The organism is Paenarthrobacter sp. CCNWLY172, assembly GCF_037402035.1.
In the GTDB taxonomy this organism is placed as follows: Bacteria; Actinomycetota; Actinomycetes; order Actinomycetales; family Micrococcaceae; genus Arthrobacter.
Genome location: NZ_JBBEGB010000010.1, coordinates 1 through 114,469 on the forward strand (window position 1 = coordinate 1; position 114,469 = coordinate 114,469).

The following is a 114,469-nucleotide window of genomic DNA, read 5'->3' on the forward strand; positions in this document are numbered from 1 at the left end:
GGTACCTTCTTTAAAGACGACACGGTCGTTGCAACTCCCAAAAATTCTGGGTGTTGCAACGACCGCTAGAACCGGCCACCCACCGTGGCCTGCCGTCGTCGTGCGTTGACGTAGCGCACGTCACGTCCTATGCTTTATGAATCGATTCAAGATGTAACCTTCCTCACGCTGAATGACCACTTTGTTCAGTCCTGGATGGGAAGAGTTCTTGTTCCTTGCCAATGACGCCAGAGGAGTACAGCGACGTGACAGTCACGCACCGGAGGGATCCCGCCCCCTCCCCCGAGCACCCTGCCGGGCCCGAACGAACCACCGGCCAGAAGGATCCGAAGAAAGCCGCAATGAGCGGTTGGATCGGAAGCGCGCTGGAGTATTACGACTTCGCACTGTATTCGCTGGCGGCCACGCTGCTGTTTCCCACCATCTTCTTCCCCACCGAAAATCCCACGGTTGGCATCATCGCCTCGTTGGCGACCTACGCGGTGGGGTACGTTTCCCGCCCACTCGGTGCCGTGATCCTGGGAGCCTATGGTGACCGGCACGGACGCAAGAAGGTGCTCGTTTTCGCGATGCTGCTCATGGGCTTCGCTACTTTTGCCGTCGGGCTGCTGCCGACGTATGGGCAAGTTGGCCTCCTTGCGCCAGTCCTGCTGGTGATCCTCCGCCTGATCCAAGGATTCGCCGTTGCAGGTGAGCTCGGCGGCGCCAGCGCGATGATCGTGGAGCACTCTCCTGATGCGAAACGCGGCTTCTTCGCGAGCTTCAGCCTGCAGGGAACGCAGGTGGGTTCAATCCTGGCTACCGCGGTACTGATTCCGCTTGCCGCCCTCCTCCCCGACGAGCAGTTCCACTCCTGGGGCTGGCGCCTGCCGTTCCTGCTCAGCGCCGTGGTGATCGTGGCCGGGTACGTTATCCGGCGCCGCGTTGAAGAGCCACCCGCCTACCTGGCCCACTCCGAAGACGCCAGCGTCAAGCGCCGCTTCCCGCTGGTGGACCTCCTGCGCACCCACCCCTGGGTCCTGGTCCGATGCATCATCATGACCTTCACCAACGTGATCGGCATGGCGACCCTCATCTTCGGTGTCTCCTTCGCTACCCAGAAGGGATACGGCATCGGCTTCTCCAGCAGCGAGTTCCTCTGGGTAACCTTGGCAGCCAACGTGGCCGCAGTGCTGACCATCCCCCTGTTCGGCGCCCTGTCCGACAGGATTGGCCGGCGGACACTGATGGTGGCGGGCGGCATTGCCGGCGGATTGCTGACCGTGGTTTACCTGTGGGCCATCGAACAGCGCAGCCTGCCCCTGGTGTTCCTCTGCGTGGTGATTGTGCAGGGCATCCTCTTCCAGATGTGGAATGCCACGTTCGCCACATTCTTCCAGGAGCAGTTCCCCATGCGGATGCGGGTCACGGGCTTCGCGGTCTCCCAGAACATCGGGCTCATGATCGCGTCCTTCTTCCCCAGCCTGTTCACGGCGATCGCTCCCCCGGGATCGGCGAATATCCCCCTGGTCATCGGCTTGACCACCCTCGGGATTTGCCTCGTCTCAGCCGTAGCAACCCTCATGTCCTCTGACACGAAGGGCAAGTCGCTGGAGGACCTCGAAACCCGCTGACAGGTTTCCGTGCACCGGGATCGCCGGAAGGGCTCCAGTTCGCTGGTCCCTTCCGGCGATTTCGCATTTCTCCGGCGACTTCGCAGTTAGTCGTTGACCAGCTTTGTGGCAGCATGACATACAGCTTGCAAAGCCCACCAGCAAGGAGAACGAGAGTATGAGCACCCCCATTAAGATCGCTGTGACTGGCGCGGCCGGCCAGATCGGCTACAGCCTCCTCTTCCGGATCGCCAGCGGTGCCCTCTTCGGTGCTGATACGCCAGTGCAACTCCGGCTCCTGGAGATCACGCCGGCGTTGAAGGCACTGGAGGGTGTGGTGATGGAGCTCGATGACTGCGCGTTTCCCGCACTCGACTCGGTCGAAATCGGCGACGACGCCGACCACATTTTCGACGGCGTCAACCTTGCCTTGCTCGTCGGCGCACGTCCTCGGACCAAAGGCATGGAACGCGGCGACCTGCTCAGTGCCAATGGTGCTATTTTCACGGCCCAAGGCAAGGCGCTGAACCGGGTCGCAGCCGACGATGTCCGCATCGGCGTGACGGGCAACCCGGCCAACACCAACGCCTTGATCGCGATGAGCAACGCCCCGGACATCCCCGCCGGGCGGTTCAGCGCCCTGACCCGCCTTGATCACAACCGCGCCCTTGGACAGCTGGCGAAAAAGACCCAAGCCAAGGTGGGGGATATCCGCAAAATGACCGTCTGGGGCAATCATTCCGCCACGCAGTATCCGGACATCTTTCATGCAGAAGTCGCCGGGCGGAACGCGGCTGAGGTGGTGAATGACCAGGACTGGATCGAGAACGAATTCATCCCCACGGTTGCCAGGCGGGGTGCAGCGATCATCGATGCCCGGGGTGCGTCCTCCGCGGCATCGGCAGCGTCGGCAACCGTCGACGCAGCCCGCGACTGGCTGCTCGGCACCCCCGAGGGCGATTGGGTTTCGATGGCCGTTGCCTCCGATGGGTCATACGGGGTGCCCGAAGGTCTCATCTATTCGTACCCGGTGACTACCTCAGGCGGGAACTGGGAAATTGTTGAAGGGCTGGAAGTGAACGATTTCAGCCGCAGGAAGATGGATGCGACAGCCGCCGAGCTTGCCGAGGAGCGGGCTGCCGTGGCGGAACTGGGATTGATCTGATTTCCATCAGCGACGTTCCGTTGGCGTGACCAGCCGTGCAAGGTCGGTGCCGGGTGCCGCCAGCCGGTCAACTGTGCTGAAGATGAACTCCTGCATAGCTGCTGCGGCTGCCGAAGGACCAATGTCGTCGCGTCGGGCCAGGTTGACGGTTCTTGTCAGTGAGGGATTGACCAGACGGGCACTGTGCAGTCCGGGCCGGCCGATGACTACCATTGCCGGCACCACTGCAACACCCAGTCCCCGTTCCACGAACCGCAGCACGGCGTCCATCTCGGCGCCTTCGACGGCGATCACCGGTTCCAAGCCGCTGGCGGAGAATGCCGCCTCGGTGGCCACCCGCAGGTCATAGCTGCGGTTAAAGGCCACCTGCGGAATGCGCGCCAACTCTTCCAGGGTGAGTTCTTCGTGCGCCGCCGATCCCGCGGCGGAGACAACCACCAGCTCCTCAGTCAGCAACGGAATCAGCTCAGTTCCCTTCACAGTGGGGTCCACGCCGCGGGTGACCACCAAAGCCAGATCCAGCGCGCTTTCATTCAGGGCATCAACAAGGAACCGCGAACCGCCTTCAGTGATGTGCAATTCAATTCCGGGGTGCGCCTTTCGGAAAGAGGCCAGCACATCGGCCACCAGTGAGACACACAGCGTAGGTGGGGCGCCCAGGCGAATGCGGCCCCGGCGCAACCCTGCGAGCTCATTCATTTGCTCCCGCGCGGTCTGCGCGTCGCCGAGCATGCGCCGGGCGATGGGCAGGAGGAGCTCCCCCGCATTCGTCAGGGTCGCCCCGGACGGTCCGCGGTGGAAGAGAGCCATTCCAAGATCGGCCTCGAGTGCGGCGATCTGCCTGCTGAGGGAAGGTTGCGCGAGATAAAGTTGCTCGGCCGCGCGTGTGAAATGGCCCACTCGGGCGATCGCCTCGAAGGTGCGTAACTGCTCCAGCTTCATGATCATAGCCTAAACGCATGATCTTCACTCAAATAATTCATTGGAGACATGAAGCCACTCCTCCTAGCGTTGACATCATGAACCTCAACTCCAATCCAGAACGACTCCTGTCCACCTCGGTGCTGGTGATCGGCACCGGCGGCGCCGGCTTGCGCGCCTCGATTGAGCTCGCCCAGCGGGGCATGCAGGTGCTGGCGGTGGGAAAGCGGCGCAAGCACGACGCCCACACGAGCCTTGCCGCCGGTGGCATCAACGCTGCTTTGGGCACGATGGACCCGGAGGACAGCTGGCAACAGCACGCCGCCGACACCCTGAGGGAGTCCTACTTCCTGGCCGACCCGTCCATTGTCGAAACAGTTGCCCGCAACGCTGCCCGCGGCATTGAGGACCTTGAACAGTGGGGCATGCCCTTCGCCCGCGAGGAAGATGGACGGATCTCCCAGCGCTTCTTCGGAGCGCACAAGTATCGCCGCACGGCCTACGCCGGGGACTACACCGGGTTGGAGATCCAGCGCACGCTGATGCGCCGGGCGGCAGAGTTGAACGTGCCCATCATCGACACCGTCTACATCACCCGGTTGCTCGTCGCCGACGGCACCATCTTCGGAGCCTATGGATTCGACGTCGTGGATGGGACCCCTGTGCAGATCCACGCCGATGCCGTCATCCTGGCCGCAGGCGGACATACCCGCATCTGGCGGCACACCTCTTCCCGGCGCGATGAAAACACCGGGGACTCCTTCCGGCTGGCTGCCCTGGCCGGAGCCCGGATCCGCGACGCCGAGCTGGTCCAGTTCCACCCTTCCGGCCTGTTGGAGCCCGACGACGCGGCCGGCACGTTGGTCTCCGAGGCGGCCCGTGGAGAAGGAGGCATCCTCACCAACGCCCTCGGTGAGCGCTTCATGGAACGCTACGACCCCGAGCGCATGGAACTTTCCACCCGGGACCGGGTTGCGCTGGCCGCCTTCACCGAAGTCGCCGAAGGTCGCGGGACCCGGAAGGGCGGCGTCTACCTGGACGTGTCCCACCTGCCACGGGAAACCATCATGGCAAAGCTGCCTCGGGTCTACCGCACCCTGATCGACCTTCAGATGCTGGACATCACCACCACCAAAATCGAAATTGCGCCCACAGCCCACTACTCGATGGGTGGGGCCTGGGTTGCCCCCGAGGACCACGGAACAGGAGTGAACGGCCTCTACGCAATCGGCGAGGCATCGTCCGGGCTCCACGGCGCCAACCGTCTCGGCGGCAATTCACTGATTGAGCTGCTCGTTTACGGACGTATCACCGGCGAGCATGTGGCCGACTACGTCCATTCGCGTACCCATCTGGTCCGGGATCCCGCCGCTGTAGGAACAGCCCGCGGGGAAATGCAGTCACTGCTCAGTGAACGCGGGACAGAATCCGCACGGCGGCTGCAGCGTGAACTACGCAACCTCATGACCGAACACGCCGGGGTGGTCCGCACTGAACAGGGACTGGAACAAGGACTCGAGAAGCTGACGGCCTTGGAGGAGCGCGCCCAGCTGGTCACCGCCCACCCGGACATCGCCGGGTTCGATGATCTGGCCCACGCCTACGACCTTCTGGGCTCCCTGCTGGCAGCACGGGCCACCCTCGAGTGCGCCCTTGAACGCCGCGAAACCCGCGGCGCCCACAACCGTGCGGACTTCCCAACGGCAGATCCCTCACTCCAGGGGAACTTTGTCTGGTCAACGGACGAGGGCGTCAGATTCGAAAGTCTGCCTCCGGCTCCGGATTCCTTCCGAGCCCTTGCCGAGGCCTCCGCGGACGATTCCGTCTCCGGGAAGCTCGTCGAGTAAAACACCCGCCAGCTGACCGCGGCCCTTGGTACAGGACGCTTACCGGGTGACCTCTTCCAGCAACTCAAGTACATGCCGGTACTGGGATCCCGTGGCCCGTGTCATGCCGAGCTCACAGGTTCTGTTGCAGGAGGCGTGGGCAGCAGCGTTCAGGTCCGCTACGTCCGCGGCCTGACGCGCTGTTGCCGACGCTGTCAGTTCCGGATGCAACATGCCCCTGTCACCGGCAAACGCACAACAACCCCAGTTCTCGGGAATGTCCACGCGTTCCGCCACTGCACCTGCAACCACGCCCAGCGCATCATTGAGTCCCATCCGCGTTGACGAGCAGGTGGGATGCAGCACCAGTGTTTGAAGTTTCCCGTGCTCGGGCAGCAGGGGCAGTATCCGTTCTGCGGCGAAGTCCACGGCGTCAACGATGCGCAGGGGAAGCTGGCCCTCGGCGGGGACGTCGGATTCCACGGCATGGCGGAGGCCCTCCGTGCAGGAAGAGGCGTCGCAGACGATGGGAAACTCGCCGTCACGGGTGGCGTGCCGGAGCGCTGCGACTGTTTTCGCTTCCATGGTTTCCTGGCCGTCAGCCATCCCTTTGGAGGACCACGGCGTCCCGCAGCACAGGCCGTCAATACCTTGTGGAACCAGGAGCGTTAGCCCTGCCCGGGCAGACAGTTGTTCAAAGCTGTACTGCACGCCGCGTCCGCCGGCTTCAGGTGATGCCCCTGCCGGACCGAACATGGTGTTTACGCAGGCAGGGAAATAGACGGCATCAACATGCCCCGAAGGAGCAGGGCGTTTCCGCGGTGAACCTCCGCCTGGAAGCTCCGTGGAGTACAGGGGTACAGCATCTGCCCCCAGGACAGCCCGCGCCGCTGTATTGGGTGGCTTGATGACGGCCGCTGGGAGCTTGTCCACCACGGTCAGGGCAAGGGCCGCCCCGCGAGTGACACCTTCCCAGTGCTTGGCTGCGGCGTTCCACGCGCCGTTGGCGAGTTTTCCGGCGTCGTTCTTCCTCAGGCGCTTCACCAGTGATCCTGTGTTGATGTCCACCGGGCAGGCGGTTTGGCACATGCCGTCCACGGCGCAGGTGTCCACCGATTCGTACCCGTAGTCTCGCTCCAGCTCCTTCACCAACGCCAAGTCTCCGGCCAGGCGCGCGGATTCAATGGCACGCAGCGTGACGATTCTTTGGCGCGGCGTGAGGGTGATGTCCTTACTGGGACACACCGGTTCGCAATATCCGCAGGAAACGCAGCGATCCACTTCCTCCGCTACTGGCGGGGCTGTCTTGATGTGCCGGAGGTGGGCCACAGGGTCCTCATCCATCACCACACCCGGGTTCAGCATGCCTGCGGGGTCGAAGAGCCGCTTGATGGTGCGCATGACGTCGTAGAGCTCCTCGCCGTATTGACGGCGGACGAACGGGGCCATGACACGCCCCGTGCCGTGCTCGGCCTTCAACGATCCTCCTTCGGCAAGGACAAGGTCCACCATGTCCTCGGTGAAAGCGCTGTATCGGTCCAGTTCGGACGTCGAGGCAAAGCCGTCGGTCAGCATGAAGTGGACGTTGCCGTCCTTGGCATGGCCGAAGATCACGCTGTTGCTGTACCCGTACTTGTCAAACAGCCCGATCAGGCCCCGGCAAGTGCGACCAAGCGCGGGCACCGGCACCACAATGTCTTCCAACAGAGCCGTGGTGCCTTGGGGGCGCGCGCCGGCCACGGAGGCGTACAGGCCTTTTCGCAGTTGCCACAGTTGCGCGCGCTCCCGCGGATCGGCGGTGAACTGCGCGGGGGCGGAAAGCCCAAGGCTCTGCAGGATTCCCGAGCCGCCCGCCTGAAGCTCCTCCAGTTGGCCGGCACTACCTGCGGAATACTCCACCAGGAGGGCGGCATTGTCACGGACCGCAATGTCATGCACGACGGCGGGAGTCCCCTTGAGCGCCTGGCCCACCTTGAGCGACAACGCATCCATGAGTTCGATGGTGGCGGCCCCGGTGTCAACGAGAGCGGGCAGCGCAGCATTGGCTGCCTCGAGATCAGGAAAAACCAGCAGACCCGTTGCAGCATGCTGGAGCCGGGGAATGGTCCGGAACACCGCCTCAGCCACGAATCCCAGAGTGCCTTCGCTGCCGATGATCAGGTGCGCCATGATCTCCACCGGGTTCTGGAAGTCGAGCAGGGAGTTCAGGCCGTAGCCCATGGTGTTCTTCATGGAAAACTGCTGCCGGATCCTCTGGGCAGAGTCGGGGTTGCTCCGGACCCGTTCAGCCAACCGCGCCAGGCCACGGTAGAGATCCGGCTCAACGGTGCGGAGCTTTTCCCCGGCGTCGGGCGCCCCGGTGTCCACGACCGTCCCGGAAGGCAACACTACGGTCAGCGACTCCAAGGTGCGGTACGTGTTGTCCACGGTGCCGCAGTTCATGCCGGAGGAATTGTTGGCTACTACCCCGCCTATGGTGCACGCCGCTTCGCTGGCCGGATCGGGCCCGAACTTCCGGCCGTAGCGAGCGAGCCTCGCATTCAGGGCCCGAACGGTAACGCCGGGCTGGACACGAACCCGGGCGCCGTCGTCGAGCACCTCAATGTCCCTGAAGTTCCGGCGAACATCCACCAGCACGCCGTCGGTGACAGCCTGTCCGCTCAAGCTGGTACCGCCGGAGCGGAAAGTCAGCGGCACGCCCTGGGCGGCGCTGGCGCGCAACAAACCTCCGACGTCGGCAGCACTTCCCGCTGTCACCACAGCCTGCGGAATCAACAGGAAATGCGAGGCGTCATGGGCATTGGCGTGACGATCGATGGCCCTGGTGCGTACTGCGGCGGGATCCTGCAGCGCGGCGCGGAAACCAGCAAGGTCAAGGGAAGCCAACTAGGGCACCATCCAATCGAGTACGGGGGTGGACTGCCGGAAGATCAACACGATACGATTGTCTAACAAGTACACATGCCGGTCAAGAATTCTTTGCTGACTTGTCTGGCACGATAGGACGTGGAGATCCACTTCAACCCTTCAAGGAGGCCTCGTTGCAGGGCCGAGTTTCAGCAGTTTCAATCGTCGACGCCATCGCAGCGGACCTCCGCAGCCGCATCTTTGCCGGTGACCTGGGCCCGGGCGATACGCTCACGGAAACGGACGTCGCCACCTCCTACGAGGTAGCCCGGCCCACCGCCAAGGCCTCCATTGAGAAACTCGTACCCGAGGGCCTGCTGGAGCGCGGAACGCACAAGACCGCTCGCGTTGTGGATCTCGGACCAGACTCCGTGCGCGACATCTACCTCGCCCGGGCATACCTCGAAAGTGAAGTGCTGCGGCGGCTCGCCCACAGCAAGACGGTTCCGGAGGGAGCAGTGCAGGCGAACCGGGACATCGCCGCGCTCCAAAGCGACACTCCCCTGGACGTGGTGGAACCTGACATGCGTTTCCACACCAGCCTGATTGACGCCGTGGGGAACGAGCGGCTCAGCCGGATGTACCGCTCGCTCGTGGGAGAAGTGCGGATGTGCATGGTCCGCGTCCAGTCCCTGCATCTCCTGGATACCTCGCTGATCCATGCCGAACACCAGAAAATACTTGAGCTCATCGAATCCGGCCAGGCGGACGCAGCAGCAGCCTTGCTGGACGAACACCTCGGCCGCGCGCGGGACCGCTTGGCCGAAGCCATGGGAGGGGACCCCGCTGCACGTCCGGACCCCGCACGTCCACGGCCCGGGCAGCCGAAGGGCTAGATATCGATGGGGCGCGCAAATTCGGGAGGGGTGCCGATCTCGTCGACGTGATGGCCCGTACATGGATGACGGGTGGCGGTTGCGCGCTGGATCCGGGTCAGATCAAACCAACGGATGCCGTCACGCAATCTGCACCATGCCACAAGCATCCACCGGTTACCGTTGAGAGCGAAGATCATCGGCTCCACCTCACGCCGCGTGGTGTCGCCCTTGGAATCGGTGTAGGTCAATTTTACGGTGACTTGGTCAATAGTGGCTTGCTCAAGCACTGACATCACCCGACAGTGTGGCGCCGGGCCGACGTCGACCCAGATTCGCTGGGACAGTTCAGCGGCTCGACGGCGGGCAACTGGGTCCAGCACGTCCAGCACTTTCCGGATCGCGGCGCGGGCCGAATCGGAAAACGGTGCTTGATTGCTCGCGGACACTGCCGCGCTGAGGGCCAACGCCTGCGCGGCGGTGAGATTCACCGACGGCAGCGACGACATTTCCGTCAGCCCGTAACCGCCGCCTGGACCTGTTCGCCCCCAGACTGGCAACCCGCCGGCCTGGAGCGCGGCCAAGTCACGTTTGACGGTGCGAAGGGCCACCTCAAACTCATCGGCAAGCTGCTGCGCAGTGCGCCCACGAGTGCCTGCCCGGCGCAGTGACTCAGTAAGGGCATGAAGGCGCGCGGTTCTGTTCATTTTGCCACTATCGCAGAAATAGTGACTGAAATAGTGACATGGGGTTGTCCGGAGCGCGCGCGAGCATGGTGACATGGAAACAATCACAACCACTCAAACGTCAATCGTTCTCGTCCCTGGCCACTGGCTGGGTGGATGGGCGTGGGACGCCGTCGCGGCGGATCTGCGCAGCCGCGGCCACCGCGTCACAGCAGTGACGCTGCCGGGCCTTGACCCCGAGGATCCCGAGCGGGCTTCAAGGACTCTGGCCGACCAGGCCGACGCTTTGCGCTTGGCTGTGAGGACTGCCGGCAACGACGGTTCCCCCGTGGTGCTCGTCGTTCACAGCGGCGCCGGAGTCCCCGCCTCCGTCCTCCTGGACCAGAACCCCACCGCCGTCACCAGAATCATCTACGTCGACAGTGGCCCTGCCTCGAATGGCTCTGTCGTCGATGCGTCCGTGCCACCAGATCAACAAGAAGTAATGCTGCCACCCTTTGACCAGCTGGGCGCGAGCCTCGACGGGCTCAGCAGGAGGGACCTTGAACTATTCCGTCAGCGAGCGGTGCCGATGCCCGCGAACGTCGTGCGCGCTCCACTGCATCTTCAGCACGACTCCCGACGAGACGTCCCCTCGACGATCATCGCCTGCTCCTATACCTCCGAGGTTCTGATGCAGATGGCGCGCGAAGGCGACCCCATGATGGCAGAGGTCGCCACCCTCCGTAACCTCGAACTTGTCGACCTCCCCACTGGCCACTGGCCGATGTGGAGCCGACCCGTCGACCTCAGCATCGTTATTGACGAAGCAACTGCCAAGGACCGCCGATGAAGCGGGGCGACCCGCCGTCGTCGCCCCTTCAGTGCGCGCAGGTCGAGTGCGACTCGGCCGGGATGCCGTGCCCAACACCGGCCGCTGACGCGGGCACCGGCGGATCGTCGCTGAACTCCCGGCGGGCGTCGTGGACTACGGCGCCACCGACGATTGTCAGATCAGCCCGCTCGCCGAGCAGTTCCGAGGCCTCCAGCGTGTACAGGTTGGCAGACCAGACCACGACGTCGGCCCTGGCTCCTGCGCGGATAACGCCCAGTTCGTTCTCGGCGTGCCACGCCCACGCGCCGCCTTGTGTATACGCACGGAGGGTGGTGTCGAGGTCGAGGCATTCATCGGGGGTCCAGGCCGAGCCGCCGTCGAGACCCGCCCTGGTGAGTGCGGTGTAGAAACCCACCAGGGGGTCCATCTCTCCCACCTGCCAGTCGCTGGAAAAAGCCAACCGGGCGCCCGAGTCTGCGAGTGACTTGAACCGCCACGCACGGCCCCAGCGCCCCTCACCAACGTTGTCCATCCACGTGCCGGCCACCAAGTCCGGGGAACAGTGCCGCGGCTGCATTGCAGGAACAACTCCCAACCGGGCGAAGCGGGGCAGATCGGCGTCGTCCAAACACTCCACATGCACAATTCCGTGACGGTGGTCCGTGGTGCGGTTACTGCGTTGGGCGCTTTCAATCGCATCCAACGCCATGCGCACTCCCCAGTCGCCGGTGGCGTGGGTGTGGGTTTGGAAGCCAAGCCTATGGAGCTCGCCCAGCATCGCCGTGAACTCGTTGGGTGGCATACTCGGGGAGCCGCGGTGCCCTGGTCGGTTGGCGTAGTCTGCAAGCATGGCGGCAGTGTGTGGTTCGATCACATCATCCGCGTACAGCTTGACCGGACCAAGCCGAAGCATGTCGTCCACCGGCGCACTGTCCACTGCCTCGCGCAGGTCCTTGCGGAACTCTGCGTCGGAACCCACGGGGTGGAAGAGAGCGGTGATCACGCGCGAGTGCATTTTTCCCTCTGCCCGGGCACGATACATAAGATCGAGCTCCGCCAAGGGCACCTGGGGTTCCACCACTGTGGTGATGCCGCTCGCTGCAGCCATCGCCAGGCTTGAGGTGATGCGCCGGTAGCGACGGTCAGGAGAATACATGGGGATATCGCGTTGCAGTCCGCGCAGTCCTGAGGCGGTCATGGCACTCGTGTAGAAGTCGGTGACCCACCCGGTCGGGTTCCCATCGGCATCGACTTCCGGACGTCCCCACGGGATGGATGATTCATGGGTGATGCCCAGCACTCTCAGCGCGGCGTCGTTGAGCCACACCGAGTGCTGGTCGTAGGTGGTGATGAAAACCGGGCGGTCCGTCACTCCACGTAGGTCCGAAGCATTGGGCCGCCGCCCTTCCACCACCGAATACACGGCATTCTCGGCGCAGATCCAGTCCAGCTCCGGCCGCTCCACTGCGTGTTCGGCGATCCGCTTCCGGACTTCGCCCAGGGAGGAAGCACCTTCGAGGCTAACGGCATCCGGGTCGAAGCCGAGGAGCAAGTGGTTGTGGCTGTCAATGATGCCGGGAGTCAGCAGGCGTCCGTTGAGGTCGATCCGATGGCGGGCCGCCGGAGCATCATCGTCCGTTCCCACGTAGGTGATGTATCCGCCCGTAATCCCGACGGCTTGGGCCCAGCCGGCACCATCAAAAGTGCGGACAGCCCCGTTGTGAAGCAGCAGGTCAAGCATTGTGGTTCTCCTCGTCAAGAACAGCGTCAAGCAGTAGAAGGTGGGTCCCGCTCCGCGGCCGGAGGTACAGGAAGTAGTAGGCGAAACCGCCGGTCACGAAGACCAGGGAGATGCCCAGGCTGAGCCACTGTGCCGGGTCAAGAATTGCCACGATGAACACCAAGCACAGAGCCGCGATACACACAGCCGGCGGAAGGGGCCACCACGGCATCCGGTAGCCGGTCCGGCTGCCGTTGGTGCGGCGGTGGTGGATGGCTGCCAACGCAATGAAAAGGTAGCTGAACGTGAGCGTGGAACCCGTAGCCGTGAGCAGGACGTCAAGAGGAACGAAGCAGGCCAGGAAAGCAAAGACGCCCATGGCGGCGGTGGCCGCGACCGGCACTTGACCCTTGGCACTGACGCGGCGCAGGCCGCGGGACACCCCGCCGGGCAGGGCCTGATCACGGGCCGCCGCATACAGCAGGCGCCCGGCTTGGAGAGTGATGGCAATGATCGCGTTGATGATGGCAAACGCCACCGCCAGCAGAACCAGCATGGTGACTGCTTCCCCGGCACGCTCGCTCAGAAAGATTTCCACGGGGAGTTCAGAGCCGAACAGCTCCTCTTGGGAGGACGCACCAAGGAGGATCGCACCGAGCGGGACGATCTCGACGGCAATGGTGACGGCCGCGCTCCAGATCACCGCACGGGCAAGGTTGCGCTTGGGATTCTTGGTCTCCTCCGCAAAGTAGACCGCTCCCCCGTAACCGTTGAAGGAGAAGATCCCTTGCGTCACGCAGATCATGAGCCCGGATATCGCAAGCGGCGCCAATGACCCCGTGTCGGGATCCAGGGCTTGGGCCGTAAACAGTGTTTCGACAGGACGCTCAATGTGGATCAGGCCCAAAACCGCCAGGAGCACAAGGGCCGCCAGCTCTATGAACAGAAAGATACCCGTGAGCCAAGCATTGGCCCGAATATTGAAGCAGGCGGTGATGGTGGTGAGAACAACTACGGCAAGCGCCGTCTGCAGTGGAGAGAGTCCCGCGATCGCTACTCCCAGATAGTCCGCTACACCCAGTGCGAAGACCGCCACGATCAGGGGCAAGGACACCAAGCTGATGAAGAAGGTGGCGACTCCGAACGCCGGACCCAAGGCCCTTGAAACGAGTGAATAATCGCCGCCTGCCACAGGATAGGCGGAAGCAAGTTCGGCATAGCAGAAGGCCACCAAAATGCTCACGACGCCCGCGATCAGGAATCCCCAGACGACACCTGTGCCGAAGGCTGTCAGCGCGGCGCCGCCAAGGATGAAGACGCTGGAAGCAGGCGAGATGGAGGAAAGAGTGATGAGGATGTTTCCGCCGAGGCCAAGGCTGCGGGACAGTGAGGCGTCATAGTTTCGGCCGGTCCCGGCGCCCGGGGGACTTGGGGGTTGCGCCGGAACGGAGGTGATGGGCTGTTCCATGGGGATCCATTCGGGTTGAATTAGTTTTTTGACGTCAGTGTCAAATAACTATTGGAGTGTGGCAGCTCACATCGGATAGTGTCAAGAGCATGGCAAGACCCAACACCCAGGAACAGCGCCGATCCGAACTCGTGGAGGCTGCCCTCAAAGAGGCCTCAACCCAAGGTCTGCGCTCACTATCCCTCACCGATGTCGCCAAGAGGGCCGGGCTGACCAGAGGGGCTTTGCTCTACTATTTCGACGATCTGGATGCCCTCCTCGTCGAGGCGCATCGTGCCGGAACTGAGCGGTTCTGCGACCACAGGGACGCAGTGGTGGCCCAACTTTCCTCGCCCGCTGAAAAGCTCCGGGCGGCCATCTCCGCGGGCCTGCCCAGCGGTCCCGACGACGCCCTCATGCGCCTGCTCTACGAATTCGACTTCATGGCCGGACAGTCAGAACTGCACGACACCTTGGTCCAGCAGATGTACCTGCGGCAGACCGCCACCTACCGGGCGATCTTCGAAGAGGGCAACGCCTCGGGCGCGTTCAGCATCTCCACCGACCTGGACCAGGCAACCATGAACATGGTGGCACTTGAAGATGCGTACAGCCTGCACATTGTTGCCGGGAACAGGCTCGTGACAGTGGACATGGCATGCGACGCGATGCTTGCCTTTGCAGAACAGATTGGTTGCCGCCCGCTGCCCTGATGCGTTGAGTTCCCACCGGGCGCCCGTAAGCGGTTTCTTAAGAGTCTGTTCAAGCTGGGTTCCCCGTTTGTACCTCATGCGGGAAAGCAAGCTGCCTACCGTCGTGAGGGTGAATACTCCAAAACGGCTTAGCTCCAGTCTCGTGGCAGCAGCACTGCTGGCCACAGCGCTTCTACCCCTCGCTCCCGCCAATGCTGCCCCGGCGTCCCCCGACCAGCAAGTCGAACCGGCGCCTGCCTACACTCAGGACTTCTCCGGCACTGGCCTCCCCGACGGCTTCACTGCTGTCGAGGGAACCTGGAAGGTGGAGAACGGCCGCCTCTACGGAACCAGCACCTCCTCCAACCAGCTTTCGCGGATCACCTTCGGGCCGCACCTGGCCAACTACCGGCTTGAAGCAACGGTCCGCTTTGAGAATGTTCTCAACGCTGCCCGCTGGTCCGCCTTGGCACTGGATATGAAGCCCGATGGCAGTGTTCCCTATTGGATTGCGACCATGCGCTCAGGGAGCACGGCCACCAACGGCTTGGAGTTTGCTGAGCGCAACGCCTCCAACGCATGGAACGTCACCAATACCGCCGCCGCTCCTTCGGACGCTGGTACGGGGAAGGACGTCCGCGTTTCCGTCGACGTTCGAGGCAAGAAGGCCGCATGGTTCTTCAACGGCCAGAAAGTGATGGAAACCAACCGCCTGATCCGCACAGACAATGGCGTTCTTGGCCTCGTCGCCAACGGTGCAACAGTTTCCTACGACGACATCAAAGTCACCGAACTGCCTGCCACCGAATCCCTGCTGATCAAGCCCGGAGAAAAGCCCGCAGTGATCGCCCACCGGGGACTGTCCTCAGTCATCCCCGAGAACACACTCCAGGCCCTCCTCTCGGGAGGCCGGGCCGGCGCCGACTGGATCGAGATGGACGTCAACACCACGCAGGACGGCGTCCCAATGGTCATTCACGACAACACTGTGGATCGCGTGACGTCCGGGACCGGCGACGTCTCTACCCTGAGCTCCGGCTACATTGCCGGGCTGGAAGCAGGATCCTGGTTCTCCCCGGCCTATGCCGGCGCCAAGGTTCCCACCCTTGCTGAGTTCCTGGACCAGACCAATACCGAGGGCGCCGGCTTGCTGCTGGAGATCAAAGGCCCGGAAACCCGCTCAGAAGTCCAGCGTGTGGTTGACATGCTCAAGGAGCGCGGCATGCTGGAGCAGACCATCCTGCAGAGCTTCGACACCAACGTTCTGAACTACGCGCGCGAGTATGAGCCATCCCTGAGGCTCGGCCTGCTCCGGGGTGCCTTGGACGCTGACGTAGTGGCTGCAGCCAAGCAGTTCGGAGCCGTCACGTACAACCCGAGTTGGTCAGCGCTTGCCGCCCGTCCAGATGCCATCAAGGAACTGCACCAAGCCGGCATCGCCGTGATGCCCTACACCGTGGACAGCCCGCAGCAATGGAAGGATATGACCGAGGCCGGCGTGGACGGCATCATCACCAACCGCGCCGGCGCACTTGTGGGCTTCCAAAGCGCTACCCCCACCGCCCCCACCCCTGAGGCTCCGTCCGTCCGCTTCGCAGGAAAGCTCGAGGGCGCCACTCTGAGCCGCGGCGACACCGTCACCCCCGCTGTGGAAACCATCAACGCCGACAATGTCACCATCCAGCTCGACGGGCACACGGTCGCGGAAGGCGACGCCGTCAAGGCACTGACGCTCGCGGCCGGGCAGCACACCCTCATCGCCACAGCCAGCGGCCCGGGAGGAGAGGCGACGGCGTCCATCACCTTCACCGTCCAGGCCAGCAAGTCCGGACTTTACGTCGTCCTCATTTCAGACGGTATCGATAGCAAGGTGCGCGACAAGCTCATGAAAAACGTGGACCGCGAACGTTGGGCAGACGTCGAGGCCGATGCCAAGGCTGCTTCGGGGAACGGCATCCCCGCGGAGCTCGCCGCGATCATCGCCAGCGACGCAGCAGCGCTCTGACCTTCGACGGACGACAACACGCGTTTCCCGGGATTCCCAGCTAGTCGAAGAAGCCGACGATGTAGCCGATGAAGAACAGCAGCGTCAGCAGCACGCCGGCACCGATGGCTGCCAGCCACAGGAATTGAGTGCCCTTCCTGGGGCCGCCCTCGTCATGGCCCTGCGGTCCGGCGGTGGAGGCTTCGCCAGGAGGGGTCTCCCCCGGGGGCACTCCTCCACCCGGCTCCAAACCGGTGATCTTGTCTTCATATGGATCGGGGTTGCTTCCTGACACGTTCACTCCCTCGATAGCAGCGGCGGGTGCTGTGTTCAGGGTACTCTCATGGTCGTGTCCCGTGTCGAGGTCCGGAGCCGGTACAAGGACGTCGTGGCCGTGAGGTAGAGATCGCGCCCATCAGGCCCGCCGAAGCAGAGATTGGAGACCTTTTCCGGAACGTCGACGGCGGCCAGCAGCGCACCGCTGGGGGCGTAGACGCGTACTGACGAGCCCGCCGACGTCCACACGCGACCCTCGATGTCCACACGGAAGCCGTCCGAGGCCGCATCGTCTTCGAGCTCAACGAATGTGCTGCCCTCTCCGCAGCCGCCGCCCTCAACCGGGTAGACAGCTATCCGGAACGGCACTCCCAAGGCTGGACCCGCCGTGTCTGCTACATACAGGAGTGACTCATCCGGGGAGAACGCCAGCCCGTTGGGGTGTACCAGATCCGTGACCATGGGAGTCAGCTCTTCCGTGGCCGGGTCGAAGCGGAAGACATAGCAACCGCCGTACTCCTGCTCACCCTCGTGCCCTTCCACCGTCCCGGGAAGAATTCCATACGGAGGATCAGTAAACCAGACTGTGCCATCCCCAGCCACGACAACGTCGTTGGGCGAGTTGAGCCGATGCTCACCGAACGCCTCAACGATCGGCGTCACCACGCCGTCGTGGTCCCGCTCAATACGCCGGCGGCCGTGGCTGCACTGCACCACGCTGCCGTCACGGTCCAGCGTCCGCCCGTTGGTGTATTCGACGCCGGCGGCGTACTCGCGCGTCGCTCCGGTAGAAGGCGAGAACTCAAGGATCCTGTTGTTGGGAATGTCGCTCCAACGTACGGTCTGCGACTGCGGAATCCAGAGAGGACCCTCCGCCCACACGGTTCCTTCAAACAACTTTTCCAAGGTGCCGGTGATCAGTTCATCCATGTCTTCGAGACTAGTCGTTCGCGTGTTCCGAGCTGGGTTTCGGGGCCGGTTCGGCGGTGTTGACTTTCCCCTCAGCAGGCATCGCCAGCACCGCCACGACGGTAAGGACTGCGCTGACAAGCACAGCCACGAATACCGCAGTGGACGCCGAAACGGTAGTTTGCGGATCGGGACCCCCGCTGGGGCCGTTGGCATAGACAGCGTTGGCGATGGCACCGAAAACAGCCACGCCAATGGAACTGCCGATCGAACGGGCAAACAGGTTGGTACCGGTGACCACGCCGCGTTCGTTCCATTCGACGCTGGTCTGGGCGGCAATGAGGCTCGGCGTTGCCACCAGCCCGAGTCCGAGCCCAACGATGAAGCACGCCACTGCCACCAGGATGACGCTGGGCGATGAGGCCGTGAGGGCAAGGAGAGCCGTGCCGATGACTGTGATCACGATGCCGATGATGCCCGTGTTCCGAAATCCGATGCGGAGATACAACCGGCCGGCTTGCGAGGCACTGATGGGCCAGCCAATGGTTAAGGCCGCCAAGGCGAGCCCGGCCAGAAGGGGTGAGGTTTTCAGGGACCCTTCCAGGAACGTTGGGACGTAGGAAGTAAGCCCAAGCATGACGGCACCCACGCCGAAAGAGATCATCGCCGTCGTCGCCAGCAGCCTGCGGGAGACAACCCACGGTGGCAGGATCGGCTCTGCAGCCTTCCTTTCCACCAAGAGGAACGCTACGAACAACAAGGCCCCGCCGGCAAAAACAGAGATGCTGACCGCGGAGTCCCAAGGCCATGCCTGGCCGCCCTGAAGCGCCCCCAGAATGAGCAGGCTCAACGAAACCGTCAGCAGCCCCGCTCCCAAGTAGTCGATCCGGTGTTTGGTCCGCTCCACTTCCTCGTGGAAGGTCCGGAGGAGCATCCAACCAGCCAGAAGGCACAATGGAATGTTGATAAGGAAGATCCAGCGCCAGATTCCCAGGGATGCGAAAACGCCTCCCAGAGTTGGTCCCACCACGGAAGAAACCGCCCACACACTGGCCAGGTAGCCCTGCACTTTGGCCCGCTCAGCCAGCGTGTAGATATCGCCGGCAATCGTGATCGCCACAGGTTGGACTGCCCCCGCCCCGAGGCCCTGAAGCACCCGGAACGCGATGAGCGCCGGCATGCTCCAAGCCAGGCCGCAGAGAATCGAGCCGAGCAGGAACAGGCCAATCCCGCCCAGGATCATCGGCTTACGGCCCACAACGTCCGAGAGCTTGGCATAGACGGGCACCGAGACCGCCTGCGCCAACAGGTACGCAGAAAAGAGCCACGGGAACGAGGCAAAACCGCCAATGTCCTCCACGATTGACGGCACCGCCGTGGCAACAATGGTGGCATCGTTCGCCACCAGGCCCGTGGCGAGCATCAGTGCAATCAGAATGGGTCCCCGCCGGGATCGGAACCCGACTCCTTCTTCGGCCGCTGTGCTCATGCGCGCTTACCCCCGCCTGATGCCCAGTTCCGTTGGTGGAGTCGCTCGAATCCGTCAAGAAGCAGGTCCAGGGCAAACTCGAACTCGAACTGGTCGTCGCAGCCATTCCCCACCACTGACTCGTCATCATGCGCTGCCGCCACAGCGATCCGGAAAAGATTGGGGTAGCTCTCCGCCATGTGCCGGGCCATCGCAGCCTGGGCTTCCGCCGTGATATGTGGCTGGTCCTTGGCGCCGTTCCCTGCCGGGTCGTCAAAGACCTCTTGAGTGAACCCCCACATCCGACTACCCAAGGCGTGCATCACGTGGTGCGTCAGGTCCTCGGATAATCCGCCCGCAAGGAACATGCCCACGAAGGAATCCATGTACCCAAGGACCGCCGGCGTAGTGTTGGTGCGGGTTTCGATGACAGGGCGGGCCCAAGGATGTCGAAGGAGCGCCCGCCTGGCCGAAAGCACCCGGAGACGGACCACGGTCTTCCATGGAGCATCGGGCACGGGTGGGTCGATTTCCCCCACGATGGTATCCACCATGCCGTCGAGGAGTTCTTCCTTATTGGCCACGTGCTTGTAGAGCGCCATCGGAACTACCCCAAGTTCCTGGGCGAGCCGGCGCATACTCAGTGATTCGAGACCTGCTTCGTCAGCGAGAGTAACGGCAGCTTGCAGCACTCGGTCGCGGTTCAAGGGCACGCGCTGCGCGGCCTCCGCAAGTTGGGTCATCGGTTGATCCCTTCCCCTCAGTCAAAATCCGGGCGGGTCTTGACAGGTATACAGCGTACACCTAGTCTTTCGATCATCAAGGTGTACGCCGTACACCTCTACCCCCAAGGCGGAGTCATGAGATCGAAAACCACCACATCGTTCCGGAGCGGCCGCATGACGTGGGTCGTGCCCGCGGCGCTGATTGCCCTCAGTCTCATTCCTGTCATCGCCGGCGCGGCGCGTCTCACTCAGCTGACTGGTGGCGCAACCGTCACTCCGGAGAACGCGAGGTTCTTCGCTTCGCCACTCCCGGTGATTACGCACATCGTCACAGTGACGGTGTACAGCCTGCTGGGGGCTTTTCAGTTCGTCCCTCCCCTTAGGCGGGTCCCCGGACTTCGCCGGGGCAGGCGGTCCTGGCACGAAATATCCGGGCGCATCCTGGTTCCTGCAGGCCTGCTCGCCGGCCTGTCCGGCCTGTGGATGTCCGTCTTCTACACCCTCCCGGAAACTGACGGTGAGGCACTGCTGGTTCTTCGGCTGATCTTTGGTACCGCCATGGTCGGGGGCATCATCCTCGGAATCCTGGCGATTCGCCGACGGGACTTCGCTGCGCACGGAGCCTGGATGACGCGCGCCTACGCCATCGCACTGGGAGCTGGAACGCAAGCCCTGGTGCTGCTGCCGTGGATCCTGGTGGTGGGCCCCACCGACGAGACCACGCGTGCAGTCCTGATGGGCGCGTCCTGGGTCATCAACCTGGTGGTGGCCGAGTACGCCATTCGACGGCGCCATGCAGCGCCCGGTCGCGGAACCCGCCCGGCCGGTCGCGGAACCCGCCCGGCCGGTCGCGGAACCCGCCCGGCGGGTCGCGTGCCCACCCCTGCGACGACGACGGCGGGCCACCGGTCGGTTCCGTGAGGAACCAAGGTGACCCGCCGTCGTCGTGACTGGGTAAGACTTAGTCGTTGATCAGGTCGTGAACAACGATCGTCTGGTCGCGGTCCGGGCCGACGCCGATGGCCGAGAAGCGCGTGCCGGAGAGCTTTTCCAAGGCCAGCACGTAGTTGCGGGCGTTCTCCGGGAGGTCTTCCAGCGTGCGGGCGCCGGTAATGTCCTCGGTCCAGCCGTCAAAGTACTCGAAGACGGGCACTGCGTGGTGGAACTCGGTCTGCGTCATGGGCATTTCGTCGTGGCGGACGCCGTCGACGTCGTAGGCAACGCAAACCGGGATCTGCTCGATGCCCGTGAGGACGTCCAGCTTGGTGACGAAGTAGTCCGTGAAGCCGTTCACGCGCGCAGCGTGGCGGGCCAGGACGGCGTCGTACCAACCGCAACGGCGGGGACGGCCGGTGTTCACACCGAACTCGCCGCCGGTCTTCTGCAGGTAGACGCCCATCTCGTCGAACAGTTCCGTGGGGAAGGGGCCCGCGCCAACCCGGGTGGTGTACGCCTTAATGATGCCGATGGAGCGCGAGATGCGGGTAGGACCAATCCCGGAGCCCACCGATGCACCGCCAGCCGTGGGGTTGGACGAGGTGACGAACGGGTAGGTGCCGTGATCAACGTCCAGGAACGTTGCCTGGCCACCTTCCATGAGCACAACCTTGCCCTCGTCCAGGGCGTTGTTGAGGACAAGTGTGCTGTCGATGACCAGCGGGCGCAGGCGCTCGGCGAAGGCGAGGAAGTAGTCCACGATCTCGTCCACCACGATGTCCCGGCGGTTGTAGACCTTGACCAGGAGTTCATTCTTCTGGCGCAGCGAACCTTCCACCTTCTGCCGGAGGATGGACTCGTCGAACACGTCCTGGACCCGGATGCCCAAGCGGGCCACCTTGTCCATGTAGGCAGGACCGATGCCACGGCCGGTAGTACCGATGGCGCGGCTGCCAAGGAAGCGCTCAGTCACCTTGTCCAGCACCTGGTGGTACGGAGCAACCAGGTGGGCGTTGGCCGAGACGCGCAGGCGGGACGTGTCCGCGCCACGGGCTTCGAGGCCGTCGATCTCCTGGAACAGGGCCTCGAGGTTCACCACGCAGCCGTTGCCAATAATAGGAATGGCGTTGGGGCTCAGGATGCCCGCGGGAAGGAGCTTCAGCTCATACTTCTCACCGCCAACAACCACGGTGTGCCCGGCGTTATTACCGCCGTTGGGCTTGACCACGTAGTCAACGCGGCCACCGAGCAGATCGGTTGCTTTGCCTTTGCCTTCGTCGCCCCACTGGGCTCCGACGATCACGATAGCGGGCATGGGATCCTCCCCCATTCTTTCGGGCCAAGCCGCGATGGATTGGCGCCGTACATGAGAATGCCCCGACGATACCGGTGCAGCCTGCCATAAGGGCTGGCATACGCAAGAGTTCGGGGCTCTTACCAGCCAAGTTTAGCCGATGACGCCGGTTTCTCTGGTGTCAAGGTGTCTTGAAAGGCGGCCGGGTGAAGTTTTCCCCAGGGAAACTTCGGCGGGCCAGCGGGCCCTACGCCGCGGGCAGATTACGGCAGTTTCCGCCGAGACCGCCCACCAGCCCGGCGTTCGAGGCGACGGAGGCGGACTTGGACGTCCACCCGAGGTCCTTGATCACGATGGCGATTTGAAGCTCTGTTCCGAGGCCCAGGAACCCGCCCAACAGGTTCGTCTGGACGTCCGTGATGTATCCGGAGGTGGCATTCCCTGTGGTATTGCCCGCCAGGTTATACCCCGTCAGGGGAGCCAAGGCCGATCCCAGCCCACTGGTGGACACCTGCACTTCGGCGTTGGCCAAGGTGTATCCCGCTGGTGGTTTCCAAAGAATACGAACGTAAGCACCGGCGCCAAGAAAGCCGGGATCGTAGGTGCACTGGCCATTCAGCGTGGGCGCCGGAATGGTCACCGTCCCGAAACTGCCTGCCGAAAACTGTCCCCGTTGCCACGCCGCCTCCGTGACGGACGGCGGGTTCACCACCGAAAGCACCACGGCAAGGGGCAACGCCAGCAACAGTCCCACCCGTGCCCGCTTAAACACCGTCACTGCACCCCACCCCGCAGCCGGGCCAACCCAAAACCGGCCGCGACCGCAACGAAACCAAGGAGCGCGAAGCCGCCCAGCCGGAACCCCGTATCAGCCAGGGCGCCCGACGACGGCCCGGCTGGGTTTCCGGGGAAGCCTCCACTCCCAGCGTTCCCGCCCGGGCCGGCCCCGCCGCCCGCTCCAGCCCCATCTCCGTCCCCTGAACCGTGAAAGCCCACCACGATCTGCGTCCGGCTCCCCTGCACTTCGCGGGGAACATCCTCCGCCAGGGTTGCCGTCAGCAGGACGTGGGCATTGGCCGATCCGAAGTTTCCAGGGCCCATGAGGTCCACCCGCACCCCAGCCGTACTGTTCAGTGGGGTCCTGTGCATCAACACGCGGTGGCCGTCGGCGCAGGAACCTCCGCTCCAAGGTTGGGCGCAGGACTGGAGTTCAACGCTGAGGAAGTCCCGCAGGACATCTGTTGCCGCCGGCCCGTCTTTCAGCACCACATAAAGGGACGCAGCAGGCTCACCGCGGACTTTGACGGCCATCGCCCAATCTGCGCTCCCGCCCGGGGTGAGCCGATGCACTTTGCCGGCCGGACCGGCGTCGAGCTCCAACCATCCGGACGGGTGGTTGTCGGCGGCAACAGTGGCTGCAACTGCCGGAGCAACAGGCGCGGCGCCCAGCATCAGTGCGCCCAGCAACCCCGCCAGGCTACGCCGCCGCATGCTGCCCGGTCCTGCCTCGGCGTGGGCTCCGCGGCCACAGCACCCAGGTCACCAGAGCGGACACAGCCACGGTGGTGGCGCCGAGGACCACGGGGTTGGCGGCTGCGGCCAGCGGATGCGCGAGCCCCGGTACGGACCAGAAGACCAGTCGGACCTTCTCCACGACGTAGGGCGCGGGATCGGCTTCGGTGTTGGCATCGCCCTTCATGGTGATGGTTCGCATGGTTCCGTCCGCAGGCGCAATCGACTGGACCCTGTGCGTGATGGGGAGCTTCCCAGGCCTGTCCACGGTCACCACATCGCCAACGGCGATCTCATCCGCCGGGATCTCTCGGACTACGGCCAGTGAACCGGCCGGAATTGCCGGTGACATGGACCCCGTCTTGAACATGATCAGCGTGATGTTGAACAACAGCGCGCAAACCACCGCCAGGATGCACACAGCGCCACCCGCCGCAGCGATGTTCAACACGGTTTCCTGCAAACCGCGACGGAACCGACGGCGGCTCATGAGCTTGAGGTGGCAGTAAATTGCCAGGTAGCGGTGGCGGTTTGGCCCTGCAGGGCATTGTTGGCACCAGCTGGAAGCGTCACTTCGAAGCAGAACTGCGTGGGCGCCCCCGGCAGCGTTGCCGTCGCAGCGGCCAAGGGATTGACGACGCCGGCCGCTTGCCCTTGCGTGAACGGCTTGGCGCCGTCGCTGCCCACCACGAACGTTGGCGACCCGGTGAAGGACGCGGCCTCGCAGGTCGCAGAACGAACCACCCGGTAGCGCAGTGCGGCGCCCAGATCGGCAGTGCCGACGCCGCTGCTGGTCACCATAGGGACACCGAGTACCACTTCGCCCGCCACGGAGGTTGCTTTGGTCCTGATGGCGAACGGCGCGTAGGCCACACTGCCGGGGCTCATGGCAGTTGCTGTGAAGACCAGCGCCGCACCGGGCGAAACGTCGTTGGCACTCCACGTCCCTGAGGCGCTGTACGGCTTGGTGACGTTGGATTCGGTGACGAACACACTGGCTCCGAAGGAACCCGTGGCGAAATCGCTGTCAGTCCACGATGCCAGGGTCATGGAGCTCCCGAGCCCCAGCACCAACGTCCCGGCAAGAAGTGCGCGGATGCGGAGCAGGGCCGCACCGCGCTTGGTTTCGGCTTCTCGTCGGCCCATGGATTACTGCGATTGCGCGGCGAATTCCCAGGTGGTGGTCCCGGATTGGGATTGGACGAGGCCATCATCGGCAGTGATCCGGAAGCAGAGGTTCACGGCGTCGCCGTCGGCCGTGCCGGCTCCTTGCGTCAGCGCGAAAGTGACGCTGCCCGGCGTCGTGCCCAATGCCTGACCGGCTGCCACCAGCGTTCCCGTTACCGGTTCAGCGCACCCGAAATCGGTGGACTGCGTGAGCGAGTACGTCAGTCCGGTCAATGCTCCGGTGGATGCTTCCGTGGAAACAGTGACCGTGGCGTCGTTGGTTGTTGTGCCATCCAGCCTGACTGCGAAGGGTGCTGTGACCACATCGCCGGGCGCAAGGTTGGCTGGCGCGGCGGTGAAGCCAAGAGTTGCCGGGTCGGAAACGGGGTTTTCCCCGAAGGCGGTCCCGTCCGTGCTGCCCTCAAGGTTGAACGCACCGGCGGTGAAAGTTCCCTGGGCAAACTCGGAGTCATTCCACGCTGCCAAGGTGATGGCTGCGCCCACACCCAGCACCAGCCCGCCGGCAAGAATGGCACGGATTTTAGGTGACTTTCCGGGCTTGGTGCCGCGATGATCCGGATCCGTCTCTGGTGATGATGCTGCTGCAACCACTATTACCCCCACGATTGATGTGATGCTGACGATCAAATGATCGGAGCCCGGAGGTGGAGGTCCCCGGCTGGTTCCCCCCAAAACCGATGGTTCCAACCCATCATCCCCGCGGAGCTATGTCAACGCTTTGACCTGCAGAAATAGTTATTGAATATACTCACCCGCCACGAACTCCAGTTCTGCTTCGGTGAACGTGGGCCGCGGCCGTCGAGACGCTGGACACGTTTCCGGGCAACACGCCGCGTCGCATTTAAAGGGCGCGCCGAAGCGGGCCCCGTTCACCCCCATAGTCCGGTAAGGTTAGTTAGCCCCCAACAGCACCCTTTGAGGTTCGGCTGCGGCATGCCCGCGGCCCCTTGGAACGGTGCGCTGTAACACCTAGGAGACCTAACCCCTGATGCAAGAACTGGCGACTGAATCACCCGAAGAAATCCTCTGGAACCGCCGCTACGAACCGCATATCGCCGAGGTCAACGAGCTGTGCGACTCCATCAAGGTGCAGAAGCCGGGCAGCGAGGTCCTCTACGTTGACCCCGCCCACAGCATGGATGACTGCCGCATCGTCAGCCTTTTCTCCAATCAGCGCACCACCACCGGCGAGGGTTTCATCAACCCGGGCGACGAAGAAGCCACCACCCGCATGCTTGGCATGCAGTGGCAGCTGGGCCTCCGTCCCGCGCTCATGATGCCGTGGAATGCCTACCCGTGGATCGAGCCCAATGAGGAACCGGGCAAGCTCACACCCGCCAACATCACCGAAGGCCTGAAGCCGCTCCTGCGCCTCCTGCAGCTCCTGCCGCGCACCTCCGCCCTGGTGGCGCACGGCAATGAGGCACACCGCCTGGCCGACCAGCTCATGAAGGCCGCTCCGGCCAGCATCGCCCGCCGCGGCTTCAAGACCTTCAAGGTCCGTTCGCTGGGTGGCCGCTCCTTCGCCGGCACCCCGGCCCGCCAGCAGGAATACCTGGACGCCATCCACGGTGCTTACGCCGAGGCCATGGCACGTACGGGTATCCCCCGCAAGGCCTGATCACCAGCAGCAAACGACGGCGGCCCTCACCTTTCCGGTGAGGGCCGCCGTCGTCGTTGGGGTGCTTTTGTTGGGGCGGCGTTAGCCGACCAGCATGCTCCGGAGGTCCTTGAGGATCAGCTGCGCGCCGGTGGGGCCGAGGCCGAGGAACCAGACGTCGTCGCTGACAGCCTTGGCCTGGCCGGCTTTGACTGCGCCGAGCTTGGGCCAGACAGCGCCTTCAACCACGGACGTTTCACCGGTTGCTGCGGGATCGCCGTAGCTGCTGTAGAAGATCCAGTCGGCGTCGCCTTGCTCGATGTTCTCGGCCGAAATTTCGGCAGCGAGTTCGTCGATGTTCTGGTTCTCCGGGCGGGCCAGGCCGGCGTCCTTCAGGATGACACCAATCAGCGACTTGTTGGCGTAGAGGCGGATCTTGCCAGGGAGGAAGCGCACCAGGGAGATCTTGGGATCGCCCTTCACATCCGCTTTCAGGGCGTCAGCCTCGGCCTGGTAATCGTTGAGGGCCTTGACGGCCTTGTCTTCCTCGCCCAGGGATTTGCCCACCAGGAGGAAGTTTTCCTTCCAGGGGAAGCCGGGACGGATGCTGAAGACCGTGGGGGCGATGGTGGACAGCTGCTTGTACAGCTTGTCGGCGCGGAGCTGGCTGCCCAGGATGAGGTCCGGCTTCAGCGCCGCGATTGCTTCGAGGTTGAGGTCCTGGATGGTGCCTACCGAAGCCACGTCCTTGACCTTGTCAGCCAGGTAGGTGGGGACAGGGTTGGCGCCTTCAGTAGTGGCTATGCCCACCGGCGTGATGCCGAGGGTCACGACATCGTCCAACTCGCCGGTGTCTAGGACCACCACGCGGGTGGGCTTCTTCTCCAGGGTGGTCTCACCGTTGGCGTGCTTCAGGGTGCGCGGGAAAACGCCGGGAGCGGCGTCGGTGCCCAACTTGGCTGTTTCCTGGTCCGCAGTGGTGAACTTGGAGCCGCCGGTGGCAACATCGGCGTTGCCGGCGGCCGAACCTGAGCCACCACTGGCGCCGCAGCCCGCAAGGAGGCCTGCCACCACAGCGACTCCGGCCATCTTCATAGCCAGCCTGCGCACTGCACCTCGGCGCACGCGGGAAGCCTTGTGCGGCTGTACTTCAAAATCGTCATTTTTCACTGGGTAAGGCTAACCTAATTAAGGCACACTTTCGTGACGTTGTGATGACAGTCACGAAATGGCCGTCTTATTGTTGCCCCTCTTCGAAATGGTCCCCTGCTGTGTCCCCACTGACGGCGCTATGTCCCCGGTAGCCGCTCCCGCCCTTCCGGCTGCAAGCGCAGTTGCCAGTTCCGGCGTCGTCGTCAAGTCCCGCTGGCGGATCCTCTTTCTGGCGTTCGCTGCGGCGGTCCTTCTCGGCGCCGCGATCCTGAGCCTCGGCGTGGGAGCCAAATTCATCCCAGCGTCCACCGTCCTTGACGCCTTCACCAACCCCCAGGACTCAGCCGATCACGCGATCATCCTGCAGAACCGGCTGCCGCGAACGTTGATGGGCATCGCCGTCGGTGTTGCCCTGGGCGTGGCAGGCGCGCTCATCCAAGCGATCACGCGGAATCCTTTGGCCGATCCCGGCATCCTGGGCGTCAACGCTGGAGCGTCGTTTGCCATTGTCATTGCCATCGGCGTCTTCGGGATCGGATCCCTCAGCGGCTACATCTGGTTCGCGTTCATTGGAGCCATCCTGACAACCGCGGCCGTCTACCTGATCGGTACTTCCGGCAGGAACGTGGTGAACCCGATCCGCCTGACGTTGGCCGGCGTTGCCTTGGGCGCGGTCCTCACGGGGATCGGCTCTGGACTCACGCTCCTGAACCCCAAGGCGTTTGACCACCTGCGCTCTTGGAGCATTGGCTCACTGGACACCCGGAGCATGGAGTCGGTGATGACTGTTGCGCCGTTCATGGGTGCCGGACTGCTGATCGCACTGTTTTGCGTCCGCGGCCTCAACGCCGTGGCGTTGGGCGACGACCTTGCTACCTCCCTCGGCGCCAACGTCAACCGCACCCGGATCATGGGCGTCGTGGCCATCACCCTCCTCAGCGGCGCGGCAACTGCCGGTGCCGGTGCCATCGGCTTCGTGGGCCTCATGATTCCACACGTTGCCCGTTGGATCGTCGGCCCTGACCAGCGATGGATCCTGGCAACCACAGTGCTGCTCTCCCCTATCCTGCTCTTGGTGTCAGACGTGGTGGGCCGGATCGCCGCTCCCGGGGAACTTCAGGTTGGTGTGGTGACCGCATTCATCGGGGCGCCGGTGCTGATCGCGTTGGCGCGGCGCCGGAAGGTGAGTGGGCTATGACGCGCCTGGATGTTGGCCGGCCCGTAGTCCTGCTTCGCAACCGTCCGCTGAGCCTCCGGTTCGATGTCCGCAGCATCCTTGTCTGCATCCCGTTGATCCTCGCCGCCCTGGCTGTTGCCGTGATCAGCTTGGCCACCGGCGACTACGACGTTTCTGTACAACAGGTCCTGCAAGCCTTCACCGGTGATGCCCCCGGGCTGGCCCAAACCATCGTCATGGAATGGCGGCTCCCCCGGGTACTCGCGGCGCTGGTTTTCGGTGCCGCACTTGGCATGAGCGGTGGCATCTTCCAATCCATGACCCGGAATCCCTTGGGCAGCCCGGACATCATCGGCTTCAATACGGGCGCCTACACCGGTGCGCTCATCGTCATGCTGACACTTGGCGGGGGCTATCTTGGCATTGCCGCAGGAGCGCTCGTTGGCGGTATCCTCACCGCGTTGGCCGTCTACTTGCTGGCCTACCGGCGCGGCTCCCAAGGATTCCGGCTCATCATCGTGGGCATCGGCATCAGCGCGATGCTCGCCGCGTTCAACCACTGGCTGATCCTGCAGGCGGAACTTGAGGCCGCTTTGGCGGCAGCCGTCTGGGGAGCCGGGTCCCTCAACGGCATCACGTGGGAGCAAGCGGCGCCTGCCGCCGTCGTGGTTGTTGTGGTTGGTTTGGCTACGCTGGCGGCCGCGCGCCGGATGCAGCTTCTGGAAATGGGCGACGACGCCGCGCGCGCCTTGGGCGTCCGGGCGGAACCCACCCGTTTGCTGTTGCTGATCCTGGGTGTGGCGTTGACTGCAGCCGTCACGGCGGTTGCCGGTCCCATCGCGTTCGTCGCCTTGGCCGCACCGCAGCTCGCCCGTCGTCTTACCCGCAGCGCCGGGATCACGCTGGTGCCTTCGGCCGCGATGGGGGCCTTCCTCCTGGTGGCCAGCGACCTCGCGGCCCAGCGTTTGTTCGCCCCGATCCAGTTGCCTGTGGGCGTGGTGACGGTGTGCATCGGCGGTATCTACCTCGTCTGGCTCCTGGCCAGGGAAGCAAGGAAATCATGAGCCTCACTACGGCCGCGCCACAGCTCCATGCCGAAGCACTGACCATCGGCTACGAGCAACGCATCATCTCCGAGAACCTCAATGTGCGCATTCCCGAGGGACAGTTCACGGTGATCGTGGGGCCCAACGCCTGCGGTAAATCCACGCTGCTGCGCGCACTCGCCCGGCTCATCAAGCCCCGCAGTGGACAGGTGCTGCTGGACGGAAAATCCGTGACGTCCCTGCCTGCGAAAGAACTGGCACGCCGCCTCGGGCTCCTGCCCCAGTCCTCCATCGCCCCCGACGGCATCACCGTGGCGGACCTTGTAGCCCGCGGCCGATACCCGCACCAGAAGCTGCTCCGCCAATGGTCAGTGACGGATGAAACGGCTGTGGTTGAAGCGATGGAGGCCACCGGCGTCGCTTCCTTGTCCGGCCGGCTGGTGGACGAACTGTCCGGTGGCCAGCGGCAGCGCGTGTGGGTAGCCATGGTCCTCGCCCAGCAGACACCGCTGATGCTCCTGGACGAGCCCACCACGTTCCTCGATATCGCGCACCAGATCGAGCTGTTGGAGCTGTTCCGCGAGCTCAACCTGGACAAGGGCCACACGCTGGTTGCCGTGCTGCACGACCTCAACCATGCCAGCCGCTACGCGGACCACATCATCGCTATGAAGGACGGCGTGGTGGTGGCCGAGGGCGCACCCGCTGCAGTAATCACCGAGTCCTTGGTGGAGGAAGTGTTCGGCATGGCGTGCCGGATCATCGATGACCCCGTGACACACACGCCGCTGGTGGTCCCGCTTGGACGGCCACGCCACTCTGCGGTCACGGACTGACGCTGTTCGACCAACGCTGTTAACGACGACGGCGACCCTCGCCTTTTGGTGAGGGTCGCCGTCGTTGTTTGCTTGGGTCCTAACGGGCTTCGAGCGCAGCCTTGGCTTTCGGGTCCGAGTCGTTCAGGAACTTCTCGATCCGCTCCGGCTCTTCAGCCTCGCCGATCGCCGACGCCGCACGGCCCAGTGCGTAGAGAGCACGCAGGAAGCCCTGGTTGGGCTCGTGCTCCCACGGGATGGGTCCGACGCCGCGCCAACCGTTTCGGCGCAGCGAATCCAGGCCGCGGTGGTAGCCAACACGGGCGTAGGCGTAAGACTCGATGGTCCGGCCTTCAGCCCAGGCTTCCTCCGCGAGGATGGCCCACAGGAGGGACGACGTGGGGTTCTGCGCTACGAGGTCCAGTGCTTCCTTGCCGAGTGCAAGGTGCTGGTAGATCTCGTTTTCGGCGGGCAGGAGCGTAGGCTCCGGCCCCATCAGGTTCTTTCGGAATTCGTCGGACATTAGAAGGTCTTGCCCACCGATCCGAGCTGCTGCGCAGCTTCGACGATGCGCGCGGCCATGCCGGCTTCTGCCGAAGCGCCCCAGACACGGGGGTCGTAGGTCTTCTTGTTGCCCATTTCGCCGTCGACCTTCAGGACGCCGTCGTAGTTGGAGAACATGTGGCCGGCCACCGGGCGGGTGAACGCGTACTGGGTGTCGGTGTCGATGTTCATCTTGATCACACCGTAGGAAACGGCGTCAGCGATTTCCTGTTCCGTGGAGCCCGAACCGCCGTGGAAGACGAGGTCGAACGGGTTTTCCTTGCCGATCTTCGCGCCGACCTCGGCCTGGATCTGCTTGAGCAGTTCAGGGCGGAGCTTGACGTTGCCCGGCTTGTAGACGCCGTGCACGTTGCCGAAAGTCAGGGCGGTGAGGTAGCGGCCGTTTTCGCCGGCACCGAGGGCCTCGATGGTTGCGAGGGCGTCTTCGGTGGTGGTGTAGAGCTTCTCGTTGATTTCGTTCTCAACGCCGTCTTCTTCGCCACCAACCGTGCCGATTTCAACCTCGAGGATGATCTTCGCAGCAGCAGCGCGTTCCAGCAGTTCACGGCCGATGCGCAGGTTCTCGTCGAGGGCTTCGTGCGAGCCATCCCACATGTGCGAGTTGAAGATCGGGTCCTTGCCGGCCTTGACGGCTTCCTCGGAAGCAGCCAGCAACGGCAGGACGAAGTCCGCCAGCTTGTCCTGCGGGCAGTGGTCCGTATGCAGGGCGATGTTGACGTTGTAGTTCTTGGCAACTTCGCGGGCGAACGCTGCGAAGCCGAGGGAACCGGCAACCATGTCCTTGACCGAAGCACCGGACCAGTAGGCTGCGCCACCGGTGGAAACCTGGATGATGCCGTCGGACTCGGCCTCGGCGAAACCGCGGATCGCAGCGTTCAGAGTCTGCGACGACGTCACGTTGACCGCGGGGAAAGCGAATCCGCCTGCCTTTGCGCGGTCGATCATCTCGGAGTAAATCTCTGGGGTTGCAATGGGCATGGTGACTCCTATGCTGATTCGTCTGTGGGTTGGTAACCCTGGAGTAGACCGCTTACGGCTAGCACCCATCCTAGCGATATCCGCCGTGCCGCCGTGTTTCGGGTCACTGGAGCTCTTAACACTTCCGCCGGGTTGAGACTCCCCCTGCCACCCCCCATTCATCTAAACGGTGGATATACTGCGGGAATGGAGATCCCCCCGAGTGCAAACAACCAGCCCCACTTGACGCCATACCTGCAGCAGCAGGGCAGTACTTTTCCCGAAGGGCAACCCAGACGGAACCGGAAGCTGATTATTGCCATCGCAGCGGGCGCAGCGGTAGTCCTCACCGCTGCCACCGCTGGTGTGGTTCTCCTGGTTTCATCGTTGTCACCGGCGCAGGACGTCAGCGCGACAGCTGAAACATACTTCCAGGCCCTGATCGACGGGGACGGCGAGAAGGCCCTGAGCGTATCCGACCCTGGCGTCCCCGAAAATGAAAAGGCTCTCCTCCAGAGCAACGTGTACAAAAATGCAGGGCAGCACATTGACGGTTACCGGATCATGGACGCAAGGTCGGATTTTGTCACTGCCGAAGTCACCCAGAACGGCCGCAAGCAGGAAATCATTCTGAGGATGACCAAGTCACCTGAAGGCGAGTGGAAGGTAGGGGCTAAAAACTTCCAAAAGATCCGGCTCAGTTCCAGCCGTCCCGTGGAGTCGTTCACCGTGAACGGCGTCGACGTTGCCGCTCCTGGCGCCGGAACCGGGGCGAGGGATTCCTTGCTGATGCCGGCCTTCCCCGGCGAGTACACCCTGGGCATTTCCGGAGACAAGTACGCAACGGCCGAAGAGCAGAAGGCCTTGGTCAGCATTGACCGGGCGATTTCCAAGACCACCGAACGTTTGACGGTGATACCCAGCCAACTGCTTCTGGATGAGACCCGGACGCTTCTCGAGAACAAACGAAGTGAATGTACTGCCACCACTCCGGTCAATGCATCCGAAGCGTCCCGTCGTGGTTGTTCCGGGTTCGCGCTCTACGAATACCGCCCTACCCGCAATCTGAAATGGACCATAGAGAAGGAGCCCACCTTCACTCTCCTTCGCAGCGAGGACGGTTGGATCATCCAGTCGGAGGAAGCGGGCAAGGCTTCCGTGAGCTACGAGGTCAACAGCGGCCGTGACGACGCCCCGCAATGGGAACCAAAGGTTGAGCTTGTAACACCCAGGGCCTCTGGTGAGATCCAGATCGTGGACGGAAAAGCCACCCTGAAAGATCGGTAGACGGGCATCGGCGGGGGCTGATACTTGAGGCTTGCCTAGCTGACAGGTTGCTGGAACACGTGTCGGCGGACCCACGCGTGCATGGCGATGGCCGCGGCTGAGGCCGCGTTCATGGACCGGGTGGAGCCGAACTGCTCAATGGACAGCGTGGCGACGGCGGAATCGTGCACCTCGGGCGACAGGCCGGGTCCTTCCTGCCCGAACACCAATACACAGTTTTTCGGGAGATCGTACGTCTCCAGGGGCACGGAATCCGGGAAGATATCGATGCCGATCACCGCAAGCCCCTCGCCCTCCGCCCACTGGACAAATTCCTCAACGGTGGGGTGGTGGCGCACGTGCTGGTAGCGGTCGGTAACCATGGCCCCGCGACGGTTCCACCGCCGTCGTCCTATGATGTGGACCTCTTTGGCGAGGAACGCGTTGGCGGTCCGCACCACGGTTCCGATGTTGAGGTCGTGCTGCCAATTCTCGATGGCGATGTGGAAGTCGTGACGCTTGGAGTCGAGATCCGCCACGATTGCCTCGTGCTTCCAGTACCTGTACTGGTCCACCACGTTGCGGCGGTCACCATCCCTCAACAGGTCCGGATCCCAATGGTCACCCGCCGGCAGCTCGCCTTCCCAAGGCCCGACGCCGACCTCGGGTTTCGCTTCTGCCTCGCCCTCCGGCGTGGTTTCGGCAGGGGTGGGCAGGGCTGTGTTGGGGGGAAGGTCAGTCACCCCTCAACTTTAGCCCTGCCCCGTCGCCCGCCTGGGCGGGCTGGGTCGAGCGGCTCTTAGCCCATCTTCCACTTGTTGATGCGGTAGGAGTTGGCCAACTGCTCAAAGAGTCCCGGATGCGCATCCCAGTACGTCTTGTGACCACTGACGCCGAGCATCTGCGGCGTGCCCCAGGGGGTCACGGAGAACAAGTTCACGGCCTGGATGGCTTCGCCACGGGCATTGGTGCACGTAAAGCTGATGACTACTGCGGCACCACGGCGGAACTCACGGATTTCCGGCATGGACGTCTTGAAGTCGGAGGTGCACTTGTGGCCCACCAGGTTCTGGGGCAGCTCCGTGGCGGTCATGCCCTTGTATCGGGCTTCGATGTCCTGGATGGCCTTCTTGACCTCTTCCGGATCCTTGCCGAACTTGCCTTCCCCGGACTCTGCAAAGAACGCGTAGGCCAGCGCAATGCCGTCGCCGTCGGCTTCTACCGTGCCTTGGGCCTTCTTTTGGATCTCTTCGCCAGTGGTGGGGTCCTTGGTGATGCCGAACGACTCGTCGTGGGTCCACTCGGCCAAGTACTGGAAGGAGGACTCGCCTGTCACCCACTTGCTGAACAGCGGATCGCCGTCCGCCGGAACGTTGCTGGGTCCGGCAAGCTCTTCCCACACGGCCGGCAGCGGGATGGCGCCGGCAGGGATATCACTCGACGCCGATGCGTCGCCCGAGGGTTCAGCAGAAGGCTCGGACGCTGCCTCCGAAGCTTCGTCCGAGGATGTTACCGACGGCGCCGGGGTCTCCACTGCGGTGGGCTTGGTCATCGACGGGATCAGCCAGGTGAACGCCACCACCAGCGCAATGATCACGACGACGGCGACACCACCGAGGATGAGGAACAGCGACTTCTTGTTGTGGTCGCCCGGGTTCTGGCCGGGCCCTCCGGGTCCTCCGGGTCCTCCGGGTCCGTCCGGGTAGCCAGGCTGGCCCGGGTATGCGGCACCCGGCGGCGGGAAGCCTGGCTGGCCCTGCTGGGCGTCCTGACGCTGTGCCTCCGGCTGGTAAATGGGCTGGGTCTGCCCCGGTTGGTACTGGCCGTACTGCCCCTGCCCGGTGTCATAGCGCGGCTGCGGCACGCCGTCGGGGTTGTAGGGAGGCTGAGGGGCTCCATTGTTGTTGCTCATGGCAGGACCTTTCGAAGGCAGTGAGTCACCGGGATGCTTCTGGGGACAACCCGATGGATAAACCGGAAGAGGGGACCTGCTGAAGCGTGGGCGACGCATAAAAACCACCATGTCGATCCCCCGACCCACGGTGGTGGCACGCCTGCGCCGCCCCCAGCGTAGTCGAGTCCGAGGCGTCCACCGCAAGTCACAGCGGATATCCACATGGGCAGAACTACCCACATAAGCGGGATCACAGGATGTTAGGGCCGCAGATTGATGAAAGACTGGTGGCAGTGCATGAACAATCCCAGCCGGAGGCAAATATGGCAGAAGAAACCACGTCCACATCGGTTTATCGAAACGGCCACGAAATTGAATGCTGGCTTACGGACATGGACGGAGTCCTGGTCCATGAAAACCAGGCGATCCCCGGCGCAGCTGAACTCATCCAGCGCTGGGTAGATACCTCCAAGCGCTTCCTGGTCCTGACCAACAACTCCATTTTCACCCCCCGCGACCTCGCAGCCCGCCTGCGCGCGTCCGGCCTGGAGGTTCCGGAGGAGAACATCTGGACGTCTGCCCTGGCCACCGCCCAGTTCCTCAAGGATCAGGTCCAGTCCTCGGATTCGGGCAACCGCGCCTACACCATCGGCGAAGCCGGGCTGACAACGGCCTTGCACGAGGCCGGGTTCATCCTCACCGATACCGATCCCGACTTTGTGGTCCTTGGCGAAACCCGCACTTACTCCTTTGAAGCGATCACCATGGCCGTCCGCCACATCCTGGCCGGCGCCCGCTTCATCGCCACCAACCCGGATGCCACTGGTCCTTCCAAGGACGGGCCCATGCCGGCAACCGGTGCTATCGCGGCCATGATCACCAAGGCCACCGGTCGCGAGCCCTACATTGTGGGCAAGCCGAACCCCATGATGTTCCGTTCAGCCATGAACCAGATCGACGCCCACTCCGAGACCACGGCCATGATCGGTGACCGCATGGACACGGACATCGTGGCGGGCATGGAAGCCGGCCTGCACACAGTCCTGGTGCTCAGCGGCATCACGCAGCGCGAGGAGATCGTTTCCTTCCCGTTCCGTCCCAACCAGATCCTGAACTCCGTGGCCGACCTCAAGAGCCAGATCTAAAAAGGACAAAAAGGACCGAACCATGGCTGTGCTCAATCTGCGTCCTCTGGCCGGTGGCCGGATTCTCAGGGGGAGCCAGCCATTCGGTTTGGATGCCGCTGCGACGTCGGGGTTCCTGGCGGAGCACGGCATCCAGGCGATCGTGGACCTGCGCAGTGAGCTTGAGCGTTCCCTGGTTCCGTGGCTGATCCCTGGCCACGAAGCCGTTCAAAACGACAAAGTTCACGACGACGGTACCCGGCCTGCCGCCGTCGCCCCGCCCGTCGTCGAACTCGTGAACAACCCGCTGGACCCGAACGCAATCGCCGGCTCGCTCCATGCGGTGGAGACAGCGGAGGATCTGGGCGAGCTGTACCTCGGCTGGATCAAGATGCGTCCGGAGTGGGTCGCTGATGCGCTGCGGCCCGTTGCGCGCGGAAAGCGCACGCTGGTCCATTGCTCGCTGGGCAAGGACCGCACGGGGGTGGTGTCGGCGATCGCACTCCTGGCCGGTGGCGGATCAGAGGATGCCGTGGTGGAGGATTACACCACCACCACCCTCAGCCTTCCCACCATGTTGGAAGTCATGGCTGAAACGTGGCGACTGCATGTCCCCTCCACTCCTGCGGCCTATTTCAGCCCGGAGCTGATGGTCCTGCAGAGCCCTGAAGCAGCGATGCGGCATTTCCTCGCTGCCCTCGCGGAGGAGTTCGGCGATGCGCGGAGCTTCCTGCGCGAGGCAGGCCTTACCGCCGTCGAGGTTGACGCGCTGCGTTAATCGTGGGGCCTATGCTAGCCCGGTCAGCACCTAGGCCGGGCGGATGACCCTGCCATTCGGCTCCTGGTACGACGGCTCCTCAGGCTGGGGCGGGAGCGGCTGGAGTTCGTCCTGGACCCGTTCCAGCAGCGGGCGGTAGATGTTCCCGTTCCATTGCGGGCTGGCGTGGGCGGGCCGTGCGCCTTCCGTGCTGAGCGTGGGCAACGCCATATTGTTGCCGAAGACCTTGCTCCACCCCGCACGCGCCGACTCGTAATCCACGGTGCCGTCCTTGGCGTTGCCCAAAAAGGCCATCTTGGCGCCACCGATCTTTCCGGCCAGGCGGAGTCCGTCAAAGTGGTAAATGTACGCCGACTCCGTCTGGATGAGCACGCTGGAAGGAGCGATTGGCGAGAGCTGTTCGAGGCTTTGGTCGAGGATTTGCCGCCACGTGCGCTCGTCCTTGTGCGCCACGCGCTCCCCCAGCTCATAGCCGCCTCGGAGGACCGACGGAATGCGGAAGCCATTCTCGTACAGGAACACGACGCCGTCGAACCAGCTCTGGTCCAGGACGTCGGCGCGGCTGAACGGGCTCGAATCCAGGACAATCAGCTGCGTTTCCACCCCGTGCAGTTCCAAGAGGCGGGCGGCCACCTGGGTGGCGAGCATCCCGCCGAAACTGTGGCCGTAGAAGTAGAGCTTCTCCAGTTCCAGTTCGCGGACGTGCAGGATGATTTCCCGGACGATCTCGTCCACGTCCAGTCCCAGGTTGGAATATCCGACGGCGGCAAGGCGGCCGCGCTGGTGCAGGGCAGGACGCAGTGAGTTGAGGATCCACTGGGCTTCTTCCCAGCTGGTTTTGTACCCGGGGAACAGGATCCAGCTGGCTTTGGGGAAGTACAAGTCCGAGTACGGATCAGGAACCCGGAGGATCTTGGTAGCCCGCCGTTCAGCCTGGACACGGCGGGTGAAAAGCATGTCCCCGGCCAGCGCCGCGGAGGCTCCGGCGGTGATGAGGAAGTTCCGGCGGGACGTCTTCTTGAGGCGGGCAGCGTAAGGCAGGATCCGGGCCCATGCGCCCGGATCCTCTGCCTTCTCCGGTTCAGGAGAAGCCGGCACGGCGGGGTTTTGATCCACCTCCGCCGGTGCCGGGAGCTTCCCTACTTGAACGTCCACGCAGCAAGCATAGGCTTCGGAAGGTGGTACCTCACAGCCCCATGGTTTGTGTGCAGCTGATGCCCTTAAGATGCGCCTTTACGGTCAACGGCTGTACAAAACTCCTTAGCTGAGGCCCAGCTCGTCCTTGCCGAAAGCGAAGAGGTACGGCACGCCGGTTTCGGCTTCGATCTTCTCTTTCGCGCCGGTGTCGCGGTCGACGATCACGGCGACGGCCACCACATTGCCGCCCGCTTTACGGACGCCTTCGACGGCGGTCAGCGCGGACCCGCCGGTGGTGGACGTATCCTCGAGGACCACCACGTTGCGGCCCTCAACGGAGGGACCTTCCACCTGGCGGCCCATGCCGTAGGACTTCTGGGCCTTGCGGACCACGAAGGCGTCCACGGCACGGCCGGCGTCGGCAGCGGCGTGCATCACAGCGGTTCCGACGGGGTCGGCACCCATGGTGAGTCCGCCCGCGCACTCAACTGAAACGCCGGCGTCGTCGATCATTGCCAACATGACCTGGCCCACCAGCTTGGAGGCCTCGTGGTGCAGGGTGATGCGGCGGAGGTCGATGTAGTAGTCCGCTTCCTTGCCGCTGGAGAGGATCACCTTGCCGCGGACCACCGCCAGTTCCTTGATGAGTTCAAGAAGGCGGGCGCGGGCAGCAGCAGTATCAAGCGTGGAGGTCATGGCTCCTAGTTTAGTAGGAGTGACGTTCAGCGAGGCGCAGGGGCGGCCGTGGTGGAGCGGACCACCAAGCGGGGCTTGACCATTTGTTCACCGCTTGCCTGCTCTCCATCCAACTGTTGAAGCACGGCCTCCATGCAGCGGCGGCCGAGTTCCTCGAAGTCCTGCTTGATGGAGGTCAGGGGAGGCATGAAGAATTCAGCTTCCGGTTGATCGTCATAGCCCACCACGCTGATGTCGCCGGGCACATGGCGTCCCGCTTCCTGGACGGCGCGGAGGACGCCAACGGCCATCTGGTCGTTGGCGACGAAGACAGCGGTGATGCTCTTGTGCTGAAGGAGATCGAGGCCGGCACGGTAACCCGAGGCGGCATCCCACCCACCTTCAAGGAGGACCTCAGCTCCCAGCCCTGCAGCACCGAGCGCTTCCTGCCAGCCTTTGATGCGCTCCGCAGCGTCGATCCAGTGCGGGGGGCCGGAGATGTGGGCAATACTGCGATGCCCCAGATCGATCAGGTGGTCGACGGCAAGGCGGGCTCCCAGCCGTTGGTCGAGGGAGGCGCCCGTCAGTTGGTTACCGGCTCCTGCGCCTACGGCAACGATCGGCACGGGTACTGAAACGTCACGCAGGACGGCCAGGACATCGGGGTGCGGAACCAGGATGACAATGCCGTCCACGGACTGGTTGCGGAAATGCGCAATGGCATCGTTGATGCTTTCGCCGGTGACTTCGCGAAGATTCGCAATGCTGACGAAGTACCCGGCTTCCCTGCCCGCCTGCTCCACCCCGAGGAGCGTGTTCGCCGGACCGAACTGGCCCGTTTCGCACGCAAGTACCCCGATGGTCCGGGACCTCCGGGTCACCAGGCTGCGGGCTGCTGTGTTCCGCCTGTACCCAAGGTGCGCAATGGCCGATTCCACGCGTTCCCTGGTTTTTCCGCTGACGTTGGGATGGTTGTTCAGGACACGGGAAACGGTTTGATGCGAGACCCCGGCCATCTTCGCGACGTCGCCCATGACGGGAGGCCGGGCCGGCAGCGCGGGCGGGTCCAGCGGGGCGGGCGGGCCCGGCGGGGCCCCGGGCTGCGCCCGGGACCCCGCTGCAGGCGGATGTTCGCCGCGAGACATGGGTTCCTACTTAGCGTCGACGCCTACGGGCTGCGCTTTGGCGGCAGGGGCCGCCTCGGTTGCCGGAGGCGTGGTCTTCCACTTGAAGCGACGGCCCATTGAGGACCCTCCACCGGCACCTGTCCGGTTCTTGTTGAAGATGTCGAAGCCAACGGCGAGCAGGAGCACCAAGCCCTTGATGAGCTGCTGGTAATCGGTACCCAGGCCAAGGATGGACATGCCGTTGTTCAGGACGCCCATGATCAGGCCACCGATCATGGCACCGGCTACCGTGCCGATGCCGCCCTGGACCGCTGCGCCACCAATAAAAGCGGCAGCAATGGAGTCGAGTTCGAAGCCGGTACCACCGGCAGGCTGTGCCGAGTTCAGGCGGGCCGTGAACACCAGCCCTGCCAACGCGGCCAAAACACCCATATTGACGAACAGGCGGAAGGTGACTTTCTTGGTCTTGATGCCCGAAAGCTCGGCCGCGTGGAGGTTGCCACCGATCGCGTACGTGTGGCGGCCGAAAATGCTGTTGTTCATCAGTGCCGAGTAGACGATCACCAGGACAGCCAGGACGATCAGGACAATCGGGGTTCCGCGGTAGCTGGCCAGCAGGAACGTGATGATGAGCATCAGCACTGCGATGAAGCCGTTCTTGACGGCGAACCAGGCCATCGGCTCATTCTCCAGGTTGAACTTGCGGCGTACCCGGCGTTCCTTCAATGCCTGGAAGAGGATGGCTGCCGTGCCGCCGACGCCAAGGATGACCGTCAACCATTCCAGGACGGAGGTACCCCCCGAGATGTCCGGCAGGAAGCCGCCACCCAGTGCGCGGAGCTCGCTCGGGAAGGGGGTGATCTGCTGGTTCTTGAGGGTGATGAGGGTCAGTCCACGGAAGATGAGCATGCCGGCCAGGGTGACGATGAAGGCTGGAATGCCCACATAGGCAATCCAGTAGCCTTGCCACGCTCCCACCAACGCGCCAACCAGGAGGCAGGCCGGGATGGCGAGCCACCACGCCCAGCCCCAGTGCACGATCATCACGCCGGCCACAGCGCCGATGAAGCCTGCGATGGACCCGACGGAAAGGTCAATGTGTCCGGCAATAATGACCATCACCATGCCGATGGCCAGGATCAGGATGTAGCTGTTCTGGACTACCAGGTTGGTGACGTTCTGCGGCTGCAGGAGGATGCCGTCGGTCAGGACCTGGAAAAGGATGACGATCAGGATCAGGGCGACGAAGATGCCTACCTGGCGGAGGCGGCTTGTGAGGAAGCCAAGGGATTCTCGTAGGGCGGACATGTTCGCTATTCCTTCTCTTGGGTCATGTAGTGCATGAGGGTTTCCTGGGTGGCTTCGGCGATGGGGACTTCGCCGGTGATGTGGCCTGCGGACAGGGTATAGATCCTGTCGCAGATGCCCAGGAGCTCCGGAAGCTCAGAGGAGATCACAATGACTGCTTTCCCCGCGGCTGCCAGCTCGGCAATGATGGTGTAGATCTCAAACTTGGCGCCGACGTCGATTCCACGGGTTGGTTCGTCCAGGATCAGGACGTCCGGGTCTGAGAACATCCATTTGCTCAGCACTACCTTTTGCTGGTTTCCACCCGAGAGTTTGCCCGTGATGGCAGCAACGGAGGGAGCTTTGATGTTCATGCTCTGGCGGTAGTGGTTGGCTACGGTGGTCTCTTTGTTGCCGTCCACCCAGCCGCGCTTGGCCAGCTTGTTCAGTGCGGCCATGGAGATGTTGCGCTTGATGTCCTCGATCAGGTTCAGGCCGTAGTGCTTCCGGTCCTCGGTTGCGTAGGCGATCCCGTGTTCGATGGCATCGGAAACGGTGGAAGTGTTGATTTCTTCCCCGTACTTGTAAACCTTGCCCGATACTGCCCGCCCGTACGTCCGGCCAAAGACGCTCATGGCCAGCTCGGTCCGGCCGGCACCCATGAGGCCTGCCAGCCCTACAACTTCACCCTTGCGTACGTTCAGGCTGGCATTGTTCACCACCATGCGGGAATGGTCCTGGGGATGCTGGACAGTCCAATCCTCGATGCGGAGGACTTCCTCGCCGATATTGGGAGTCCGGTCCGGATAGAGGCTTTCAAGGTCGCGGCCCACCATTCCACGGATGATGCGTTCCTGCGTGATCTGGCCCTGATCCAGCCGCAGGGTCTCGATGGACTTGCCATCGCGGATGATGGTGACGGCGTCTGCCACTTTGCGGATCTCGTTGAGTTTGTGGCTGATGATGATGCTGGTGACGCCCTGGCCCTTGAGGTGAAGGATGAGGTCCAGCAAGTGGTCTGAGTCTTCATCGTTCAGCGCCGCGGTCGGCTCGTCCAGAATGAGGAGTTTGACCTCTTTGGACAGTGCCTTGGCGATCTCCACCAGTTGCTGCTTGCCAACACTGATGTGCTGGATGGGGGTCACCGGATTTTCACTGAGGCCCACCCGGGCCAGCAGCTTGGCGGCTTCCAGATTGGTCTTCCGCCAGTCCACCCAGCCGTTCCTGGCCAGCTCGTTGCCGAGGTAGATGTTCTCGGCGATGGACAGGTACGGGCTCAGGGCCAGTTCCTGGTGGATGATCACGATGCCGCGCTTTTCGCTGTCCGTGATGCTTGAAAATTCGCAGGGTTCGTTCTCGAAAAGGATGTCGCCGTCGAAAGTGTTGTGGGCGTAAACGCCGGAGAGCACTTTCATGAGGGTGGACTTCCCGGCGCCGTTCTCACCACAGATGGCATGAACCTCACCTCGGTTGACGTCCAGGGTGACGTCCTGCAGGGCTTTTACCCCGGGGAAGGTCTTGGTGATTCCTCGCATTTGAAGAATGGGTACGTTCATCGTCAATTCCCGCTGACTGGTTGGAACTTGGCCGGGCCGAGGACTCGACAGGCTCTGAGGGAGGCTGCGGTCCCGCCGCACTGCGCGCTGCAGCACAGGGCGGCGGGACCACAGACCGGGAACTACTTACTTGACGTCGGATTCCTTGTAGTAGCCCGAGTCGATGAGTTCCTTCTGGAAGTTGTCCTTCGTGATGATGACGGACTTCAGCAGGAAGGCCGGAACAACCTTGACCTTGTTGTTGTAGGTCTTGGTGTCATTGGTTTCCGGCTCGGTGCCCTTGAGGACAGCGTCCACCATCTTCACGGCCTGAGCGCCGAGCTGGCGGGTGTCCTTGAAGATCGTGGAGTACTGCTCGCCTGCGACGATGGACTTAACGGAGCCCTTTTCTGCATCCTGTCCGGTGACCACGGGAAGGCTTCCGGTGGAGTAGCCGCCGGTGCTGGTCAGGGCGGAAATGATACCGATGGAAAGGCCGTCGTACGGGGACAGAACGCCGTCCAGCTTGGTGCCGGAGCTGTAGGCCGAGGTAAGGATGTCTTCCATGCGCTTCTGGGCTACTGGTGCCTGCCAGCGCAGGATGGCTGCCTGCTCAAACTTGGTCTGACCGCTGGGGACCTTCAACGTACCGGCATCCAGGTACGGCTTGAGGGTGTCCATGGCGCCGGTCCAGAAGAAGTTGGCGTTGTTGTCGTCCGGGCTTCCCGCGAACAGCTCTACGTTGAACGGGCCCTTGCCCTCTACCTTCTTGCCGCTGGCGTCAACCAGGCCAAGCCCGGTCAGCAGCGAGGTAGCCTGTTGGACGCCCACGGTGTAGTTGTCGAAGGTGGTGTAGTAGTCCACGTTCGGTGTTCCGTTGATGAGCCGGTCATAGGCGATGACCTTGACGTTCTGCTCCTTGGCTTTGGCCAGGACGTCGGTCAGGGTGGTGCCATCGATGGCCGCGATGATCAAGGCCTTCGCGCCCTTGGTCAGCATGTTCTCAATCTGGGAAACCTGCGTAGGAATGTCGTCGTTGGCGAACTGAAGGTCCGTCTTGTAGCCGAGGTCCTTCAGGGACTTCTCCACGTTGGCGCCATCCGCGATCCAGCGTTCGGAGGTCTGGGTAGGCATCGAAATGCCCACCAGGGAATCGCTGGGGTTCGCGCTGCTGGTGGACTCCGCAGTGCCTCCACGGCTTCCGCAGCCCGTGGCTCCCACGGTCAAGGTCAGGACAACCGCTACGGCGCCCAGGAGTTTTTTCAATCTCACGATGCTCTCCTTCCGCGGCAGCATTGCCGCGAACTCTGATGCAGCCGGAGCATCTGCGCGTCCGGCACGGTAAAGCTGGGTGGCCTGTGTGCTGGGGGCGGCACATGCCGGTGAAAAGTGATGCGACTGCCATTGTGAACGCTAACAATACCGTCGGTCAAGTGCCGTGGATCACGAATTGATTGCAGACCCGGACCATCCCCGGGACTCTTGACTTGAAACGTTGTTAGCGTTCACAATTGGCCACTTCGACCGCCTGCAACGTTCCGGACGGCAGGACCAAGCCCCCCCGGAGGGGCAGGAAAAAGCCCGGCACCGCTTTGTGGGCGGTACCGGGCTGGGATCGCTCCTGGCGTGATGGCCGCAAGGAGCTCTTCCCTGCTGGGAACAGGGAAATCAGAGGTGGGTGTCGAACGAATCGCAGAAGACGTTCTGGTTGAACGTCCCCTGGAACCCGGACTTGCCCTGGATCTTTTGAATGGTCGCCCGGATGGCCTCGCGCGTTGCCGCGTGTGCGTGAATGGCGGTCTTGACCATGGGCACGTCGATCAAGTGGTTCGGCTGGTTCAAGGAAACAAACACCGTGGGAACCTCCGTGGCATACCAAGGAATTTCGGCGGCCATGGGCGAGGACCACTTGATTCGGATGGAAGCCTCCTGTGCGAAACCCTTCACATTGGCGAAGACGAAAGCGGCGTCATACCGCTCCGCATAGTCGCCCGTGGCTTCCTCGGACAGGACCCGCATGAAGTTCATGCCGGCCTCCCCCGCAGCCTCGCGCTGTTCAGCGGTCCTGAAGACGCTGACCTCAAATCCTGCGGCTTCCAGCTCTTCCCGGACGGTGTCCAGGTAGGCCAGGGGATCGGCGCGGGTGAAGTCGGCGCCACTGGAGATGCCGTAGAGGCGGATCCGCGGATGCGTCCGAGGGGTGATGGGCAGGTTGCGGGCGGTGTCCTTCACCAGCGTGACGGTCTTGTCAGCAACGTCCGCAGCAATGGCACGGTGGGCCTCACTGCCGATGGCGGCCAAGGCTTCGGCCGACGGAACCAACGATTCCCGCGACGCGAGGTGCAAGCCGAGGCTCGCCTTCAGGCCCAGGATCCGCCGCAGGGCATCCTGCAAACGCCCCTCGCTGATGACCCCGGACTTGTAGCCATCCAGCATGTACCCGAAGTCCTCCTCCGGGTTCCGGAAGAACAGGAACATGTCGCAGCCGGCCGCGATGGTCGCAGGTACAAGGTCGCGCCGCTTCATGGCCTGTGTCAGCCCCACCATGAGGGACGCATCCGTGAGGACCAGCCCATTGAAGCCCAGTTCGCCACGCAGCAGGTCCTGCAACAACTCAGGCGCCAGCGTGGCCGGGAGGATTTCAGCGTCCGACAAGCCTGGCCGGAAATGCCGGGACAGCTCGGGAGCGCCGATGTGGCCCACCATGATGGACTGCACACCGTGCCCGATCATTTCGCGGTACACGTGACCGTAGCTGGCGTTCCAGTCGTCATAGCCAAGGGTGTTGTAGGACGTGACTACGTGTTGATCACGTTCGTCAATGCCGTCCCCCGGGAAGTGCTTCATGGCGCAGACGGTGGGTGATTCGCTGATGCCGTCGAAGTATTCCTTGGCCCGCTCCACCACAATCTCCGCGGTGTTGCCGAAAGCCCGCGTGGAAATGACCGTGTTGCGCCAGTTGTAGTGAATGTCCACGATCGGCGCGAAGGCCCAGTTGCAGCCCAGCGCGGCAGTCTCGACGCCGGCCACCTGGCCCATCTGCCGCGCAATGGCCTTGTCCGGATGCGAGCCCGCCTGCAAGTGCGTGGAAACGAACGTGCCGTCGTCGCAACTGCCGGCGCCGCCCATCTCCGGATTGGACGCGATCAACAGCGGAATCCGGGTTTTGGACTGGGCGTAACGGATGTGTTCCTGCACGGCGGACGAGGGCCCTGGCCGGTACCGCATACCGCCCACGTGGAAGTTCTCCAGCACGCCGTCAAGATATGCCGGGGAGTAATCGTTGTTGTGATTGATGAACAGCTGGCCGATCTTCTCTTCCAGCGTCATGGAGCCAATGGTGTTCTCCACCCACTCCACCGCGGCGTCATCCAGGTTGTAGGGAGCCGCTGCCAAATCCACCAAGTGCGGCCCGGCGTACGCTGCGGACTGGCCTGTCAGCGCGGCATGTACGTCATTCACGATGTCCTCCACGGGCGATGCGGTGTCCACGACGATCCCGGCCTCGTCGTCGTCGAGCGCTTCCAACGCAGCCAGTTGCGAGTCCAGCAGCGAGGCCGGCATGAAGTGCCCGGGACGGGCAGTCATACGGGCATTCAGCAACTCACGGGTGCCGTGCAGGTGCACGAACACCACGGATGGATCGGCGCTGCGGATGATGTTCCGGTAGGAGCGCTTGAGCGCGCTGCACGCGATGACAAGAGCAGAGTTCGACGCCGGGAACCGCCTGCCGATCTCGGCCAGCCATGGTGCGCGGTCGTCGTCGTTCAGCGGAGTACCCGAGGCCATCTTGTCGATGTTCGCCTGAGGGTGCAGCGAATCGCCGTCGAGGAATTCAGCGCCAATACGGTCCGCGAGCGCGGCGCCCACGGTGCTCTTGCCGCAGCCGGCCACGCCCATCACTACGATGTGGTGGCGGTGCCCATCTTCAGAGCCGGCAGGTTTACCAGTCATGAACAGTGCCGTCCACGAGGCGGTTGTACGGCAGGTAGGCCTGCTGGTACGGGAACGCGGCGGCTGCTTCTTCATTGAATTCGACGCCGATACCGGGGTTGTCGCCCGGGTGCAGGTAGCCGTCCTTGAAGGTCATGGACTGCTGGAAGACCTCGTTGGTCTTGTCAGAGTGCTGCATGTATTCCTGGATGCCGTAGTTGTGGATGGCCAGGCCTACGTGCAGCTGGGCGGCGAAGCCCACCGGGGAGATGTCCGTGGGGCCGTGGAACCCGGACTTGATCTGGTACTGCGCGGCGAAGTCCATGACCTTCTTCAGCGGTGAGATGCCGCCGAAGTGGGTGGAGGCTGCGCGGACGTAGTCGATCAGCTGTTCCTTGATGAGGGTCTGGAAGTCATACACGGTGTTGAAAATTTCGCCGATGGCCAGCGGGGTGGTGGTGTGCTGGCGGACCAGGCGCAGCCCTTCCTGGTTCTCGGCGGGGGTGCAGTCCTCCAACCAAAAGAGGTCGTACGGTTCCAGGGCCTTGCCGAGCTTGGCGGCCTGGATGGGCGTCATGCGGTGGTGGCCATCATGCAGCAGCGGGATTTCCGGGCCGAACTCGTTGCGCACCGCCTCGAAAACGGTGGGCAAGTGGCGCAGGTAGGCGCGGGTGTCCCAGTCTTCTTCCAACGGGAAGTTGCCGCGGCCGGCGGGCTCGTAGTCGTAGCGTTCGCCCGAGGCCTGGGCCTGGGCGGCAACACCATAGACGGCCTTGATGCCGGGGACGGCAGTCTGGATGCGGATGGACTTGTAGCCCAGCTCCAAGTGTTCGCGAACGGAGTCGAACAGCGACGGAATGTCAGCGCCGGATGCGTGGCCGTAAGCGCGCAGACCGTTACGGGAAGCCCCTCCCAGCAGCTGGTACACCGGCAGGCCGGCAACCTTGCCTTTGATGTCCCACAGTGCCATGTCGACGGCGGCGATGGCCGCCATGGTGACGGGCCCGCGGCGCCAGTAGGAGCTGCGGTACAGGAACTGCCACGTGTCCTCGATCCGGTGCGGATCCTTCCCGATCAGCAACTGCGCAACATGCTCCTTGAGGTACGCGGCCACGGCGAGTTCCCGGCCGTTGAGGGTCGCGTCACCGATGCCCGTCACACCGTCCTCCGTGGTGATGCGCAAGGTGACGAAGTTCCGGGACGGGCTGGTCACAAAGACTTCAGCGGCAATGATTTTCACAGCTTTTCCTTTCGGGATGTGGCTGGGTTGAAGGGTTAGGTTGGATTACCACTGATGGCAACCGGTTGCGCCTGTGCTGCGAATGCTTGGCCAAGCCGATGGACCAGTTCCACGACGGCGGGCTCCCCTGCAAGCCCGGCATCCAGTAACGACACCAGCGCAGCAATGCGGTCCAGGCCGGAAAGCTGGTTGGCATGCTCCACCTCCGACGCACGGGGATCCTGCAGGCCGGCGTTCGTTTCCACGTACGCGGCCCACACTGCGATCATCCGGGCCGCGGCTTCACCGGTTCGCCCTGCTGCGCGTTCGGCGCGGAGTACAGGGACGGCCCGCATGCGCAGTTTGGTGCTGGCATCCACAGCGATCTGGGCCAAGTAGTGTGCAATCCGGGAGTTGCCAAAGCGCTGCAGAAGCGCCTCCCTGTACTCGGGAATGCCCAGGTCGTCATTGGCAAGGTGCCTGGACGCTTCGTCCCAGAAATCTTCGACAGCCCGCAGGCATACGGGATCGGCAAGTGCTTCGGCCACCGTCGAGTGCCCACGCAGTTGCCCGGCGTAGGCCAGGATGGAGTGCGCACCATTGAGAAGCCAGAGCTTGCGGTTTTCATAGGGCTCGATGTCATCCACAAAGACAGCCCCGGCGTCCTCCCACCGGGGACGGCCTGCAGGGAAGTTTCCGCTCAGTACCCAGTTGCGGAAAGGTTCAGTGACCACCGGAGCGTCGTCCCGGTAGCCGCACTTTTCACTCACCAGGGCAACGTCATCCGCAGTTGTTCGGGGTGTAATCCGGTCAACTGACGTGCTCACGAAGCTCACGTTCGCCTCGATCCAGACGGCCAGGCCGCCGTCGAATTCTCCGGCGATACCCAGCACGCCATCCCGGGTGACGTTTCCGTTGTCCGAAAGGTTGTCGCACGAAACGACGGCCAGGGGGCCGGCATCGGCATCCTTACGCGCGGCGAGGCCCAGGACCAAGCGGCCCAACGGCGTCGCGGGCTCTTGGCCGGAAAGCAGCAGCGGGGCGTCGCCGGCACCGAGGCCGTACGCTGCCTCTGTGATGGTCAGGGTGACCACGGCGGTCTGCGGCGCGGCGACCAGTTCAACCAGCCGGCCAACGTTGGCGCCATCCACGGCTTCGACGATGCTGCCCACTACCTCAAAGGAGTCACCGGCGTCGGATCGCTCCACCACGGTAAACAAACCGTCCTGTCCGGCGAGGACATCAGCGGCGTCCGGTCGGCGGCCGGTGAAGGAGGCGATTCCCCACTCCCCCGCGTCGGCGGCGTGCTGCGTGTACCAGGCCTGGTGCGAACGGTGGAAGGCACCGAGGCCCAGGTGGACAATCCGGACCGGCGCCTTGCCGGCGGGGCGGGTCTCGCGGTTGAGACGCGGAAGCCCGGCGTTCACAGCTTAAACACCCTGCGCGGGGAGGAATCGACGACGTCGAGAATCAGCTCGTGCGCGCGGTCTTCAGTGACGCGGTGCTCGGCCACGAGGCGCGCGAGGAAGGCGGCTTCGATCCTGCGGGAGGCGTCGTGCCGTGCCGGGATGGAGCAGAAGGCGCGGGTGTCGTCGATGAAGCCGGAGGACCGCGAGAAGCCAGCCGTTTCGGTGACGGCGGAGCGGAAGCGCAGCATGGCGTCCGGCGCATCGAGGAACCACCACGGGGCACCGATGTACACGGACGGATAGAAACCTGCCAGCGGTGCCAGTTCGCGGGAAAAGACGGTTTCGTCGAGCGTGAAGAGCACCACGTGGAAGTCCTTGGCCGTACCGAAATCCTGCAGCAACGGACGGATGGCCTCGGTGTAGTTCACGGCGAACGGAATGTCGTGACCGGTATCGGCACCAAAGGACTCGAACGTAGGGCCGTGGTGGTTCCGGTACGAACCCGGGTGGATGGTCATGACCAGGCCGTCCTCCACGGACATCCGGGCCATTTGGTACATCATGTGGGCCTCGAAGGCGTCGCGGTCTTCCGCAGTTGCGCTCCCGGCACGGGCACGTTCAAAGAGCGTTTCTGCTTCCGCGGCATCAAGCTTGAGGGTGGCCGGGGTGCGGACGCCATGGTCCGCCGATACCGCGCCATGCTCTACGAAATAACGACGCCGGTTTTCCAGGGCGGCGATGTAGCCGGCGTAGCCGGTGGCGCCATCAGCCGCGGTCTCGATGAGGCGATCGACGTTGGCACTCCAGCTGGGGTGGGCCACATTCAGGTAGGCGTCCGGGCGGAACGTGGGCACGACGCGGCCATTGAAGCTCGGATCTTCGGTGAGTGCCTTGTGGCTGGCCAAACTGTCCAGCGGATCATCCGTGGTGGCGAGGACCTCGATATTGAAGTCCTTGAAGAGCTGCCGCGGACGGAAGTCGGGTTCCACCAACTTGGCAGCAATAGCGTCGTAACTTGCATCTGCGGACAGCTCACTGAGGTCCGCACCGAGTTTGAACACATCGTTGAACTGGGTGCGCAGCCAATATCCGGAGGCAGTGCCTTCGAAGAGCGGCCAGGCCTGGACAAAGGTCCGCCAGATCTCCCTGGACTCCGGGGCGGACGCGGTGCCTGCCAGCAGCTGATCCATCGGAACTCCGTTGGCGTGGATCAGGCGGGTGACGTAGTGATCCGGGCTGACCAGGAGCGCAGCAGGATCGGGGAACGGCGTGTTCTGCTCGATGACTGCGGCGTCAACGTGGCCGTGCGGGGAAATGATGGGCAGGTCCTGGACGCGCTCCAGCAAGGACCGCGCGATGCTGCGCGTCCCGGGATCTGCGGGCAGGAGCCTGTCAGGGTGTGCTGCGATGGACTGTGACATAGGTCAATCTTGGCGGTCCGGTCCAACTTTTGTCAACCGGTTGCCAAAAATTGCCAACTAGTTGCTGGGCGGCCGCCCAGCACGGCCATTGGCGTTCCTCAGGTGGGCTGAACCAACAGCCGTCCACTGGAGCCGCGCACCACGAGCTCCGTTTCCACCCGGACAGCTTCGCCCGGGGCGTCCTGGCCTTGGAGCATGTCCAGCAGGATGGTCACGGCGCGGGTACCGCACTCTCCCAACGGCGAGCGGACCGTGGTCAGGGCGGGAGTAGTGAAATCGGCGCCAAAAATGTCGTCAAAGCCAACAATGCTGATCTGGTCCGGAACGCGCATGCCCCCGGCCTGCAATTCCTGCATCAAGCCAATGGCCAGGAGGTCGTTGTAGGTGATGACCGCCGTGGCACCGCTCTCCAGGACGTCGCGCGCAACCTGCCGGCCGCCGTCGACCGTTGGTTTGGACGACTCGAGGCGCACCGCGCTCAGCTTGGACCATTCGGCGGCGGCTTTGACGCCTTCCCAACGGCGGGCCGTCATCCAGGACTGCTTGGGGCCGGCGACGTACGCCAGCTTTTCGTGGCCATTGGCGGCCAAACTGCGCACGGCTTCGCTGATGCCCTTGTTGACGTCGGGAACAACGCACGGCACACCTTGGATCTCGCGGTTGATGACGGCCACGGGTTTGTCCGCGGCCAAGGCGCGGATGTGGTCGTCATCCATGCGCGGGCTGGCCAAAATAAGGCCGTCCACCGTGCTGAGGAGGCGCCGGGCGGCGGTTACCTCAGTCTCCGGCGACTCGGCAGACTCAGCCAGAACCAACGTGTAATCGCGGGCTGAGCCGGTGGTTTCAGCGCCGCGGATGATGTCGAAGAACGTGGGGTTGGTGATGTCCGCGACGATCAAGCCGATGGTCTGGGTGCGGCCGGTGGGCAAGGCCCGCGCGAAGGGGTTGACCTGATAATTCAGCTCCGCTGCCGCATCCTCAATAATCTTCTGCGTCTTGGCGCTAACGCGGCCAGGCTTACTCAGGGCGCGGGACACAGTGGAGGGATTCACGCCCGCCAGCTTCGCGATGTCGTAGATCGTGGCAGAGGACTTCTCCCCCCGGCCTCGTTTGGTGGGCGTGGTTGCTGTTCCAATGCTCGTCACGTCAGTCACCGCTCCATCGTAGACCGCTTGGCAACAAAAAAGGCCGGTTGCCAAATAAATCAGCAACCGGCCCGTTTCGCGTTTGTTAGGAACGCTCGGGGAACTTGCCCTCTTCCGCGATGCGCTTATTGAGCTCATGCAGGAACTCGTCCTCATCAAAGTCCAGTGATACTTCCTTGCCGGTCCAGGCCGAGAGGTGGATGGCGTTGGCCAGGCGGACACCGTTGATGCCATCGGACCCCGGAGCCAGCAGCGGCGTTCCGTCCAGGATGTTGGCAGCGAAGTTCTCCAGGACACCTGCGTGCTGGCCGCCCCACACGGACTCGAACTCAATGACCTCGCTGGTGTACAACTCGTCGCGGTTCAGCTGGCCCATGAAGAGCTTGCGGACGTCGTCCATGCCCATCGCATCGCTGATTTCCCGTTCCGGCTTGACCAAGCGGGTCACGGTGGCAACCTTGCTGCCCTCCACCACGATCTTGCCCTGGTCGCCCAGGATTTCGAACCGGTCCGTTCCCACAATGTCATGGGTGGCCGTGACGAAAACGCCAGTGGCGCCGTTGCCATAATCCACTACCGCGGTGACCTCGTCCTCGACGGCGATATCGCGGCGGAAGCCGAACGCCACTTTCGAGTACACGGACTTGGGGACGCCGCAGATCCACTGCCAGAGGTCCAGCTGGTGCGGCGCCTGGTTAACCAGGACGCCGCCGCCTTCGCCGCCCCAGGTGGCGCGCCATTCGCTGGAGTTGTAGTAGCCCTGGGGACGCCACCAGTTGGTGATGATCCAGTTGGTGCGCCGGATGCTGCCTATCTCGCCGTTATCGACGATTTCCTTGAGCTTCTTGTACAGCGGGTTGTTGCGCTGGTTGAACATGATGCCGAAGGAGAGCTCCGGTTTGGAGGCCGCGAACTCGTTGAGCTCCTTGACCTGCTTGGTGTAAACGCCGGCGGGCTTCTCCACGAGCGCGTGGATATTGCGCTTGAGTGTCTCGATGCCCATCTCCGGGTGCAGGAAATGCGGCACGCAGGTGACGATCGCGTCCACGGAACCGCTCTCCAGCATCGTGATGTAGTCGTCGAAGAACGGGACATCCGGGTACTGGGTAGCGGCCAGCTCCTTCTTGGCGGGATCGATGTCGCAGATGGCGGCGATCTCCATGTTCGGCACGAGGCCGTCGGCGATGAACTTGGCGTAAGCGCCGCCCTGTTGGCCCAAGCCGATGATGCCGAGGCGTACTTTCTTGCTCATGACTGCAATCTCCCGTGTCTAAGAACTGAAACTTGTTGAATTCTGGAAAAGGTCGGCGTGGCCCATGGCCACCAGGTTGTCGTATGAGGTCTGGAGCGCATCCCACACGGTCCGCCCATAGAGCTCGTCCTGCTCCACCAGGAGGTACTTGGCCCCCGCGGCCACGGCGGCGGGAACGATGGACGGGAAGTCCAGGTTGCCCTCTCCCACTTCGGCGAACTGCACCACGTTGCGGAACTCGGCCATGAAGCCGGGGAAATCGCCCTTCTCCAGGAGCCCGAAGGACGATTCCGGCAGTTGACCAATCCTGTAGTCCTTGAGGTGAACCATGGCAGTCTTGCCCGCGTATTTTTCGAGGGTGCGTACTGGGTCCAAGCCACCGCGTTGGACCCAGTGGACGTCAATTTCCATGCCCATGGCCGGGGAGTTCTCGGCGATGATGTCCAGCATGTACTTGCCGTCAAACTTTGCGAACTCAATGTGATGGTTGTGGTAATAGAGGCTGATGCCGTGCTCCTGGAGGCGTTCAGCGTAGCCGTTGGCTTGCTTGGCGAATTCAACCACCGAGTCCAAGGACCTCATGGCCCCGAACGGAAGCATGCCGATGCGCAGCAAGGACGAGTCCAGGCGCTTGGCGTCGTCCACGATCTTGTCGAAGTTGTCCGCCAGTGATTCCACGGGCATGCCCTTGCGGCCTTCGATATTGACCGAGAGCGCTGCGATGTCCATGCCCAGCTCCGTACGGGAGCGGTCCAGTTCACCCACGTTCTCCGGAGTCATGGGGATTTGGGAAATCTCGACGGCGTTATAGCCGATCGCGCTGACCTTGCGGAGCGTTTCGAACGCTCCGACGTCTGCAAAACTGTCCTTCAGCATCATGGCTTGGACGCCTATTGTGGCCACTTTTTCCTCCGGGGTTTCCGGGCCCTTCCGGACCCTGGGATGTTTGATGGGTGCAGGGCTGTTCAGGCCACGGCACCTTGCTGTTCTGTTTGGCTGTGTTGGTTCGCGAGCAAGCGGTGCCGGTCTGCGCGGCGTTGTTCCTGGCGGTCCGGATCGGGCACTGGCGAGGCGAGCAAAAGCCGTTGCGTGTAGGGATGTTCGGGATCGCGGGTGACCACCTCGGCGGGGCCTTGCTCCACGATTTCACCGTGGTACATGACTGCGACGCGGTGGCTGATGTGCCGGACCACGTCGAGGTCGTGGGACACGAACAGGTACGAAACGCCGGTGTCCTGCTGGATCTGCAGGAAGAGATCCAGCACGCGGGCCTGGGTGGACAGGTCCAATGCACTGACGGGTTCGTCGCAAACGATGAGTTTGGGTGAGAGCGCCAAAGCCCGGGCAATCGCAACGCGCTGGCGCTGGCCACCGCTGAACTCGCGGGGAAGGCGGTGAATGGCGTCAGTTGGCAGCCCCACCTGGTCCAGCAATTCCTTGACGCGCTTCTTGGCCGCTGCGGGCTCCATGCCTTGCACGCCCAGTGGTTCGGCCAGGATGTCGCCGATTTCCAGCGCCGGGTTCAGTGAAGTGTAAGGGTCCTGGAACACCACTTGGAGATCGCGGCTCAGCGTACGGCGTTCCTTGCGGGACGCGTTGCTGATGTCGTTGCCTTCGAAGATCACTTTTCCGGAGGTGACCGGCGCGAGGCCCAGGACGGCGCGGCCAAGGGTGGTCTTGCCTGAGCCGGACTCCCCCACCAAGCCCAGGGTCTCCCCCTGGCCGATGGTGATGTTGATGTCCGTCAGGGCCCGGAAAGGCTTGGCCCGGAACCGCTTGCTGGGGTATTCCACCACCAGGTTTTCCACGCTCAAGAGCGGGGACTTATCCGATGAGTCCGGCTGCTGGCTTAGGGATGTGCTCATGCCACCGGCTCCTTCTGTGCTGATCCGGACTGTGCTGCTGATCCAGGCTTCGATACAAGCATGGTCATGGGGGTCTTTCCTTCGAGCATGGACCCCAGCAGGGTCTGTGTGTACGGCTCTTTCGGGTTTCGGAGGATCTCCCGGACGGTGCCTTCTTCCACCAGCCGCCCGTTCTGCATCACGGCCACGCGGTCGCACAGATCGGCAACCACTCCGAAGTTGTGGGTCACCAGGATCACGCCGATGTTCAGGCGCTGCTGCAGTTCGCGGAGCAGGTCCAGCACATCCGCCTGGACCGTGACATCCAGCGCCGTGGTGGGTTCGTCAGCAATCACCAGGTCCGGTTCACAGCTGATGGCCCCGGCGATGAGTACACGCTGTGCCATGCCACCGGAAACCTCGTGCGGGTAAGCGCTGAAGGTTCGCTCCGGGTTGGCAATGCCGACGTCGGCGAGCAGCTTGAGTGCACGCTGGCGGGCTTCTGCCTTGGAGATTCCGAGGACCCTGACCATGGGTGTCACCAACTGGTAGCCGATGGTGAAGGCCGGGTCCAGGTTGCTCATGGGTTCCTGCGGAATGTAGGAGATCCGCTTGCCGCGCAGCTTGGACAGCCGTTCCTGGTTGACGCGGTCATCGCCGGGAGCCACTGTGTAGTTGCCGTCGAACTGGATGGAACCACCCACAATGCGGGCGTTGTCCGGCAGCAAGCCCAGGATGGAGAACGCGGTCTGGGACTTGCCCGAACCCGACTCGCCAACAATGCCCAGGATCTCTCCACGGTCCACGTGGAACGAGACGTCGTCCACTACCTTTTTGACCGAGCCATCAGCCTGCGGATAGCCGACGCCGAGGTTGGTCACCTTGACCAGGTGGTGTTCGGTTCCGACGTCGACGGCGGCCACGGACTTCCGTGTCTGCCGCACCTTGGCGGGGTCCGTCGTCGTGCTTTCTGCTGTTGCAACCGCACGCTTCTTACGGTGCTTGATCTTTTCGCCGTCTTCCAGGGCGTCACGGATGGCGTTGCCCAGCAGGACCAGTCCGCCGATGGTGAGTGCCATGGCCAGTGCCGGCCAGAGCAGCAGGGTGGGCGTGAGGTAGACGTTCTTGAAGCCTTCGGAGAGCATGACGCCCCACGTTGCCTTGGTGGGATCGCCCAGGCCCAGGAATTCGAGTCCGGACTGGATGGCGATGGCAACACCGGCGATGGCCGCGGTCTGGATGATGATCGGCGCGCGGACTACGGAGAAGATGTGGCGGGCGATGATGCTCAGGTCAGACAAGCCGGAGACCCGGGCGGCGTCCACGTAGAGCTCGTTCCGGACCGACTGCACGGCGGTGCGGGTAAGCCGGAAGTAGGCCGGGCTGATCAGGACACCGAAGGCGATCATGGAGATCCATACCGACGGGCCGAACGCTGCGCGGATGGTGAGGAGGACGATCAGGCCGGGCAGGCTCATGAGGATGCTGACCACCCAGTTGGAGACGGCCTCGAATTTGCCCGCGTAGTAGCCGGCGATCAGGCCCGCCGGGAGTCCGATGGCAATGGCCACACCGGCACACAGCAACGCGGACAACAAGGTCAGCTGGGCGCCGAAGAGCAGCCGGCTCCACGTATCGCGTCCTGCACTGTCAGTGCCCAGGATGTTGACTGAGTCCGGGGCTGCCAAGGTCTTGGAGATATTGGCGAAGTTCTCTTCGAAAGGCGCTATCACCGGGGCGAGGATGGCCAGCGCAGCGATGGTCAGCAGGATCACCAGCGAGGCGATGCCCATGGGGTTTTTCAGGAGGCGGCGCAGGACGGTGGAACGGACCACCGTGCCGCTCTGGCCTGCCTTGGCCGCGACGCCCATGGAGTCTGCGGATACTGCTGCTGAATCTACGGAGTCGCTCATGAGACACGTACTTTCGGGTTGAGCCAACCATTGAGGATGTCCACCAGGAGGTTCACGACGATGACCACCACCACGGTGTACATCACCACTCCCATGACGACGGGAAGATCGGTTTGGGTGGTGGCGGCGACGGCCAGCGGACCCATGCCCGGAAGGGCGAAGATCTGCTCGATGATCACCACACCACCCAGCATGCCGATCAATTGCAGGCTCAAGACGGTGAGGCCTGCCGGTGCGGCACTGCGCAGCACATGCTTGAAGAGGATTTCACGCTCTCCGATGCCGCGGCTGCGCAGCGTCCGGACGTAGTCACGCTCCAGCTGCTTGATCACGGCGGAGCGGATCTGCTGGGCACCGCCGGTCACACCGTTGATCAGCAAAGCGATCACCGGAAGGGTCATGGAGTAGACCCAGGCCTCCGGACCCACCTCCGGGGAGATGGTGCTGGTGGCGGGGAAGAAGCCGAGCTGGATGGCCAGGATGGTTACCAGGAACACGCCGATCACATACCCGGGGATTGAGTCCCCTACGATCGCGCCAATCTGGACCACCCTGTCCACCCAGCCGCGCTTCACGGCTGCGGCAACACCAATCAGTGCTGCGCAAATGGCGATCAGGATCATTGCGGTGAAAACCATGGTCATAGTCACCGGGATGCGGGTGGCCATGGAGTTGGCCACCGGCTCCGAGGTGAACCAGGAGGCTCCAAGGTTGCCGGTCAGGGCATCGCCCAACCAGGCGAAGTAACGGACAAAGAGCGGCTGGTCGAGTCCCAGTTCCTGTTCCTTCAGGGCCACCTGTTCAGGTGTTGCCTGATCCCCCAGGATGTTCTGGGCAATACTTCCGCTGGAGGTGTACAGCAGGGTGAAGGTGAGGACCGAGACGACGAACAACACCACCAGACCGCTGCCCAGTCTTTTCGCAATGAACTTGATCATGGGGTCCTACTTGGCGGGCGAGTAGTTGTAGATGGAAGGAACGGCCTGCTGGACCTGCGGCGTGACGTTCACTTTGTCGTTGTGGTAGTACATCTGGTTCACGCGGAACAGCGGGGCGAACCAAGCCTGTTCCACCACGTACTTGTTGACGTCCTGGGCCAGCTTGCCGGCATCCGTACCACCGGTGCGCACGGCCGCAATCTTGGCCTCAAGCTCAGGGGTGGTGGTCTTGAAGGGGTTGTACAGGGCCTTCGTGGAGACGATCTGGTCGATCGCCACAGTTGGCTGCCCTTGGAAGAGGTTGTAGAAGAGTGCCGGGTACTTCTGAGCGGCAACGTCCGAGGTGAAGGTATTGGTGATGGCTGCGCCCGGGTTCAGGGTGATGCCCACATCGGCAAGCTGCTGCTTCATGACCGAGATCAGGGTTTCGGCACCGGGAAGTGTAGGAACGTCGATGCTGACCTTGCCTTCAAAGCCGGAGTCTTTCAGGAGCTGCTTGGCTTTCTCGGGATCGTAGCTGTAGTAGTTCTCCAGTTCCTCGCTCCAGGCACCGCTGTCCTTGCCGAACGGCTGCGAGGTGGGGGTGCCCTGGCCCAACATGACCTGGTCCAGGATGGTCTTGCGGTCAAAGGCGTGGTTGATGGCCTGGCGGACCTTGACGTTGGCCAGGGCCGGGTTCTTGGTGCCGTCACGGTCCAAGAGGAGCAGCCCGGACCAGTCAACCTGGTTGGCTTCGAGCTTCATCTTGGCGCCTTCGGCCTGCTTGCCGTTCTTGGGGTCAAGGAGGGTGGCGTCAATCTGGCCGGAGACCAGCGCGTTGGTGCGGGCGGTGGGGTCCAGGAGGACCTTGAGGGTGAGCTTCTTGAACTTCTGGAGGTCCTTGTTCCAGTAGCCGTCACGTGCGTTGAAGACCGTCTGGGAATCCTTGACGGAGGCTGCTTTGTCCATCACGTACGGGCCGGAACCCACAGGGACTGTCTTGATGGCGTCGGTGCCAAGGGCTGCGGGGCTTCCCATGAGGCCCGCTGCCTGGCTGAGGAAGTATTCCAGAGCCGGCTCGGGTGCGCTGAGGTTGATGTCGATGGTGTCGGCATCCACCACGGCGATGTCGGAAACTGAACCCAGCTGGGCCATCTGCGGGCCGTTGGCCTTCTTGAAGTGGTCCATGTTCGCCTTGGCGGCAGCGGCGTCGAACTTGGCTCCGTCGCTGAAGGTGACATCCGTGCGGAGGTCCACGGTGAGCTTGGTGTTGGTGTCGTTGTACTTCCAGGCGGTTGCCAGCATGGGGCTGAGCTTGCCGTCCGGTTCGCGGAGGATCAGGGAGTCGTAGGCTGCCTGATAAGGCTGGAGTGCGTGGCCTACGTGAGCCTGTGCCGGGTCCCAGGAGGTGAGGTCCCGGAGGGTTCCCAGCGTCAGGGCCGTGACGGTTTTGGCGCCGGTAGAGGAACCAGTTCCGGCACCGGCATTCCCGCCGCCACATGCGGTAAGCGCAAGGGAGGCGCTGAGGACGATGGCGGCTGCTGCCGCCTTGGGACCTAACTTCATTGTCGGCTCCTACTGAGTCTTTGCCTGATGCGAGTCAGAGCTTGGGGCGTGTGGCCTGCGCCACACTTTTCTGGTTGTGAGATTTACAGTACGGACTTTGTTTGATTTTGGCAACCGATTGTCAAAAGTTTCTTAAATTGTTGCCAAGCGTCGGGGCGAGACGCCTGGAGAGACTGAACGTCACGCGAAAACAGCCGGAATCCCTGGGGTTTCCGGCCCTTCGCCCAACGGTTGCACGGATGGTTCAGCGCACCCGCTCGAGCATGTCCGGGTAGCTTTGCGCGTAAATGTCCTTGATGATCCCCAGGGACTTGCCCGCCTCGGCAGGGTTGATCCAGAAAGGTCCAGGGTGGGCCAACGTGGAGTAGAAGTCCGCGATCAACAACTGATGGGAAACACCCCAGTAGGACCTTCCCCCGGTTTCCGCCACCCGCTCCTGGACGACGTCGACGGTCCCATCGGCATAGGTCACCGTGAGATCGCCCCGCAGGTTCAGAGTTGCCTTCTCGGTGACAATGTCCAGCGTCACCGGGGCATTGACGGCATTGGCCAGGGTTGCGTAGAAAACGCTGCGGGCGCCGTTGACATGCTCGGCAACAAACTCCGCAGTGTCTTCCACCTCGATCACGCCGCCCAACGAACGGGTGGACGCGTGGCCCTCCACTTTGGCAACATCACCCACCAGCCACTGCAGCAGGTCCACCGTGTGGATGGCCTGGTTCATCATCAGGCCGCCTCCACCCTCCGCCCAGGTTCCACGCCATGGACGGCTTTCGTAATAGCTGCCGTCCCGGTGCCACATGACGGTTGCCGAGGCGCCGATCACCTGACCCAAGGTGCCGCCGTCGAGCAGTTCACGCATGGCTTGCGAGGTCGCGTTGTACCGGTTCTGGAAGCAGACGCCGATCTTCGCCGCGCTCCGCTCCGCCACCTCAATCAGGCGTTGCCCCTCTTCCAACGTGTGGGCCAGGGGCTTCTCGACGATCACATGGACGCCGCGTTCAAGGCAGTCGGCGGCCACGGAGGCATGAAGGTGGTGTGGCGTACAAACATGCACGACGTCGGGACGCACCTTCTGGAGCATGTCCAGGTAGTCCGCATAGCCGGGGACGCCGTGGGCGGCTGCCGCCGCCTCCAACCTTTCCGGATTGGTATCGCAAACTGCCACCAACTCCGCGCTCCCGACCGCAGATAGTGCCTCAAAATGAACGGTTGAAATGTCGCCGCAACCGATGACTGCCGCTGTTGGCATGTCCTGCTCCTTCGAAGGATGATGCTGCCGGATGGTGATGCTGATGCGTTGAGTGCTGGTGGAGCTGGATGCTGGTGGAGCTGGATGCTGGTGGAGCTGAGTGCTGATCCTGCTTGCCGGTCTCAGGCGAGGGTGACGTTGTTCTTGGCGGCCAGGCCGGCGAACGCCCTGGCTGCGACGCCGAAAGCCACAGGGCCGGAGTAGCCGCCCAGTTCGTGGGCGCTGGCAAGGTGCGGCTCCAGCGACGCGAAGCCTTTGTACCCGTCGGCGGCCAATGCAGCGATGGTGGCATCCAGCTCGCCGTCGCCTTCGCCGGAAGGAACAACCTCGCCAGTGGTGGCGATCGCATCCTTCACCTGCAAGTACTCCAGGTACGGGCGCAGCAAGGCGTAGCCCTCGGTGTACGGCTTGACGCCCACCTGGACGAAGTTGGCGTTGTCCCATGCGACGCGCAGGGCCGGGGAGTTCACCGTTTCCATGATGTCCAGGACACGCTCAGGGGTGTCGCCGTAGATACCCTTTTCGTTTTCGTGAAGCAGAACCACATCATGGGCGGCCGCCTCGGAAGCCAAGGCCTTCATGCGCTCCATCACGGCATCCCGAATCTCCTCCTGGCCCTGGGCCTCGCCCCGGTAGAAGGAGAAGATGCGTACGTACTTGGTGTCCAGGGCTTTCGCGACCGAGATGATCCGGCGGAGGCGTCCAAGCTCATGCTCCACCGGCAGGCTGACATCCACCTTGCCGATGGGGCTGGCTACAGCCGAGACCTTGAGGCCCTTGTCGTCGAGGATCGCCTTCAGTCGCTGGACAGCTTCCGGCTCCAGTTCGGACACGTTGACGCCCCAGGCACTGCGGACTTCAAGGTGGCTCGCGCCGAGGGCCAGCAGCACGGCGGCTTGGATAGCGGGATCTGGATCTACTTCGTCGCCGAAACCGGACAGGCTCCACACGGCTTGGGGGTGGGTCACGAATTCTCCTAGGTAGCCCTGCGACGCCACCGGTCGGAGCACGGTGACGCAGTTCACAGGAGTGTCTTGTCATCACGAGTTTAGCCACCTTGGCACACTTTTGACAACCGATTGCCATGCGCTGCCATCATGTGGCATATTTGACTCACGGTGTGGCAGTGGTCACAGCCGGATGATCTTGTCGTTCAGAGAGGAACGCCCGTGGCGACGCAACCCATGGCAACAGGCCGGCCTGCCACCATCCACGACATCGCTGCGCTGTGCGGCGTCGCGGCATCCACTGTTTCGAGGGCCCTTGCCAACCCGGAGCGCGTCAATATCCGCACCCGCGAGCGGATCCAAGCTGCCGCCGTCGAGCTTAATTACACGCCCAACTCGCAGGCGAAAGCCCTGAGTTCAGGGAAGACCGGAGCTGTTGGAGTCCTGGTTCCGGACATCACCAACCCGTTCTACTTCGACCTCATCCGAGGCACCCAGTTGCAGCTCAAGGCCGCCGGCTACACGCAGTTGCTCGTGGATACCGAAGAATCGGACGAGGTGGAGGCCAGCACGCTGGAGCAGCTGCGCAAAAGCGCCGACGGCGTGATTGTGGCAGCGTCCCGCCTCAACGATGAAGCACTGGCCGCTGCCGCAGCCCTGATGCCCATGGTCACTGTAAACCGCGACGTCGATGGCGTCCCCGCAGTCATCATCGACACCCCCTCAGCCATGCCGCAGGCCCTGGACCACCTGATTTCATGGGGCCACACGTCCGTTGCCTACGTTTCCGGTCCCGCCGTTTCGCAGTCCAGTGCCCGGCGCTGGGCCGCACTGTCAGCAGCCGCGGAGGAACGCGGAGTTGAGGTCCGCCGCCTTGGCCCCTTCGCACCCAAAACCCAATCCGGCGCTGCTGCTGCGGATGCTGCCGTCCACAGCGGAGTCACGGCGTGCATCGTCTTCAATGACCTCATCGCCATCGGGATGCTGCAACGACTCCGCGAACGCGGCCTCCGGGTGCCTGAAGATATGAGCATCGTGGGTTGCGACGATATCTTTGGCGCGGATTTCTGCAACCCTCCCCTGACCACCATGAGCTCGCCGATCGAGCAGGCCGGCCGGGTGGCCGTGTCCATGCTGCTGGCCCAGTTGAACCCGCTCGCCGGTGGCGGGAACCGGAATCGCTCGGTCATGCCCACCCATCTCACAGTCCGCGGCTCAACGGGTCCGGTTCCTTCCGATTAGCCCGAATCGCGGCGCAACATGGTTGAGCCTGGGTGACCGGGCTGACTAGTGTTGGACCATGCGCGAACTCCAGGAAAAGATCATTGAAGAAATGGGCGTCCAGCCCCGGATCAACCCTGCAGAGGAGGTCCGCAAGCGCGTTGATTTCCTGAAGGATTACCTGAAGGCGACACACACCAAGGGATTCGTTCTTGGTATCTCCGGCGGCATAGATTCCTCGCTTGCCGGCCGCTTGGCGCAATTGGCCGTCGAGGAACTCGAAGCCGAAGGCGTTGAAGCGAACTTCGTGGCCGTCCGACTCCCCTACGGCATCCAGCATGACGAAGACGACGCGCAGGCGGCCCTCGATTTCATCAAGGCCAAGACCGAGTGGACCTACAACATTTCCCAGGCCGTGGACGGTTTCGAGGACGAATTCGAAAAGACCACGGGGGCACCGATCTCCGATTTCCATAAGGGCAATACGAAAGCCCGCGCGCGCATGATCGCCCAATATGCACTGGCCGGCGAACACAACTACCTAGTGATCGGCACTGACCATGGCGCAGAGTCAGTGACGGGCTTCTTCACGAAGTTCGGCGACGGCGGCGCGGACATCCTGCCGCTGTTCGGCCTGAACAAGCGCCAGAACCGCACCCTCCTGGCCGAACTCGGCGCACCTTCTCGGGTCTGGGAAAAGGTTCCCACCGCCGATCTCCTGGATAACAAGCCAGGCCGCACCGACGAAGACGAGCTCGGCATCACCTACGACCAGATCGACGACTACCTCGAAGGCCGCGACATCCCCCAGGACGCCGCGGAACTGATCGAACAGAAGTATCTCCGCACGCGCCACAAGAGAACAGTTCCGGTCACGATCTTTGATACGTGGTGGAAATAGACGCTGCAGGACCAACCACGCTTCGCCAGTAACCACTCTTCGCCAGTGACCACGACGGCGGGTGCCGGCTTCCGTACGGAAGTCCGCACCCGCCGTCGTGCGTTAACCAGCGCTCTCTCACCTCCCGCGCCCTTCCCGCCCACGCTCTATCACCTCCCGCGCCCTTCCCGCCAGCGCTCTCTCACCTCCCGCGCCCTTCCCGCCCACGCTCTCTCACCTCCCGCGCCCTTCCCGCCCACGCTCTATCACCTCCCGCGCCCTTCCCGCCCACGCTCTATCACCTCCCGATTTCACCTCTTGACGTCGCGATAGTCACCGATATATCGTTAACTATCGCCGATAATCCTTCGGCGTAAGGACAACCGAAAGGACGATGCTGTTATGAAAGGCATCAACGAACACGGCAACCCATTCCCCGAGCACGACCACGGACACCCCGAACCCGGACACGGCCGAGGCCGCTTTAACCGGGGCAAGGGCCGACGAGGACCGGGCGGACACGGAGGCGGCGGGTTTGGCCCGGGCTTCGGACCGGGCGGTTTTGGCCCCGGCTTTGGACCCGGATTCGGCCCACGGGGCTTCGGTCCTGGCGGCTCCCGCCGAGCCAACCGCGGCGACGTCCGGGCGGCGATTCTCTCGCTCTTGGCGGAGGCTCCTTCCAACGGCTATGGCCTCATCAAGACCATCGCGGAGAAAACATCCGGCGCATGGCGTCCCAGCCCCGGATCCGTCTACCCCACCCTGCAGCAACTGGTGGATGAAGAACTGATCGTCGCCGTCGGCGAAGGCCGACGTACCGAGTTCACGCTCACGGACGATGGCAAGGCCTATGTTGCCGAGCACGAGGAAGAACTGGCCAACGCCTGGAATACGGAAGCCGACGGAACCGCCGCCGCCTTCCACCAGAGCGTCGGCAAGCTCATGGGCGTCGTCCACCAGTTCCGCTCAGCCGCCACCGATGAACAGCGCCAGGCAGCCATTGAAAAGCTGGACGAAACCCGCCGCGCCCTCTACCTGATCCTGGCCGACTAAGTGCTGGCAGCCATCCCCTTGACCTTGACGTAACGTCAACCCCTACTGTCAAAGAACAGGCACAGGACGGAGGACGTATGGACTGGTCAATTCAGGAAATCGCCAAAATCGCAGGAACCACCAGCCGCACGCTGCGTCACTACGACGACATCGGGCTGCTGAAACCAAGCCGGACCGGCCATAACGGCTATCGCTACTATGACGGTCCGGCCCTGGTCCAACTCCAGCGCATCCTCCTGCTCAGGGAACTGGGGCTTGGCCTCCCGGCCATCGCCGAAGTTCTCGATCGAGAGACGGACACCGTCAAAGCTTTACGCAGCCATCTGGAATGGCTCGCGCAGGAGCAGGACAGGCTGACCCGGCAGATCGCGTCCGTCCGGCAGACCATCGACACAATGAAAGGGGATGGAAAGTACATGGCACAGAACATGTTTGATGGCTTCGACCACACTCAGTACAAGGACGAGGTGGAGGAGCGCTGGGGCAAGGATGCTTACGCCGCCAGCGATGCGTGGTGGCGCGGAATGAGCGCCGACGAGAAGCAGCAGTGGAAAGACCGCTCACAAAAGCTGGGCACGGACTGGATAACCGCCGCCGAATCAGGCGTAGCACCGGACAGCGCTGAAGCGCAGGATCTTGCACGGCGCCACGTCGAATGGCTTCGCGGAATTCCGGGAACCCCGACGACGGCACCCGGCGGAGACGTCAAGGGTTACGTCACGGGACTCGGCGAGATGTACGTCGCTGATCCGAGGTTTGCCGCCAATTATGGCGGTGAAACAGGGGCGGCCTTCGTCCGGGATGCGCTGCGGGTTTACGCGGAAAGGAACCTCTGAATGGTCAGGATGCGCTGATCTGGCTTAGGCAATAGTCTGGCCGGATGGGTACAAGCACCGTCAAGTCCGGCGAACAGGTTGACAGACAGAAGCGCATTCTTGAAGCGGCACTGGAACTACTGTCCCGCCACGGCATTTCGGGCATCAATATGCGTGCCGTGGCACGGGAAGCCGGCGTCGCCTTGGGGCTGGTGAATTACTACTACGAAGACAAATCGAGTTTGATCCGCGCGGTGCTCCACCAGATTGAAGAGCACGACCTCCTCTTGGTGGAGCCTTCGCCCACTTCCACCCCGGACGAACAACTCCGCGAGTCTCTCCGTAGGGTTGCGGACCCAGGGCTCCTGACCACGCCGTATCTGTCCCTCCGCCTTCATCTGTGGGCCCTGGCCCAGGCACATGAGGACTTTGCACAGATCAATGCCGCAGCTTTTGACCGGTATCTCCAAGGGCTTGCGGCATTGATCGGGAATGCCATTTCCGGCTTGTCTCCCGAAGAATGCAGGGAGCGGGCGGCCGACATCGTTGTTGTGCAAAACGGCATGTGGCTCACCACGCTTCTGGGCATCGACAAGGCGGCCATTGAGCGAGGCATTGCCCGCACCGAGGAGATCGCTTTCGCGCCGTCGCAGCGCTAAGCACCCCCTGCTACAAGGACATCTTGTCGATGGAGTACCCTTTGCTCGCGTAGATCCCGCCCTGAGGCAGGTTTGGATCATAATCCTCCGCCGCTCCCCATCGGGCTGCGTCATCCTCAGGAATGAACCCGACGGCGTCTCCCGCCTTTAGGTCCCACCACCGGCCGGTGTTCGCGGAGACGCCGTAAAAGACGGCGACGTGTTCTGCGGTGGTCATCGTGGCGAGGAAAGCCCGAACCGCATCTGACGGGCTAAGCCAGGTCCGCTGCTCGCGGGCGGAACCCGGTCGATGTTCGTAGCTGCCGATACGTACGGCGATGGTACTGATGCCAAATTTGTCCGCGTAGAGCCGGCACAGGGCTTCTCCCGCGACTTTCGAAACTCCGTAGAAGCCATCGGGACGGGGTGGCATGTCCGATGAGACCGGATCGCCGGCTGAGTACATACCCGTCAATCGGTTGCTGCTGGCGTAGACCACTCGAGGCACCCCGGCACGTCGGGCAGCCTCGAGAACGTGATATGTGCCGACGATATTCACCTCCGCCAAGTCATGGAAATCCGCCTCATCAGGAATTCCCCCGAGGTGGATCACGCCATCCGCGTTTTCGAACAGCTCCATCAGTGAGTTCAGGTCACTGAGATCCGCGGTGGCAACCACCTGCAGACATCCCGAACGACCGTTGACTTGTCCGGTGGACTTATCGTAGCTTTCAACGCACTGACAACGTTGTCTATGTGGGGATAGGCACGCGCGATGAAGGGCGACTTGGAAGAACAATGACTAAATTCACGATCAGTAGGATGCGGGCAGCGACGTCTGCATTGACGCTGGCGGGCCTGACGCTTTCGGGCATCATGGCCGGCGTGGCACCAGCCTCTGCGGCACCGGGGGTGGGAAGTGAGGACTTTCGACCTGCTTACCACTACACGCCAGCGAAAAATTGGATGAACGATCCCAATGGAATGGTTTTCCACAAGGGGGTTTATCACCTGTTCTACCAACACAATCCCTCCGGCAACACCTGGGGGAACATGTCGTGGGGTCACGCGACGTCGAAGGACCTGGTTCACTGGCAAGAGCAGCCCCTGGCACTGCCCACCGACGCGCAGGAGGACGTATTCTCCGGCAGCATTGTGGTGGATAAGGACAACACAACAGGCTTCGGGACCAAAGAAAACCCCGCCTTGGTGGCCATCTACACCAGCGCCTACAAGGAAGCTTCCCCGCATCGGGGCTTGCAAGCCCAGTCCCTGGCCTACAGCCTGGATGATGGCCAGACCTGGACCAAATACTCAGGAAACCCGGTGCTGAACCGCAATTCTGCCAACTTCCGGGACCCCAAGGTCTTCTGGTACGACAACCCGTCCGGCGGTGGCTACTGGGTCATGACCGTCGTCGAATCGCAGGATCACAAGGTGCTCCTCTACAAGTCCGGCAACCTCAAGGACTGGACTGCCCTGAGCGAATTCGGGCCGGCCAACGCTACCGGCGGCCAGTGGGAATGCCCTGACTTGTTCCCGCTGGCGGTGGATGGGGATAAGAACAACATCAAGTGGGTCATGGTGGTCAACATCAACCCCGGCGGTGTTGCGGGAGGATCGGCCGGTCAATACTTCGTGGGCAACTTTGACGGCACCACGTTCACCTCCGAAACCACCGAACCAGTGGCCGAGGTACCCGCCGGCACGGTCATGGCAGGCTTCAACGACGGCACCTACAACGGATGGACCATAAACAACGAACCAGGCAACTGGAAGAACGGTCCTTTCGGTGACGCTCCCGCGCCCGGATCCCTGCCCAGCCAGAGCCCGGTGACCGGATTCGGAGGAACAGGACTGATCAACTCATTCAACGACGGCGACTGGCCCCTGGGTTCCATGCAGTCACCAACCTTCACCGTGAGCGACGACTACCTTAACTTCCTCATCGGCGGCGGTAAGCACCCCCGCGTCTCCGACAAGTTGGACAACACCCCGCCCCCGGGAGAGCTGAAGTTTGACGGCTTCGAGGTTCCCAATGGCACAACGCTGGCCGATGCAGGCTGGACGGGGACAGGCGACCTGACCCCCAATTACCAGCCGGCCACCAGCGGCGGGGACTTCTACATCGGCGCCAAGCGAATCAACACCTTCGAAACAGGCGCCGTACCCGGTGATGACCGCCAAGGCACCTTGACCTCCCCCGAGTTCCCCATCACCAAGGACTTCATGTCCATGCTGGTGGGAGGCGGCAACCGAACAGCGGACTCAGGCCAGACCCTGGCCGTCCAGTTGCTGGTCAACGGCAATGTAGTCCGCTCCCTGGCCGGTGATAACGCGGGATTGCTGAACTGGAAAGGCTGGGATGTCTCGGAGTTCGCCGGCGAGAAGGCACAGCTGCGAGTCGTTGACGAAGCTACCGGCGGGTGGGGCCACATGACTCTTGATCACGTCATGCTCACTGACACAGCCGCCGTCGCCAGGTCCGATGAAGAAACGGTGAACTTGGTTGTCAACGGACAAGTGGTCCGTACCGCTACCGGCAACGACAGCGAAAGCTTGGATTGGGCCTCGTGGGATACCAGGGAATTCGTTGGCCAGCAGGCACACATCAAGGTTGTCGACAACAACAGATTCGGATGGGGGCACATCCTCGCGGATGAGTTCACAGCCAGCTCCACAGCAGCGAAGTCCAAGCTGGAGTCTTATGACTGGCTGGACTACGGACGCGACTACTACGCGGCCGTTTCGTTCTCGAACATGCCCGACAACAAGCGGGTCATGCTGGGCTGGATGAACAACTGGGATTACGCCAACACCATCCCCACCAACCCCTGGCGCAGTGCCATGTCGTTGCCCCGGGAGGTGCAGCTGACGCAGACACCTGATGGACCACGCCTTGCCCAAAGCGTGGTCAAGCAGGTGGACAAGCTCGCGACAAAGCCCAGCTACACGGACAAGAAGGGCGGTGCCATCAAGGCCGGAACAACCCCGCTGCCCTCTGCCACTTCAGGTCAGGTCCAGCGCGTGGACATCACGTTCGCACCCGGCACGGCGAAAAAGTCAGGCATCACCGTACTGGGCGACGGCAACTCCTCCACCGCCATCGGCTATGACTCCATCACCGGTAAGGTCTTCGTTGACCGCACGACATCGGGAAACACCGCTTTCCACCCAACCTTCGCTTCAGTTGAGGACGCCCCTGTCGCACTGGACCAAAAGGGCAATGTCACCCTGCGGGTGTATGTAGACCGCTCATCGGTGGAAGTGTTCTCCGGCGACGGTCTCCGGACCATCACCGATCAAGTATTTCCGAACGCCGGCGCTGACCGGATGACCCTCTTTGCAGAGGGTGGAACAGCGCAACTGAAGTCCCTCACGGTGACCCCCATGGAAGGAGCAATGTTCCTTCCCGGAAAGAAGTAACGCACTACCCGTAGCGAGGGACGGCGGCCGGCTTTCGCCTGGCCGCCGCCCCTGCTTCTACGGTTGGATCAGTGGGTTCAGCCAGGTCAGGGCGGAACCGTCGCCCTCTATGTGATCGGCAAGTTCGGCGTTGAACTCCCGGCCGTAATCGGCCCCGATGTGCTCTTGGAAGGCCTGCTCGTCCCGGTACACCTCGAAGACGAAGTACTCCCGCGGGTTGGTTTCCCGCGTGTACGGCAGGAACATCACATTTCCCGGTTCGTTCCGGACGTGTTCCGTCAGCGTTGCCATCATTTCCGCGACCCGGGTTTCACTGCCTTCTTTGACGGTGAACTCTGCGTACAGTGTCTTGGTCATGGCCAGTCCTTTGCTCGGTTGGTTTCGGATTGCTCAGCTATTTGCCTGCGTCAGCTTGGGGCCGGATTTCGCCGGAACCCCGCTCTATCAGTTCGGTTGGGATGACATACGTTTGGGCAGGGCTCTGGTCGCCATCGATCCTTGCAAGGATCCGCTCAGCCGCAAGCTTGCCGATGCGTTCGGGATGCTGGGCGATCACTGTGATCCCGGGGTCCATCATGTCGGCCAGGGTGAAATCATCAAATCCAATGAGGGCAACCTTGTGATGCAGTCCAAGGGCTTTTAGAGCCCGCATGGCCCCGAACGTCACCAAGTTCTGACTGGAAAATATCGCCGTCGGCGGGTTCTCTGAGGTAAGCAGCTCGTGAGCGGCCCGGCATGCGGTTTCCTCGTCATGCAGGTTTTCACGAACGGCGATCCCGGACGTGGAAACGCCTGCTTGTCCCACGCCATCCAGGAACCCTGACCGGCGCCTCCCGGCAGTCTGAATATCAGTCCGGTCGCCAAGGTAAGCCAGCCGGGTATGCCCATGCTTGATGAGATGGGACGCCGCCTTTGCCGCACCAATTTCGTTATCAGTCACTACCGCGTCGGCCTCAATGCCCGCGGGCTCACGGTCAACGAATACCAGTGGCAGATCGCGGGAGTGCTCCGGAATCATGTACGCCTGGCTCTTGGCGATGGTAGTCAGCACAAGCCCATCGACCCGGCGGCCCAGGAAAGCCGAAATGAGTTTCCTCTCCCGGTCGGGATCGTCATCCAGGCTTGCAGCGAAGACGGCAATGCCGCGCACAGCCAAGGCGTCTTCCATGGCCCTGTGGATCTCCCCACTGAATGGGTTGGAAACGCTCGGAAGCAGCAAGCCGATGGACTGGGTCTTGCGTCCGGAACGCTTCAGGCTGCCCGCCGTGATGTCCAGTTGGTACTGCAGCTGTTCCGTCGCCCGTATGACCCGCTGGCGGGTCGCCTCGGAGACGCCCGGCTCATCGTTCACGACGCGGGAAACTGTCTTAATCCCAACGCCCGCGAGATCGGCAACATTCTTCATGGTGGGGCGCTTGCGTCCGGAGTCGGACTGGTAACGATTAGACATCGTTGTCAACTTGCTGCTCCTCGACTCGATTTAATACTTGACTCTATCGTGTGAGCTTGCTTACATGTTCCATGACAACGTTGTCAGCCGCAGAAATGCGCCGCCAACAGCCACAAAACCAGGAGTTTCAATGTTGAGTTCCAGAGTCACGCGGTCCACCCGGAACCGTCTTCTTGCCGTCGGCGCAGTCCTGACCCTCGGCACACTTAGCCTGACAGCCTGCGGAGGCAGCTCCTCCCCTTCATCCAGCGGAGGCTCCGACGAGAAGATCGGTGTTTCGCTGATCGTCAAGACCACCTCCAACCCGTTCTTCGTTTCCATGCAGGACGGCGCGAAGAAGGCCGCCGAGGCGGACGGCGTCGACCTTAAGCTTGCGGCCGGCAAGGCCGACGGCGACGAGGACACCCAGATCCAGGCCATTGAGAATGCGATCTCCAAGGGTGACAAGGGCATTCTGATTACCCCCAACGGCCCCTCGGTAGTGGATGCCCTGAAGAAGGCCAAGGACGCGGGCTTGTTCGTCATTGCGCTGGACACCCCGCCGGACCCGGCCGACGCCGCTGACATCACGTTTGCCACGGACAACTTCAACGCCGGAGAGCTCATCGGCAAGTGGACCGCCCAGCAACTGGCGGGCAAGAAAGCTGTCATCGCCCTCATCGATCTCTTTGACGACAAGGTGGTCTCGGTGGACTACAACCGCGACCAGGGCTTCCTGACCGGCCTCGGCATCGACACCGCGGATAAGAAGAAGAACGGCGACGAAGCCAAGACGGGAACGTATACCGGCGGCAAGGGCGGCGACTACGAAATCGTCGGCAGCCAGGCTTCCCAAGGAGCCGAAGACGGTGGACGTACCGCGATGGAGACCCTGCTGGCCAAGAACCCCAATGTCAACGTTGTCTACACGATCAACGAGCCCGCTGCCGCAGGTGCTTTCGAGGCCCTGAAGTCCGCGGGCAAGGAAAAGGACGTCCTGATCGTCTCCGTTGACGGCGGCTGCTCAGGTGTAAACAACGTCAAGTCCGGTGTGATCGGCGCAACGGCTCAGCAGTACCCGGTCAAAATGGCCGAGCTGGGCGTAAAAGCCATCGTAGATCTGGCAAAGACCGGCAAAAAGCCCGCCAACTCAGAGGGTCTTGACTTCTTCAACACCGGCGTCGAGCTCGTCACTGACAAGCCCGCAGACGGCGTGAAGAGCATCACCACCACCGAAGCATCCCAGATCTGCTGGGGCAAGTAACCCGTTCCTAGGCGGGGAGACGCTCCAACCAGCGTCTCCCCGCATGCCCAGCAGTTACAGAACATGGAAGTTCAGGAGCAACCCAAGTGACCCAGCAACAGACCGCCGGCCCCCCGAGCGCGGGGCATGCTGACCTGGCCGAGGAATTCCTCGACCGCCAGACGCCCCTCAGCAGAATCCGCAATCTCCTCCACCGATACCCAGCACTCAGCCCGGCTATTGTGCTGCTGATCGCCGTGGTGGTCTTCGGGCTCCTCAATGATCGCTTCCTGCGCGTTGAGAACCTGTCCCTGATTACTCAACAGGTTGCCGTGGTGGGCACCTTGGCGATCGCCCAGACGCTGATCATCCTGACAGCAGGCATTGACCTCTCCGTAGGCGCGGTCATGATCCTGTCCTCAATGGTGATCGCACAACTTGCGGTCAGCAACGGCATTCCAGGGCCTGTTGCGCTGCTGGCAGGCCTGGTCGTCGGCCTTGGTTCAGGAGCATTAAACGGCTTCCTGGTCACAAGATTCCGGCTGCCACCGTTCATCGTGACGCTGGGAACATTGAACATCTTCATCGCTCTGACGCTGCTCTACTCTGGCGGAAGCACCGTGCGCGGCTCCGCGATGCCAGGAATGCTCACCTGGCTGGGAAGCACCTTCCCGATCGGCCCCGTCCGGATCTCCACTGGTGTGGTCATGATGCTCCTCCTCTACGTGGCCGTAGCGTTCATTCTGGGCAAGACCGCCTGGGGACGGCACGTCTACGCCGTGGGCGATGACAAGGAAGCAGCCCGGCTGGCCGGCATTCCCGTCAACCGCGTCCTGATGAGCGTGTACCTTGCTGCCGGTGCAGTCCTTGCCGTCGGCGCCTGGATCCAGATCGGCCGTACCAATGCCGCCAGCCCTAACGCCGGCGTCGACCTGAACCTGGACTCCATCACCGCCGTCGTGATTGGCGGCACCAGCCTCTTCGGCGGCCGTGGCTCCATCTGGGGCTCGCTTCTCGGAGCCCTGATCGTTGGCGTCTTCCGCAATGGCCTCTCCCTCGCTGGCCTGGACGTGCTCTACCAGACCCTCGCCGTAGGCATCTTGATCATCATTGCCGTGTCCGTCGATCAATGGATCCGAAAGGTCAAGTCATGACCACCACAGATTTTGAAGCCCCCCGCACCGAAACCCGCGAGCCCATCCTCAAGGCCAGGAACCTCGTCAAGACCTTCGGCCGCGTCGTCGGTCTCGACGGTGTCAGCTTGGACCTCTACCCCGGCGAGGTTCTGGCCATCATCGGCGACAACGGCGCCGGTAAGTCCACACTCATCAAATGCCTCACCGGCGCCGAAGTTCCCGACACCGGTGAACTCTTCGTCTCCGGACAGCAGGTTCACTTCAAACGGCCGCAGGACGCCCGCGTCCACGGCATCGAAACTGTTTACCAGAACCTGGCTGTTTCGCCGGCCCTCGATGTTGCCTCGAACCTGTTTCTCGGCCGGGAAGAGCGACTCCCCGGACCGTTGGGAAGCCTGTTCCGAATCCTCGATACCAAGGGCATGCGCAGGAAAGCCAAGGAAGAGCTGAGCCGGCTTGGCATCTCCACTCTCCAGGACGTCACCGTGCCGGTCGAGAATCTCTCCGGTGGCCAGCGCCAAGCCGTCGCCGTGGCCCGTGCAGCGGCCTTCGGATCCAAGGTGGTGGTTCTCGACGAACCGACGGCTGCCTTGGGAGTCCGCGAATCCAACCAGGTGCTCCAGCTGGTCCGGGACCTCCGCGACCGAGGGCTGCCGGTCATCCTGATCAGCCACAACATGCCTCATGTGTTCGACGTTGCAGACCGCATCCACATCCAGCGCCTCGGCAAATGCGCGGCAACCATCACCCCGCAATCACACACAATGACCGACGCCGTCGCCATCATGACAGGCGCGGCCAAAGCCTAAGCGCCACACCGGGCCTTCCGTCCGGGCCTTCCGACCCATCGGAAACCCTATTCTCCGTCCGCAGACCTGCCAACCGGTCTGCGGACGGACCCATGCCTCCCCCGTCCCACCAGCAACCCGACGAAAGAACCGAGATGCACAACCTTCACCCAGGCGACTTTGCCCATAACCAACCGGACGTCCTCGTCATCGGCGAAGCCCTGGTCGATATTGTGAACACCCGGGAAGGAACCATCAGCTACCCTGGCGGTTCCCCCGCCAATGTCGCCTACGGCCTGGGCCGCCTCGGGGTACCGACCGGGCTCCTCACAGCGATCGGCGAGGACGAACACGGCACCGCCATCACCACCCACCTCCACAGCGCAGGTGTCCGGCTGCTTCCCGGATCAACATCCCTGGAGCGCACCGCCACGGCCACCGCAACGCTGGCAACGGACGGCTCGGCCAGCTACGAGTTCGACATCCGCTGGGAACTTGCACCCGTAGCACCGGCCACGATCCCGAAAGTCCTCCATACCGGATCCATCGCCACGTTCCTGGCCCCGGGAGCCGCTACTGTGCGCACGCTTCTGGAACAAAGCCACGACTCCTGCCTGGTCACCTACGACCCCAACATCCGCCCGGCCCTCCTTGGCAGCCATGCCGAAGCCAAGCAGATTTTCGAGGACCTGCTCCCCCTCACCGACGTCATCAAACTCAGTGACGAAGATGCGCACTGGTTGTACCCCGCATCCTCCCTGGACGACGTCGCCTCCCGACTCCTGAATCACGGGGCCCGGCTGGCCGTCATCACCCGAGGCGCTGAAGGTGCGCTCCTGGCCACACCCGGAGCACGCCTCAACGTCCCATCAGCGAAGACCCACGTTGCAGACACCATCGGCGCCGGCGACTCCTACATGGCGGCCCTCATCTTTGAACTGTTGGCCAGAGGCGAAAAGGCGTTTGCTTCACCAGCCCTCGAAAGCATCGGACAGACCGCAGCCTTGGCCGCAGCGATCACCGTCAGCCGGGCCGGCGCCACCCCCCCGACCTCCGACGAACTTCAAGCGCGTCTGGAAGGACTCGAACAGCAGCCGCTCGCCGCCGTATAGAACTCCCCATGGCACTGCTGCGGGACGACGCCTACGATGGCAGAGGACCGCTCGGTCCCTTCAGTCACTTTTTTGGGGAAAAGGACCTTACCCATGCCGTTGCCGCGACCTGCCGCCGACCATCCGTTCCACAGAACACGGCAGGGGGTGTGGGCCATCCTGGCGGCTGTCGCTTTGGTGGCCGCGGGTCTCTTCGCCGGGATCGCGCCCGCCTCGGCCGCGACCTACACCTTCAAGGGCGTTGTCAAGGGAAAACTGACAGCCACCGCAACGGCCACTGCGCTGGGCGACGTTTGGGTGGGTGCGTACACCAATGACGACCGGGCCGACTTCGTTGCCGGTGCGTGGTCTGCTCCCGATGGCTCCTACAGTTTCACGGTGCCGGCTTCCGGCAGCTACAAAATATGGACCACCTGCAGCAGCGGGCCCTGCTCCGCGACGTACGCCTCAGAGTGGAACTCGAACCAATCAAGCTCCTACGGTTCCACGCCGGTTGCCGTTACCGATGCTGCCCCCACCACCACGTACAACCCGCAATTGGAAGCCTTCGGCAGCATGACTGGCCGGGTCACCAACAAGGCCGGCCAGCCGCTGACTGCGGTGTCCGTCTCAGCATCACCCAACAACGGCGGACAAGTGAGCAGCACCAAGCCGGACGCCAACGGCTACTTCACCCTCACCAAGATCCCGCCCAACCAGGCCTACATCAGCGTTCGGGATGAGTCGGGCCAGCGCCTCTACCTGGAGCAGTACTGGACCGGCACCGGCACCGTGGACACTTACACGGTCGCTACCGTCCCCGCCGGAGTCGCATGGACCAATGTGAACTTCGTCCTCAAGGATGAAACCCTCATGGAGGCCACTGTCGTCGACCCGGCGGGTGCGCCGATTGCCGACGTCGGGTATATCCCGTGGGTCTACAACGACGCAACGGCAGCCTGGGAAGGGCCCCAGATGGGCCCGCTGACCTCGAATGCGCAGGGCAAGATCTACTGGCGCATGACAGTAGGCAAGAAGTACAAGCTCTGCGTCTCGGACACGGTCTACGAGGGCGCGCCCCGCGATAAGCGGTACAAAGCCGAGTGCTACGACAACACGCCCACCAAGGACACGGCAACCGTTCTGACAGCGACTTCTGCCGGCCAGCGGGTAAAGCTCACCATGCAGCTGGACGTAGCAGGGCTGTCGCTGACACCCGATAGGCCCTACGTTTACGGTTCAGCCCAGGCGGGACAGAAACTGACGGTCGATCCCGGCGTTTGGGGACCGGCTCCGGTGACCCTCGCCTACCAGTGGCAGCGTTCCAAGGATAATTCCGAACTACAGGACATCGCCGGCGCCACCACCACTGTCTACACCCCCACCGCGGCTGATGCCGGGTACGACATCTGGGCAAAAGTCACCGGAACCAAGACCGGATACGCCCCGCACACCACCTCGGTCCACGGCGGCAAATCCGGAGCCGAGGCTGTCACATCTTCCAAGCCCTTTACCCTCCTGGGCACGCCCAGCGCGGGGAACACCCTGACCGTTGACCACGGCACCTTGAACCCCGCCCCTGATTTTGGCCCGTATTACGACTGGTTCGTCAACGGTGTGCAGGACTACCGGACAAACGGGCCCACGTTCCTTCTGCAAACCTCCGACGCCGGCAAAAAAGTCACCGTACGACTCAGCGTCCACGACTGGCCGCTCCAGCCCTATTACGGCCAGGCCTCTGTCACTGTTGCGGCGGGCACGTTGACCGCTCCGGTTCCCACGGTGTCCGGAACGGCGAAGGTCGGTTCTGTCGTGACAGCTGTTCCCGGGACGTGGGGTCCTGCCCCTGTGACGTTGGCTTATCAGTGGTTCCGGAGCGGCGTCGCGATCACCGGGGCTACGTCAGCTACCTACTCTCTGGCTGCCGCCGATCTGGGTAAGACCATGACCGTTCGGGTCACGGGCACCAAGGCCGGGTTTACGACGGCGGCGAAGACTTCCGCTGCGACTGCAGCCGTCGCGGCGGGCACGTTGACGGCACCGGTGCCGACGGTGTCCGGGACAGCGAAGGTTGGCTCTGTGCTCACTGCGGTTCCCGGGACGTGGGGACCTGCCCCAGTGACGCTCACCTACCAGTGGTTCCGGAGCGGCGTCGCGATCACCGGGGCCACGTCAGCTACTTACTCATTGGCTGCCGCGGATTTGGGTAAGACCATGACCGTCCAGGTTACGGGCGGCAAGGCCGGGTTTACGACGGCGGCGAAGACTTCCGCTGCAACTGCGGCCGTAGCGGTGGGAACGTTGACCGCGCCGGTGCCGACGGTGACCGGGACAGCGAAAGTTGGTTCGGTGTTGACGGCTGTTCCCGGAGCGTGGGGTCCTGCCCCTGTGACGCTGGCGTACCAGTGGTACCGGAGCGGCGTCGCGATCACGGGCGCCACCTCAGCTACCTACTCCCTGGCTTCCGCTGACTTGAGTAAGACCATGACCGTTCGGGTCACAGGCACGAAGGCCGGATTTACGACGGCGGCGAAAACCTCCGCAGCCACTGCCGCCGTCGCGGTGGGAACGTTAACCGCGCCGGTACCGACGGTGTCCGGGACGGTGAAAGTTGGTTCGGTCCTCACGGCTGTGCCAGGCGCGTGGGGTCCTGCCCCTGTGACGCTGGCGTACCAGTGGTACCGGAGCGGCGTCGCGATCACGGGCGCCACCTCAGCTACGTACTCATTGGCTGCCGCTGACCTGGGCAAGACCATGACCGTTCGAGTCACGGGCTCAAAGACCGGATTCACGACGGCGGCCAAGACCTCCGCTGCGACTGCAGCCGTCACGGCGGGCACACTGACCGGGCCCACTCCCACCGTCGCAGGCACAGCAACCGTGGGCAGCACGCTCACCGCGACACCCGGCGCCTGGGGTCCTGCCCCGGTGACGTTGACCTACCAGTGGTTCCGCGGAAGTACTGCCATTTCGGGCGCCACCGCCCAGACGTACAAACTGGTCGCCGCGGACAAGGGAAGTGCCATTAAAGTACGCGTGACAGGCACCAAGACTGCGTACACCGCACTGGCCCGCTACTCAGTTGCCACGGCCCTGATCGGCTGAGCATCAGCGTACCTAACTGACGTTAGTGACGGGATCCAAGAGACGACGACGGCGGCAGCACCGCCGTCGTCGTCTTCCTGTCGGGACTCGATCAAGGGCCGCAAACCGTTTCAGGAGGCAGAGATGAACATGACCGATGCTTCACGGCTCGCGCAGCTTGGAGAGACACTCGCTCGATGGCAGGTGGATGGAGGCCCCGTCCACCTCCATCCTGGTGACCTCGGCTGGTATTCGCGGCTCGGCGCCGACGAGACGCCATCAGCGATAAGGATCTGGGCGGACGGTGCGACACCGGCCGCCATCGGTCTTCTCGATGGCCCGCAGCTCCTTCGTCTGGCGATCGACCCGACGCGACGCGACGACGCCGGCCTTGCACGGCGGATCGCAGACTCGATCGAAGACCCTGAAGTCGGCGTATTCGCCTCCGGACAGGCGACGGTGGAGGCACGAGGCGCCAGCGCTCTGACGCGAATCCTGGGACAACGAGGCTGGCAAGAGGACGAACCGTGGATTCCATTGCGCTTGGATCTCTCCGCACCTGTCCAGCCGACCTGCACCCTGATCGAGACCATCGACGAGGACCGGGCCGGAGAATGGGTAGGAGTGCACTGGTCCGCGTTCCGGGGCACTCCACTCGATGATGTCGTGAGGCAGACGCTCGTCAACCGCTGGCTGGCGATGACCGCCGGGCCCTTCGCAGGGACATCGCGCAACCTCGTCGCCTTCGACGCGCAAGGCAGGGCGGTCGCGGTGACAACAGTATGGTCTGCCGGACCGGGGCGTCCCGGCCTTATCGAACCTATGGGCGTGCACATGGACCATCGTGGGCTCGGCTACGGGGTGGCGATCACCCGTGCGGGAGCCGCTGCCCTGCGGGAGATGGGTTCATCCAGCGCCGTGGTGGCCGCCGAAGGGGCCAATACGGGCGCGCTGGCGACCTACCTCGCGGCCGGGTTCGTCCCTGCAACGCCTGTCGTGGACATGTCACGCGGTGAGCATGAGCCACGCGCATAAAGCTGTCGGCGCAGCCAAGGGCCAGTGCCTGCTGCTCGGGATGGCGTATTTCGGCCTCAGGGGGTAGGAGTCCACTGCGGCGTCTACCGACGACATCCCGCATCCTCTCGGGACCCGAAGTGCGATACATTCGGTTGACGTCATCCTGCCGTCGATTGGAGCTCAACATGCTACCCGCAGCCAGCGTCTGGGCCTTCGCCCTTGCGGCGTTCGCGCTCATCGTCGTCCCGGGTCCAAGCGTGCTCTTCGTGAGCGGACGCTCGCTCGCCCTCGGACGAAAGAGCGGCGTCCTAAGTGTGGTCGGCAATGCCCTCGGCATGCTCCCCGCCGTCGCCCTCGTGTCCCTCGGTGTGGGTTCCATCGTTGCTGAATCGATAATTGTCTTCACAGCCATCAAGTTCATCGGTGCTGCCTACCTGGTCTATCTCGGCATCCAGGCCTTTCGTCACCGCAACGACCACACCGATACCTCCTCCACAGCCAGGACTTCGCCGTCCTCTTTCCGGCTCCTACGCGAAGGATTCACGGTCGGCGTGACCAATCCCAAGACCATCGTCTTCTTTGTCGCAGTCCTGCCCCAATTCGTCGACTACGCCCACGGCGCCATCCCCCTCCAAATGGCGGCCCTCGGAATGATCTTCTTCACGATCGCCCTTGCCAGCGACACCATATGGGCCATGGCCGCAGGCACCGCGCGCACCTGGTTCGCCCGGAACCCAAAGCGCCTCGCCCGCATGAGCGCCGGCGGCGGCGTCATGATGATCGGCCTCGGCGGAAGTCTTGCCCTCACCGGCAACAAAACATAGGCAGCTCAAAGGGCACGGCTGGTCACGGTAGGCGTGTGCCAACGTGAACCGCTACTCCACCGTCACCATCACCGACGGCCAACCCGAAGCTCCATCAGGCACAGGGTCGGCGCGCTTCTCGGTCTGGGTTTCACCGGTGGCGTCGGTAGCCCGGGCCTTGACGTAGTGCATGCCGGGTGTGGCATCCCATTCGTAGGACCATTGGCGCCACGTGATGGTGGAGGCTTCGTCGGAGAGGGTTGCTTCCACCCAATCGCCGTCGTCAATCTGGACTTCCACCTTGGTGATTCCCCGGGTCTGGGCCCAAGCGGTGCCGCCCACAGCTACCTTCCCTGCTTTCAATCTCGCAAAGGACGTGGGTACGTCCACCCGTGCCATGGTTTTGATGGGGCCACGTTCCGACCAGCCGCGCTCCGTCCAGTAGGCCTTGCTGTCCGCGAAACGGGTGACCTCCAACTCCACTACCCACTTGGTGGCGGAGACGAATCCGTACAGTCCCGGAACCACCATGCGCACGGGGTATCCGTGCTCCACCGGAAGCGGCTCACCGTTCATGCCAATCGCCAGCATGGCATCGCGGTCATCCTGGAGGACCTCCAGAGGAGTGGAAGCGCTGAAACCGTCGATGGAGCGTGAGAGCACCATGTCCGCGCCGTCCTTCGGCTTTGCCCTTTTCAAAACTTCGCGGATGGGCAGGCCCAGCCACTTGGCGTTTCCGGCAAGCTTTCCACCCACCGGGTTGGACACACAGGTGAGGGTGACGTGCGATTCGATCAGATCGGCGTCGAGCAGGTCCTGGAAGGTGAGGGTGACCTCTTCCTCAACCATTCCGTGCACCCGCAGTGACCAATCATTGACGTTGATCTCCGGGACGCTCAGCGCCGTATCAATCCGGTAGAAGTCGTTGTTCGGTGTCAGCCAGGGTAAGACTCCCGGAACCGGGGACTGGACACCCGCCGGCACAGGAGGCGCGGCCTTGATTGGCGCAGGCAGCCGGAGTGCCTCCCGGGCCTGGGCGACATTGTTGCGAGCGGCACCCAGGAGCCGCCCACCGGTCGCCGCGATGCCGGCGGCGACGGCGGTGATCCCGGCCGCAGCAAAGAAGCGACGGCGGCTCGTGCCGGTTCCGCCTCCTTGGGTATCGACGTCGGCGGCTATGTCGGCAGGCGCTTCCGGCCATGCTTTCAACCCCCACAACGGCACAATGAGTCGGCGCAGGACGATGAGCCCGGAGATGGTTCCCAGGACGGAAGGGATGGCGTCGGCGGGTCCAACCCCGGCTCGAGTCAGGACGCTGGCAACAATTACCACGCCCATGAACAGCACACCCAGGACGCCCAAGGCCCACTTCCGGTAGGCCACTACACCCAGGACGCAGGCCAGCAGGACGATGGTCAGGCCCATGCCCACGAACAGTGCGGCCTTGTCATTAGTGCCGAATGTGGCGATCGCAAAGTCCTTCATCCACGACGGCGTGAAGTCGATGAACGTCGATCCCAGCGCAAACACCGGGGTTGCCCTGGCAGTGAAGAAGGCGCCGATCAGCTCGGCGACGGCGAGCACGACGGCGGCCGACACCACGCCTGCCAGCGCTGCCATGGTTTCGGGGCCTTTGGTCCGGAGTCCGAGCTTTTTCATGTCAGTGGTTCGTAGCGGCCGGGAGCAGGGATGGGTGCCGGCAGCCTCCTGACATACAGGGGCACTTTGAACATCTGTTCATAATTTTCCTTGAACAGATGTTCAAGATGCACTAGCCTGCTTCGTATGACCCAAGCCACATTTTCCGATTCCGCCTCCACCCTTTTCATCAACGGCCGGTGGGAGCCGGCAGCGTCCGGCGCGGTGCGCGAGATCCACAACCCGGCCGACGGCGAACTGGTCGCCACGGTGTCCGAAGCCGACCGTGAAGACGCCGAGCGCGCCATTTCCGCAGCCCGCAAGGCGTTCGATTCCGGAGTTTGGGCGAACGTCCCCGCTCCTGAGCGTGGCGCGTTCCTGCTCAAGGTTGCCGCGGAACTGCGCGAACGCCGCGAGAAGTTTGCCCGCGCCGAATCGCTGGACACCGGCAAACGGATCATCGAAAGCCGCATCGACATCGATGACATCGCCGCCTGCTTCGAATATTTCGGACGCCTCGCCGGGCAGTCGGCGGGCCGGGTGGTCGACGCCGGGGACCCCGCCGTCGTCAGCAAAATCGTCTACGAACCCGTCGGAGTATGCGGTTTGATCACGCCGTGGAATTACCCGCTGCTGCAGGCTGCGTGGAAGATCGCCCCCGCACTCGCCGCCGGTTGCACTTTCGTCCTGAAGCCTGCCGAACTGACCCCCTCCACCGCAATCCTGGCCATGCAGTTGCTGCAGGACCTGGGCCTACCCGACGGCGTCGCCAACCTGGTGACCGGCCCCGGAGTAAAAGTGGGCGCACCGCTGTCGGAGCACCCGGACATTGACCTGGTTTCCTTCACCGGCGGCCTGGAAACCGGCAAGCGCATTGCCGCGGCCGCCGCCGGCACGGTAAAGAAGGTCGCGCTGGAACTCGGCGGAAAGAACCCCAACGTCGTCTTCGCTGACGCTGACTTCGAGGCCGCCGTCGACAATGCGCTGAACGGTGCCTTTGTGCACTCAGGCCAGGTCTGCTCCGCCGGGGCGCGGCTGGTGGTGGAGGAATCCATTGCCGAGCGTTTCGTCGACGAACTGGTCCGCAAGGCCAAGGACATCCGCCTCGGCGGCCCGTTCGATGAATTTGCCGAAACCGGACCGCTGATTTCAGCGGCACACCGGGAGAAAGTGGACGCCTACGTCCAGCGTGGCGTGGCCGAAGGCGCGCGGCTGCGGTGCGGCGGCGCGGCCCCCCAGGGCGAAAAGTTCGACGCCGGCTTCTACTACCAGCCCACCGTTTTGGACCGCGTCACCAGGGGAATGTCGGTAGTCATCGACGAAGCCTTTGGCCCGGTAGTAACAGTGGAAACCTTCCGCACCGAGGACGAAGCCGTGGCCACCGCCAACGACACCATCTACGGGCTGGCGGGTGCCGTCTGGACCCAGGATGCCGGCAAGGCCCAGCGGGTAGCGGGCCGCTTGCGGCACGGCACGATCTGGATCAACGACTACCACCCCTACCTTCCACAGGCCGAGTGGGGCGGCTTCGGCCAGTCCGGCGTCGGACGCGAACTCGGCCCCACCGGTCTGGGTGAGTACCAGGAAGCCAAGCACATCTACCAGAACACCAGCCCCCAGGTGACCGGCTGGTTCGCAGACCACGGCAAGGAGAAATAGATGCACGTTGACACCATTGAGAACCTCAGCGAGCGCGGGTTCGATTACGTCGTCATTGGCGGAGGATCTGCCGGAGCTGCCGTCGCCGCCCGGTTGAGCGAGGACCCTTCCGTCACCGTGGCCTTGGTGGAAGCGGGCCCGGATGACCGCAACCTGCCGGAGATCCTGCAGCTGGATCGTTGGATGGAGCTGCTGGAATCCGGCTACGACTGGGACTACCCTGTTGAGCCGCAGGAAAACGGCAACTCCTTCATGCGCCATGCCCGAGCCAAGGTCATGGGCGGCTGCTCCAGCCACAACTCCTGCATCGCGTTCTGGGCTCCCCGCGAAGACCTGGACGAATGGGAGTCAAAGTACGGCGCCACCGGCTGGAATGCTGCTGCCGCCTGGCCTTTGTACAAGCGCTTGGAAAGCAACGAGGACGCAGGCCCGGAAGCTCCACACCACGGACACGACGGCCCGGTGCACTTGATGAACGTTCCCCCACACGATCCCGCCGGCGTCGCACTCCTTAATGCCTGTGAGCAGACCGGAATCCCCCGGGCAAAGTTCAATGACGGCACCACCGTGATCAACGGCGCCAACTTCTTCCAGATCAACCGCCGCTCGGACGGGACGCGTTCCTCCAGCTCGGTGTCCTACATCCACCCCATTGTGGATCGCGAGAACTTCACGCTGCTGACCGGCTTGCGGGCCCGCCAACTGGTGTTCGACGCGGACAAGCGCTGCACCGGCGTCGACGTCGTGGATTCGGCCTTCGGCCGCACGCACAGGCTGGACGCACATCGCGAGGTCATCCTGTCCACCGGTGCCATCGACTCGCCCAAGCTTCTTATGCTTTCGGGCATCGGCCCGGCCGAACACTTGGCCGCGCATGGCATCGAGGTCCTGGTGGATTCCCCAGGCGTCGGCGAGCACCTGCAGGACCACCCGGAAGGTGTGGTGCAGTTCGAAGCCAAGCAGCCCATGGTGCAGACCTCCACCCAGTGGTGGGAAATCGGCATCTTCACTCCCACCGAAGAGGGCTTGGACCGCCCGGACCTGATGATGCACTACGGTTCCGTCCCCTTCGACATGAACACCCTGCGCTACGGCTACCCCACCACGGAGAACGGCTTCAGCCTGACTCCGAACGTTACCCACGCGCGTTCCCGCGGCACGGTTCGGCTGCGCAGCCGGGACTTCCGGGACAAGCCCATGGTGGACCCCCGCTACTTCACCGATCCCGACGGCCACGACATGCGCGTCATGGTGGCCGGCATCCGCAAGGCCCGGGAAATCGCGGCGCAGCCGGCCATGGCTGAATGGACCGGTCGGGAGCTCTCCCCTGGCATCGAAGCGCAGAGCGACGAAGAGTTGCAGGATTACATCCGCAAAACGCACAACACCGTGTACCACCCGGTCGGCACCGTCCGCATGGGACCAGTGAACGACGAAATGTCGCCCTTGGATCCCGAACTGCGGGTCAAGGGGGTGACCGGATTGCGTGTGGCCGATGCCTCCGTCATGCCGGAACACGTCACCGTCAACCCGAATATCACCGTGATGATGATCGGCGAGCGCTGCGCCGATTTCATCAAGGCCGATCTCATCAACAGCCGAACGGAGGAGTCCACGACGGCGGAAGCCGGCTTCAGCTTGTCTGTCGCCTGAACAGGCACCCTGTTTTTAGACCCACGCAACAAACAATGGGGGAAACAGCCGGAGGCACAGCGTGGTGCCCGGCCTTTGATTTCGACTGCGACCAATGGCGGCCGCAGGTTATCACCATTCGTGCACGTCTGAACTAGGAGTTCGCATGTCAGAACCCAGCAAATTAGGACCCTGCAAGAGCGATGCAAGCGGCATGGGCGAGTTTGGCTATGCCCAAACCCTGGACCGCAGCATCGGTAAGTTCGCCAGCTTCGCCGCCGGCGTCAGCTATATCTCCATTCTCACCGGCGTTTTTCAACTGTTTTACTTCGGATTTTCGACGGCGGGACCCGCCTATGCCTGGTCGTGGCCCATCGTCTTCGTAGGCCAACTAATGGTCGCTTTGTGTTTCGCGGAATTGGCCGGGCGTTATCCGGTGGCCGGGTCGGTGTACAACTGGGCCAAGAGGCTCTCGACTGGAACGTGGGCCTGGCTGGCGGGCTGGTTGCTGCTGCTCTCCTCCATCATGGCTCTGGGTTCCGTTGCCTTGGCCCTCCAAATCACCCTCCCGCAAATCTGGAGCGGCTTCCAGCTGGTCGGCGACGGAACAGGTCCTTACGACTTCGCAGTCAACGGGGTCATCCTGGCCAGCATCATGATCGGTATTTCCACACTGATCAACGCGTTCGGCGTGAAACTCATGACCATGATCAACAGCGTGGGCGTGTTCGTGGAACTGGTTGCGGCCGTCCTGCTCATTGCGGCGCTTCTCTGGCACTCCGTGCGGGGGCCGGAAGTCCTCCTTGATACCGCCGGATTCGGTGAAGAACATCCCTTGGGCTTCTTCGGAGTGTTCCTCATCGCTGCCATGGCTTCGGGGTACGTCATGTACGGCTTTGACACCGCCAGCTCCTTGGGCGAAGAAACCAAAGACCCCAAGAAGACTGCTCCCAGGGCGATCCTTCGCGCCGTCACGGCTTCCTTCCTTTTGGGAGGCTTACTCCTCCTCGGCGGAATCCTGGCCGCGCCCGATCTCTCCGATCCCAAGCTGGGGGCGGCTGACGGCGGACTGCAGTACATCGTGCTTTCAGTACTCGGCGGCCCGTTCGGCAAGGCCTTCCTGGCCTGCATCGTGGTAGCCGTAGTGGTCTGCACCCTCGCCGTCCATGCAGCAGCCATCCGGATGATGTTCGCTATGGCCCGGGACAACAACCTTCCCTTCAGCCGTCAGCTCAGCAAAGTGCACCCCACCCGGAAAACGCCCACCGTTGCTGCCATCGTCATCGGCATAGTTGCCGTCATCCCGCTGATCGTCAACATCTCCCAGCCGGCCATCTTCACCATTCTCTCCAGCATCAGCATCGTGCTGATCTACCTGTCCTACCTGCTGGTGACCGTGCCCATGCTGCGGCGCCGGTTCTTGAAGAAGTGGCCCCTGAAGGACGACGGATCAGAACCGGGATTCAGCCTCGGCAAGTGGGGGCTGCCTGTGAACATCCTGGCCGTGCTGTGGGGCGGCGCCATGACGCTGAACCTCGTGTGGCCGCGGCCGGAGATTTACAACTCGGTGCCGCCGTTCGAGTGGTACCTGCAATGGGGAGGCGTGATCTTTGTTGGCACGGTCATCATCGGCGGGACGCTGCTCTACCGTCTCCGCATCAGGCACAGGACCGGGGTCCTGGCCGAGCACGCCGCCCTGGTCACTCCCGAGGACTCTCCCCAAGTGGTAACCCAGAACTCCTAGCCCGCTACTTAGACGAACGCCGATTTCCCTGTCACCGCGCGGGCCACGATCATGGAGTTGATCTCGTAACTGCCCTCGTAGGTGTACAGGATTTCGGCGTCGCCAAAGAGCTTGGCCATCTCATAGTCCGTGGTGATTCCGTTCCCGCCCAGCAGGGAACGGCCCATCGCAACTGAGGAACGCGCCAGCCGGGTGGTGGTGGCTTTGCACATGGCCGCCTGCACCATCTGGAGTTTCCCGGCCTGCTGGATCCGGGCGAGCTCGACCATCATGGACAACGACGCGTTGGCGTTGCCCAGAATGTCGGCAAGCTGCTGCTGGACCAGCTGGAAGCGAGCCAGCTCTTTGCCGAACTGCTTGCGTTCCAAAGCGTAAGAACGGGCAATATCAAAGGCTGCCAACTGAATCCCCGCAGCCTGCCACCCCACCCAGGCCCGGGAATCGCGCAACAGGTCATTGGCTCGGGAAAACTCCGTGGCCCCCGGCAGGAGGTTCTCCAACGGAATACGCACCTCGTCCAACACGATGTCCGCATTCTGCATGATGCGCAGGCCGATCTTGTTGGAGATCTTGGTGGCCGAGTAACCGGGGCGGTCCGTCTCCACAATGAAGCCCTTGATGTGGCCGTCGGATTCGTCCCGTGCCCACACCAATGCGAAGTCGGCAATCGTCCCTGCCCCGATCCAGCGTTTGGCACCGCTGATGACCCATTCGCCGCCGTCGCGCCGCGCCGTCGTCGAAAGTCCTCCGGCGATGTCCGAGCCGTGATCCGGTTCGGTGAGGGCGAAGGCGCCAAGCTGGGTGAAAGCTTCCAACCCAGGCAGCCACCTGCGCTTCTGCTCAGGGGATCCAAGCTCGTCGATCATGCCCACGATGAGTTCATTGTGGATGCCCACCAGCGCCGAGAGTGAAACATCCGCCCGGGCCACCTCGGTGTACATGAGGCCCTTGAAGAGCTTGGTGGAGCCGTCTGTCTGGAGTCCACCGAGCCCGAACTTGGCCATGTCAGCCAGCAGCCCGAACGGGAACTCCTCCCGGTTCCAGTACTCGATGCTGGCCGCCCGGATCCGCGTTTGCAGGAACTCCCTGATCTCCAAGTACCGCAAGCGCTCCCCGGCCGGGAGCAGGTCCACTACGTGCATCAAGTCCGCCTCCGGATAAGGAGGGAGGACGCGTTCTGGTGCCGCACCGCTGGTAACGGTGCCGGCAGCTTTGTCGTCGAGCATTAGACCCCTTCGTCATGTCCCGCACAGGCTCTTCCAAACCCTTGGATGTCCTAGTATATTGCAAGGTGATGTGGATCACTAGGCGGGATGTCCGGCAAAGGTGCCAGGGAAGCCCGAAGGCGAAAGGCGGACTATGACAGTCACAGAGGACTTCCGTGCGGCCCGCGACCGGCTGCTGGAACTGCGTGAGGACTACAAGCTGGCGCACGCCGAATTCGAGTGGCCGCGGTTTGAGGAGTTCAACTTCGCTTTGGACTGGTTCGACCAGATCGCGGCGGACCCGGCCCGGGGCAACAAGCCCGCCTTGGTCATCGTGGAACAGGACGGGAGCTCCACCCGCCGCAGCTACAAGGACCTCGCGGAACGCTCATCCCAGGTAGCCAACTGGCTGCGGGACCAAGGCGTCCAGCGTGGAGACCACATGATCATCATGCTCGGCAACCAGGTTGAACTGTGGGAACTCATGCTCGCCGGCATCAAACTCGGCATCGTCATGATCCCCACCACTACCCTCATGGGCGCCCGTGATCTCCAGGACCGCGTTGAACGTGGCGGTGCGGCCTGGGTGGCCGTCGGAAGTGCCAACATCGGCAAGTTCGCCGACGTCGAGGGTGAATACGCCCTGATCGAGGTCGGTTCGGAGAGAATCGACGCGGACGCCAAACAGTACGCAGATGCGTACGACGCCGGCACGGACTTTACGCCCGATGCCCCCACAAAAGCGGACGAGACACTGCTGCTCTACTTCACCTCCGGCACCACGTCACGGGCGAAGCTCGTGGAGCATACCCACACGTCCTACCCCGTGGGCCACTTGTCCACCATGTACTGGATCGGCCTGGAACCGGGCGACGTCCACCTGAATGTCGCCTCCCCCGGCTGGGCCAAACACGCCTGGTCCAACGTCTTCACGCCGTGGATCGCTGAGGCCACGGTCTTCATTTACAACTACCAGCGCTTTGACGCCGCCGCCCTCATGGAGCAAATGGGCCGCGAAGGCGTCACCAGTTTCTGCGCGCCTCCCACGGTGTGGCGCATGCTCATCCAGGCCGATCTTACGCAGCTCACCAGCCCGCCACGCAAAGTGGTCTCGGCTGGGGAGCCACTGAATGCCGAAGTTATCGGGCAAGTGGAGAAAGCTTGGGGAGTCACCATCCGCGACGGCTTCGGCCAAACCGAATCCACGGTCCAGATCGCCAACACTCCGGCCCAGCCGGTGAAGATCGGCTCCATGGGCCGCCCGCTCCCGGGGTACGACGTCGTCCTGGTGGATCCGAACACCGGGACGGAAGCCGACGACGGCGAACTCTGCTTGCGCTTGGACCCCCGGCCCGTGGGATTGATGAAGAGCTACTTCGGCGACGAAGAGAAAACGGCCGATGCCTTCCGCGACGGCTACTATCACACGGGCGATATGGCGAGCCGGGACGCCGACGGCGTGATCACCTACGTCGGCCGGGACGACGACGTTTTCAAGTCCTCCGACTACCGCTTGTCCCCGTTCGAACTTGAAAGCGTCCTGATCGAACATCCCGCAGTGGCGGAGGCCGCCGTCGTGCCTTCACCTGACGCTGTGAAGCTGTCGGTTCCGAAGGCGTTTGTGGTTCTGGCTGCCGGCTACGAAGCCGGACCGGCAGTCGCGGAGGACATTCTGAAGTATTGCCGCGAGCATCTGGCACCGTTCAAACGCATCCGGCGGCTGGAATTCGGCGAGCTTCCCAAGACGATCTCCGGCAAGATCCGTCGTGTGGAACTGCGCGGCACGGAAGTCGCCCGGCATGGTGAGGGGCCGCTGCCCTCCGGTTTGGGCGTGGAATACACCGAGGAAGAGTTCCCGAATCTGAAAGACTAGCCACCCGGAAGATCAGGCCAACCAAGCAACCGAAGGAGGCCCATGGGCACGCCACTCCCCCGCGATCCCATCGCCGACGCCCAGCGCAACTGGGAGCGGCATGGCTGGGGCGACGTCGCCGCGCCCATGGCCGCCATCACCGCGATCATGCGGACGCAGCAGATCCTGCTGGCCCGCATCGAAACGGTCCTCAAACCGTTCGGGCTGACCTTTGCACGCTACGAGCTGCTGGCGCTGCTGAGTTTCGCCCGCAGCGGCGCGCTGCCTATGAACAAGGCCAGCGCGCTCCTGCAGGTACATCCCACCTCGGTGACCAACGCCGTCGACCGCTTGGAAAAAGCCGCTCTGGTGGCACGCTCTCCGCACCCCACCGACGGCCGCACCACCCTGATTGAGCTCACCGCCGAGGGCCGCACCCTCGCCAAGAAGGCGACGGCGGCACTCAACGCGGAGGTTTTCGGCAAGTCAGGCTTCGGGCACGACGACGTCGATCACCTCATCCGCGTGCTGGGCACCTTCCGCAGGGATGCCGGGGACTTCACCGAGGAGTAACGCCTCTGCCTTTCTATGTTCTGGAGGGTCGGTGCCCGGGCAGGGGTGGAGCCTTTGATTGGTACGAATGCCCGGTAGGGGTGCTGATTTCCAAGGTGTGAACGTCACCGGGCATGGCTTTGGTGCTCCAGCCGGCGTTTTCCTTGATGTGGTTGCACGCCTCGCATAAACCGGCGCCGTTAGCCAAGTTCGTCTTCCCTCCGGCGTGCCACGGAACCGCATGGTCAATATGCCGGATGGGCGCATCACAATACGGCGTTCGGCAGGTGTCGTCGCGGATTTCGATGAAGCGCCGGAGCCCACCTGCAAAGAGCCGGGCCTTGGAATCGGTGGCAAGGAGCTCTCCCGTAGCTGGAGCCGTGTAGAGCCGGCGAAGCCAAACGGTGAGGTCCTGGTCATGGGCTGCCTGCCCCGATCCGAGCAGCTCCCTACCCCATTCAGCCGGGACGATTCCGTAGCCCTTGAGCCGGGCTGGTTCGCTGTCACCCTGGAACAAGGTGCGGTCGGTCATAACGAGATCCAGGTTGATCCCCGAAATCCCGCCCGGGGTGCCCGTAATGCGTTCGGTCAAGGTGTCGGCCATGAGCTGGCCCCGACCTCGAGCATCCCCAGTGGAACGGGCCGAATCAGCCGCTCGAGTCAGCGCGGCGTAGACCGCTACTCCCTGGGCAACCGGAAGCAAGGCCGTCAGGTACGTCATGGTGTCCGGGGCTGGACGGAGGCTGACGGTCCGTTCGGCGGCAGCACGGCTGGCACGCCCGACTACCGACCGCGGATCCCGCCGATATGCGGCAGCTTTTGCGGCAGCAGTGATCGCTTTGTCGCCCTTGCCGTCAAAGGTCCCGGTGTCGGGGGCGAGCTCCTGGTCCACAGCACAACGGTCCTCGACAGACAGGCAGGCCGTTTCCTTAACAAGAAGCGTGGCACGCCATTCATTCAAGTGCCCCGATTTCAGGGCCGCCAAGGTGCGGGGCATCTCCGTGACAAGGGCTTTCGCCAAGCCCAGGAGGCGGGACCCACGGTTTGGTGACTCGCGCCGGGCCAACGCAACCTGCGCTCCCACGCCCTGGCCGCGCTCCGAGGAAGGGACCCCTGCCTCGGCTTGCTCCTGACGTTGAGCCAGATCAAACGCCACAGCAACCCGCGCCTGCAAAGCGGAGATCGCAGACTTCATCTCCTCCAGGACCCGCAACTGTTCGATCAGGTCGCTGCTAACGGTGCTGGCTGTGCCCCTGCCGGGTTGAACGGAATCCACAACGACGGGAGCGCGCCCGAGCGCCACTGCTGCGCCCGTATGCCTCTCCCCAATTCGTTCCATTCCTTTACTCTGGCAGCAGGCACTGACAATATAAGGTCAGCGATCACAGCGGAGCCCCATAGCCTTTGCGCAGCAAGGGAGTCCCTCGGAGGACCTCCCTCAAGCGGGACTCCCTCCCCCGCTGTGAACCTGATGTTCTGGATCCATGACCACAACCTTTCCCACCGCCAAGACCCGGCGTCTGCCGTTGGTGACCTACGTCCTGGCAGCCGGAGTGTTCCTGATGGGAACCACCGAGTTCATTGTTGCGGGGATACTGCCGGAGATCGCCAGTGACCTAGGCACCTCCGTGGCAAGTGCGGGACTCATGATCACGGTGTTTGCTGTCGGCATGATCGTGGGCACTCCCACGATGTCCATCCTGACCCTCAAGCTGCCACGCCGGCTGACGCTGAGCCTCGCGCTGGTGGTGTTCTCTGTTGGTCACGTCATCGTGGCGCTCACCTCCGATTTCACGCTCATTCTTGGCGCACGTTTCCTGACGGCGTTGGCGACAGGCGCTTTCTGGGCGGTAGCCGCCGTCGTGGGTGCCAAAGCGGCAGGCGCTGCGGCAGCCTCGCGGGCGCTAGGGGTGGTGTTGGGCGGCGGGATGCTTGCCAACGTGGTGGGTGTTCCCCTTGGGGCGTTTGCCGGTCAGGTGATTGGCTGGCGGGGACCGTTCTGGATACTCGCTTGCCTGGCCCTGGTGGGTGCAGTTGCCGTGTACCGGTTGGTTGCCTCGGATCTTGTTTCCGGACCCACCCCGTCGGTGCGTGCTGAGCTGGCGAGTATGCGGGACTCGAGGGTTTGGCTTGTCCTGGCGGGCTGCGCGATGGTGTGCGGATCTTCCTTGGCCGCCTACACCTTCATCTCTCCGCTGCTCACCGAGAACACTGGGCTTGCCGCAGCCGCGGTTCCGCTGGTGCTGATGGCGTACGGCGTCGGGGCGTTCATCGGATCCACTCTGGGTGGCCACTTCGGGGCACACCACCCGTACCCGGCCCTGTTCATCTCAGCAGGCATGACATTCCTGGTTCTCGGAGCCCTCTTCCTGTTCTCCCACTACGCCGTGGTGACAGTGGTCCTGATCTTCCTGCTGGGCCTCTTCGGCATGGCCACCAACCCAATATTGATCGGGAAGGCAGTTGGATATGCCGGGCATGCGCCCACTCTTGCCTCAGCGCTTAGCACTTCAGCATTCAACCTGGGTACGGCCGTGGGGTCGTGGATGGCCGGCTTCGCGTTGGAATCCGCGCTGGGAGCCAGCGGTCCGGTGCTGGTGGGTGCGGGAGTAGCTGCGCTCTACTTCCTGCCGCTCCTGGTGTTGTTTCGGAAGGACCCGCGGGAACGTCGGCCGGAAGAAGATCGCTGATCTCCCCACGGACCTCAACCGCAGAGGGTCTCCTGGGCCCGACCCGAGGAAGGCTACCGTGTCCATAGCGAGGGTGGGTCTTGCCCCAAGTGAAGCAAAGGCTGCCTGTTCCCCCGTCGGCATTTCCGCCGAGAGCAACTCAACGGTGGGGACAAAGTCCCCCATCGTGGAGTTGACTGTTATACGGCGGATTTCTTCAACGAGGACGGTTGTATGAGGATTGGAGAATTATCCACGAGGACTGGCGTCAGCGTCAGGTCGCTGCGTTATTACGAACAGCAGCTCTTGGTTGAGCCGCAGCGGACTTCGGCGGGCCACCGCATTTACTCGATCGAAGACGAGCATCTTGTGCTTCAAATCCAGGACTTATTTGAAGCTGGTTTTTGCAGCTCCGTAATTCGCACGCTGCTTCCTGCCTTGCTCAATCCCGAGAGAGACCGTGATCTGATTCTAGCGGCCGTGACAGCTGCGCGGGCGCGGCTGGAGAGCGAGAAAGAAACCGTCGAAGCCGAACTTCGGCAGCTGAAACGGCTAGGAGATCGCTACGGACTTGCACCTGACACGCATGTCACCCTCCAAGATGATGGACATGAATCTTTCACAGCCGCCCAGACAATTGCGTTTGATCATCGAAACAGACGACTTCGATAGCGCCCTGCATTTTTACCGTGACGTCCTTGGGCTTACGGAACAGCCTGCTTTCGCAACCGACGGTGAGGATCGAGTGGCAATACTGAACGTCGCCGCGGCGACGATTGAGCTCGCCACACGCACACACATTCACAACATCGACGCTATCGAGAACGCACCATCTGTCGAAGGGCCTACTGCCCGAATCGCCCTTGAGGTGGACAACACCGAAGTCGCTATGACCTCCGCCGAAGAGTTTGGGTTGAAGGTGCTCGCACCTGCAACCAGAACTCCCTTCGAGACCATTAACGGAAGAGTTCAAGGTCCTTCTGGCTGGCAACTGACCTTCTTCCAAGAACTTGAAACTCTGCAAGAACGTACCAAGAGGAAGGGCTTCACCACTGATGTCCATCGGTCCCGGTAAGGTTCCTCTGAAGCTGCACGCCTTGCCGGCGGGAGCATAGCTGAAGACACATCAGCCGTCCGGCAGTCAGCTGTCCGCGACGGTCCTTTCGGCAGCAGGCTGAACACCGTATTCGCTGGCCGCCCACGATGCCAACAGCTGCAGACGCTCGGCCGACGGCGATCCGGGTTCCGCAGCGTAGATGGTCAGGGTCAATCCGGGTTCTGCGGCCATCTCCAGGCCCTCAAAGGCGAGCGTCATCTCGCCAACGATGGGGTGGTTGAACGTCTTGAACCCCGTGCCGTGATGGCGGACGTTGTGGGCGCCCCAGCGGGTGCGGAACTCCTCGCTGCGGGTGCTGAGTTCACCAATGAGATCGTGAAGCTCTTTGTTGTGCGGGTCGCGCCCAGCCTCTGTGCGCAGGATGGAAACGGTCACTTCCGCAAAGGCATCCCAGTCCGGGTAGAACTCGTGGGCACGATCATCCAGGAACGTAAACCGTGCGATGTTGGGCGCCTGGCCCGGCATGTCGTAACAGTCCTTGTAGAACGCCCGGGCCAACGGGTTCACGGCCAGCAGATCCATCCGGCCGTTCCGAACAAAGGCGGGACCTGCGGTGACAGCATCCAAGGCCCACTGCAGGCTCTGATGCGGCACGTAGGACTTGGCGCTGCGTCGCCTCGGCGGCCGCGCAACCGGACTGGCGGAGTGAGCGAGATCGAACAGATGGGCCCGTTCCGCGTCGTCCAAGCACAACGCCCGCGCCAGGCTTTCAAGCACTTGTGGCGATGCACCGCTGATGGCACCGCGCTCCAAACGGGTGTAATACTCAACGCTCAGTCCGGCAAGAGTGGCCACCTCACTGCGCCGCAATCCCTTGACCCGTCGATTCGAACCGGCCGGCAGCCCCACCTGCTCAGGGGTTACCTGGGCACGCCGGGAGATCAGGAATTCGCGTACTTCTGCCCGATTGTCCATACCTTCACCCTAGTTCCGGGCCGTCGCGCGAGGGAGTCCCTGAGAGGGCCTCCACCGGCTTATGCAGGCTCGGCCTTCCGGCGGGACACCAACACGGGACTGTGGGCATGGTGAAGGACAGCGTGCGCCGTGGAACCAATGGTGCCCTTGATGACCCCGTGCCCTTTGGTCCCCACCACCGTCAGGCGTGCTCCTTGCGAAGCTTTGACCACAGCCCGGGAGAAGGAAGCATCCACCAGCAACTCTCCGGCCACCTCGATCCCGGGTGCTTTGTGGCGGGCCCGGCTCATGACGGAATCCAGGAGGGCTTCTGCGTCGGGATAGTCTTCAACGGGATCGCGCAACCGCCGGTACCCGGCAGGTTCGTGGAGCACATGCACGATCTTGAGGTCAGCCCCTGATGCTTCAGCGAAATGGCACGCATCCTCAAGTGCTGCCGGTGATCCTGAGTCATCGACAGCCAGCAACACAAAGCCTTCAGGGTTGTCGTCCGCACGGATCACGGCCACTGGGCACTCTGCCGTTGCTGCCATCTCCAGGCTGACGGATCCCACCAGCAAACCCATGAACCCGCCCAGTCCCCGGCTTCCGAGCACCAACATCGCAGTGCCGGCCGAAACGTGGGCCAAGTGATCGCGGGGCATCCCGTGCAACAGGGTGGTGTTGACTTCCAGCTCGGGGACGGTCTCCTTGGCGAGAGCCGCACCTTCCTCCAGGACTTTCTGAGCGGCCCGTTCCAGACCGCTATCGGCAACCCCAGGAACGGGTCCCCTGTTATGGGACAGCAGGACCCACAAGGAACAGTGCACTACGTGGAGGGAACAGTCCCGCAGGATCGCATGTTTAGCGGCCCACTGAACGGCGCGGTGTGATTCTTCGGATCCGTCATAGCCAACCACGATCGTCTTGGATGCACCCTCGTTCGTCATGGCCAGAGCCTACGCCGGCCCCGGGAGCGGCACCATAGCGTCACGCCCACCGCCACAACGCAGCACGCTGCTAGGCTCCGATGCTGACACTTCAGGAGGAAACACCGTGGGCTTTGCCGAAGAACTCAGGAACCAATCAGCCGAGGATTGGGACGCCGCCGTTAACCATCCATTCGTGGACCAACTGCTGGACGGGTCCCTTCCCGATGAGCAGCTGCGCCATTACCTGGTGCAGGATTACCAGTTCTGCGATGCCTTCACCGCTCTCTTGGGTCAAGCCGTAGCCTCGGCACCGTCGCTGCCTTCCCGGCTGGTGTTCGCTGGTGTCCTCGGGGCCTTCGCATCCGACGAGAATACGTACTTCCAGGATTGCTTTAATGAACTGGACGTTCCGGAAACGGACAGGACAACACCAGCACTCGGGCCTGCCACACGCGATTTCGACGACCTGATGCGGAAGGCCCTCGCCACCCGCTCCTACCCGGAGGTCCTTGCTGTTCTGCTGGTTGCCGAATGGCTGTACGGAGATTGGGCCGCGCGCGCCGGAGACCCCACCCAGTGGCCCGCCGAACCCAAGCATGCCGAGTGGATCCGCCTCCACAACAACCCCGAGTACAACGCGTGGGTGACGTGGCTGCGCGACGAGTTCGACGCCGTCGAGCCTTCACTGCCTCAGGAGCGGAACCGCGTTGCTGCGGTCTTCGCGGAGGCAGTGCGGCTGGAGCGGGCGTTCTTCGACGCAACGCTGACCTCCGCCGCTGTCAGCTAACCCTGCTTCCGGACGGTGTAACTGAGCTCCACCAAGCCTTGGTCGTAGCTGTTCACGTCCACGAGTTTCAGAAGGGCGGGGTCGTGTCCGGCGGGGAACACGCCCCTGCCGGCGCCTTGGCCTATCGGCATGACCACCAACCGGACCGCGTCCACCTCGCCGGCCGCGAAGAACGTCTGACCCAGGGACAAACTGCCCCATAGGACAATGTCCTTGGCGGACTCGCGCTTGATGCGGCGGATCGCCTCGATCGCGTCGCCGGATTCAACGTTCGACGGCGGGAAGTCGCCCCACGGGGCTTCCTTCAGGTGGCGCGAAAACACGTGGCGGCGCAGGCCATTCAGGGCTGGTGCGATGATCTCGCCCTCCGACGCGGGCGTCGGCCAGAACTCCACGAAGTATATGTAGGTGTTGGCACCCAGAACCATGGCTTCCACGCTGCCAAGCCATTCGAGTTGGGCCCGGTCAAACTCGGCCGTTCCGCCTTCCAATAACTCGTAGGCCTTGAACTCGTTGTTGGTGTCGGCGGCGAAACCGTCGGCGGTCACAAAATCCTGCACGATCAGCTGTCCCATGACTCACTCCTCGACTGCGGGTGGTGGCCCGCAGGAGCCTACGCCGCGAAGTACGGGCGGACAACCCTTTGGCGGGTCTCCTGTTCATCGGAGCCACGGCAAGACTCCGGAGTTCCCGTCAGCTCGGTCCAGTGCCAGCTGTCAGGGCAGTCATCGTTGTCGCAAAATTGCCAGGTCATGGGGTCCCTCATTGTCGTCTGTTCGTGTGTCCATAGAAAGGACACGCGAGCAGCCGGAACGTGACGAGGGAAGGACCGTGAGCTGCGTCTTACTCAGCCTGCGGAGGTGAAGGCGAAGATCAACGCCGAGCCCAGGGACAGGACTCCTATGCCGTAACCCACCACCAGAGCGGCAATGGCGAAGCCCCGTCCCCGTTCGCCGCGCTGCTGAATCTGGTTCAAGGCCACATGGCCTGCCCCAACGACGAAGACCGCGATGACGGCCATGCCCGCGAAAAACAGCCCGACGAGGGCAAGTACGGCCATGGCTGCGGCAACGAGGGCCTGCCGGTTGATCGGCTGGGTGGATGCTTCAGTGTGGTTAGCCTGAACGATCTCCGTTGACATGTTCTCTCCCCATTTGTAAGTGCACCGAGTCTATCCCCGACACTCCCGAAAACACGCGCGAATTACCGGTGTTTGAACTCCGGTTGGCGCTTCTCACTGAAGGCGGCCATGCCCTCCTTTTGGTCCTCGGTAGCGAAGAGCGAATGGAAAACTCTCCGTTCGAAGACAACCCCTTGGGACAGTCCCATCTCGAAGGCCGCGTTGACGGCCTCCTTGGCCACCATGGCGGCGGGCTTGGACTTGGACGCGATGACTTCTGCTGCCTTGACTGCTTCGTCGATGACCTCAGCGGCGGGAACCACCCTGGAGACCAAGCCGGACCGTTCGGCTTCGTCCGCATCCATGAACCGGCCCGTCAGGACCATGTCCATCGCTTTGGCCTTGCCCACGGCGCGGGTCAGCCGCTGAGAGCCGCCCATGCCCGGGATGACGCCCAGGTTGATCTCCGGCTGGCCAAACTTGGCGTTGTCCCCGGCGATGATGAAATCCGCCATCATGGCCAGTTCGCAGCCACCACCCAGGGCAAAACCGGAAACCGCAGCTATGACTGGAATCCGCAGGCGGGTGAGGTCCTCCCACCGCCGGAACCAATCTGCCGCGTACATGTCCATGTAGCTGTTGGAAGACATTTCCTTGATGTCGGCCCCGGCTGCGAATGCCTTGGCGGATCCCGTGATCACCACGGCCCCCACTTCAGGGTCGGTATCCATGGCGGAAACTGCATCCACGAGCTCATTCATGAGTGCGGTGTTCAGCGCATTCAACGCCTCCGGCCGGTTCAGGGTCACCAGTCCAACCCGGCCCCGCCGTTCCACCACAATGTTCTGGTACTGCTCCGTCATGCTCTCCCTCTCCGCCAAGCCCAACAAATCACAACCACTCAGTTCCAACCTCTCACACGGACTTGTCCCGAATCTCCGTGATGATGCCGGAGAAGTCCCTGCCGGCGCCCTCGCCGGCAGCGAAGGCATCATAGATTCGCGATGCCAACGGCCCCATCTCCGCCGCTACTCCTGTACTTTCCAACGCATTCAGTGCCAGGCGCAGGTCCTTGGCCATCAATGCTCCGGCGAAACCCGGCTGGTAGTCGCGGTTGGCGGGGCTGGTGGGTACGGGGCCCGGAACAGGACAGTTGGTTGTGAGCGCCCAGCATTGCCCGGATGCGTTGGATGCGACGTCGAACAACGCCTGATGCGTGAGGCCCAACTTCTCGCCCAACACGAAGGCCTCGGCAACAGCAATCATGGACACACCCAGGATCATGTTGTTGCAGACCTTGGCGGCCTGCCCGGCACCGTGGTCCCCGCAGTGGACAATACGTTTGCCCATCAATTCCAGGATCGGCTGCACGGTCTCAAAATCCTCCGGAAGCGCACCCACCATGAACGTCAAGGTGCCCGCCTCGGCGCCCACCACGCCGCCGGAAACCGGGGCGTCAACGGACCGGTGACCCGCTGCCACGGCCAGCGCCGCGGCTTCCCGGGCTTCGTCCACGTTGATGGTGGAGCAGTCCAGGAACAGGGTGTTCGGCTTCGCAACCGACAGCAGCCCCGGTCCGTCCACGCCACGGTAGGCATCCAGGACATGCTTGCCGCTGGGGAGCATGGTCAGCACCACGGCCGCCTCCGCTGCAGCCTCGTGGGCAGAGGATGCCATGGGAATCCCGTGGGCCAACGCCGCTTCCACGGCCGCCGGAACGGGATCGTACCCAATAACGTCGTGTCCGGCCTTGATCAGGTTGGCCGCCATCGGCCCGCCCATGTGGCCGAGACCGAGGAAAGCGATGAGTCCCGTTTCCGGGCCTTGGATATCTGACATGGCTGCATTCTCTGTCATACCGTCTCCTTCGACTCGCTGCCCAGCCCGGCCAGACCCAGTTCCCGTTCGCCGAGCGGCTCAAAGTACCCCTCGACGTCGGACGGCTGGACGTCAGCCAGGGCAGGCGGCTTCCATTGCGGATTCCTGTCCTTGTCCACTACCTGCGCGCGGATGCCCTCCCGGAAATCAGGACCTGCCAAGCAGCGAAGCCCCACGCGATACTCCTGATCCAAAGCCTCCTCCAGGGAAAGCCCCCGCACCCGTCGCAGCGATTCCAAGGCGACTTTCACCGATGTGGGAGACTTCGCCTCAATCGTGTCCGCCGCGGCAGCAGCTTCGGCCCCGGCAGAGCGCAGGCTCCGGACAATCTCTTCAGCGTCGTCATACACGTACGCGGCGTCGATCCATTCGCGCTGCGCCGCCAGTGCCGAGTCCGGCGCGGCTTGCGCGAAACGCCCGACGGCGGCTTCCGGCGTCGAGCCTTCCAGCGCTTCCGCCAGCGCCGGCAGGTTTTCGGACGGCACAAAGTGGTCAGCGAGTCCCAGGAACAACGCATCCGAGCCGGACAGGTGTGCTCCCGTCAGGGCCGCGTGGGTTCCCGTCTCCCCCGGCGCGCGCGACAGCAGGAGCGTTCCACCGACGTCGGGCACAAAACCGATGGTTGTTTCCGGCATGCCGGTACGCGTCCGTTCGGTGACCACGCGCACCGAGCCATGGGCCGAGATGCCAACGCCACCGCCCAAAACCAGCCCGTCCATGAACGCCACGTACGGTTTGGGATAGTGGGCAATCAACGAGTTCAGCCGGTACTCGTCCGCCCAGAACTCCGCAGTTTCGGTTCCGCCGTGCAGCATGTCCTTGTAGATGGCCACAATGTCGCCGCCGGCACACAGCCCGCGGTCTCCCGCGCCGCGCACCAGAACGGTGGCAACGGCGTCGTCGTCGGCCCACTCCGTAAGCTGCCGGAACATGGCTTGCACCATTCCCGCATTCAGGGCGTTGACGGCTTTCGGACGGTTCAGGGTCACGATGCCCAGGTGGCCCCGACGCTCAAACAGAACTTCGTCTTCAGTCTCTGGAGCCCCCATCAGCTGCCCGCCGGCATGATGAAGCTGGCGCCTTGGCGGATGCCGGAGGGCCAGCGCGACGTCACGGTCTTGGTCTTGGTGTAGAACCGGAACGCGTCGGCGCCGTGCTGGTTGAGATCGCCGAAGCCCGAGGCTTTCCAGCCGCCGAACGTGTAGTACGCAATCGGCACGGGAATCGGCACGTTGATGCCCACCATGCCCACCTCCACGCGGCTGGCGAAGTCGCGGGCGGAGTCGCCGTCGCGGGTGAAAATCGCGACGCCGTTGCCGAACTCGTGCTCGCTGCAGAGCCTGAGCGCTTCGTCGTAGTCAGCTGCGCGCAGCACGCTCAGGACAGGTCCGAAGATCTCTTCCTTGTAGATCTTCATGTCCTTGGTGACGTTGTCGAAGAGGGTGGGGCCAACCCAGAAGCCGCCGTCGTAGCCGTCCACGGTGAGTCCGCGGCCGTCGGTGACCAGGGTTGCGCCTTCGTCCACCCCGGACTGGATGTAGCCCTCAATGCGTTCCTTTGCAGAGGCTGCCACGACCGGCCCGAAGTCCGAGTCCTTGTCCAGGCTGTGGCCAACCTTCAGGTCCTTGACGCGCTCGGTCAGCTTGGCCACCAGGGCATCGGCAGTTTCTTGTCCCACCGGCACGGCTACGGAGATGGCCATGCAACGTTCACCCGCGGAACCGTACCCGGCACCAATCAGTGCGTCGGCTGCCATGTCCAGATCGGCGTCGGGCATGATCACCATGTGGTTCTTTGCCCCGCCGAAGCACTGTGCACGCTTGCCGTGCGCAGCTGCCGTGGCGTAGATGTACTGTGCGATGGGAGTTGAGCCCACAAAGCCGATGGCTTTCACGCGCGGATCTTCGAGCAGTGCGTCCACGGCTTCTTTGTCACCGTTGATGACGTTGAAGACGCCGTTGGGAACCCCGGCTTCGCTGTACAGCTCGGCCAGGCGCAGCGGAACCGACGGGTCCCGTTCGGAGGGCTTGAGGATGAAGGCGTTCCCGGCTGCGAGCGCCGGGCCGGACTTCCACAGCGGAATCATGGCCGGGAAGTTGAACGGCGTGATGCCCGCGACCACACCGAGGGGCTGGCGGAGCGAGTGGACGTCGATCCCCTGTCCGGCGTTGTCCGAGAACTCGCCCTTAAGGAGGTGCGGTGCGCCGGCGGAGAACTCCACCACCTCGATGCCGCGCTGGATGTCGCCCTTGGCGTCCGCGAACGTCTTGCCATGCTCGGAGGACAGGAGCGTGGCGAGTTCGTCCATGTTTTCGTTGACCAGGTCCACGAACTTGAGCAGGATGCGTCCCCGGCGTTGCGGGTTCATCGCCGCCCATTCGAGTTGGCCCTTTTCGGCATTTGCGACGGCGTTGCGGACCTCGTCGGCGCTGGCCAGCGGAAGCCGGGCCTGGACTTCGCCCGTGCAGGGATCGTAGACATCGCTGAAGCGGCCGGACGTGCCGTCGATCCTCTGGCCGTCTACGTAGTGTGAAAGCTCGCGCACCATGGTGGAATGCTCCTTTGCATCGTGAATGACTGCCGTGCCGCCGGGTGCTGGGACCACTGCGGGGAACACGTGACCAACTGTGATCCAGGTCATCTCTGAACCCGAATATACTCGGACTTCCTACTAATTTCCAGAGGGTTGTTTTGAGGGCGGGTGGCTTCCTAGTGGACTTCCTTCATCCCCTTGTACGCTTCGAGTGCTTCCGCCCGGGTGGTTTTGAGGTCCACAATTTCCCCGGGGTATTCGGGCGTTCCGAATTCGGGGATCCAGTGGGCGATGTACTTCCCTTGGGGATCGAACTTAACCCGCTGGGCCTCAGGGTTGAAGATCCTGAAGAAGGGCGAGGCGTCTGCTCCGGAGCCGGCCACCCACTGCCAGTTGGCGGGATTCGACGCCGGATCTGCATCCACCAGGGTGTCCCAGAACCACTGCTCACCGAGCTGCCAATGGATACCCAGGTTCTTCACCAGGAAGCTGGCGGCCACCATGCGTACGCGGTTGTGCATCCAGCCGGTGTGCCATAACTGGCGTTGCCCGGCGTCCACCATGGGGAAACCTGTGCGGCCCTGCTGCCAGGCCCGGAACTCCTCCGGCGCACTGTCGTGGCCGGGATTTTTACCGTTCTCTCCGCTGCTGCCGGGCCACGCCCACGGAAAGCGATCAAACTCGGAGCGAAGGTTCGCGGTGGCGAGCTCCGGGTTGTGGAAATACTGGTGCCAGCAGAATTCACGCCACCCCAGCTCAGAAGCAAAGATCGAGGCGCTTTCGGACCGCTTGGAACCCAGGGCATGCCACACCTCAAACGGGCTCAGCTCACCCCACCTGAGGTAAGGCGACAGGCAGCTGCTCCCATCGGTATCCGGACGGTTCCGGCCCTCGCTGTAGTTGGAGAGCCCCTTCTCCACGAACGCAGCGAGACGCTGGTGGCCGGCAGCCGCTCCAGGCGTCCACATCCCGGCCAATCCCCCGGACCAGTCCGGATGGGTGGGCAGGAGATGCCAGGAGTCCAGCTTTTCATCGGCCGGCAGCTTGCCCGTGTAACCATGCCCCTTCGCGGGCACGGCCAACGGCTCGCGGAATTCCTGTGCGGACACCGTCCGCCAGAAAGGTGTGAAGACCTTGTATTGTCCACCCGTTTTGGTGGTCACGTTCCATGGCTCATGAAGCAGGGAAGCCTGAAAACTGGCTACGTGGAGCCCGGCCCCGCCCGCCCAGGTCTTGAGTCCGGCGTCGACCGTTCGCTCAGCCGCACCGTACCGGCGGTTCCAGTAGAGCGCGCCCGCACCAACCGCCGTCGCGGTTTCCTGCACTGCCTCCGCGGCGGGTCCGCGGCGGAGCAGCAGCGGGATGCCGAGTTTGTCCAGTTCTTCACGCAGCGCTGTCAGCGAATGGTGGAGCCACCACCGTGCGGCGCCGCCATGGGCGCGGATTCCCGGCGATTCTTCGTCGAGGACGAACAGGGCCACGGCTTCACCGTCGTCGACGGCGGCCCGCAAGGCCGGATTGTCGGCGACCCTCAGGTCGTCCCGGAACCACACGATCGACGGTTTCATCAATTCCTTTCAGCGCACACCCCGGAAACAGGAACAACCCATGCCCCCTCATGAAATCCTAGGGGCACGGGCTGGACGCAGGCTGTTTGATTAAATCAGGCGATGGACGGAACAGCTTCCTCGGAGAAGTCGGAAAGAACCGGGCTGTTGGTTTCGGACTCGCTCCACAAAGGAACACTGTTCATGACGTAGTCCCTTGCGGCCGCACCCACCATGCTCATTCCGGGATAGATTCTGCGGCCGTTTTCCTTGATGGGCCTGAGACCTTCAAGGCCAAGGGCTGTCTTAAAAGCGGAGTCGGGAATGGGGATTTTACGTCCAAGAACACACCAGCTGATGTACAGGCCATAGAAAGTATCAAAATCCAAGCCGTTCTCAGTGTCGTCCTCAAACACCACGCAATCTCGGATAAAGCTGCTGATTTGGGTGTCGGTCATTACGGGGCCTCCGGCGTCGGAAGAAAAGCGGGCCGCCGGGCTGCATCAGCGAATGTCCTGTTCCCATTATAGACCCCTTATACCGCGGAGTAGCTGGAATACAGGTTAACTCTGGGTTGCGGACACGAATTTCCCCCACTCCGGACCGAGGCCCCGGACGGCTCTGGTGCCGGCACCCTCTCCAGCGTAGCGTCGACTATATCCACGCAAACGGCCGGTCCCCACAGCAGTCGCCGGCCACAGCAGCCGGAACAGCCAGTGGCAAGGAGCACCAAGTGGGTGGTTGGAATGCTGACACCGCGGCCGGGCCTTTGGGGTCGGGCACGGTCACTTTGGTGGAAGGTTCGTCCTTCTGCATTTCCTCCTCCAACGGAGACATCCATCCCGACCTGCCCCACGGCGTCTTCCATCTGGATACCCGCATTCTTTCGCGGTGGGAACTGACCATCAACGGCCAGGTGGTGGAGCCTTTGGCCGCCGAAATCCGGGAACCCTACCGCGCACTGTTCGCAGGCCGGGTTCCCCGCTCCGATGGCTATGCGGACAGCCCCCTTCTGGTGGAGAGACTCAGGGAAGTCGGGACGGGCATCTTTGAGGAAATCACAGTCCGCAACTACTCCAAGCACCCTGTGGAGTACCAAATTCTCCTGACCGCCGAGTCGGATTTTGCGGACCTTTTTGAAGTGAAGGAAGCCCGCATCACCCGCGAATGGAAGGAAACCCGCGTCCCGGAGGGTGATTCCCTGGTGATCCGTGGAAAGTGGGAGGGAATCCGCAAGGGCGTGGTGATCCGGGCTGAGGGCGCCGGCGCAGGAGCCCGGGCATTGGGCTTCACGGCTAAGATTCCGTCTTCGGGAAGCTGGAGCACCCGCGTGAGTGTTGTTCCCGCCGGGGATGGCACAGGAACGCCGTTCGCCCACCCGTCCCGCGGCGACATGTCCCCCAGCGATCGCCGTCGGCAGGAATGGGTAGCCAAGATTCCCCGTCTGCAGGTGGGAAACCGTTCCATACAACGCACTCTCAGCCGCAGTTACGAAGACTTGGGGGCGCTGCGGATCCAGGACCCGGACCATCCGGACAGGGTGGTCGTGGCCGCCGGAGCGCCGTGGTTCATGACGTTGTTCGGCCGGGACTCACTGTGGGCATCCGAGATGGCGTTGCCGGTTGACCCGTCGCTGGCGTTGGGGACCCTCCGTACCCTCGCTGACCGGCAAGGAAGGGTGGTGGACCCTGCCAGCGAGGAGGAGCCGGGGAAGATCCTGCATGAAGTCCGGCTCGATGTTTCCAGCAGCCTGGCCTTGGGCGGCAAGTCCGCGTACTACGGAAGCGTGGACGCCACTCCCCTTTTTGTGATTGTCCTGGGCTCCGTCAGCCGGTGGGGCTTCGCCAAAGACGTCATTTCGGAGCTGCTCCCCAAAGCGGACCGTGCGCTTGACTGGATCAGGGACTACGGCGACCGCGATGGCGACGGTTTTGTGGAGTACGGGCGGCCCAACCAGCACGGGCTCATCAACCAGGGGTGGAAGGACTCCTGGGACGGCATCAACTTTGCCGATGGCACCATTGCTGAGCCACCGTTGGCGCTGTGCGAAGTCCAGGCGTACGTGCATGGCGCCTATATGGCGCGCGCCTGGATGGCGTACGACGACGGCGACCTCACCTTGGCGGCCGAACTCCGGGAACGCGCGGACCGCCTGAAAAAGAAGTTCAACGAAGAGTTCTGGCTCCCGGACAAGGGCTACTATGCGGTGGCCTTGGATAAGGACAAACGGCCAGTGGACGCGTGTGCTTCGAACATGGGGCACTGCCTGTGGTTCGGCCTGGTGGATGAAGACAAGGCACCGCTGGTGGTGGAACGGTTGATGTCTCCGGAGATGTTCAGCGGATGGGGCGTCCGGACCCTGGCCTCGGACATGGGCGCCTACAACCCGGCCAGCTACCACAACGGGTCAGTGTGGCCGCACGACAATGCGCTGATAGCGGCAGGGCTGCTCCGCTACGGATTCGTGGAGGAAGCCCAGCGTATTGCCGCTGCGCTTCTTGACGCTGCGGAGTCCTCGGGCGGAAGACTCCCGGAACTCTTCTGCGGCTTTCCCCGCGAACAGTTCAGGGAACCGGTACCTTACCCAACGGCGTGTTCCCCACAAGCCTGGGCCGCCACCACTCCCATCCAGTTGATCACCGGACTCATGCGGTACGACGCCCACATCTCCCTGGGAGGGCTCTGGCTGGACCCGGTCCTGCCGGCGTCCTTTGGCGACCTGCACATCAGCAACGCCCCCATGGGAAGCGGACGCATCACCATTGACATCGATGGCTCGTCGGCGCAGGTGGAGGGACTTCCCGAGGGCATGACCCTCCACCGCGCACAACGGCCGTGGATCACGGAGCTGGTGGAACGGGCGGAGCTTAGGCGGGCTGAACCCCTTAGCTAGGCATCGATCACCATGTCAGTGCGTGCCGTGGAGCAGCACGGCAGGAACTTGCCGGCGTCGATTTCCCGTGCCCGGATCCCGCCCTGATGGTTCATCTCGACCTCACCGGAAAGCTTGACGATCTTGCACGAGCCGCACATGCCTTCCTTGCAGTTGGCGCCGATCCTGACGCCGGCACGCTGGGCGGGGCCAAGAATGTGCTCGCTGGGGTCGACGCGTACATTAATGCCCGTGCGCATGAAGGACAGGGTGAGGCTGCCCGTTCCCACCGTGTCAAAGCTCGAGGCATCAGGAGTAACAGGCTCCTGCTCCACGTCCGCACCGCCGTCGGAGGCATCCGATCCGGACCCGTCCGGATCGGAAGTTTCCAGCGGCAGGCCCGTGGCCTTCAACGTTCCTCCTGCGTCGTAGCCGGGCTCGTAGAGTCCGAACGCCGTGGGCTGGCTTTCGTAGTAGTCCTCGGCGGAATCGGCGATCTCCTCCGCGATTTCCTCCGCAATATCGGCCGCCAGGGCGAGTTCCGCCTGATATTCGAGGATGGTCTGGCGGTCTCCGGTGAAGAATTCCATGTGGATGGAGGTGTCGTCGACGCCTACCTTCCCCAGGAGTTCGGTGGCCGTGTTCAGGTACCCTTCGGGGCCGCAGGCATAGACCTGCCGGCCGTTGGCATCGGGAGCCACCTGGTCCAGCATGGCCGCCGTCAGCCTTCCGCTGAGCCCTTCCCAGTCGTCGGGTTTGCCGCGATCGCCCAGGGAGTAGAAGACCTTGATGCGCGAGTCCACGGAGGCGATGTAGGCGAGCTCCTTGTTGAAGGCAAAGCCCTCGGCCGCCGCTCCGTGGTAGAGCACCACGACGTCGGCCTCCCCCGGCAGCGAGTGAATGGTCCGCACCATCGACATGATGGGCGTGATCCCCGCCCCAGCGGCCAAGAGCAGGTAGCGTGCCCGCCGGTCGGCGTCCGGCAAGTGGAACGCGCCCACCGGACCAAGCATCTCCAAAACAGTCCCTGGTTTGATGTTCTCGTGCACCCACGGTGAGACCAAGCCCGTGGGATCGCGCTTGACCGTGATGTCGAAGGTCCACGGTTTGGTGGGCGCGCTGGACAGAGAGTAGCTGCGGTCCGCCGGATCCTGGTCCTCGCCGTTCACGGGGAAGGCGACGTTCACGTACTGTCCAGCACGGAAAGCCAGGGGCGCACCGTCGGAGCGACGGAACACGAAGGTCATCATGCCGCCCACTTCGGGAACAATCTCAACGCATTCGGCCATGAACTCCTGCGGATGCCACGGGCCCAAAGCGCGGGCCGCGCTGGCCGGCCCCTCGGTGCTGCCCATCACCCTGTTCCACGGCATCTCAAGGCCGCGGATGCGATGTGGTTCCTGGACTACCGTCTCAGTGAGGAGTTCGGTCATGCCAAGTGCTCCTGGACACGCTGTACGTACCAGTTGATGAAGGCCTCCACCTGGTATTCGCTCTTCATGTAGGGGCCGGGCTCGTAGGCGGGGCTGCCGGCGCCCGTCTGGCACAACTCCACGAACGCCTTGTCCTGCAGGTTGGTCTGCTTCCAGGTGTAGGTGAGCTTTTCCAGGTCGTAGTCCACGCCTTCCACGGCGTCATCGGCCACCAGCCAGGTGGTGCGGACCAGTGACTGGTGTTCGTTGATGGGGAAGACACCGAAGGTGATGACGTGGTCGCTCTGGAAGTGGAACCAGCTGTTGGGCTGCAGGTGCATCGAGCAGCGGCCCAAACGGAAGTCCCGCAAGTCACCGAGCAGCTTCTTGGAAAGCCGGCGGCCATCGGGCGAGAATGACTCGCCCTCGCCGTCGAGCGATTCACGTGAGATGCGGATTCCCGCAATGCGGGTATCGAGCTCCTCCACCACCTCGTAGGGAAGGCCGTAACGGCGGCAACGCTCCTCCAGCGAGGCTTGTGCTTCCTTGTTACGGTCCCATACTTCTTCAAGGTGGGCCGGGATCAAGCCCTCCGTCAGGCCCCAGGTGGGGAAGAGGGAACAGGCCAGCTCAGGGTGGCCATCGCAGTGGTAGCACTCACGGTTGTTCTCCATGACGAGCTTCCAGTTGCCCTCTTCAACGATGTTCTGCTGGTAGGCAATCTTGGTCTTGGAGAGATCGTGTGGAGCGAGGTACGGTTCGAAGATTTTGGAAGTTTCGTCAAAATCTGCCGGCGGCTCGTCTGCGATGCAGACGAAGATGAGTCCGGCAACCACGCGGCTGTGAGCGCGCTTGAGGCCGAAGCAGCCCTTGTCGAACTTGGTCTCGCCCGGCGCCGAGGCGTGGATCAGGTTGCCCTCCGGAGAGTACGTCCAGGAGTGGTAGCCGCAGACCAGGTTTCCGGTTGACCCGGCGGGCTCGGTCAGGACACGGGCACCGCGGTGGCGGCAGACGTTGTGCAGGACGTTCACGCCACCGTCGTCATTGCGCAGCACGATCAGGGAGTAGGGACCATAGTCGACGGTGACGTAGTCGCCCGGCTCCGGCAATTCGGCGATGCTGCCGGCAAAGATCCAGTGCTGGCCAAAAATGGCTTCCATATCGATCTTGAAGATCGTGGCGTCGGTGTAGAACGGCGCATCGAGGGAATATCCCTTGCGCCGGAACTCGAACAGACCGCTGATCTCCGCCAGCTGCTCTGCAGGCAAAGATGAAGCGAGTTTTCCGCGTGAGTTGAGGGGCAAGACTGGAGCAGACATATGTTTTCCTCCCGGGAGGCATGGGTCAGAGTGTGTTTCGTGGGGAGCACTGCTGCGTTGGGTGCGAGCGGCGTTGTCGAAAACCTTATAGTCATGAGATTAGGGATCATTGAAGCGCAACAAAAGCGCAAGATTCAGAAGATAACCGTGCACAATAGGTGCATGATCGATGCGAGGCTCATCACACTCAGGGTGTTTGCCCGCTGCGGCACCATTGGCGCCACAGCGGAGCTCACCGGTTACTCCCCGTCTGCCGTCTCCGCGCAGCTGCGGGAGCTCCAGCGCATGCTGGGAATGCAGCTGCTGACCAAGGATGGACGGGGCGTGCGACTGACCGCCACCGGCCGCTTTCTTGTGACTGGATCGGACACCCTCATTGCCGAATGGGAGAGCCTGCGAGCAGCAGCCATGGAGGCCGGCGACCAGGTGCAGTCACATTTCGGGCTGGGCGGATTCTCGACGGCTGCCGCGCAGTTGCTGGCGCCCTTGGCGGCCACCTTGCGCTCCACTCGCCCCTTGCTGGAGGTCCAAGTACTCGAGGCCAACCCGGCCCGCTGCTTCGACTTATTGGTGGCAGAACGACTCGATCTCGCGGTCATCGTCGCCATGCAGTCCGAAACCTACGGCGAGGACGATCCCCGGTTCGAACAGACCGTGCTGCTGGACGATCCCCTGGACGTGATCATTCCCGCTGATCATCCATTGGCACAGCGGGAAACAGTGACGCTCGAAGAGCTTGCCTCGGAACCCTGGATCACCGAAGCCGCCGGCTCCACCTACCACTCCCTCTTCACGGCAGCATTCACGGCGGTGGGGCTGACACCTCGGATTGCGCATGAGGCCGTTGAGTGGGAAACCCAAATAGCGTTCGTGGGAGCGGGGCTGGGCGTGGGCCTGCTGCCGCGACTGGCCCCCCTGCACAGTACGGAGAACGTGGTTCGGCTGCGTATCACCGGCAAGGGTAAACCCACCCGCCGCATTATCGCTGCGGTGCGCAGGGGCAGTATCGCCTCACCACTCATCCAGGAGTCGCTCGGCATTCTTCAGGAGAGCGCTCATCGGATCCTCACGGCCCGCCCCGAGGACGACCGCTGACTTCCGCACCGGGCAGTGGCAGTTCAGGCCCAGACCTGGTAGCCCGTGGATTTATCGAACAGCTTCCGGGTGGAGAGTCCCTCTGCCGCAATCCAGAGCACCGAATCATCATCGGCGGCTTGCTCCACCAGACCGGTGAGGACGTGATGGCCCGAAAGCCAAACCTCCACCGTGTGGCCGATCAGCTGGGACCAATCCATGCGGAGGCCACGGCCGTGAACGGTCTTGACCAGAGCAAGGTCCGTCATGGCCTTCACCAGCCGCGCTCTGCGAGGCGGTGGGGCTGAGGAATGTCGTCGACGTTGATGCCCACCATGGCTTCGCCCAAGCCGCGGGAGACCTTGGCGATGACATCCGGATCGTCGTAATAGGCCGTAGCGTTCACGACGGCGGCGGCGCGCTCGGCCGGGTTGCCCGACTTGAAGATACCGGAACCAACGAACACACCGTCGGCGCCGAGCTGCATCATCATGGCAGCATCAGCCGGGGTGGCGATGCCACCGGCGGTGAACAGCACCACGGGCAGCTTGCCGGTGGCGGCAACTTCCTTGACCAGCTCGTACGGGGCCTGCAACTCCTTCGCCGCAACATACAGCTCGTCCTCGGGAAGGGCGGCAAGCTTTGCAATCTCCGAACGGATCTTGCGCATGTGCCCGGTCGCGTTGGAAACATCACCGGTACCGGCCTCACCCTTGGAACGGATCATCGCCGCGCCCTCGTTGATACGACGCAACGCCTCACCCAGGTTGGTGGCACCACAGACGAAGGGCACGGTGAAGTTCCACTTGTCGATGTGGTTGATGTAGTCCGCCGGGGTCAGGACCTCGGACTCGTCGATGTAGTCAACGCCGAGGGACTGCAGGACTTGGGCTTCGACGAAGTGGCCGATGCGGGCCTTGGCCATGACCGGGATGGACACGGCGGCGATGATGGCATCGATCATGTCCGGATCCGACATGCGGGACACGCCGCCCTGGGCGCGGATATCGGCCGGGACACGTTCGAGCGCCATGACGGCGACGGCACCGGCATCCTCGGCGATGCGGGCCTGTTCGACGTTAACGACGTCCATGATGACGCCGCCCTTGAGCATCTCAGCCATGCCCCGCTTAACGCGGCTGCTGCCCATCAGCGGGATGTGTTCGAAGAGGAGGGGTCTTGTCGTCACGCGATACTCCAAGGGCTGAAGGCTGTGATTGCATCACAAGCGCCCGGATAGACCAGCGGCAACCGCGGAAGTCTGATATCCGGATGATATATTAGTTGGAGTGTTCAGTATGCAACCGGCCAACCAGAGAGTCAACAGCCGGGAAGGCGCAGGCCGCGCTAGGCCGCGAAAAGCGCCTGACGCACTGCCTGCTCAAAACCACTCACGTGAACCCGGGCCAACTCAGCCGCCTCCTCCTCATCGCCGTCAATAACAGCCCGCAGCAGATCAAGGTGTTCGCGCACGTGGTGCTCCAGATTGGGCAGCCGGTCCAGGACCATGCACCAGATCCGCGTGGCCAGGTTGTCATAGCGGATCAGGACGTCTTCAAGATGGGGATTCGCAGCAGCCGCGTAGATCCCCTGGTGGACACTGGCATCGAGCCGCAGCGTTTCCACTACTGAAGCAGCGCTGACATCGAAAGCTTCCACCGCCTGCATGACATCCCGCAGATGCTGCCTGGTGGCAGGTGAAGCAACCCGGGCCGCCCTTGCAGCAGCCAGTGGCTCCAACTGCGCCCGAATCTCGGAGATGAAAGCCAGGTCCGTTACTTCCACGCGGGTGGCGAACGTGCCCCGCCGCGGATAGGTGATGACCAGCCGGTCCAGTTCCAAACGCTTCAAGGCCTCGCGCACCGGCGTCCGGCCTATCTCCAGGTCCTTGGCAAGCTGATCGTCGTTGAGGAGGTCGCCGGGCTTGATGTCCAGCATCAGGAGGCGATCCCGGAGGCGTTCGTAGGCGAGGTCAGCCAAAGACTTCCTCGTGTCTTCGCCGGCGATTGCCAGAGTTCCAAAAGCCACAGCCCCATCCCCTTCTTCACAACCGAAAAACCTATTGACCTACCTGAGTCACCAGTATACGCTGAATCCCAATCCTAATATATCAGTTCAGGACCCAGGAATATATCTAAAGGAGGCGACATGACCCTCATGGCGACAGACTCACCGGTAAGCACACTACCCACGCCCGAATTGCTCAAAGAAGAGCAAGCACAGAAGTTCGTACTCACATTGTCGTGCGTCGAACGCGCCGGGATCGTTCAGGCAGTCACCACCTTCCTGTTTGAGCGCGGCTTCAACATCGAAGAACACCAACAGTTCGACGACGGCCTCCGCCAGACATTGCACCTGCGGACCGCTTTCTCGGGCCCGCCGTCCTACTCGCCGGAACGGCTTGAAGAGGAGTTCAGCGCGATTGCCGACCGTTTCGAGATGAAGTTCAGCTTCCATGACCAGACCAAAAAGCGGGTCCTGGTGATGGTGTCCAAGTTTGGGCACTGCTTGAACGACCTCATCTTCCGCTGGCGCGGCGGCAGCCTTGGCGGCGACCTCGTCGTGGTTGTTTCCAACCACGAGACCCACCGGGCCATGGCTGAAGCCGCAGGCTTGCCTTTCGTCTACATTCCCGTCACCCCTGACACCAAGGCAGAGGCTGAACAGCGCCTTCTGGACCTGGTGGAGGAGTACAACGCGGACCTCGTGGTGCTGGCACGCTACATGCAGGTCCTCTCCGACGATCTTTGCCGCGCCCTTGAGGGCCGCGCCATCAACATCCACCACTCATTCCTGCCCGGCTTCAAGGGCGCCCGCCCCTACCACCAGGCCTATGACCGCGGCGTGAAGCTGGTGGGTGCCACTGCCCACTACGTCACCGCGGACCTGGACGAGGGACCGATCATCGAGCAGGAAGTCATCCGCGTCGATCACAGCTACGGCCCCACGACCCTCTCAACCGTGGGCCAGGATGCCGAAGCCCTGGCATTGTCCCGCGCCGTCAGGTGGCATTGCGAACACCGCGTGCTGCTGGACCAGACCAGCACCGTGGTTTTCCGCTAAGCCACCCGTCGCCCCAGACCCCACACAAACTTCAGCAGGAGAACCCCCATGGCATCCACGCCCCGCATTGTCATCATCGGAGCCGGGATCGTCGGCACCAACCTCGCCGACGAACTGGTCACCCGCGGATGGAACAACATCACCGTCCTGGACCAGGGACCCTTGAACATGCCCGGCGGCTCCACGTCCCACGCGCCGGGCCTGGTCTTCCAGACCAACCCGTCAAAGTCCATGGCCCTCTTTGCCAAGTACACGGTGGAAAAACTCCTGTCCCTCACCGAGGACGGCCAAAGCTGCTTCAACCAAGTGGGCGGCCTTGAAGTTGCCACGAATGAGACGCGCCTCGCTGACCTGAAGCGCAAGCTCGGCTACGCACAATCGTGGGGCATCGACGGCAAGATCCTCACCCGCGAGGAATGCAAGGAGCTCTACCCCCTGATCAATGAGGAAGACATCCTGGGTGGCCTCCACGTTCCCACCGATGGCCTGGCGCTTGCCGCCCGCGCCGTGCAACTGC

The 114,469-nt window shown here is 63.1% G+C and carries 102 protein-coding genes (1 of these 102 cut by a window edge); 41 read left to right on the forward strand and 61 right to left on the reverse strand.

The window, feature by feature from the left end:
• The first annotated feature begins 245 nt into the window (after window positions 1-245).
• Both WBN73_RS15895 and WBN73_RS15900 read left to right on the forward strand, forming a co-directional pair.
• Complete coding sequence (locus WBN73_RS15895; protein WP_337340849.1) at window positions 246-1,613, forward strand: MFS transporter; 1,368 nt, start codon at window positions 246-248, stop codon at window positions 1,611-1,613.
• Window positions 1,614-1,770: 157 nt separating this feature from the next.
• On the forward strand, window positions 1,771-2,757 hold the full coding sequence (locus WBN73_RS15900) for a malate dehydrogenase (RefSeq protein ID WP_280626421.1): 987 nt from the start codon (window positions 1,771-1,773) through the stop codon (window positions 2,755-2,757).
• Window positions 2,758-2,763: 6 nt separating this feature from the next.
• Here WBN73_RS15900 and WBN73_RS15905 read toward each other — a convergent pair whose 3' ends face one another.
• Window positions 2,764-3,705: a LysR family transcriptional regulator gene (locus WBN73_RS15905; protein WP_337340848.1), complete on the reverse strand. Its 942-nt coding sequence runs from the start codon at window positions 3,703-3,705 to the stop codon at window positions 2,764-2,766.
• 71 nt (window positions 3,706-3,776) lie between these two features.
• Between WBN73_RS15905 and WBN73_RS15910 the strand changes: the two genes are divergently transcribed.
• Window positions 3,777-5,525, forward strand: coding sequence for an L-aspartate oxidase (locus tag WBN73_RS15910; RefSeq protein WP_337340847.1), 1,749 nt, complete (start codon window positions 3,777-3,779; stop codon window positions 5,523-5,525).
• Between the two features lie 39 nt (window positions 5,526-5,564).
• Here the strand turns inward: WBN73_RS15910 and WBN73_RS15915 are convergent, their stop codons facing one another.
• Window positions 5,565-8,390: an FAD-binding and (Fe-S)-binding domain-containing protein gene (locus WBN73_RS15915; RefSeq protein WP_337340846.1), complete on the reverse strand. Its 2,826-nt coding sequence runs from the start codon at window positions 8,388-8,390 to the stop codon at window positions 5,565-5,567.
• 155 nt (window positions 8,391-8,545) lie between these two features.
• Here WBN73_RS15915 and WBN73_RS15920 point away from each other — a divergent pair, with 155 nt between their 5' ends.
• Window positions 8,546-9,247 carry a GntR family transcriptional regulator gene (locus WBN73_RS15920; RefSeq protein ID WP_337340845.1) on the forward strand — a complete coding sequence of 234 codons (702 nt, stop codon included), beginning with the start codon at window positions 8,546-8,548 and terminating at the stop codon, window positions 9,245-9,247.
• On the opposite strand, the gene WBN73_RS15925 is transcribed toward WBN73_RS15920, so the two are convergent.
• Window positions 9,244-9,933, reverse strand: a complete 690-nt coding sequence (locus tag WBN73_RS15925; RefSeq protein ID WP_337340844.1) for a helix-turn-helix transcriptional regulator — start codon at window positions 9,931-9,933, stop codon at window positions 9,244-9,246. The two genes, WBN73_RS15920 and WBN73_RS15925, sit on opposite strands and share 4 nt — an antisense overlap.
• A gap of 73 nt (window positions 9,934-10,006) precedes the next feature.
• On the opposite strand from WBN73_RS15925, the gene WBN73_RS15930 reads away from it, so the two are divergent.
• Complete coding sequence (locus tag WBN73_RS15930; protein WP_337340843.1) at window positions 10,007-10,744, forward strand: alpha/beta fold hydrolase; 738 nt, start codon at window positions 10,007-10,009, stop codon at window positions 10,742-10,744.
• A 28-nt stretch (window positions 10,745-10,772) separates the two neighbouring features.
• On the opposite strand, the gene WBN73_RS15935 is transcribed toward WBN73_RS15930, so the two are convergent.
• Both WBN73_RS15935 and WBN73_RS15940 read right to left on the reverse strand, forming a co-directional pair.
• Window positions 10,773-12,467: an amidohydrolase gene (locus WBN73_RS15935; protein ID WP_337340842.1), complete on the reverse strand. Its 1,695-nt coding sequence runs from the start codon at window positions 12,465-12,467 to the stop codon at window positions 10,773-10,775.
• The gene (locus tag WBN73_RS15940) at window positions 12,460-13,914 is read right to left on the reverse strand and encodes an APC family permease (protein ID WP_337340841.1); all 1,455 of its coding nucleotides are present in this window, start codon (window positions 13,912-13,914) and stop codon (window positions 12,460-12,462) included. The genes WBN73_RS15935 and WBN73_RS15940 overlap by 8 nt, the downstream gene beginning before the upstream one ends.
• 89 nt (window positions 13,915-14,003) lie before the next feature.
• Between WBN73_RS15940 and WBN73_RS15945 the strand changes: the two genes are divergently transcribed.
• Window positions 14,004-14,606 (forward strand): TetR/AcrR family transcriptional regulator, encoded by a 603-nt coding sequence (locus tag WBN73_RS15945; RefSeq protein ID WP_207596123.1) that lies wholly within the window; start codon window positions 14,004-14,006, stop codon window positions 14,604-14,606.
• 109 nt (window positions 14,607-14,715) lie between these two features.
• Window positions 14,716-16,590, forward strand: a complete 1,875-nt coding sequence (locus tag WBN73_RS15950) for a glycerophosphodiester phosphodiesterase (protein WP_337340840.1) — start codon at window positions 14,716-14,718, stop codon at window positions 16,588-16,590.
• Window positions 16,591-16,630: 40 nt separating this feature from the next.
• Here WBN73_RS15950 and WBN73_RS15955 read toward each other — a convergent pair whose 3' ends face one another.
• From WBN73_RS15955 to WBN73_RS15970, 4 genes are read right to left on the reverse strand one after another with little or no spacing between them, the layout of a single operon-like run.
• Complete coding sequence (locus WBN73_RS15955) at window positions 16,631-16,864, reverse strand: DUF6480 family protein (RefSeq protein ID WP_091465072.1); 234 nt, start codon at window positions 16,862-16,864, stop codon at window positions 16,631-16,633.
• Between the two features lie 35 nt (window positions 16,865-16,899).
• On the reverse strand, window positions 16,900-17,775 hold the full coding sequence (locus tag WBN73_RS15960) for an SMP-30/gluconolactonase/LRE family protein (RefSeq protein WP_337340839.1): 876 nt from the start codon (window positions 17,773-17,775) through the stop codon (window positions 16,900-16,902).
• Window positions 17,776-17,785: 10 nt separating this feature from the next.
• A complete protein-coding gene (locus WBN73_RS15965; protein WP_337340838.1) occupies window positions 17,786-19,243 on the reverse strand; it encodes an MFS transporter in 1,458 nt (485 codons plus the stop codon).
• A complete protein-coding gene (locus WBN73_RS15970) occupies window positions 19,240-19,965 on the reverse strand; it encodes a TetR/AcrR family transcriptional regulator C-terminal domain-containing protein (RefSeq protein ID WP_337340837.1) in 726 nt (241 codons plus the stop codon). Before WBN73_RS15970 ends, WBN73_RS15965 begins: the two co-directional genes overlap by 4 nt.
• A gap of 117 nt (window positions 19,966-20,082) precedes the next feature.
• Here WBN73_RS15970 and WBN73_RS15975 point away from each other — a divergent pair, with 117 nt between their 5' ends.
• Complete coding sequence (locus tag WBN73_RS15975; RefSeq protein ID WP_337340836.1) at window positions 20,083-20,868, forward strand: DUF2306 domain-containing protein; 786 nt, start codon at window positions 20,083-20,085, stop codon at window positions 20,866-20,868.
• A gap of 40 nt (window positions 20,869-20,908) precedes the next feature.
• Here the strand turns inward: WBN73_RS15975 and WBN73_RS15980 are convergent, their stop codons facing one another.
• The 6 genes from WBN73_RS15980 to WBN73_RS16005 all read right to left on the reverse strand — a co-directional run bounded on the left by WBN73_RS15980 (window position 20,909) and on the right by WBN73_RS16005 (window position 25,480).
• Window positions 20,909-22,198, reverse strand: coding sequence for an adenylosuccinate synthase (locus tag WBN73_RS15980; RefSeq protein WP_089593539.1), 1,290 nt, complete (start codon window positions 22,196-22,198; stop codon window positions 20,909-20,911).
• A gap of 226 nt (window positions 22,199-22,424) precedes the next feature.
• The gene (locus WBN73_RS15985) at window positions 22,425-22,955 is read right to left on the reverse strand and encodes a hypothetical protein (RefSeq protein WP_280626402.1); all 531 of its coding nucleotides are present in this window, start codon (window positions 22,953-22,955) and stop codon (window positions 22,425-22,427) included.
• Window positions 22,952-23,668: a hypothetical protein gene (locus WBN73_RS15990; RefSeq protein WP_337340835.1), complete on the reverse strand. Its 717-nt coding sequence runs from the start codon at window positions 23,666-23,668 to the stop codon at window positions 22,952-22,954. The genes WBN73_RS15985 and WBN73_RS15990 overlap by 4 nt, the downstream gene beginning before the upstream one ends.
• The gene (locus WBN73_RS15995; protein WP_280626400.1) at window positions 23,655-24,179 is read right to left on the reverse strand and encodes a signal peptidase I; all 525 of its coding nucleotides are present in this window, start codon (window positions 24,177-24,179) and stop codon (window positions 23,655-23,657) included. The genes WBN73_RS15990 and WBN73_RS15995 overlap by 14 nt, the downstream gene beginning before the upstream one ends.
• Complete coding sequence (locus WBN73_RS16000; protein WP_337340834.1) at window positions 24,176-24,835, reverse strand: SipW-dependent-type signal peptide-containing protein; 660 nt, start codon at window positions 24,833-24,835, stop codon at window positions 24,176-24,178. Before WBN73_RS16000 ends, WBN73_RS15995 begins: the two co-directional genes overlap by 4 nt.
• A 3-nt stretch (window positions 24,836-24,838) precedes the next feature.
• Entirely contained in the window at window positions 24,839-25,480 is a 642-nt protein-coding gene (locus WBN73_RS16005; RefSeq protein ID WP_280626397.1) for a SipW-dependent-type signal peptide-containing protein, read from the reverse strand.
• 385 nt (window positions 25,481-25,865) lie between these two features.
• Here WBN73_RS16005 and WBN73_RS16010 point away from each other — a divergent pair, with 385 nt between their 5' ends.
• Window positions 25,866-26,498 (forward strand): hypothetical protein, encoded by a 633-nt coding sequence (locus WBN73_RS16010; RefSeq protein ID WP_089593534.1) that lies wholly within the window; start codon window positions 25,866-25,868, stop codon window positions 26,496-26,498.
• 81 nt (window positions 26,499-26,579) lie between these two features.
• On the opposite strand, the gene WBN73_RS16015 is transcribed toward WBN73_RS16010, so the two are convergent.
• On the reverse strand, window positions 26,580-27,647 hold the full coding sequence (locus WBN73_RS16015) for an ABC transporter substrate-binding protein (protein ID WP_443193268.1): 1,068 nt from the start codon (window positions 27,645-27,647) through the stop codon (window positions 26,580-26,582).
• An 88-nt stretch (window positions 27,648-27,735) separates the two neighbouring features.
• On the opposite strand from WBN73_RS16015, the gene WBN73_RS16020 reads away from it, so the two are divergent.
• The 3 genes from WBN73_RS16020 to WBN73_RS16030 are packed head-to-tail and all read left to right on the forward strand — an operon-like array spanning window position 27,736 to window position 30,688.
• Complete coding sequence (locus tag WBN73_RS16020) at window positions 27,736-28,827, forward strand: iron chelate uptake ABC transporter family permease subunit (RefSeq protein WP_207597450.1); 1,092 nt, start codon at window positions 27,736-27,738, stop codon at window positions 28,825-28,827.
• The gene (gene fepG / locus WBN73_RS16025) at window positions 28,824-29,870 is read left to right on the forward strand and encodes an iron-enterobactin ABC transporter permease (RefSeq protein ID WP_337340833.1); all 1,047 of its coding nucleotides are present in this window, start codon (window positions 28,824-28,826) and stop codon (window positions 29,868-29,870) included. The genes WBN73_RS16020 and fepG overlap by 4 nt, the downstream gene beginning before the upstream one ends.
• A complete protein-coding gene (locus WBN73_RS16030; protein WP_207596114.1) occupies window positions 29,867-30,688 on the forward strand; it encodes an ABC transporter ATP-binding protein in 822 nt (273 codons plus the stop codon). Before fepG ends, WBN73_RS16030 begins: the two co-directional genes overlap by 4 nt.
• Window positions 30,689-30,767: 79 nt before the next feature.
• On the opposite strand, the gene WBN73_RS16035 is transcribed toward WBN73_RS16030, so the two are convergent.
• Window positions 30,768-31,190, reverse strand: a complete 423-nt coding sequence (locus WBN73_RS16035) for a DUF3151 domain-containing protein (RefSeq protein ID WP_039239501.1) — start codon at window positions 31,188-31,190, stop codon at window positions 30,768-30,770.
• A complete protein-coding gene (gene fbaA, locus WBN73_RS16040) occupies window positions 31,190-32,209 on the reverse strand; it encodes a class II fructose-bisphosphate aldolase (RefSeq protein ID WP_207596113.1) in 1,020 nt (339 codons plus the stop codon). The genes WBN73_RS16035 and fbaA overlap by 1 nt, the downstream gene beginning before the upstream one ends.
• Window positions 32,210-32,395: 186 nt before the next feature.
• Here fbaA and WBN73_RS16045 point away from each other — a divergent pair, with 186 nt between their 5' ends.
• A complete protein-coding gene (locus WBN73_RS16045; RefSeq protein ID WP_337340832.1) occupies window positions 32,396-33,475 on the forward strand; it encodes a hypothetical protein in 1,080 nt (359 codons plus the stop codon).
• A gap of 35 nt (window positions 33,476-33,510) precedes the next feature.
• On the opposite strand, the gene WBN73_RS16050 is transcribed toward WBN73_RS16045, so the two are convergent.
• Window positions 33,511-34,197 (reverse strand): TrmH family RNA methyltransferase, encoded by a 687-nt coding sequence (locus WBN73_RS16050; RefSeq protein ID WP_280626376.1) that lies wholly within the window; start codon window positions 34,195-34,197, stop codon window positions 33,511-33,513.
• A 56-nt stretch (window positions 34,198-34,253) separates the two neighbouring features.
• Window positions 34,254-35,366, reverse strand: a complete 1,113-nt coding sequence (locus WBN73_RS16055) for a hypothetical protein (protein WP_337340831.1) — start codon at window positions 35,364-35,366, stop codon at window positions 34,254-34,256.
• A gap of 305 nt (window positions 35,367-35,671) precedes the next feature.
• Between WBN73_RS16055 and WBN73_RS16060 the strand changes: the two genes are divergently transcribed.
• A complete protein-coding gene (locus WBN73_RS16060) occupies window positions 35,672-36,493 on the forward strand; it encodes an HAD-IIA family hydrolase (protein ID WP_035761154.1) in 822 nt (273 codons plus the stop codon).
• Between the two features lie 22 nt (window positions 36,494-36,515).
• Window positions 36,516-37,250, forward strand: coding sequence for a tyrosine-protein phosphatase (locus WBN73_RS16065; RefSeq protein ID WP_337340830.1), 735 nt, complete (start codon window positions 36,516-36,518; stop codon window positions 37,248-37,250).
• A 30-nt stretch (window positions 37,251-37,280) separates the two neighbouring features.
• On the opposite strand, the gene WBN73_RS16070 is transcribed toward WBN73_RS16065, so the two are convergent.
• From WBN73_RS16070 to WBN73_RS16160, 19 genes are all read right to left on the reverse strand, one after another.
• Window positions 37,281-38,405, reverse strand: coding sequence for an alpha/beta hydrolase (locus tag WBN73_RS16070; RefSeq protein WP_337340829.1), 1,125 nt, complete (start codon window positions 38,403-38,405; stop codon window positions 37,281-37,283).
• 105 nt (window positions 38,406-38,510) lie between these two features.
• Complete coding sequence (gene pyrE, locus WBN73_RS16075) at window positions 38,511-39,083, reverse strand: orotate phosphoribosyltransferase (RefSeq protein ID WP_207596107.1); 573 nt, start codon at window positions 39,081-39,083, stop codon at window positions 38,511-38,513.
• A 26-nt stretch (window positions 39,084-39,109) separates the two neighbouring features.
• Window positions 39,110-40,096 (reverse strand): LacI family DNA-binding transcriptional regulator, encoded by a 987-nt coding sequence (locus WBN73_RS16080; RefSeq protein ID WP_337340851.1) that lies wholly within the window; start codon window positions 40,094-40,096, stop codon window positions 39,110-39,112.
• Window positions 40,097-40,213: 117 nt separating this feature from the next.
• Entirely contained in the window at window positions 40,214-41,497 is a 1,284-nt protein-coding gene (gene mmsB / locus WBN73_RS16085; protein ID WP_207596106.1) for a multiple monosaccharide ABC transporter permease, read from the reverse strand.
• 5 nt (window positions 41,498-41,502) lie between these two features.
• A complete protein-coding gene (gene mmsA, locus WBN73_RS16090; protein WP_207596105.1) occupies window positions 41,503-43,032 on the reverse strand; it encodes a multiple monosaccharide ABC transporter ATP-binding protein in 1,530 nt (509 codons plus the stop codon).
• A gap of 126 nt (window positions 43,033-43,158) precedes the next feature.
• The gene (gene chvE, locus WBN73_RS16095; protein WP_311211442.1) at window positions 43,159-44,283 is read right to left on the reverse strand and encodes a multiple monosaccharide ABC transporter substrate-binding protein; all 1,125 of its coding nucleotides are present in this window, start codon (window positions 44,281-44,283) and stop codon (window positions 43,159-43,161) included.
• A 396-nt stretch (window positions 44,284-44,679) separates the two neighbouring features.
• Window positions 44,680-46,965: a gluconokinase, GntK/IdnK-type gene (locus tag WBN73_RS16100; RefSeq protein ID WP_337340828.1), complete on the reverse strand. Its 2,286-nt coding sequence runs from the start codon at window positions 46,963-46,965 to the stop codon at window positions 44,680-44,682.
• Window positions 46,955-48,184 (reverse strand): D-mannonate dehydratase ManD, encoded by a 1,230-nt coding sequence (gene manD, locus WBN73_RS16105; RefSeq protein WP_089593517.1) that lies wholly within the window; start codon window positions 48,182-48,184, stop codon window positions 46,955-46,957. The genes WBN73_RS16100 and manD overlap by 11 nt, the downstream gene beginning before the upstream one ends.
• A 35-nt stretch (window positions 48,185-48,219) precedes the next feature.
• Window positions 48,220-49,590: a mannitol dehydrogenase family protein gene (locus WBN73_RS16110; RefSeq protein ID WP_337340827.1), complete on the reverse strand. Its 1,371-nt coding sequence runs from the start codon at window positions 49,588-49,590 to the stop codon at window positions 48,220-48,222.
• Entirely contained in the window at window positions 49,587-50,993 is a 1,407-nt protein-coding gene (gene uxaC / locus WBN73_RS16115) for a glucuronate isomerase (RefSeq protein ID WP_337340826.1), read from the reverse strand. The genes WBN73_RS16110 and uxaC overlap by 4 nt, the downstream gene beginning before the upstream one ends.
• Before the next feature lie 98 nt (window positions 50,994-51,091).
• The gene (locus WBN73_RS16120) at window positions 51,092-52,147 is read right to left on the reverse strand and encodes a LacI family DNA-binding transcriptional regulator (RefSeq protein WP_207596101.1); all 1,056 of its coding nucleotides are present in this window, start codon (window positions 52,145-52,147) and stop codon (window positions 51,092-51,094) included.
• A gap of 76 nt (window positions 52,148-52,223) precedes the next feature.
• Entirely contained in the window at window positions 52,224-53,390 is a 1,167-nt protein-coding gene (locus tag WBN73_RS16125; RefSeq protein WP_337340825.1) for a Gfo/Idh/MocA family protein, read from the reverse strand.
• An 18-nt stretch (window positions 53,391-53,408) separates the two neighbouring features.
• The gene (locus WBN73_RS16130; RefSeq protein WP_337340824.1) at window positions 53,409-54,293 is read right to left on the reverse strand and encodes a sugar phosphate isomerase/epimerase family protein; all 885 of its coding nucleotides are present in this window, start codon (window positions 54,291-54,293) and stop codon (window positions 53,409-53,411) included.
• Between the two features lie 62 nt (window positions 54,294-54,355).
• Complete coding sequence (locus WBN73_RS16135) at window positions 54,356-55,255, reverse strand: ATP-binding cassette domain-containing protein (protein WP_207596099.1); 900 nt, start codon at window positions 55,253-55,255, stop codon at window positions 54,356-54,358.
• Window positions 55,252-57,147 carry a dipeptide/oligopeptide/nickel ABC transporter permease/ATP-binding protein gene (locus WBN73_RS16140; RefSeq protein WP_337340823.1) on the reverse strand — a complete coding sequence of 632 codons (1,896 nt, stop codon included), beginning with the start codon at window positions 57,145-57,147 and terminating at the stop codon, window positions 55,252-55,254. Before WBN73_RS16140 ends, WBN73_RS16135 begins: the two co-directional genes overlap by 4 nt.
• On the reverse strand, window positions 57,144-58,085 hold the full coding sequence (locus WBN73_RS16145) for an ABC transporter permease (protein ID WP_337340822.1): 942 nt from the start codon (window positions 58,083-58,085) through the stop codon (window positions 57,144-57,146). Before WBN73_RS16145 ends, WBN73_RS16140 begins: the two co-directional genes overlap by 4 nt.
• Before the next feature lie 6 nt (window positions 58,086-58,091).
• Window positions 58,092-59,630 (reverse strand): ABC transporter substrate-binding protein, encoded by a 1,539-nt coding sequence (locus WBN73_RS16150; RefSeq protein WP_337340821.1) that lies wholly within the window; start codon window positions 59,628-59,630, stop codon window positions 58,092-58,094.
• A gap of 244 nt (window positions 59,631-59,874) precedes the next feature.
• Entirely contained in the window at window positions 59,875-60,882 is a 1,008-nt protein-coding gene (locus WBN73_RS16155) for a Gfo/Idh/MocA family protein (RefSeq protein WP_337340820.1), read from the reverse strand.
• Between the two features lie 122 nt (window positions 60,883-61,004).
• Window positions 61,005-61,850: a sugar phosphate isomerase/epimerase family protein gene (locus WBN73_RS16160; protein ID WP_207596094.1), complete on the reverse strand. Its 846-nt coding sequence runs from the start codon at window positions 61,848-61,850 to the stop codon at window positions 61,005-61,007.
• A 216-nt stretch (window positions 61,851-62,066) separates the two neighbouring features.
• On the opposite strand from WBN73_RS16160, the gene WBN73_RS16165 reads away from it, so the two are divergent.
• The 5 genes from WBN73_RS16165 to WBN73_RS16185 all read left to right on the forward strand — a co-directional run bounded on the left by WBN73_RS16165 (window position 62,067) and on the right by WBN73_RS16185 (window position 66,457).
• Window positions 62,067-63,071, forward strand: coding sequence for a LacI family DNA-binding transcriptional regulator (locus tag WBN73_RS16165; RefSeq protein ID WP_207597446.1), 1,005 nt, complete (start codon window positions 62,067-62,069; stop codon window positions 63,069-63,071).
• Window positions 63,072-63,129: 58 nt separating this feature from the next.
• On the forward strand, window positions 63,130-63,951 hold the full coding sequence (gene nadE / locus WBN73_RS16170; RefSeq protein ID WP_207596093.1) for an ammonia-dependent NAD(+) synthetase: 822 nt from the start codon (window positions 63,130-63,132) through the stop codon (window positions 63,949-63,951).
• A gap of 381 nt (window positions 63,952-64,332) precedes the next feature.
• On the forward strand, window positions 64,333-64,983 hold the full coding sequence (locus tag WBN73_RS16175; RefSeq protein ID WP_207596086.1) for a PadR family transcriptional regulator: 651 nt from the start codon (window positions 64,333-64,335) through the stop codon (window positions 64,981-64,983).
• A gap of 77 nt (window positions 64,984-65,060) precedes the next feature.
• A complete protein-coding gene (locus tag WBN73_RS16180) occupies window positions 65,061-65,819 on the forward strand; it encodes a MerR family transcriptional regulator (protein ID WP_207596085.1) in 759 nt (252 codons plus the stop codon).
• Window positions 65,820-65,863: 44 nt separating this feature from the next.
• A complete protein-coding gene (locus WBN73_RS16185; RefSeq protein ID WP_089593492.1) occupies window positions 65,864-66,457 on the forward strand; it encodes a TetR/AcrR family transcriptional regulator in 594 nt (197 codons plus the stop codon).
• Window positions 66,458-66,467: 10 nt separating this feature from the next.
• On the opposite strand, the gene WBN73_RS16190 is transcribed toward WBN73_RS16185, so the two are convergent.
• A complete protein-coding gene (locus WBN73_RS16190) occupies window positions 66,468-67,115 on the reverse strand; it encodes an NAD-dependent epimerase/dehydratase family protein (RefSeq protein ID WP_337340819.1) in 648 nt (215 codons plus the stop codon).
• Window positions 67,116-67,258: 143 nt separating this feature from the next.
• Between WBN73_RS16190 and WBN73_RS16195 the strand changes: the two genes are divergently transcribed.
• Window positions 67,259-69,862: a GH32 C-terminal domain-containing protein gene (locus WBN73_RS16195; protein ID WP_443193270.1), complete on the forward strand. Its 2,604-nt coding sequence runs from the start codon at window positions 67,259-67,261 to the stop codon at window positions 69,860-69,862.
• A gap of 57 nt (window positions 69,863-69,919) precedes the next feature.
• Here WBN73_RS16195 and WBN73_RS16200 read toward each other — a convergent pair whose 3' ends face one another.
• Window positions 69,920-70,219 (reverse strand): putative quinol monooxygenase, encoded by a 300-nt coding sequence (locus tag WBN73_RS16200; protein WP_207596083.1) that lies wholly within the window; start codon window positions 70,217-70,219, stop codon window positions 69,920-69,922.
• Window positions 70,220-70,256: 37 nt separating this feature from the next.
• The gene (locus WBN73_RS16205) at window positions 70,257-71,267 is read right to left on the reverse strand and encodes a LacI family DNA-binding transcriptional regulator (RefSeq protein ID WP_337340850.1); all 1,011 of its coding nucleotides are present in this window, start codon (window positions 71,265-71,267) and stop codon (window positions 70,257-70,259) included.
• Between the two features lie 175 nt (window positions 71,268-71,442).
• Between WBN73_RS16205 and WBN73_RS16210 the strand changes: the two genes are divergently transcribed.
• The 7 genes from WBN73_RS16210 to WBN73_RS16240 all read left to right on the forward strand — a co-directional run bounded on the left by WBN73_RS16210 (window position 71,443) and on the right by WBN73_RS16240 (window position 80,474).
• Complete coding sequence (locus WBN73_RS16210) at window positions 71,443-72,555, forward strand: substrate-binding domain-containing protein (protein ID WP_207596082.1); 1,113 nt, start codon at window positions 71,443-71,445, stop codon at window positions 72,553-72,555.
• Window positions 72,556-72,641: 86 nt separating this feature from the next.
• Window positions 72,642-73,688: an ABC transporter permease gene (locus tag WBN73_RS16215; protein ID WP_207596081.1), complete on the forward strand. Its 1,047-nt coding sequence runs from the start codon at window positions 72,642-72,644 to the stop codon at window positions 73,686-73,688.
• Window positions 73,685-74,479 carry an ATP-binding cassette domain-containing protein gene (locus WBN73_RS16220; RefSeq protein ID WP_207596080.1) on the forward strand — a complete coding sequence of 265 codons (795 nt, stop codon included), beginning with the start codon at window positions 73,685-73,687 and terminating at the stop codon, window positions 74,477-74,479. Before WBN73_RS16215 ends, WBN73_RS16220 begins: the two co-directional genes overlap by 4 nt.
• A 134-nt stretch (window positions 74,480-74,613) precedes the next feature.
• Entirely contained in the window at window positions 74,614-75,570 is a 957-nt protein-coding gene (locus tag WBN73_RS16225) for a carbohydrate kinase family protein (RefSeq protein ID WP_337340817.1), read from the forward strand.
• A gap of 93 nt (window positions 75,571-75,663) precedes the next feature.
• The gene (locus WBN73_RS16230; protein WP_337340816.1) at window positions 75,664-78,654 is read left to right on the forward strand and encodes a carboxypeptidase regulatory-like domain-containing protein; all 2,991 of its coding nucleotides are present in this window, start codon (window positions 75,664-75,666) and stop codon (window positions 78,652-78,654) included.
• A 123-nt stretch (window positions 78,655-78,777) separates the two neighbouring features.
• Window positions 78,778-79,668, forward strand: coding sequence for a GNAT family N-acetyltransferase (locus WBN73_RS16235; protein WP_337340815.1), 891 nt, complete (start codon window positions 78,778-78,780; stop codon window positions 79,666-79,668).
• Window positions 79,669-79,835: 167 nt separating this feature from the next.
• The gene (locus WBN73_RS16240) at window positions 79,836-80,474 is read left to right on the forward strand and encodes a LysE family translocator (RefSeq protein WP_337340814.1); all 639 of its coding nucleotides are present in this window, start codon (window positions 79,836-79,838) and stop codon (window positions 80,472-80,474) included.
• Between the two features lie 51 nt (window positions 80,475-80,525).
• Here the strand turns inward: WBN73_RS16240 and WBN73_RS16245 are convergent, their stop codons facing one another.
• On the reverse strand, window positions 80,526-82,112 hold the full coding sequence (locus tag WBN73_RS16245; RefSeq protein WP_242703502.1) for a molybdopterin-dependent oxidoreductase: 1,587 nt from the start codon (window positions 82,110-82,112) through the stop codon (window positions 80,526-80,528).
• A gap of 126 nt (window positions 82,113-82,238) precedes the next feature.
• On the opposite strand from WBN73_RS16245, the gene WBN73_RS16250 reads away from it, so the two are divergent.
• The 3 genes from WBN73_RS16250 (at window position 82,239) to WBN73_RS16260 (ending at window position 87,126) form a co-directional block, all read left to right on the forward strand.
• Window positions 82,239-83,750 carry an aldehyde dehydrogenase family protein gene (locus WBN73_RS16250; protein WP_337340813.1) on the forward strand — a complete coding sequence of 504 codons (1,512 nt, stop codon included), beginning with the start codon at window positions 82,239-82,241 and terminating at the stop codon, window positions 83,748-83,750.
• On the forward strand, window positions 83,751-85,403 hold the full coding sequence (locus WBN73_RS16255) for a GMC family oxidoreductase (protein ID WP_280626345.1): 1,653 nt from the start codon (window positions 83,751-83,753) through the stop codon (window positions 85,401-85,403).
• A gap of 145 nt (window positions 85,404-85,548) precedes the next feature.
• On the forward strand, window positions 85,549-87,126 hold the full coding sequence (locus WBN73_RS16260; RefSeq protein WP_337340812.1) for an APC family permease: 1,578 nt from the start codon (window positions 85,549-85,551) through the stop codon (window positions 87,124-87,126).
• A gap of 8 nt (window positions 87,127-87,134) precedes the next feature.
• Here WBN73_RS16260 and WBN73_RS16265 read toward each other — a convergent pair whose 3' ends face one another.
• Window positions 87,135-88,352 (reverse strand): acyl-CoA dehydrogenase family protein, encoded by a 1,218-nt coding sequence (locus tag WBN73_RS16265; protein WP_207596072.1) that lies wholly within the window; start codon window positions 88,350-88,352, stop codon window positions 87,135-87,137.
• A 133-nt stretch (window positions 88,353-88,485) separates the two neighbouring features.
• Here WBN73_RS16265 and WBN73_RS16270 point away from each other — a divergent pair, with 133 nt between their 5' ends.
• Together WBN73_RS16270 and WBN73_RS16275 are read left to right on the forward strand one after the other, a co-directional pair.
• Window positions 88,486-90,204 carry an AMP-binding protein gene (locus WBN73_RS16270; protein ID WP_337340811.1) on the forward strand — a complete coding sequence of 573 codons (1,719 nt, stop codon included), beginning with the start codon at window positions 88,486-88,488 and terminating at the stop codon, window positions 90,202-90,204.
• A gap of 42 nt (window positions 90,205-90,246) precedes the next feature.
• Window positions 90,247-90,756 carry a MarR family winged helix-turn-helix transcriptional regulator gene (locus tag WBN73_RS16275; protein ID WP_207596070.1) on the forward strand — a complete coding sequence of 170 codons (510 nt, stop codon included), beginning with the start codon at window positions 90,247-90,249 and terminating at the stop codon, window positions 90,754-90,756.
• 13 nt (window positions 90,757-90,769) lie between these two features.
• Here the strand turns inward: WBN73_RS16275 and WBN73_RS16280 are convergent, their stop codons facing one another.
• The gene (locus WBN73_RS16280; protein ID WP_337340810.1) at window positions 90,770-92,074 is read right to left on the reverse strand and encodes an HNH endonuclease; all 1,305 of its coding nucleotides are present in this window, start codon (window positions 92,072-92,074) and stop codon (window positions 90,770-90,772) included.
• Between the two features lie 145 nt (window positions 92,075-92,219).
• On the opposite strand from WBN73_RS16280, the gene WBN73_RS16285 reads away from it, so the two are divergent.
• The 3 genes from WBN73_RS16285 to WBN73_RS16295 all read left to right on the forward strand — a co-directional run bounded on the left by WBN73_RS16285 (window position 92,220) and on the right by WBN73_RS16295 (window position 94,479).
• Window positions 92,220-93,425 (forward strand): MFS transporter, encoded by a 1,206-nt coding sequence (locus tag WBN73_RS16285; protein ID WP_207596068.1) that lies wholly within the window; start codon window positions 92,220-92,222, stop codon window positions 93,423-93,425.
• A 213-nt stretch (window positions 93,426-93,638) separates the two neighbouring features.
• Entirely contained in the window at window positions 93,639-94,076 is a 438-nt protein-coding gene (locus WBN73_RS16290) for a MerR family transcriptional regulator (protein WP_337340809.1), read from the forward strand.
• Complete coding sequence (locus WBN73_RS16295; RefSeq protein WP_337340808.1) at window positions 94,015-94,479, forward strand: VOC family protein; 465 nt, start codon at window positions 94,015-94,017, stop codon at window positions 94,477-94,479. The genes WBN73_RS16290 and WBN73_RS16295 overlap by 62 nt, the downstream gene beginning before the upstream one ends.
• Before the next feature lie 66 nt (window positions 94,480-94,545).
• Here the strand turns inward: WBN73_RS16295 and WBN73_RS16300 are convergent, their stop codons facing one another.
• Together WBN73_RS16300 and WBN73_RS16305 are read right to left on the reverse strand one after the other, a co-directional pair.
• Complete coding sequence (locus WBN73_RS16300; protein WP_207596066.1) at window positions 94,546-95,436, reverse strand: helix-turn-helix transcriptional regulator; 891 nt, start codon at window positions 95,434-95,436, stop codon at window positions 94,546-94,548.
• 59 nt (window positions 95,437-95,495) lie between these two features.
• Complete coding sequence (locus WBN73_RS16305) at window positions 95,496-96,365, reverse strand: universal stress protein (RefSeq protein WP_337340807.1); 870 nt, start codon at window positions 96,363-96,365, stop codon at window positions 95,496-95,498.
• 106 nt (window positions 96,366-96,471) lie between these two features.
• Here WBN73_RS16305 and WBN73_RS16310 point away from each other — a divergent pair, with 106 nt between their 5' ends.
• The gene (locus WBN73_RS16310) at window positions 96,472-97,134 is read left to right on the forward strand and encodes a TenA family protein (RefSeq protein WP_337340806.1); all 663 of its coding nucleotides are present in this window, start codon (window positions 96,472-96,474) and stop codon (window positions 97,132-97,134) included.
• Here the strand turns inward: WBN73_RS16310 and WBN73_RS16315 are convergent.
• The 9 genes from WBN73_RS16315 to WBN73_RS16355 all read right to left on the reverse strand — a co-directional run bounded on the left by WBN73_RS16315 (window position 97,131) and on the right by WBN73_RS16355 (window position 104,670).
• Window positions 97,131-97,709, reverse strand: a complete 579-nt coding sequence (locus tag WBN73_RS16315) for a dihydrofolate reductase family protein (RefSeq protein ID WP_337340805.1) — start codon at window positions 97,707-97,709, stop codon at window positions 97,131-97,133. The two genes, WBN73_RS16310 and WBN73_RS16315, sit on opposite strands and share 4 nt — an antisense overlap.
• Window positions 97,710-97,747: 38 nt before the next feature.
• Window positions 97,748-97,888 (reverse strand): hypothetical protein, encoded by a 141-nt coding sequence (locus tag WBN73_RS16320; RefSeq protein ID WP_207596062.1) that lies wholly within the window; start codon window positions 97,886-97,888, stop codon window positions 97,748-97,750.
• 93 nt (window positions 97,889-97,981) lie between these two features.
• Window positions 97,982-98,275, reverse strand: a complete 294-nt coding sequence (locus WBN73_RS16325; RefSeq protein ID WP_089593463.1) for a DUF4190 domain-containing protein — start codon at window positions 98,273-98,275, stop codon at window positions 97,982-97,984.
• Between the two features lie 62 nt (window positions 98,276-98,337).
• A complete protein-coding gene (locus tag WBN73_RS16330) occupies window positions 98,338-99,117 on the reverse strand; it encodes an enoyl-CoA hydratase (RefSeq protein WP_207596061.1) in 780 nt (259 codons plus the stop codon).
• A 52-nt stretch (window positions 99,118-99,169) separates the two neighbouring features.
• A complete protein-coding gene (mmsB, locus tag WBN73_RS16335; protein WP_207596060.1) occupies window positions 99,170-100,111 on the reverse strand; it encodes a 3-hydroxyisobutyrate dehydrogenase in 942 nt (313 codons plus the stop codon).
• On the reverse strand, window positions 100,108-101,181 hold the full coding sequence (locus tag WBN73_RS16340; protein ID WP_337340804.1) for an enoyl-CoA hydratase/isomerase family protein: 1,074 nt from the start codon (window positions 101,179-101,181) through the stop codon (window positions 100,108-100,110). Before WBN73_RS16340 ends, mmsB (WBN73_RS16335) begins: the two co-directional genes overlap by 4 nt.
• Entirely contained in the window at window positions 101,181-102,680 is a 1,500-nt protein-coding gene (locus WBN73_RS16345) for a CoA-acylating methylmalonate-semialdehyde dehydrogenase (protein WP_280627958.1), read from the reverse strand. Before WBN73_RS16345 ends, WBN73_RS16340 begins: the two co-directional genes overlap by 1 nt.
• A gap of 161 nt (window positions 102,681-102,841) precedes the next feature.
• A complete protein-coding gene (locus WBN73_RS16350; RefSeq protein ID WP_337340803.1) occupies window positions 102,842-104,233 on the reverse strand; it encodes a cryptochrome/photolyase family protein in 1,392 nt (463 codons plus the stop codon).
• A gap of 95 nt (window positions 104,234-104,328) precedes the next feature.
• Window positions 104,329-104,670, reverse strand: a complete 342-nt coding sequence (locus tag WBN73_RS16355) for a hypothetical protein (RefSeq protein WP_207596057.1) — start codon at window positions 104,668-104,670, stop codon at window positions 104,329-104,331.
• Between the two features lie 275 nt (window positions 104,671-104,945).
• Here WBN73_RS16355 and WBN73_RS16360 point away from each other — a divergent pair, with 275 nt between their 5' ends.
• Entirely contained in the window at window positions 104,946-107,105 is a 2,160-nt protein-coding gene (locus WBN73_RS16360; protein WP_337340802.1) for an amylo-alpha-1,6-glucosidase, read from the forward strand.
• On the opposite strand, the gene WBN73_RS16365 is transcribed toward WBN73_RS16360, so the two are convergent.
• Both WBN73_RS16365 and WBN73_RS16370 read right to left on the reverse strand, forming a co-directional pair.
• The gene (locus WBN73_RS16365; RefSeq protein ID WP_207596055.1) at window positions 107,102-108,517 is read right to left on the reverse strand and encodes a ferredoxin reductase; all 1,416 of its coding nucleotides are present in this window, start codon (window positions 108,515-108,517) and stop codon (window positions 107,102-107,104) included. The two genes, WBN73_RS16360 and WBN73_RS16365, sit on opposite strands and share 4 nt — an antisense overlap.
• The gene (locus WBN73_RS16370; protein ID WP_280626329.1) at window positions 108,514-109,815 is read right to left on the reverse strand and encodes an aromatic ring-hydroxylating oxygenase subunit alpha; all 1,302 of its coding nucleotides are present in this window, start codon (window positions 109,813-109,815) and stop codon (window positions 108,514-108,516) included. Before WBN73_RS16370 ends, WBN73_RS16365 begins: the two co-directional genes overlap by 4 nt.
• A gap of 162 nt (window positions 109,816-109,977) precedes the next feature.
• Here WBN73_RS16370 and WBN73_RS16375 point away from each other — a divergent pair, with 162 nt between their 5' ends.
• Complete coding sequence (locus WBN73_RS16375; protein WP_337340801.1) at window positions 109,978-110,910, forward strand: LysR family transcriptional regulator; 933 nt, start codon at window positions 109,978-109,980, stop codon at window positions 110,908-110,910.
• Between the two features lie 23 nt (window positions 110,911-110,933).
• Here the strand turns inward: WBN73_RS16375 and WBN73_RS16380 are convergent, their stop codons facing one another.
• From WBN73_RS16380 to WBN73_RS16390, 3 genes are all read right to left on the reverse strand, one after another.
• Window positions 110,934-111,158 carry a hypothetical protein gene (locus WBN73_RS16380; RefSeq protein WP_337340800.1) on the reverse strand — a complete coding sequence of 75 codons (225 nt, stop codon included), beginning with the start codon at window positions 111,156-111,158 and terminating at the stop codon, window positions 110,934-110,936.
• Between the two features lie 5 nt (window positions 111,159-111,163).
• A complete protein-coding gene (gene pdxS, locus WBN73_RS16385; protein WP_278251955.1) occupies window positions 111,164-112,039 on the reverse strand; it encodes a pyridoxal 5'-phosphate synthase lyase subunit PdxS in 876 nt (291 codons plus the stop codon).
• Window positions 112,040-112,236: 197 nt separating this feature from the next.
• A complete protein-coding gene (locus tag WBN73_RS16390; RefSeq protein ID WP_337340799.1) occupies window positions 112,237-112,917 on the reverse strand; it encodes a GntR family transcriptional regulator in 681 nt (226 codons plus the stop codon).
• A gap of 120 nt (window positions 112,918-113,037) precedes the next feature.
• Here WBN73_RS16390 and purU point away from each other — a divergent pair, with 120 nt between their 5' ends.
• Window positions 113,038-113,952 carry a formyltetrahydrofolate deformylase gene (gene purU, locus WBN73_RS16395; RefSeq protein WP_337340798.1) on the forward strand — a complete coding sequence of 305 codons (915 nt, stop codon included), beginning with the start codon at window positions 113,038-113,040 and terminating at the stop codon, window positions 113,950-113,952.
• Window positions 113,953-114,000: 48 nt separating this feature from the next.
• A protein-coding gene (locus tag WBN73_RS16400) for a GcvT family protein (RefSeq protein WP_337340797.1) crosses the window boundary here: on the forward strand, window positions 114,001-114,469 show its start. It continues 2,024 nt past the right edge of the window; 469 of the gene's 2,493 nt are visible here — the first part of the coding sequence; its start codon is at window positions 114,001-114,003; its stop codon lies off the right edge, out of view.

What these genes read in the sequence shown, in the direction of transcription:
- WBN73_RS15900 (WP_280626421.1), top strand. Translation starts at nt 1,771, where the DNA reads ATGAGCACCCCCATTAAGATCGCTGTGACTGGCGCGGCCGGCCAGATC.
- WBN73_RS15905 (WP_337340848.1), bottom strand. Translation starts at nt 3,705, where the DNA reads ATGATCATGAAGCTGGAGCAGTTACGCACCTTCGAGGCGATCGCCCGA.
- WBN73_RS15910 (WP_337340847.1), top strand. Translation starts at nt 3,777, where the DNA reads ATGAACCTCAACTCCAATCCAGAACGACTCCTGTCCACCTCGGTGCTG.
- WBN73_RS15925 (WP_337340844.1), bottom strand. Translation starts at nt 9,933, where the DNA reads ATGAACAGAACCGCGCGCCTTCATGCCCTTACTGAGTCACTGCGCCGG.
- WBN73_RS15930 (WP_337340843.1), top strand. Translation starts at nt 10,007, where the DNA reads ATGGAAACAATCACAACCACTCAAACGTCAATCGTTCTCGTCCCTGGC.
- WBN73_RS15935 (WP_337340842.1), bottom strand. Translation starts at nt 12,467, where the DNA reads ATGCTTGACCTGCTGCTTCACAACGGGGCTGTCCGCACTTTTGATGGT.
- WBN73_RS15940 (WP_337340841.1), bottom strand. Translation starts at nt 13,914, where the DNA reads ATGGAACAGCCCATCACCTCCGTTCCGGCGCAACCCCCAAGTCCCCCG.
- WBN73_RS15945 (WP_207596123.1), top strand. Translation starts at nt 14,004, where the DNA reads ATGGCAAGACCCAACACCCAGGAACAGCGCCGATCCGAACTCGTGGAG.
- WBN73_RS15960 (WP_337340839.1), bottom strand. Translation starts at nt 17,775, where the DNA reads ATGGATGAACTGATCACCGGCACCTTGGAAAAGTTGTTTGAAGGAACC.
- WBN73_RS15965 (WP_337340838.1), bottom strand. Translation starts at nt 19,243, where the DNA reads ATGAGCACAGCGGCCGAAGAAGGAGTCGGGTTCCGATCCCGGCGGGGA.
- WBN73_RS15970 (WP_337340837.1), bottom strand. Translation starts at nt 19,965, where the DNA reads ATGACCCAACTTGCGGAGGCCGCGCAGCGCGTGCCCTTGAACCGCGAC.
- WBN73_RS15975 (WP_337340836.1), top strand. Translation starts at nt 20,083, where the DNA reads ATGAGATCGAAAACCACCACATCGTTCCGGAGCGGCCGCATGACGTGG.
- WBN73_RS15980 (WP_089593539.1), bottom strand. Translation starts at nt 22,198, where the DNA reads ATGCCCGCTATCGTGATCGTCGGAGCCCAGTGGGGCGACGAAGGCAAA.
- WBN73_RS15990 (WP_337340835.1), bottom strand. Translation starts at nt 23,668, where the DNA reads ATGCGGCGGCGTAGCCTGGCGGGGTTGCTGGGCGCACTGATGCTGGGC.
- WBN73_RS15995 (WP_280626400.1), bottom strand. Translation starts at nt 24,179, where the DNA reads ATGAGCCGCCGTCGGTTCCGTCGCGGTTTGCAGGAAACCGTGTTGAAC.
- WBN73_RS16000 (WP_337340834.1), bottom strand. Translation starts at nt 24,835, where the DNA reads ATGGGCCGACGAGAAGCCGAAACCAAGCGCGGTGCGGCCCTGCTCCGC.
- WBN73_RS16010 (WP_089593534.1), top strand. Translation starts at nt 25,866, where the DNA reads ATGCAAGAACTGGCGACTGAATCACCCGAAGAAATCCTCTGGAACCGC.
- WBN73_RS16020 (WP_207597450.1), top strand. Translation starts at nt 27,736, where the DNA reads ATGGTCCCCTGCTGTGTCCCCACTGACGGCGCTATGTCCCCGGTAGCC.
- fepG (WP_337340833.1), top strand. Translation starts at nt 28,824, where the DNA reads ATGACGCGCCTGGATGTTGGCCGGCCCGTAGTCCTGCTTCGCAACCGT.
- WBN73_RS16030 (WP_207596114.1), top strand. Translation starts at nt 29,867, where the DNA reads ATGAGCCTCACTACGGCCGCGCCACAGCTCCATGCCGAAGCACTGACC.
- WBN73_RS16035 (WP_039239501.1), bottom strand. Translation starts at nt 31,190, where the DNA reads ATGTCCGACGAATTCCGAAAGAACCTGATGGGGCCGGAGCCTACGCTC.
- fbaA (WP_207596113.1), bottom strand. Translation starts at nt 32,209, where the DNA reads ATGCCCATTGCAACCCCAGAGATTTACTCCGAGATGATCGACCGCGCA.
- WBN73_RS16045 (WP_337340832.1), top strand. Translation starts at nt 32,396, where the DNA reads ATGGAGATCCCCCCGAGTGCAAACAACCAGCCCCACTTGACGCCATAC.
- WBN73_RS16055 (WP_337340831.1), bottom strand. Translation starts at nt 35,366, where the DNA reads ATGAGCAACAACAATGGAGCCCCTCAGCCTCCCTACAACCCCGACGGC.
- WBN73_RS16060 (WP_035761154.1), top strand. Translation starts at nt 35,672, where the DNA reads ATGGCAGAAGAAACCACGTCCACATCGGTTTATCGAAACGGCCACGAA.
- WBN73_RS16065 (WP_337340830.1), top strand. Translation starts at nt 36,516, where the DNA reads ATGGCTGTGCTCAATCTGCGTCCTCTGGCCGGTGGCCGGATTCTCAGG.
- pyrE (WP_207596107.1), bottom strand. Translation starts at nt 39,083, where the DNA reads ATGACCTCCACGCTTGATACTGCTGCTGCCCGCGCCCGCCTTCTTGAA.
- WBN73_RS16080 (WP_337340851.1), bottom strand. Translation starts at nt 40,096, where the DNA reads ATGGGCGACGTCGCGAAGATGGCCGGGGTCTCGCATCAAACCGTTTCC.
- mmsB (WP_207596106.1), bottom strand. Translation starts at nt 41,497, where the DNA reads ATGTCCGCCCTACGAGAATCCCTTGGCTTCCTCACAAGCCGCCTCCGC.
- mmsA (WP_207596105.1), bottom strand. Translation starts at nt 43,032, where the DNA reads ATGAACGTACCCATTCTTCAAATGCGAGGAATCACCAAGACCTTCCCC.
- WBN73_RS16100 (WP_337340828.1), bottom strand. Translation starts at nt 46,965, where the DNA reads ATGACTGGTAAACCTGCCGGCTCTGAAGATGGGCACCGCCACCACATC.
- uxaC (WP_337340826.1), bottom strand. Translation starts at nt 50,993, where the DNA reads ATGTCACAGTCCATCGCAGCACACCCTGACAGGCTCCTGCCCGCAGAT.
- WBN73_RS16125 (WP_337340825.1), bottom strand. Translation starts at nt 53,390, where the DNA reads ATGAGCAAGAAAGTACGCCTCGGCATCATCGGCTTGGGCCAACAGGGC.
- WBN73_RS16135 (WP_207596099.1), bottom strand. Translation starts at nt 55,255, where the DNA reads ATGAGCACATCCCTAAGCCAGCAGCCGGACTCATCGGATAAGTCCCCG.
- WBN73_RS16140 (WP_337340823.1), bottom strand. Translation starts at nt 57,147, where the DNA reads ATGAGCGACTCCGTAGATTCAGCAGCAGTATCCGCAGACTCCATGGGC.
- WBN73_RS16145 (WP_337340822.1), bottom strand. Translation starts at nt 58,085, where the DNA reads ATGATCAAGTTCATTGCGAAAAGACTGGGCAGCGGTCTGGTGGTGTTG.
- WBN73_RS16150 (WP_337340821.1), bottom strand. Translation starts at nt 59,630, where the DNA reads ATGAAGTTAGGTCCCAAGGCGGCAGCAGCCGCCATCGTCCTCAGCGCC.
- WBN73_RS16155 (WP_337340820.1), bottom strand. Translation starts at nt 60,882, where the DNA reads ATGCCAACAGCGGCAGTCATCGGTTGCGGCGACATTTCAACCGTTCAT.
- WBN73_RS16165 (WP_207597446.1), top strand. Translation starts at nt 62,067, where the DNA reads ATGGCAACAGGCCGGCCTGCCACCATCCACGACATCGCTGCGCTGTGC.
- nadE (WP_207596093.1), top strand. Translation starts at nt 63,130, where the DNA reads ATGCGCGAACTCCAGGAAAAGATCATTGAAGAAATGGGCGTCCAGCCC.
- WBN73_RS16175 (WP_207596086.1), top strand. Translation starts at nt 64,333, where the DNA reads ATGAAAGGCATCAACGAACACGGCAACCCATTCCCCGAGCACGACCAC.
- WBN73_RS16180 (WP_207596085.1), top strand. Translation starts at nt 65,061, where the DNA reads ATGGACTGGTCAATTCAGGAAATCGCCAAAATCGCAGGAACCACCAGC.
- WBN73_RS16185 (WP_089593492.1), top strand. Translation starts at nt 65,864, where the DNA reads ATGGGTACAAGCACCGTCAAGTCCGGCGAACAGGTTGACAGACAGAAG.
- WBN73_RS16195 (WP_443193270.1), top strand. Translation starts at nt 67,259, where the DNA reads ATGCGGGCAGCGACGTCTGCATTGACGCTGGCGGGCCTGACGCTTTCG.
- WBN73_RS16200 (WP_207596083.1), bottom strand. Translation starts at nt 70,219, where the DNA reads ATGACCAAGACACTGTACGCAGAGTTCACCGTCAAAGAAGGCAGTGAA.
- WBN73_RS16205 (WP_337340850.1), bottom strand. Translation starts at nt 71,267, where the DNA reads ATGAAGAATGTTGCCGATCTCGCGGGCGTTGGGATTAAGACAGTTTCC.
- WBN73_RS16210 (WP_207596082.1), top strand. Translation starts at nt 71,443, where the DNA reads ATGTTGAGTTCCAGAGTCACGCGGTCCACCCGGAACCGTCTTCTTGCC.
- WBN73_RS16220 (WP_207596080.1), top strand. Translation starts at nt 73,685, where the DNA reads ATGACCACCACAGATTTTGAAGCCCCCCGCACCGAAACCCGCGAGCCC.
- WBN73_RS16225 (WP_337340817.1), top strand. Translation starts at nt 74,614, where the DNA reads ATGCACAACCTTCACCCAGGCGACTTTGCCCATAACCAACCGGACGTC.
- WBN73_RS16230 (WP_337340816.1), top strand. Translation starts at nt 75,664, where the DNA reads ATGCCGTTGCCGCGACCTGCCGCCGACCATCCGTTCCACAGAACACGG.
- WBN73_RS16235 (WP_337340815.1), top strand. Translation starts at nt 78,778, where the DNA reads ATGAACATGACCGATGCTTCACGGCTCGCGCAGCTTGGAGAGACACTC.
- WBN73_RS16240 (WP_337340814.1), top strand. Translation starts at nt 79,836, where the DNA reads ATGCTACCCGCAGCCAGCGTCTGGGCCTTCGCCCTTGCGGCGTTCGCG.
- WBN73_RS16245 (WP_242703502.1), bottom strand. Translation starts at nt 82,112, where the DNA reads ATGAAAAAGCTCGGACTCCGGACCAAAGGCCCCGAAACCATGGCAGCG.
- WBN73_RS16250 (WP_337340813.1), top strand. Translation starts at nt 82,239, where the DNA reads ATGACCCAAGCCACATTTTCCGATTCCGCCTCCACCCTTTTCATCAAC.
- WBN73_RS16255 (WP_280626345.1), top strand. Translation starts at nt 83,751, where the DNA reads ATGCACGTTGACACCATTGAGAACCTCAGCGAGCGCGGGTTCGATTAC.
- WBN73_RS16260 (WP_337340812.1), top strand. Translation starts at nt 85,549, where the DNA reads ATGTCAGAACCCAGCAAATTAGGACCCTGCAAGAGCGATGCAAGCGGC.
- WBN73_RS16265 (WP_207596072.1), bottom strand. Translation starts at nt 88,352, where the DNA reads ATGCTCGACGACAAAGCTGCCGGCACCGTTACCAGCGGTGCGGCACCA.
- WBN73_RS16270 (WP_337340811.1), top strand. Translation starts at nt 88,486, where the DNA reads ATGACAGTCACAGAGGACTTCCGTGCGGCCCGCGACCGGCTGCTGGAA.
- WBN73_RS16275 (WP_207596070.1), top strand. Translation starts at nt 90,247, where the DNA reads ATGGGCACGCCACTCCCCCGCGATCCCATCGCCGACGCCCAGCGCAAC.
- WBN73_RS16280 (WP_337340810.1), bottom strand. Translation starts at nt 92,074, where the DNA reads ATGGAACGAATTGGGGAGAGGCATACGGGCGCAGCAGTGGCGCTCGGG.
- WBN73_RS16285 (WP_207596068.1), top strand. Translation starts at nt 92,220, where the DNA reads ATGACCACAACCTTTCCCACCGCCAAGACCCGGCGTCTGCCGTTGGTG.
- WBN73_RS16290 (WP_337340809.1), top strand. Translation starts at nt 93,639, where the DNA reads ATGAGGATTGGAGAATTATCCACGAGGACTGGCGTCAGCGTCAGGTCG.
- WBN73_RS16295 (WP_337340808.1), top strand. Translation starts at nt 94,015, where the DNA reads ATGAATCTTTCACAGCCGCCCAGACAATTGCGTTTGATCATCGAAACA.
- WBN73_RS16300 (WP_207596066.1), bottom strand. Translation starts at nt 95,436, where the DNA reads ATGGACAATCGGGCAGAAGTACGCGAATTCCTGATCTCCCGGCGTGCC.
- WBN73_RS16305 (WP_337340807.1), bottom strand. Translation starts at nt 96,365, where the DNA reads ATGACGAACGAGGGTGCATCCAAGACGATCGTGGTTGGCTATGACGGA.
- WBN73_RS16315 (WP_337340805.1), bottom strand. Translation starts at nt 97,709, where the DNA reads ATGGGACAGCTGATCGTGCAGGATTTTGTGACCGCCGACGGTTTCGCC.
- WBN73_RS16320 (WP_207596062.1), bottom strand. Translation starts at nt 97,888, where the DNA reads ATGACCTGGCAATTTTGCGACAACGATGACTGCCCTGACAGCTGGCAC.
- WBN73_RS16325 (WP_089593463.1), bottom strand. Translation starts at nt 98,275, where the DNA reads ATGTCAACGGAGATCGTTCAGGCTAACCACACTGAAGCATCCACCCAG.
- WBN73_RS16330 (WP_207596061.1), bottom strand. Translation starts at nt 99,117, where the DNA reads ATGACGGAGCAGTACCAGAACATTGTGGTGGAACGGCGGGGCCGGGTT.
- mmsB (WP_207596060.1), bottom strand. Translation starts at nt 100,111, where the DNA reads ATGACAGAGAATGCAGCCATGTCAGATATCCAAGGCCCGGAAACGGGA.
- WBN73_RS16340 (WP_337340804.1), bottom strand. Translation starts at nt 101,181, where the DNA reads ATGGGGGCTCCAGAGACTGAAGACGAAGTTCTGTTTGAGCGTCGGGGC.
- WBN73_RS16345 (WP_280627958.1), bottom strand. Translation starts at nt 102,680, where the DNA reads ATGGTGCGCGAGCTTTCACACTACGTAGACGGCCAGAGGATCGACGGC.
- WBN73_RS16350 (WP_337340803.1), bottom strand. Translation starts at nt 104,233, where the DNA reads ATGAAACCGTCGATCGTGTGGTTCCGGGACGACCTGAGGGTCGCCGAC.
- WBN73_RS16355 (WP_207596057.1), bottom strand. Translation starts at nt 104,670, where the DNA reads ATGACCGACACCCAAATCAGCAGCTTTATCCGAGATTGCGTGGTGTTT.
- WBN73_RS16365 (WP_207596055.1), bottom strand. Translation starts at nt 108,517, where the DNA reads ATGACCGAACTCCTCACTGAGACGGTAGTCCAGGAACCACATCGCATC.
- WBN73_RS16370 (WP_280626329.1), bottom strand. Translation starts at nt 109,815, where the DNA reads ATGTCTGCTCCAGTCTTGCCCCTCAACTCACGCGGAAAACTCGCTTCA.
- WBN73_RS16375 (WP_337340801.1), top strand. Translation starts at nt 109,978, where the DNA reads ATGATCGATGCGAGGCTCATCACACTCAGGGTGTTTGCCCGCTGCGGC.
- WBN73_RS16380 (WP_337340800.1), bottom strand. Translation starts at nt 111,158, where the DNA reads ATGACGGACCTTGCTCTGGTCAAGACCGTTCACGGCCGTGGCCTCCGC.
- pdxS (WP_278251955.1), bottom strand. Translation starts at nt 112,039, where the DNA reads ATGGGCAGCAGCCGCGTTAAGCGGGGCATGGCTGAGATGCTCAAGGGC.
- purU (WP_337340798.1), top strand. Translation starts at nt 113,038, where the DNA reads ATGACCCTCATGGCGACAGACTCACCGGTAAGCACACTACCCACGCCC.